The 82,327-nt window shown below is 55.4% G+C and carries 56 protein-coding genes and 4 pseudogenes (1 of these 60 cut by a window edge); 32 read left to right on the forward strand and 28 right to left on the reverse strand.

Annotation, left to right across the window (positions count from 1 at the left end; all coding sequences use genetic code 11):
- On the forward strand, positions 1-430 hold the 3' portion of the coding sequence (locus tag KO539_RS16900; RefSeq protein WP_219310637.1) for a hypothetical protein. The gene continues 260 nt to the left of window position 1, outside the view; the window shows 430 of its 690 coding nt (coding positions 261-690); the start codon falls outside the window, past its left edge; it ends in the stop codon at positions 428-430.
- Positions 431-1,038: 608 nt separating this feature from the next.
- On the opposite strand, the gene KO539_RS16905 is transcribed toward KO539_RS16900, so the two are convergent.
- From KO539_RS16905 to KO539_RS16920, 4 genes and pseudogenes are all read right to left on the reverse strand, one after another.
- The gene (locus KO539_RS16905) at positions 1,039-1,341 is read right to left on the reverse strand and encodes a hypothetical protein (RefSeq protein ID WP_219310638.1); all 303 of its coding nucleotides are present in this window, start codon (positions 1,339-1,341) and stop codon (positions 1,039-1,041) included.
- A gap of 263 nt (positions 1,342-1,604) precedes the next feature.
- Positions 1,605-1,817: pseudogene (locus KO539_RS30240) on the reverse strand (transposase domain-containing protein); the annotation flags it as partial.
- 571 nt (positions 1,818-2,388) lie between these two features.
- Positions 2,389-3,123: a PaeR7I family type II restriction endonuclease gene (locus tag KO539_RS16915; RefSeq protein ID WP_219310639.1), complete on the reverse strand. Its 735-nt coding sequence runs from the start codon at positions 3,121-3,123 to the stop codon at positions 2,389-2,391.
- 3 nt (positions 3,124-3,126) lie between these two features.
- The gene (locus KO539_RS16920; RefSeq protein ID WP_257626322.1) at positions 3,127-4,791 is read right to left on the reverse strand and encodes an Eco57I restriction-modification methylase domain-containing protein; all 1,665 of its coding nucleotides are present in this window, start codon (positions 4,789-4,791) and stop codon (positions 3,127-3,129) included.
- 622 nt (positions 4,792-5,413) lie between these two features.
- Between KO539_RS16920 and KO539_RS16925 the strand changes: the two genes are divergently transcribed.
- Positions 5,414-7,690, forward strand: a complete 2,277-nt coding sequence (locus KO539_RS16925) for an McrB family protein (protein WP_219310640.1) — start codon at positions 5,414-5,416, stop codon at positions 7,688-7,690.
- 3 nt (positions 7,691-7,693) lie between these two features.
- Complete coding sequence (locus KO539_RS30720) at positions 7,694-9,259, forward strand: DUF2357 domain-containing protein (protein ID WP_219310641.1); 1,566 nt, start codon at positions 7,694-7,696, stop codon at positions 9,257-9,259.
- On the opposite strand, the pseudogene KO539_RS16935 reads toward KO539_RS30720, so the two are convergent.
- Positions 9,207-9,754 (reverse strand): annotated as a pseudogene (locus KO539_RS16935) (IS6 family transposase). The gene KO539_RS30720 and the pseudogene KO539_RS16935 sit on opposite strands and share 53 nt — an antisense overlap.
- A 377-nt stretch (positions 9,755-10,131) precedes the next feature.
- Between KO539_RS16935 and KO539_RS16940 the strand changes: the two are divergent.
- The 5 genes and pseudogenes from KO539_RS16940 (at position 10,132) to KO539_RS16955 (ending at position 13,158) form a co-directional block, all read left to right on the forward strand.
- A complete protein-coding gene (locus KO539_RS16940; RefSeq protein WP_219310642.1) occupies positions 10,132-10,935 on the forward strand; it encodes a hypothetical protein in 804 nt (267 codons plus the stop codon).
- A gap of 33 nt (positions 10,936-10,968) precedes the next feature.
- The gene (locus KO539_RS16945) at positions 10,969-11,292 is read left to right on the forward strand and encodes a hypothetical protein (RefSeq protein WP_219310643.1); all 324 of its coding nucleotides are present in this window, start codon (positions 10,969-10,971) and stop codon (positions 11,290-11,292) included.
- Positions 11,276-12,151, forward strand: coding sequence for a hypothetical protein (locus KO539_RS16950; protein ID WP_219310644.1), 876 nt, complete (start codon positions 11,276-11,278; stop codon positions 12,149-12,151). The genes KO539_RS16945 and KO539_RS16950 overlap by 17 nt, the downstream gene beginning before the upstream one ends.
- A 107-nt stretch (positions 12,152-12,258) precedes the next feature.
- Positions 12,259-12,387: pseudogene (locus KO539_RS30250) on the forward strand (IS6 family transposase); the annotation flags it as partial.
- A 24-nt stretch (positions 12,388-12,411) separates the two neighbouring features.
- A complete protein-coding gene (locus KO539_RS16955; RefSeq protein ID WP_219310645.1) occupies positions 12,412-13,158 on the forward strand; it encodes a hypothetical protein in 747 nt (248 codons plus the stop codon).
- 65 nt (positions 13,159-13,223) lie between these two features.
- Here the strand turns inward: KO539_RS16955 and KO539_RS30585 are convergent, their stop codons facing one another.
- Together KO539_RS30585 and KO539_RS30590 are read right to left on the reverse strand one after the other, a co-directional pair.
- Complete coding sequence (locus KO539_RS30585) at positions 13,224-13,445, reverse strand: hypothetical protein (RefSeq protein WP_307789156.1); 222 nt, start codon at positions 13,443-13,445, stop codon at positions 13,224-13,226.
- Positions 13,442-13,816, reverse strand: a complete 375-nt coding sequence (locus KO539_RS30590; protein WP_307789157.1) for a hypothetical protein — start codon at positions 13,814-13,816, stop codon at positions 13,442-13,444. Before KO539_RS30590 ends, KO539_RS30585 begins: the two co-directional genes overlap by 4 nt.
- Before the next feature lie 417 nt (positions 13,817-14,233).
- Here KO539_RS30590 and KO539_RS16965 point away from each other — a divergent pair, with 417 nt between their 5' ends.
- A complete protein-coding gene (locus tag KO539_RS16965) occupies positions 14,234-15,043 on the forward strand; it encodes a hypothetical protein (RefSeq protein WP_219310646.1) in 810 nt (269 codons plus the stop codon).
- A gap of 36 nt (positions 15,044-15,079) precedes the next feature.
- On the opposite strand, the pseudogene KO539_RS16970 reads toward KO539_RS16965, so the two are convergent.
- Both KO539_RS16970 and KO539_RS16975 read right to left on the reverse strand, forming a co-directional pair.
- Positions 15,080-15,238, reverse strand: a pseudogene (locus KO539_RS16970) (transposase); the annotation flags it as partial.
- Between the two features lie 37 nt (positions 15,239-15,275).
- Positions 15,276-16,934 (reverse strand): alpha-glucosidase, encoded by a 1,659-nt coding sequence (locus KO539_RS16975; RefSeq protein WP_307789158.1) that lies wholly within the window; start codon positions 16,932-16,934, stop codon positions 15,276-15,278.
- Between the two features lie 479 nt (positions 16,935-17,413).
- Here KO539_RS16975 and KO539_RS16980 point away from each other — a divergent pair, with 479 nt between their 5' ends.
- Complete coding sequence (locus tag KO539_RS16980; RefSeq protein WP_141169613.1) at positions 17,414-18,589, forward strand: ATP-binding protein; 1,176 nt, start codon at positions 17,414-17,416, stop codon at positions 18,587-18,589.
- A gap of 217 nt (positions 18,590-18,806) precedes the next feature.
- On the opposite strand, the gene KO539_RS16985 is transcribed toward KO539_RS16980, so the two are convergent.
- The 12 genes from KO539_RS16985 to KO539_RS17035 form a co-directional block, all read right to left on the reverse strand.
- On the reverse strand, positions 18,807-21,956 hold the full coding sequence (locus KO539_RS16985; protein WP_219310648.1) for an error-prone DNA polymerase: 3,150 nt from the start codon (positions 21,954-21,956) through the stop codon (positions 18,807-18,809).
- Positions 21,957-21,958: 2 nt separating this feature from the next.
- A complete protein-coding gene (locus KO539_RS16990) occupies positions 21,959-23,344 on the reverse strand; it encodes a DNA polymerase Y family protein (RefSeq protein WP_374106431.1) in 1,386 nt (461 codons plus the stop codon).
- 16 nt (positions 23,345-23,360) lie between these two features.
- The gene (imuA, locus tag KO539_RS16995; RefSeq protein WP_257626323.1) at positions 23,361-24,050 is read right to left on the reverse strand and encodes a translesion DNA synthesis-associated protein ImuA; all 690 of its coding nucleotides are present in this window, start codon (positions 24,048-24,050) and stop codon (positions 23,361-23,363) included.
- A 786-nt stretch (positions 24,051-24,836) separates the two neighbouring features.
- Positions 24,837-26,162, reverse strand: coding sequence for a serine hydrolase domain-containing protein (locus KO539_RS17000; RefSeq protein WP_219310651.1), 1,326 nt, complete (start codon positions 26,160-26,162; stop codon positions 24,837-24,839).
- Positions 26,163-26,666: 504 nt separating this feature from the next.
- Entirely contained in the window at positions 26,667-27,152 is a 486-nt protein-coding gene (locus KO539_RS17005; protein WP_219310652.1) for a hypothetical protein, read from the reverse strand.
- 628 nt (positions 27,153-27,780) lie between these two features.
- On the reverse strand, positions 27,781-28,254 hold the full coding sequence (locus KO539_RS17010; protein WP_219310653.1) for a hypothetical protein: 474 nt from the start codon (positions 28,252-28,254) through the stop codon (positions 27,781-27,783).
- 201 nt (positions 28,255-28,455) lie between these two features.
- A complete protein-coding gene (locus KO539_RS30260) occupies positions 28,456-28,587 on the reverse strand; it encodes a hypothetical protein (protein WP_257626325.1) in 132 nt (43 codons plus the stop codon).
- Positions 28,588-28,608: 21 nt separating this feature from the next.
- Positions 28,609-29,049 (reverse strand): hypothetical protein, encoded by a 441-nt coding sequence (locus KO539_RS17015; protein WP_219310654.1) that lies wholly within the window; start codon positions 29,047-29,049, stop codon positions 28,609-28,611.
- A gap of 221 nt (positions 29,050-29,270) precedes the next feature.
- Positions 29,271-29,828 carry a hypothetical protein gene (locus tag KO539_RS17020; protein WP_219310655.1) on the reverse strand — a complete coding sequence of 186 codons (558 nt, stop codon included), beginning with the start codon at positions 29,826-29,828 and terminating at the stop codon, positions 29,271-29,273.
- A complete protein-coding gene (locus tag KO539_RS17025; protein ID WP_219310656.1) occupies positions 29,825-30,277 on the reverse strand; it encodes a hypothetical protein in 453 nt (150 codons plus the stop codon). Before KO539_RS17025 ends, KO539_RS17020 begins: the two co-directional genes overlap by 4 nt.
- A gap of 9 nt (positions 30,278-30,286) precedes the next feature.
- Positions 30,287-30,568: a hypothetical protein gene (locus KO539_RS17030; protein WP_092715352.1), complete on the reverse strand. Its 282-nt coding sequence runs from the start codon at positions 30,566-30,568 to the stop codon at positions 30,287-30,289.
- 3 nt (positions 30,569-30,571) lie between these two features.
- Positions 30,572-31,624, reverse strand: a complete 1,053-nt coding sequence (locus KO539_RS17035) for a PRTRC system protein D (protein WP_219310657.1) — start codon at positions 31,622-31,624, stop codon at positions 30,572-30,574.
- 1,206 nt (positions 31,625-32,830) lie between these two features.
- Here KO539_RS17035 and KO539_RS17040 point away from each other — a divergent pair.
- From KO539_RS17040 to KO539_RS17060, 5 genes are all read left to right on the forward strand, one after another.
- Entirely contained in the window at positions 32,831-33,910 is a 1,080-nt protein-coding gene (locus KO539_RS17040; RefSeq protein WP_219310658.1) for an integrase domain-containing protein, read from the forward strand.
- Entirely contained in the window at positions 33,907-34,614 is a 708-nt protein-coding gene (locus tag KO539_RS17045; RefSeq protein ID WP_219310659.1) for a restriction endonuclease, read from the forward strand. The genes KO539_RS17040 and KO539_RS17045 overlap by 4 nt, the downstream gene beginning before the upstream one ends.
- Positions 34,605-34,964: a hypothetical protein gene (locus tag KO539_RS17050; RefSeq protein WP_219310660.1), complete on the forward strand. Its 360-nt coding sequence runs from the start codon at positions 34,605-34,607 to the stop codon at positions 34,962-34,964. Before KO539_RS17045 ends, KO539_RS17050 begins: the two co-directional genes overlap by 10 nt.
- 97 nt (positions 34,965-35,061) lie before the next feature.
- Complete coding sequence (locus KO539_RS17055; RefSeq protein ID WP_219310661.1) at positions 35,062-35,364, forward strand: hypothetical protein; 303 nt, start codon at positions 35,062-35,064, stop codon at positions 35,362-35,364.
- Positions 35,365-36,478: 1,114 nt separating this feature from the next.
- Positions 36,479-37,018 (forward strand): hypothetical protein, encoded by a 540-nt coding sequence (locus KO539_RS17060; protein WP_219310662.1) that lies wholly within the window; start codon positions 36,479-36,481, stop codon positions 37,016-37,018.
- 123 nt (positions 37,019-37,141) lie between these two features.
- On the opposite strand, the gene KO539_RS17065 is transcribed toward KO539_RS17060, so the two are convergent.
- Positions 37,142-37,375: a hypothetical protein gene (locus KO539_RS17065; RefSeq protein WP_219310663.1), complete on the reverse strand. Its 234-nt coding sequence runs from the start codon at positions 37,373-37,375 to the stop codon at positions 37,142-37,144.
- A 472-nt stretch (positions 37,376-37,847) separates the two neighbouring features.
- Between KO539_RS17065 and KO539_RS17070 the strand changes: the two genes are divergently transcribed.
- Both KO539_RS17070 and KO539_RS17075 read left to right on the forward strand, forming a co-directional pair.
- A complete protein-coding gene (locus KO539_RS17070; RefSeq protein WP_219310664.1) occupies positions 37,848-38,180 on the forward strand; it encodes a hypothetical protein in 333 nt (110 codons plus the stop codon).
- Positions 38,164-38,559, forward strand: coding sequence for a hypothetical protein (locus KO539_RS17075; protein ID WP_219310665.1), 396 nt, complete (start codon positions 38,164-38,166; stop codon positions 38,557-38,559). Before KO539_RS17070 ends, KO539_RS17075 begins: the two co-directional genes overlap by 17 nt.
- A 228-nt stretch (positions 38,560-38,787) precedes the next feature.
- Here KO539_RS17075 and KO539_RS17080 read toward each other — a convergent pair whose 3' ends face one another.
- The 4 genes from KO539_RS17080 to KO539_RS17095 all read right to left on the reverse strand — a co-directional run bounded on the left by KO539_RS17080 (position 38,788) and on the right by KO539_RS17095 (position 45,000).
- On the reverse strand, positions 38,788-41,205 hold the full coding sequence (locus KO539_RS17080; protein WP_219310666.1) for a DNA repair protein: 2,418 nt from the start codon (positions 41,203-41,205) through the stop codon (positions 38,788-38,790).
- Positions 41,206-41,265: 60 nt separating this feature from the next.
- Positions 41,266-42,549, reverse strand: coding sequence for a metallophosphatase family protein (locus tag KO539_RS17085; protein ID WP_219310667.1), 1,284 nt, complete (start codon positions 42,547-42,549; stop codon positions 41,266-41,268).
- 2 nt (positions 42,550-42,551) lie between these two features.
- A complete protein-coding gene (locus KO539_RS17090; protein WP_219310668.1) occupies positions 42,552-43,955 on the reverse strand; it encodes a hypothetical protein in 1,404 nt (467 codons plus the stop codon).
- 142 nt (positions 43,956-44,097) lie between these two features.
- On the reverse strand, positions 44,098-45,000 hold the full coding sequence (locus KO539_RS17095; RefSeq protein ID WP_219310669.1) for a site-specific integrase: 903 nt from the start codon (positions 44,998-45,000) through the stop codon (positions 44,098-44,100).
- A 221-nt stretch (positions 45,001-45,221) separates the two neighbouring features.
- Between KO539_RS17095 and KO539_RS17100 the strand changes: the two genes are divergently transcribed.
- Positions 45,222-45,542, forward strand: coding sequence for an H-NS family nucleoid-associated regulatory protein (locus KO539_RS17100; protein WP_128143008.1), 321 nt, complete (start codon positions 45,222-45,224; stop codon positions 45,540-45,542).
- Between the two features lie 89 nt (positions 45,543-45,631).
- On the forward strand, positions 45,632-46,192 hold the full coding sequence (locus KO539_RS17105; protein ID WP_219310670.1) for an STM3941 family protein: 561 nt from the start codon (positions 45,632-45,634) through the stop codon (positions 46,190-46,192).
- A gap of 169 nt (positions 46,193-46,361) precedes the next feature.
- Here KO539_RS17105 and KO539_RS17110 read toward each other — a convergent pair whose 3' ends face one another.
- Positions 46,362-46,688, reverse strand: a complete 327-nt coding sequence (locus KO539_RS17110; protein ID WP_219310671.1) for a hypothetical protein — start codon at positions 46,686-46,688, stop codon at positions 46,362-46,364.
- Between the two features lie 665 nt (positions 46,689-47,353).
- On the opposite strand from KO539_RS17110, the gene KO539_RS17115 reads away from it, so the two are divergent.
- The 13 genes from KO539_RS17115 (at position 47,354) to KO539_RS17175 (ending at position 81,172) form a co-directional block, all read left to right on the forward strand.
- The gene (locus tag KO539_RS17115) at positions 47,354-50,464 is read left to right on the forward strand and encodes a type VI secretion system Vgr family protein (protein ID WP_219310672.1); all 3,111 of its coding nucleotides are present in this window, start codon (positions 47,354-47,356) and stop codon (positions 50,462-50,464) included.
- Entirely contained in the window at positions 50,461-52,053 is a 1,593-nt protein-coding gene (locus KO539_RS17120) for a hypothetical protein (protein WP_219310673.1), read from the forward strand. Before KO539_RS17115 ends, KO539_RS17120 begins: the two co-directional genes overlap by 4 nt.
- Positions 52,054-52,090: 37 nt before the next feature.
- Entirely contained in the window at positions 52,091-53,080 is a 990-nt protein-coding gene (locus KO539_RS17125) for a PoNe immunity protein domain-containing protein (RefSeq protein ID WP_219310674.1), read from the forward strand.
- 286 nt (positions 53,081-53,366) lie between these two features.
- Positions 53,367-53,603: a hypothetical protein gene (locus KO539_RS17130; protein ID WP_219310675.1), complete on the forward strand. Its 237-nt coding sequence runs from the start codon at positions 53,367-53,369 to the stop codon at positions 53,601-53,603.
- A gap of 6 nt (positions 53,604-53,609) precedes the next feature.
- Positions 53,610-54,350, forward strand: a complete 741-nt coding sequence (locus tag KO539_RS17135; protein ID WP_219310676.1) for a hypothetical protein — start codon at positions 53,610-53,612, stop codon at positions 54,348-54,350.
- A 41-nt stretch (positions 54,351-54,391) separates the two neighbouring features.
- Entirely contained in the window at positions 54,392-55,369 is a 978-nt protein-coding gene (locus KO539_RS17140; protein ID WP_219310677.1) for a PoNe immunity protein domain-containing protein, read from the forward strand.
- A 333-nt stretch (positions 55,370-55,702) separates the two neighbouring features.
- Entirely contained in the window at positions 55,703-56,692 is a 990-nt protein-coding gene (locus KO539_RS17145) for a PoNe immunity protein domain-containing protein (RefSeq protein ID WP_219310678.1), read from the forward strand.
- A 275-nt stretch (positions 56,693-56,967) separates the two neighbouring features.
- Positions 56,968-57,981 (forward strand): hypothetical protein, encoded by a 1,014-nt coding sequence (locus KO539_RS17150; RefSeq protein WP_219310679.1) that lies wholly within the window; start codon positions 56,968-56,970, stop codon positions 57,979-57,981.
- Positions 57,982-58,023: 42 nt separating this feature from the next.
- Complete coding sequence (locus KO539_RS17155) at positions 58,024-59,040, forward strand: PoNe immunity protein domain-containing protein (RefSeq protein ID WP_219310680.1); 1,017 nt, start codon at positions 58,024-58,026, stop codon at positions 59,038-59,040.
- 153 nt (positions 59,041-59,193) lie between these two features.
- Positions 59,194-60,162: a PoNe immunity protein domain-containing protein gene (locus tag KO539_RS17160; RefSeq protein ID WP_219310681.1), complete on the forward strand. Its 969-nt coding sequence runs from the start codon at positions 59,194-59,196 to the stop codon at positions 60,160-60,162.
- 832 nt (positions 60,163-60,994) lie between these two features.
- The gene (locus KO539_RS17165) at positions 60,995-62,767 is read left to right on the forward strand and encodes a ShlB/FhaC/HecB family hemolysin secretion/activation protein (RefSeq protein ID WP_219310682.1); all 1,773 of its coding nucleotides are present in this window, start codon (positions 60,995-60,997) and stop codon (positions 62,765-62,767) included.
- A gap of 49 nt (positions 62,768-62,816) precedes the next feature.
- On the forward strand, positions 62,817-80,699 hold the full coding sequence (locus tag KO539_RS17170) for a hemagglutinin repeat-containing protein (protein WP_219310683.1): 17,883 nt from the start codon (positions 62,817-62,819) through the stop codon (positions 80,697-80,699).
- The gene (locus tag KO539_RS17175; protein ID WP_219310684.1) at positions 80,699-81,172 is read left to right on the forward strand and encodes a hypothetical protein; all 474 of its coding nucleotides are present in this window, start codon (positions 80,699-80,701) and stop codon (positions 81,170-81,172) included. The genes KO539_RS17170 and KO539_RS17175 overlap by 1 nt, the downstream gene beginning before the upstream one ends.
- 69 nt (positions 81,173-81,241) lie before the next feature.
- Here KO539_RS17175 and KO539_RS17180 read toward each other — a convergent pair whose 3' ends face one another.
- Complete coding sequence (locus tag KO539_RS17180; RefSeq protein WP_257626327.1) at positions 81,242-82,126, reverse strand: transposase; 885 nt, start codon at positions 82,124-82,126, stop codon at positions 81,242-81,244.
- Between the last annotated feature and the right edge of the window lie 201 nt (positions 82,127-82,327).

The following is an 82,327-nucleotide window of genomic DNA, read 5'->3' on the forward strand; positions in this document are numbered from 1 at the left end:
TCTCAAAGCAGCATGGCTGCTTTTCGCGGCCACGCCCGACCAGGTGGATAAGTTGGCACAGCCTTTGGAAAGTGAGGCTGAGCAAGCAGCCAAGCGGCTACCAGGATATCTTGATATGCTGGAAGCAGTACAAAAGACTGGGCCTGCTGGACTCACACAGCCACTGACTGAGTTCAGCCAATACTCACGACATGCGCTGAATTCGTTCGTGCACACTGGCATTCATCCTCTGAGCCGCACAAAGGAAGGTTTCCCTCTGCCATTGGCGGAAAAGATACTCAAGTTTACCAATGCTCTTAGTCATCTGGCCTATCGTGTCCTGGCGGTGCTGTCAGGCGAGCAGCAGCGTATGAATCAAGTTACAAAGCTGTATATCGCCTTCGCAGATTGCCTGCCAATGACTACAGCAAATGAAAGGAATCCGACGTAGCTAGGAAAAACTTACCGGCTCAGTCTTGGACAAGGAATTGAATCGCCACGAGTTCGCTAGACGCTCTTCAGACGCTCAAAATATTGCTTTTCGCAATTGAGCGGGCTAGGAGTTTGGTGATGACCAGTCCACCGCCAGCGTGCGAAATCATCGGCCTCATCGAGCGTTTCAAGCGGATTGTGGGCCAGGCTGTCGTCGCCAACTGTGCCGCTATAGCGCTCAGACGCAGGCGCTCCAATGCTGACTCGACGGGATCTGACATCCTTACCCTCATCCTTCGCAGCCCGTCATGGCGAGGGCAGACGAGCTTTTGCTTCAGCGCGGCATGAGTCTCTGCAGGGTAGGGGAGATAGACAGGCCAGACCCGATATCGTCGTTGGATCAGGCGCCTACAAGATCGCACGCTAGGAGCCTGGCAGAACACCCAGGCCCCAGCACGATCCATCGGTTTCTCATCTTTCAAGAAACATGGATCAGGAGTATCTAAGATACTGGCGCAGATTCACTATGCGGCTAGAGCAAACGTCTATTTTGGCGTCATGCCACCAAGTGCTATAGACGATATTAAAGAAAAGATGCCTGCAGCAAAAGTGCAGGCATCTTTTGAATTAGAAAGGATAAGCTGGAGAAAGCTCTTTGTAGTTACTTCCGATCCAGCTCATGACTTTGGCGCGGCCTTGAATGGTGGCGGGCAACTTTTCGTGCACCATCCATTCGCAAATTTGGCGAGTCCGAAGAGCCAAGTCTGCCTTGTTTTCGCCCACGAGCGAGTTCAAAAGGTATATTACTTCGTAGCCTTCATGGCGACTAAAGCGATCAGCATCCGCGGCCGTCTTCGTAGGGTCATCCCCAGGAACGGCGGTCCAGCTGTAATCGTCATAGTTGAGATCGGTTTTTTTGATTTTAGGCATGTCGGTCTTCCTCATGAGTAGTAAGGAAACATACATTGCGTCAATGCATTGTTATTTCAAGTATCTTTTTTCACCATGCACACACAAAGCGAGCAAAGATTTGTTTGCCTGTCGTGTAAATTTACGCGCCATTCGGACGGCAGCCAGTGGTTCTCAGCCACCCTAAGCAGCATAGGTAGCGCACCTTACCGGCTCGAAAGGTCAGCCGCCTTTTTGTAAGTATAATGCCAGCGCCGACCAGATCTCTGCGTCGAGTTGCTAAGTCATGGCACCACATCGCTGGGAAGCAGCACATTCTTGCCCTTAGAATATCCACAGCGTAGGTCCAGAGTCGGCTGTCGTCGCTCCAGGAGCTCGGCCATGCGCGCAAGTACATAGCGCAGCCAAGCCTCGGGATCGATGCCATTGAGCTTGGCCCTCCCAATTAACAAGTAGGTCGCAGCGTCGCGCTCGCCTCGGTTGTCAGCGCCGCCGAAGCTCAAGCAGGTTTTGCTAGTGCGCGGCAGGAGTCTCCGCAGGGCAGGGGGAGGAGACGAGTCAGACCCGATCGCGTCGTTGGATCAGACATCTACGAGATCGCAGCCCAGGTGCCTGGCAAGACCCCAGACCCGAACACGATCGTCGGCTCTTCAGCTTTCAAGAACCATGGATCAGGAGAGTCTAAGCTACTGGTGGCGACTCACTAAGCGGCCCGGGCAAGCCGCTACTTTTGGGTGCTGCGTAGCAGCATGATGGCCCTTCGTGAAGGCAAGTCCACCTCCAGCGCGCAAATTCCTCGATATGAACGAACGCTTCAAGCAGATGATGGGCCAAGCTGTCGTAGCCAACTGTGCCGTTATAGCGCTCAGAAGCAGGCGCTCTGCTGGCTCGGTCGGCTATGTCATCCTCTGCAGCCCGTTATGGCGAGCGAAGGCCAGCTTTTGCTTGAGCGCGGCAGTAGTCTCTGGACGCACGGCAGGAAGAGTAGGCAAACCGGGCGCGATCTCGTCGCTGCGCGAGTTAGCAGTATCGGCAATCCCATCAAGGTTACAAATGCGACGAAACCTCTTAGCGTGCCGCCTCCATGGCTATATGGCCTGCAAGCGCTGTCACAAATGCCTTTAGACCCGTTAACTCAGAAAGCTCGACGTACGCTCCTGTGTTACCAGCATCGTCAGGAGTGGCAATGATGGCTGCTGACGTGTATAGCTGCTCCTGCACCAACCTCTGGCAAAGCATATCGTAACGTTTTAAGTAAGATGCGCCTTGGAAGCCGGGAAGAACTGGAAAATGCTTAGATGGGTTACGAACGGGTGATCGTGACTTAGCAGCATCTTCGACAACCATCAACCAGCCGACAAACGGTCGTGGTTGCTTTCCAAATGCACTCTCGCGAAAAGCGATGTTGAAGTCGTGTGCCGTCCCAATCGCTTCCTCTGTTCGATTATTAAAGTTATTGCCAAACGAGGGCCCGACCTGGCTCTTAAGCTCGATCGCAGCCACAAGCCTATTTTTGTGAACAACCAATAGATCCCATTTTTTTGTAGGCCTGAAATAACCTGGAAGCGTAACCAGCGCCGAGGTCAAGTGGATGTCAGTGTGGCTGAGTCCATTAGCTTTTACGATATCCAAAATAAGAGAGATGAAACCATCGAGATTCTTGCCTCCGGTTACACTACCGCGCTGACCTTGATCGATAACTCCAGACTCTTCTTGTTTCTGCTTGGCCTTCTCTCGATTACCCCAAAATGCCTTGATAGCGTCCGCCGCTTTTTGTTCATAGTTTGCAAGATCTAACGCCATTTTTTACAATTTCTCTTGAAGAGCATCTTGCTCTTGTTGGGTGAGTGAATACAGCTCGGCAGTTGCTGTGTTGCAGGCCGCGATATCGTAGTTAATTGCTGCTGCGGCCAGCTGATCGCGAATTTCTGGAGCCACATCTTTCCACTCGGGCAGACGAATGCGTCTAAGATATTGAGCTTGGAAACGCAGGTAACCCCCTCGCATCTTTGTAGAGTAGGTGGAGATAAAAAGACGTGTCACATCCGAGAGCAGCACCGCTTGCAACGCTCTCAGATCCCAGGTCTCTGAAACCACGAAATACAAGTTGTGGTGGGGATACAAGCGCCCCTCTTCAAACACAACTTGGGCTTCACCTCGAATATCTGGAATCAATAGTTTAGCGCGGCGAGCAAGCGCTGGCGTGATTCTATCAATGGTCCTAAACCATTTCTCGGGCGACTTCTTTGCAACGTGTCGCCCTTCAATTTGCGCTCGGTGCTTATCTAAGTAGCGTGCCAACTTTGGGTATTTTTCCAAATCGACAAGCGGACCTTCGTCTGTGAAGGGGTTAATGACGCCGTAGCCCTTCCAGTCCATACGACCTGTGGCCAAATCTCTCCCCATCGCTAAGGGCAGCTTGCGATCCGGCTCAACATCGAGCTCATCAAATTTAGCGATGAACGCTTTGTCCGCACCTGTCGCGACCCCAATTCCAACTTTACAGCCAGCGTCCTCTAGCGTTGGAAAAGAATTTTCCAAACGTCGGACGAGGTCTGTTTGAATAGATGTTGTCAAAATCCAGGGTTCAGCACCAACTGCTACATTGTCGAGCGATTTTATGAATGGCGCCAGTTCGCCGTCAGCCCTGAGCGCAGCTGATAGCTGCCTAAGTGTTTGCTCGTCGAGCAGTGGACGCTCAGCGACTCGCGTCGGTCCTGGGCGGTCGGCAGATATGACTGTAATGGCTGGGTAGGCACTGACCTCCGAGTGAAAGGCATCCGCGTCGACCATGTCGACATAGGCACGAAGATGAAAGCGGCTTGCTATGAGATTTCTAAGTGGGCCACCATATTTGTTTTTCATCCAGCGGTCTGAGCAAATAAAGCTCAACTGGCCTCCCCCTTTCAACAAGTTGAGCGAGTGCTCCATAAAAGGCACATAGAGGTCTGCGCGGTCATAGAGCGTAGCGAAACGCTTTCGATACTCCTCCAATAACGGCGCAGGAATAAGCTCCTGTCGAACATATGGAGGATTGCCAACGATGTAATCAAAATTCACCCTGAGCTCAGCAAGCAAATAATCCCCATGCACAAGCCATGCATCTGCAATTTCCGTTGCGACCTCAGGTGGAAAGTCGCCTCGTCGCAGCATCTCTATGACGGCAGTCCGAGTGCTCTCAAAAGTTTCCTCATGAAGCTCCACGCCTTGAATGCAGTGCTTGATTGATCCAACTGTCTTGCCTGTGGCAAGCGCTCTTGAACGAGCAGCTAATAAACGCTCAACTGCGGCAAGAAGGAACTCGCCCTGCCCGAAGGATGGTTCCAACAGCGAACGGTTATAAAGGTCTTCTTCAGAAGAATATCCCACCAAATCAAGGATGAAATTCACAACATTTCTACGAGTAAAAACAGCACCTCGGCTCTCGGAGCCCGTGGCCTTCGAGAGCTCTAGGACCGCGTCGGTGATCAAGCAGTGTCCAGGAGCAGAGCGATTTCGCAATGAGATTGGCTCATGGATTGGGAATAGCATCATAGGGGAGTGACTTTGTGTGCGGTAATAACAAAATTCTTGGCTCGCGACAGGGAGCGCTGGCGACGAATTTTACCAGTCTTCCTGAGCTGGACAGCTCTCTATTGGGCGTCTATTGGATATTGGCGGGATGTGGCCGTTCACTAGAGGGGGGACAACTCAATGTTTCAATCTCCCAAAATTGAGAGAAACCGGCCCCAAGAGAACATGATAAAGAAGTAATTTTCTATTGTGGCAGCGAGCCAGATTGACGATCTCGCCCCTCAGCAGCTTCTCGCCATGGGCGATCCGCAATTTGAAGGTTATCGGCAGGTCAGTTCTAATACACAGAATCTGTTTGGCCTATGTAGCCTCGCGCAGCTTGCGCCTGAAGGTCTGAATCAGTCCACAAGGGATCATTCCGCCAATATTTTTCATTTCGGCAATAGTGTGTCATAGTAATGTTTGCCGAACGCAACCAAGGCGAGAGTAAGTCGTTGCACTGTCTTTTTCAGACGTGGCCGCTAACATCTTACCGTCGCCTACCACTTCAGTTTGCTTCCAAACGATTTCAGGAACCCATTTGAATCCTACACTGTCATCCGATCAAGATCTCCTCCAAAGTTGTGAAAAAGCGGAAGAGCAGCGCCAACGTAGCACAAAACAAACAAAATGGATGGATGACGTAAGACGCCATGTAGACATGGTCGCAACTGCGTCTAGCGAAGAGTTCAAGACCGCGTCGTTCCAGCGCAAATTGTGGAGTAGCCAGGCGATATCGAGTTTTGGTCGGGGTGGCGCCATCCCCGTCGATCCTCTACACACCGACGAAAAACTTATTGAGCTACTCTGGAAACTGCGCATTGGCTCACTTCCCCCGCCAGGCCAGGAACGAACTAATTATCTGATTAGTTTGTTCAAGGAGTGCGAAGCGCACATCAGGACCAAGTTACCCAAATTTCCACGCTTGAAGCTGTATAACGTCTTCGCCTCGCTGGCGCCAAGCGAATTCGGTACGTTGTCGTTCACTAAATCCTTGCGCGAACTGGCAACGGAAATGGGAATCAATGCGCCCGTCAGCGTGCATGCTGTGGCCGTGCATCGGGCTGTACTGGACCGTCTGGAGGCCGTGATAGGCAAAGTAGACGCGCCGCCGCAGCATGACGGTGTCGCGCGCATGACCCTGCCTTGGTTGCTGTTTAGTCGTCTCCCAAAGCAGACCGATGCGACCACAGAGAGTAGTCCAGACGAGCTTCCAGGCGAAGACCGATTGGTACCGCTGCCAGCTGATCGACGCCGTCGCAGAATGCTTGCCATTGCTGGCTCGTTTACTACAGTGCGCAGCATGCTAGAGTTTGCAAAAAACGGTTGCACGAGAGAGGACTTCAAAGAGCACATCCTCTCGATCAATCCTCGTCTATCCCCGCAGTCCATCAACGGCAACCTGAATGCCCTGATCGGTGAATGGGGTGTGCTGGAAGCCAATGGTGACCAGCTTTCACCGACCCCCCTCGGACAGGCTGTACTGGAAAATGAAAGCGCGGATCCGGAGGACGTTTCCGATTGGCTGATTACCCACATCCTCGGATTCGACCACACCCTATACGCGCTACGCCAGGCAGATGCGACTCGCGATCAATTACACGCCATATTAAGCAAGGTCAATCCGGGTTGGACCACTGACTTCGTACCTAAAACGCTCATTGACTGGCAACGTGCGCTCGGCCTGCTGGAACGCAATTCGCAGGGTCTGTACACGCTCACCGAAGACGGTCGGAATTGGGCTAGCCGCATCCACTGGATGCCAGAATCTCTGCCGTCCGAGCAAGGCCATTCAAGCGAGGAGGCCGACGACGCAGTAACACAGATCGGTGCGATCCATCGGCCGCCACTTGCCGACATTTGTGCTGCGTTCCCTACAACAGTGGTTTTTCCTACCGCGGTTGTCGCTCGCCTGGATGCAAGCTTGTGGAGCAACGTACGGCGCCACTTCGCCATCTTGGCAGGTCTCAGCGGCGCTGGCAAAACTCTGCTCGCGAGAAATTATGCACTGGCACTTTGGCACGATCAACCAGAGGCAAGCCGGGGACTTTACACCGTCCCGGTGCAGCCTGGCTGGCATGATCCGGCCAGCTTGTTCGGCTATATCAATCCTTTGGTTCGCGATTCCTACACGCGTACTGGGTTCCTTGATTTTCTGCTACGCGCCAGCGGGGATCCGAGTCGTCCGTACACAGTCGTGCTTGATGAGATGAATCTTTCGCATCCAGAACAATACCTAGCTCCGTTGTTGTCGGCCATGGAAACCGGTGACGAGATCGAACTACATACATTCGATGAGGATGTCGGTGGCGTGCCGCCACGCATTCGCTACCCGAGCAATCTCTTGATCATCGGCACTGTCAACATGGACGAAACCACCCACGGTCTTAGCGACAAGATACTTGACCGTGCCGCAGTGCTTGAATTCTGGGAGGTAGACATCGCCTCCTACCCGGGCTGGACAGGTCTGGCTTTGGTCGACGCTGACGTAAAGTTAGTTCAAAAGGTACTGCACGAGCTCGCGAGCGCTTTGCGCCCTGTGAAACTGCATTTTGGTTGGCGCACCATCGGCGACATCCTCGGCTACATCACGGCAGCCTGCGAAGGCAGTGCAATTGATGTCCGCACTGCGCTTGACCATGCGGTCTTTTCAAAAATACTTCCCAAACTTCGAGGTGAAGACAGCAAACGCCTCCGGACTGCGTTTGACAGTACTTACGCCGTGCTCAATACCACGCAGCTAAAGGAGTCGACTGCCAAGCTCTCGGAACTGCGTGAAGACTTGCGCGACACTGGCAGCGCACGCTTCTGGCGTTAATACATGTACCACTTGCGCTGCAGCGATGCCAACGGCCCTCCATTTGAGGTCGGATCAAACACTGTACCAACTTCCGGATTCCGGGAGCAGACTCACTATTTATTGGAACTGCACCACGACACGCCATGCGTGCTAGTTATTGATGACGTGGTTATTAATTGCGTTCGCGATGCTGACTATCACCAGTGGGGATGGCAACCGCAATTCTTCGCCGGCACGGTATTAGCGGAACTATTTGATCACAACGGAGTGCTCCTGGCCGACTACCGCTTGGACGTCACGCCGGCACCTAACAAACTGGGCCAAACAGTCCTTGAAAGTATCGTCAACGAATTGCTTTTAGCCGACCCGCGGCTCTTGTTTGGCGAAGAATCGGCGCGGTCGGCGATCGGTGCAGTTGGCGACTACGGCAATCTCCACCTGGAATATAGTCGGATCAAGACATTCGGACCACTGCTACTGCAATCAATACGACAGCTCTGCCATCGCCCCCTGACACGACTACAGAGAGATCGCCAGTTGGTGCCGCCACACCGTGTCCGCCGTTTCGATCAAGGCAGTCTCAGGGCATTGGCGCGCGCACCGCGCGTGCTGGCTGCTTTGTGTGATATAGACAACAACGTCGCTACGCCCGACCAGCTGCTATTCGATGTACCGGTATCACGCGAAGAGCTCGACACCCCAGCTCATCGTACTTTGTTGTCAATACTTCTAACCGTGGTGCGTCGCATCCGCAAAGTACGCATCGAACTAGAACGCCGAAGCATTGGTGAGCGTGTTAGTAAGTTCCGTACGCCAACGACACCGCGACTAGATTATCGTCGAAAGATACTCGACGACTTAGAACAGGCATTGCGGAGGCAGTGCCATGCCGCCCCTTTTGCCGCAGTACGACGCGCAGAAGTCTCAGCAGCCGGCCTGAATGTAATCTCAGGCCACCCTCTGTATGCCGCCGCCTACCGGCGCGGCTGGCAGATCCTGCGCCCTGGCATAGACGGCCACCGCGACGGGGAGATGCTGCCAGTCAGCCCAACTTGGGAAATCTATGAGCGCTGGTGCTTCCTACGCTTGACTGAAGTGTTACGTAGGCTGTTCCCGACGTTGTCGTGGAAGCGACGTACCGTCGCCGGCACGATCGACCGAATACTCGACACGGGTACGGCCGATGGCATCACAGTAACGGTCTATTTGCAAAAGAGATTTCCTGCAATGGACAAGAAAAAAGACAATGCACGGTTTTATAGCATTTCAGGGGAGCGCCGTCCCGACATTGTCGTAACATACATGTCTGTCAAACGTCAGCACTGCGTGGTGTTCGATCCGAAATACAGCGTATCCAGAACTAGCGTATTGGCGGCGATGGAAACTGCACATCTCTACCGCGACTGTCTTCGCTGGAACAACCGCGCTCCCGATCTAGTGTTGTTATTGATACCAGCATCAGGCGAAGCCAATTGGTTAGAGGAGCAGACCTATCATTCGACGCACCGAGTCGGAGTCCTCCCTCTATCGCCGGCTAGCGGTACGGAACAGTTGCAATTGATGCTGCGACAACTGCTATTGGATTGATAACTCGGTGGTCCTGTTCCACGATATTGTTGAGGTATTTGATCTGGCTCTCCAGGATCGGCATGTCGCGACTGGCATTGATCGTATCGATGGCCGCTTTATTCGCGCCACTCTTGTCCTTCGCAACCTTGCCCGGATCGTCGTTCAATTCTATCGCCTTATTGAATAAGCACTTCGCGGCAGTCATGTCACGCTTCGCCGTCAGCAGGAAGTCGACGGTCTTTCCCAGCTTGTCGACAGCGCGATATAGATATGTCCAGATACCCTTGACCATGATATACGTCTCATCCATCCGCCAACCGCCGCCGACCGGAAGATTATGCTTGTGAGCCATCTTCTCGATGAGTGGACGGAAACGGATCACCCATCGATTGATCGACGAATGGTCGACCGACACGCCACGCTCCTCCGTCATTTCCTCGATGTTCTGGTAGCTGAGCGGATGCAGGCCAAGATGACATCGATCGGGAAATGCATTCCTTTAAAATTGAGCATACCGCGCCGTCAAATTTTCGACAGCGCAGCCTACCCGAGGCCGCAGCTGCGTCGCCAATGCGACAGAACCGTTCAACTTACCATTCCTTTCGTTGCCGAAATGAATGTCGGCTGTGAGAACAAAAACTGCCGACGTTACCTCCCAATGAACGCTACAAATACATAACAAACCAAAATGATGAAAGATATGCAAATCGCATTATCTATAATGCCTCGGTGCATGAAATAGCAACTCATATCAAAAGAAAGACTTCCAACTTACCAAGTGCTTGGCAAACCACCGTCGGCTCGACAAAAAATGTTACCAGAGAGCAACAATCGAACGGCCTATTTTAGGTAGAATGCCATTTGTATTTCTTTTTACAAAGAGGGAAAACATGAAAATTATTGTTGATGGACTATCAATTACAATGCTTGAAAATACTCTAGCTCAATCTATAAATACCAATCTGGGAAAATTTATAGAAGAAGAAATGCAGCTCGCCTATCATGGATTCTTCTCTAGGGATGGAGACCAAAATTTTGCCGACCTCGACAAATACTGCGGCGACTTAGTCGGAACGATCGGTGGTGTAAGAGCAATCGTGCTTGAGGTCAAACTCAAAGAAGGTAATCAACTACCAGCGTACGACGAGGATCAACATCGTGCGCTTTCCGCGTTGGAAGAAAATAATGTACCGGTTCATTATTGCTATAATGGCTACAACCTGAGAGTAGGCAGACCGAGCAATACTGATGTGAACTCCTATCTCGCCTGTGAACCATCAAATTTGGGTGGGAAAACTCCTAAATCGGCAGAACATGAAACCCTCGGCAAGGTTGCAGAGTCCCTTGTAAATTCAGGTAAGGGAGGATTTGATGAAGCAGTCTATTCCCTCGCAGTCTTAAATATTTGCAGTGATCTTACGTTCGAACTCTCCCAGATGACAGCAAAGTGCCTGCTTTTGCTATACAGCCAAGACCTTCGAAAGATCTGTTTGTTAGACCATATGATGGCTGAGCGCTTGGTGCGCACAATGCAAGCAAAAAAATTCACCGCACAGAATAAGGGAAGTGATGAATTTTTTCGGAAGCTCGAAGAATTCTCGAGTACGCTTCGTCAGGCATTACACACACTAGAACATCCGGATCCTAAGCCTTCTCAAGAAGATGATTCATTATATTCCGCACCTGGTTTTTAGTACAATACTGTTCCCATTCAACGGAGATGATTTTTGAAGAATAAAACGATAGTTTTTAGTGGGATCTTTCTTGCAATATTTATTTTTACGGTGCTGATATTCGACAAAGCCAGTGTGGAAATAGCATACAGAGGCGTCAAGGCGACCATCACCGGCGAAGGTAAAACCAGTCTAGGATCACCAAATCCACCCCAATCGGCCTCGTCGAACACAATCGCATTAGGCGGCGATAACCAGTCTGCAGAACTCACTCGTCCAAATGCATCTTTGAAAATTTCTACCGGCGACGAATCTATCGTTGTAGTGGGCAACAGCGGCCCGATTTCGATCCGAAGTAACCATGCACCAAAACATTAAGCGGTACCTAGGTGTGGCCCTCACCACGCTCGCGCTCTTTCCCGTGTCTATCTGGGCTCAACCGACGGTTAAGGTCACCAGCGGCACCCGTTCCGTAGTCTTTCAAGGAAATCATGGTTCGGCATCTGTGCACTACGGGGACACGACCAACGTCTACTCTGCGGAACGATTGGGAAAAAAGATCGTGATCAGGAAGATGTACATAGTGCCCTTCGATCAATTCACTACCCATGGATGTAGTCCCGGTATAGAGTTCAAGCGTTGTGGTGATTTCTACGAAGCAGTACAACTCTATCTGGAAGTGCAGAGCATCTGGCCAGAGCCTGTTTTGATTACAGCAGGCCACCTGGAAATTATTTCCCCGAAACACAATTTTGGTCTTGGTCCACCACCAAGCAGCGGTGTACATTCATTAGACGAGATGATTACTGCCAATAACAACCCAGAGGAATTTCTTATTCAACCGGGAAAAATCAAAATCTTTAACTTCAGTCGCGGATTCCGACTCAATGGAGTACTTGAATTTTTTGACAAAAACTTGTCTGATGCAGAGATCCAGACCCATATAGTTCCGTATGTATTTTACGATCTGAGAATTGTCGATGATTTCAATCGTTTTTTGAAGAAAAAGTACGGCACGAAAGCCGCGCTGAAAATATCCTTGTTCGAAAAGGACTATCAACCACTGTTGATTACCGTAGCTAAATTGGGTGATGGAACTGATTTTTTTAGTCGGGGAGATCCTACAAAAAGGAACGGTTATAACTTTCAGCACGACCGCTTCGTGGCCGAGGTTTTATATCAGCTTCGTGGTGGAATGGAGCCGCTCCACTTGCGTATGCTACAGAAAATTAAATAGACAGATTGCATAAGGTTCTGTCGAATCGGCGGCGCAGCCGCAGTCGCAGCCTTGGGTAAGCTGCACCATCGAAACTTTGGCGGCTCGGCGTACTCAATTTTAAAGGAATGCGTTTCCTGATCGAAGTCATCTTGGCCTGCATCCGCTGGTATGCGGCTTACCCGCTGAGCTACCGGCACATCGAAGAATTGATGGAGGAGCGAGGCGTATCGGTCGTCCATTCATCGATCAACCGGTAAATATTTGTAATGAGGAGAGTTGTGGAAGATTTTTTTAAAACGGTAAAGGCACAGCTTTATGAGAGAGTTTCAAGTCCCCTTATGTTTTCCTTCTGCGTTTCTTGGATTGCTTGGAACGCTCGCTTGATATTGGTCGCAATATCATCAATGGATCCTGAGAAAAAATTTGATCTGATCGATGCCACTTTGTACGAAAATGGATGGATTTGGCTCGGTCGCTGTGTGATTGGGCCACTTGTTACAGCATTAATTTATATATATCTTTATCCTTTCCCTGCACGGGCTGTCTATCGATATAATCGAGAGCAACAGCGGGCGCTTAAAAAGATACAACAAGAGATTGATGATGAAACCCCGCTTACAAAAGAAGAAGCAAAGGAAATTAGAGATAATGTGCGTAAGGTAACTGCTCAATTTGAGTCCCAGTTAGAACAGCGAGATGCCACTATTGCACGCTTGAAAAGTGAAGTGGCGGATTTGAATGAACTTATAGAAAAGAGTCAGCCTGTTACCCCAGACCCGTCTGAGACCGATGCCCTGAACGATAGGCAGCAAAGATTGCTTAAGGAAATTGCAAGTTCAACGAAGCCTGTCTCAGAGGACATGATTCTCACTCTTGCTGGTGAACATAGATTGAAGGCTCAGCATAATCTGGATGTGCTCTTGAAAAGAAAGATGATTGCACGTGAATTTTCATCCGACCTCGGAGGATATAGCTATATTGGGACAGAGCGTGGTCGAGCATATCTTGTTGAAAGATCCCAATAGTCAGTTGAATCGGCACGATTGATGTAGGCACTTTGTTGCCATCATTAATTGCGAAAGGACACGCGTTAGTGAAAATTCCGGCTCTTCGTGTCAAGCTGGCCGAGCAGATGCGAGCAATCCACCAGCCGCTTTGCGATCAAGTTGCGCACGCCACTCCTTGATTGCCAGATGTCGTACACCCCCAAGAGGGAGGCATTCATCAGTTCGGCGCGTTGCTTTTCTACCAGCGTGGGCCAGACGATGATGTTGATGGTGCCAAATTCATCTTCCAGAGTGAGGAAGATCACCCCTTGGCCGTCTCCGGCCGTTGCCTTACCGTGACTATGCCGCAGCCCCTGGCCAGCTGGCCATCGCTGAAGGTGTTCAGAATATCCGACGGCACAAAGCGCATTTTGTTGAGGCGCTCGCGCAAGAGAGCGAGCGGATGACGGCCCAGTGTCAGGCCGACATGCCGGTAGTCCGCCACGATGTCATCGGCTTCCGTGGGCGGCGCCAGCTCCAGCACGGGTTCGGCAAGGGTCGTCGCGCGCATCAAATCCCGCTCCGGCACGCTCGCCGCGGCATCCCACATGGCCATGCGCCGGTTGCCCGTCAGCGTTACCAGGGCATTGGCCGACGCCAGCGCCTTCATATCCCCCGCATCGAGTTGCGCGCGCATGGCAACATCGCGTGTATTGGTAATCCCCCCATTTTTAGAGCGCGCTAAAAGTAGAGGTTAAGCGGCCGTGGCAAGCTTCTGTTTTTGGCGTGATGTCGGCAAGTGCCATGCTAGGCCGGCCGTGATTGGAAGTCCACCGCCAGCGCGCAAAATCCACGATCTCATCGAACTCACAAGGAAGACGCTAAACTACCAAACATCGGCTCAACGATTTGAGCAGTGTGTGACGTTGACCGATTGAATCCACAACATCAAGCAAAGACCTTCCTAAAATGCTGGATATATTGCGCAGTAAGCAATCTGGCCCATGCCACTCGACACGTTGGAGCAGGTTCAGGCAAAGTAGTAAATAGTGCGTTGACTTGCGCACATTGTGCGCGCACAATGTGCGCAAGCCATCACTGTTTAGGAGCACACATGCCGTGGAAATACGTTTATCCAAGTACGGTTGCAACCGAAACCGACACCAATACAACATTTAACGTAAAAATCGGAGGATTGCAGAGCACAATTGATGATTTAGAGCTGATGCCATCGGCTAGCTCGAAGCAGAAATTTGATGCGGTAACTATGCACAAATTGCGTGCCGAATTCTGGGATGCGTTTCAGAAGGAGCAGCGCCGTAACGCAATGCGATATCTGGTCGACAACAAGTTCGGCAGCGATACCCTGCAGGCGTCGATTGCGATCCAGGACATTACGAAGAAGTCGGTATCACATCGGACTATCCAGGCATGGCTGATGGAGCCTAGTGCGCGCAGCAGCCGCTCGTGTCCTGAATGGGCTCTACTTGCGCTCCAAGCATTCGTGGACGCCCCTGCGAATGCCAACTACCTCAAGAGCTGCGAGAGGATTGCTTTGGGTACGTCCTCTTATATGCCTTACTCGACCGCAGTCGATGTTAAATACGGTGTCAAGTATGCCACTAACGCGATTGACAGTGACGAAAAGCGGCAACGCGAGTGGAGCGGTGCGAGCCTCACTTCATTACCACTTATGATCCGCCAGTTCGAGAACAAAACTGAGCGTCATTTTGAACATGTGGATCTGCATGTGCACGCGATGTGGCACGCGCTGCGGGAGGCCACGGATTTTGACGATTTTAGGAGGCGCGTGTTGGATGAAATAAAAGACAAGGAGATCGGGAACATGATGCTCCGAAAAACACGCCAGGCTATCGAGCATGGCACCGATGAATTCTCGAACGATGAAGAATTGCCAAAGTAGTCAATCAGCGCCCCTTAGAGCGGCCACTTAGAACGCCTAACAAAATCGCTGAATGTATCTCCAGCAGATGAGTATGCACACAAGCGGGAGAAACGTCTGGTGGATATCGGCCCGGCGTTCGTAGCGCATGCCTAATCGGCGGAAGCGGTGCAGCCAACCCAGTGTGCGTTCGATCACCCAGCGCCATTTAGCCAGGCGATCGCGCGACTCGATGTGATTGCACAACAACGCTTTACCCGAGCCCTGCCTCACACACATAAGCGATAGCAAACGATTCGTATGGCTGCAGGCTGAGGTGGTCGGTCCAGCTGTCACGCTGGGCATAGTTGCTGATCAAGCCTTGCCCGGCAATGCCGTGCAGCATTGCCGGCAGGTCCAGTTCGACGTGTTCGCCGGAGAAGTTGTTGACGACAACCAGCTGTTGGTTCCCCAAGCTGCGCCGGTAGGCGAATACCTGCGGGTGCTGCTCCAGCAACGGCAGGTATTGTCCGTAAACCATGACGTCCCAGTGCTTGCGCAGTTCGATCAGCTTCTGGTAGTGGAAGAAGACCGAATCGGGTTGTTCCAGCGTGGCCGCGACGTTGATCTCGGGGTAGTTTGGATTCAGCTTTAGCCATGGCGTGCCAGTACTGAAGCCGGCGTTGTGTGTACTGTTCCACTGCATTGGGGTGCGTGCATTGTCCCGTCCGTTGGCGTGGATGCCGGCCATCATCGTCTCCGGTGACACACCGGCGGCCGTGCGTTCGTGGTAGAGGTTGAGCGATTCGATGTCGCGATAGTCGTCGATGGAATCGAAACGTACATTGGTCATGCCTATTTCCTCGCCTTGATAGACGTAGGGGGTGCCCTTGAGAAAATGTAGCGCGGTGGCCAGCATCTTGGCCGACTCGACCCGATAGCGGCCGGGGTCGCCGTATTTGGATACGGCGCGCGGCAGGTCGTGGTTATTCCAGAACAGCGAGTTCCAGCCGGCATCGGCCAGCGCGTTCTGCCACTTACTGATGACCTGCTTGAACTCGATCAGATCGAACGGCCGCGGCTTCCATTTCCCCTCCTTGGTATCGTGGGTCATGGTGATGTGCTCAAACTGGAAGACCATCGACAGCTCCTGACGCGCCGGGTCGGAATACAGCTTGGCGGTCTCCGGGGTGGCGCTCCACGTCTCGCCCACCGACACTACATCGCGTGCCGCCAAGGTCGCTTGGTGCATTTGCTGCAGCCGCGGGTGCAGTTGTGCGCCGTTGGCGATAATCTGCTGGTCAACCTGTTTGCCGATGAGATCGATCACATCCATGCGGAAGCCGCCGATGCCCTTGTCCAACCACCAGTTCATCATGCGATGCACCTCTTCCTGCACCTGGGGATTTTCCCAGTTCAGGTCCGGCTGTCGTTTCGAGAACAGATGGAAGTAATATTCACCGCTGGCGGCATCGTATTCCCATGCACTGCCGCCAAAAAACGAACGTTGCTGGTCGGGCGGGGAGCCATCGGCGCCTGCATTGCGCCAGATGTAGTAGTCACGGTAGGGGCTATCCTTGGATTTCTTCGCCTCGACGAACCAAGCATGCTCGTCAGAGGTGTGGTTGACCACAAGATCCATCAAAATACGGATGTGGCGCTTGGCCGCCTCTGCGATCAACTGCTCCATCTCGGCCAATGTGCCGAATTCAGCGGCGATATCCTGATAGTCGGAGATGTCATAGCCGTTATCGTCCATCGGCGACCGGTACACCGGAGACAGCCAGATCAGGTTGATTCCCAGATATTGCAGGTAGTCCAGTCTGCCGATGATTCCGGCCAGATCACCGACCCCATCGTGATTGCTGTCTTGAAAACTACGTGGGTAGATCTGATACACGACGGCGTTATGCCACCATTTCTTATCCAACATGATGATCTTTCTCGCTTATGGATTGGCGGCACTGTCTTGCAACGTGCCAAGGGATCGCCAGGGGTAGGGAAGATCCGATCTCGTCGTTGGATCCGGCAGCTATGATATCGCACACCAGGATCCTGGCAGGACACCCAGGCCCAACACGACCCATCGGCTTTTCATCTTTCAAGAACTATGGATCAGGACTGGCTAAACTAGCAGTGGCGATTCACCATGTAGACGATGACGACGTCATCGTTATCAACCTCCAAGACGTGAACCTGCAACACAAGCTCGCTGCAGCTGCGGCTGCATCAGTCGGATATGACATCTTCGCCATCGCTTATGGCCGAATAATGCTAATCCGTACCGGTGGAAAAAAGAAGCCCGCTGGAACTTTCTACAAGGATAGAAGTCTAACAAAATCTACTAAAGTATAAGCATGTATAACGTGAAGACCTTATACTTTACTAGAATTTCCTATCAATGGAGGTTGCATGGACCCCGTAAAAAACCCTTTCGCACCCGGCGCAGGTAGCCGCCCACCGGAACTCGCAGGGCGACAGGCGATTATCAATGATGCGCGCGTGGCTATTGATCGAGCCTTGCTTGGAAGACCTAGCCGATCTCAAGTGTTTCTGGGCCTTCGTGGTGTAGGTAAAACCGTACTTCTGAATGCTGTTGAGACCATGGCCAACGAGCGCGGCCATCTAACTTCCAGCATCGAAGCGCCGGAAAGTAAGCCGCTAGGAGAATTGCTTTTGCCGCGCGTACATCAGGTGCTACGCAAGCTCTCTCTTATCGACAATGCTAAAGGCAAAGCATACGAGGCACTGCGTGCGCTACGATCCTTTGCCGCTGTGTTCAATTTTGAATACGGAGACATGTCAATCTCCGTCGATCCCGAAGTAGGAGTAGCAGACAGTGGCGACCTGGAGAACGATCTTCCTGAGTTGTTCGTACGTATTGGCGAAGCTGCAAAAGCCGCAGGAAAGGCTTGGACGCTCCTCATTGACGAGCTCCAGTACCTTAGCCAGAAGGATCTGGCAGCTCTCATCGTTTCGCTCCACAAGATCAACCAGAGTGAGCTCCCCGTCTTGTTTTTCGGTGCCGGATTACCCCAAGTAGCAGCATTATCTGGCGAAGCCAAATCCTATGCAGAGAGATTATTCCACTTCCCAGAGGTCGGTGCCCTGTCTGAAGTCGATGCCAAGGCAGCCATCCGGCAACCTGTAAATGAAGAAGGTGCCGTTATCGATGAGGGGGCTCTAACCGAAATATTCCTTAAAACCAAAGGCTACCCTTACTTTTTACAGGAATGGGGCCACCAATCCTGGAACCTTGCCGTCGGGGATACGATCACCCTTCATGACGCAAGACAGGCAGAAGCAACCACCCTGAAGCGTCTGGATGAAGGCTTTTTTAAGGTGCGTTTCGATCGATTAACGCCGAAAGAGCGCGAGTATGTCATCGCGATGGCAAGGTTAGGGAACGGGCCATACCGCTCTTCAGATGTGGCCGACGCGCTCGGTGAATCCTCGCAAAGCCTAGGGCCGCGCCGTGCCCAGATAATTAGCAAAGGAATGATCTACAGCCCATCTCACGGAGACATCGCATTCACTGTTCCGATGTTTAATGACTATCTCACTCGCAATTTGGCCAATCTTGGCTGACCGGAGCCTTGTCCTCATGCCTGCCCAGATCCCTGCACGCATGCTTCACAGTCCAAGACGTGACCGCCAGGGATACCGGTTGGCAAACTGCACGTGTCCGTGGCCGGGAAATATGCTTTGAATTGGCTGCTCACTGTCGCAGGCAGAGGATTCGGATTGAATCGCTACGATTGCTGTAGGCACTTTGTTGCCATCATTAATTGCGAAAGGACACTCGTTAGTGAAAGTTCCTGCTCTTCGTGTCAAGCTGTCCAAGCAGATGCGAGCAATCGACGAGCCGCTTGGCAATCAGGTTGCGCACACCGCTCTTCGATTGCCAGATTCCGTACACCCCCAGGAGTGAGGCATTCATCAGTTCCGCGCGTTGCTTTTCCACCAGCGTGGGCCAGACAATAATGTTGATGGTGCCAAATTCGTCTTCCAGGGTGAGGAAGATCACCCCCTTGGCCGTTTCCGGTCGCTGTCTTACCGTGACGATGCCGCAGCCCCTGGCCAGCTGGCCATCGCTGAAGGTGTTCAGGATATCCGACGGCACAAAGCGCATTTTATTGAGGCGCTCGCGCAGGAGAGCGAGTGGATGTCGGCCCAGTGTCAGGCCGACATGCCGGTAGTCCGCCACGATGTCATCGGCTTCCGTGGGCGGCGCCAGCTCCAGCACGGGTTCGGCAATGGTCGTCCCTCGCATCAAATCCCGCTCCGGCACGCTCGCCGCGGCATCCCACATGGCCATGCGCCGGTTGCCTGTCAGCGTTACCAGGGCATTGGCCGACGCCAGCGCCTTCATATCCCTCGCATCGAGTTGCGCGCGCATGGCAACATCGCGCGTGTTTTTGAAGGGGGCTGCAGCGCGGGCTTCCTCAATACGCCAGGCCGCCTCTCTCATCATTCCATTGATATTATTTAAACCAAGGCGTACCGCCAGTCTACCGTCCGCCATCGGCTCCAGGGAGGCTTCCCATCCGCTCGCGCAGACATCGACGGGTCTTACCTCGACATCATGCCGGCGCGCGTCCTGCACCAGAGAGGAACGACTATAAAACCCCATGGGCTGGCTGTTGAGCAGGGCGGCCAGGAACTCGGCGGGATGATGGCACTTGAGCCAGCTGCTGGCATAGGCCAGCAGAGCAAAGCTGTGCGCATGGGATTCCGGAAAACCATATTCGGCAAAGCCGCGTATCTGGCCAACGATCGACGTGGCAAATTCGATGCTGTAGCCGCGATCGGCCATGCCAGTCATGAGCTGGTCCTCGAACTGTTCCAGGCCACCTTTTCTTTTCCAGGCGGCCATGGCGCGGCGCAGGCGGTCGGCTTCAGCGGCCGTAAAACCCGCCGCTGTCATGGCGATCGACATGACTTGCTCCTGGAAGATCGGCACCCCCAGTGTGCGCCGCAGCACCGCCTCGATCTCCGGGCTCGGATAGGTGACTGCTTCCAGGCCCTGGCGCCGGCGCAAATACGGATTAATCATGCCGCCCTGGATCGGCCCTGGCCGGATGATGGCCACCTCAATGACCAGATCATAGAATTCGCGTGGCTGCATGCGCGGCAGCATCGACATCTGCGCCCGCGATTCGATCTGAAACACGCCCACGGTGTCCGCTTTGGAAATCATCTGGTAAGTAGCGGCATCCTCATGGGGAATATCGCCTAATTCAAAACGCTCACCACGCTGTTCCGAGATCAACGCCAGGGTGCGGGCGATACACGACAGCATGCCCAGCGCCAGGATGTCGATTTTTAGGAGACCCAGCTCATCGATGTCATCCTTATCCCATTGAATCACGGTGCGCTCGGGCATGGCGGCGTTTTCAATCGGCACCAGGCGGGAGAGGGGGCCGCGTGAAATGACGAAGCCGCCCGGATGCTGGGAGAGATGACGTGGAAAACGCATCAGGCGCTCGGCAATGGCCGCCCATTTTTCGGCGATCGGGGAGTGCGGATCGAGTCCGCAAGTGGTAAGGCGCTGCTGCAGGTCGGCACGTCCACCCCAGCTATGCGATGCCTTGGCCACCTTGTCGACCACCGACAGGTCCACCCCCAGCGCGCGCCCCACATCGCGCAGCACGCTGCGCGGGCGGTAGGAAATGACAACGGCCGTCAAAGCGGCCCGCATGCGGCCATACTTGCGATAGATGTATTGAATCACCTCCTCGCGCCGCTGGTGTTCGAAGTCGACATCGATGTCGGGCGGTTCATCGCGCTCGCGTGAGATAAACCGCTCAAAGAGGAGGGTGCCGCGCGAGGGGTCGACTTCGGTGATGCCGAGGCAGTAGCAGACAGCCGAATTCGCAGCCGATCCGCGCCCCTGGCAGAGGATTTTTTGCGAGCGGGCGAAGCGCACGATGTCGAATACCGTCAAAAAATAGGGTTCATATTGCATGTCGCCGATCAGTTCCAGCTCATATTCCAGCTGCGCTTGGACGTTGTCGGGAATCGCGTGCGGGTAGCGCCAGTGCGCTCCGATATACGCCTGCTCGCGCAGGTAGCTGGCCGGGGTCTGCCCCTCCGGCACGATCTCGCCTGGATATTCATAGCGTAGTTCATCGAGCGAAAAAGTGCAGCGCTGGGCCACGCGCAGGGTTTCATCCAGCGTGTCGCGCGGATACAGATTACCCAGCCGCAAACGTGAACGCAGATGCGCTTCGGCATTCGAGGCCAGCTGATAGCCGCACTGCGCCACCGGCGTATTCAGACGAATCGCGGTCATGGTGTCCTGGATAATTTTCATCGAGCGCAGATGCATGACGACATCGCCCGTGGCGACGACAGGTAAACTGAATTCGGCGCCGATGGCTTCGACCATGGCGCGGTGCCGGTCATCCTGGGCACGGTGGTGCAACGTCAAGGCGACGCGCGCGCGGCCCGGTGCGCTGCGCACCAGCCATTCGGCTTGCCGCTCGATCTCTTCATAAGGGGCGTTATATTTGGGGCACAGAATGAGCTGGCAGCCAGGCAGCCCTTTTAAGTGGACGAGATGGCCGCTGGGGTTGGCGATGTCGCGTGGCCACACCAGGTAACTTCCCTTGTCGGCGCGCGTGCGCGCAGCGGTAATGAGTTCGCTTAGGTTGCCGTAGCCGTCGCGGTCCATGGCCAGGATCAGCACCGTGAAGGGCGGGGTGCCGTCTTCCGGTGTCACTTTCATTTGGCTGGCAATGATGAGATGGATGTTCCACTCCCTCGCGGCCACATGCGCCTTGACCACGCCGGCCAGGGAACATTCGTCGGCCATGGCGATGGCCTGGTAGCCCAGCTGGGCCGCGCGCGCCACCAATTGATCGGGCGGCGATGCGCCGTGCAGGAAGGAGTAATGGCTCATGCACTGCAGCTCGGCATAGTCTGGCAGCGTGGAAACTGGTGGCTGGTCCATGATCAGCCGAACATGCCGTGCAGGTACCAGCGGCCGTCCACGACACGCTCCAGGTAGATCCAGTAGCAGGCCGCGTCGCTGCCTTGCGCGATGTAATAGTCGCGGGCCGCGATTTGATCGTTCCACCAGCCGGCCTCAATGCGTTCCGGCCCCTTGAGCATTTTTAGTGGGGAACCATAGAAGGGACGTTCGCCGCGCAGCAGCAGCGGGATGGGTTTGGGTAGCAGCCAGAACGGGCGCTCAAAAGCCTCATCCTCGGCGTTGACCGCCTTGCGCTTTTCGGTGGCGGCAGCCCAGGCATTGCTTTCCTCCGGCCGATGGTCGTGATGCTCGACAGGCGAGAGGACGTTGTCGCTGCCAAGACGGGCACTGAGTAATTCCAGTAGGCGCTTGTAGTCGGCGGGGCTGCCGCTTGGCTCTGGAAACAGGTCTTGTGTCGGTGGCGCCATCGCCGTGAGCAGTCGCGCTTCCAGGCGCAGGGCGATGACTGGGGCAGCCAGTTCCGTGCGCGCCAGGCGCTCCTTCAGCAGCCGTATCAGGTGTTCATCGCGCCAGGTCGGCTCCGCCAATCCGATCTCGATCGGCGTGGGCGGGATCGCGGTCTTGCCGCGCTCGTGCTCCAGCAGCAGAACAAAAACGCTCACAGCCTGCTGGCGCACGACCAGCCAGCCGACAAATTGCTGCAGCAGGCCCGTGGCGCCGTCCAGCAGGGCATCGGCGTGTTCGATCCGGTCAAAAGTCTCGATGCGCGCTGAAAAAGTCTCGGGAATGGCGATCCATTCAAACAGTTCAGGAGCGAGTCCATAGGCGCGGTCGAGTTCATCGAGCACGTGCTTGTTCATCCTGCGCTGGATGCCAGGGCGGGGGAGGCGCCGTAGCGCCGCCAGATGATCGGCACCAATGTCCGTTAGCCATTCGAGGTGATTCGCCGTGCTGGGCAGATAGGCGCAGGGCATGCGGTCGAGCTGGCGCTCGAGTGAGCGCATGTGCACCGTGCGCCGCACAATGATCTGGCGTTTGGCCGGCTGCCAGCGCGACAGCAGCCAGGCCCCCATGGCCGTCGGCGCCGTGCCGAGCTGCGCGGTCACCCCAAGCGCTTGCAGGGCAGCGCGAATGCGCCGGCTGATGGCGGCTCGCCCGTTAAACAGGCGTAAGCTGGCGGTCACGTCCAGCAGCAGGCTGAAGTCGCCGGCATGTGCCACTTCCGGGGTGAACTGGAGGAGGGCGAGCGCGATGGCATTGCTGGTGATCAATTCACGCTCAATATTGCGCTCCAGGATGACGCTATCCGGCGAGACGGCCGCCACGCCGCCAGGGCGCATGCCGATACGTACCCCTTCGGCATAGGCATGCTGCGAGACCGCAATGATGCGGCCTTTCTCGACCACCGCATACGGCCCCGGCTCACACCAGCGCGGCCTGAGGCATTCGAGAGGCAACAGTGGGAGGTGTACGCTGAACCAGAACCGCATTTTGATCGTCCAAAAATCGTTGACGTGCCGGCATGTCAGCCAGCGGGATAAAGAGTGGCGCCTCTTGATGTGGGCCACGCCGTTTAATAATGTGAGCGGAAATGCCGCCGGCGGCCGGGCGCAATGCCAGGCGCAATGGTGCAGGTGAGGCATCAGCCGCTGCGCTCATCGGCCGGAGCAGCCAGAAGAACGTTTCGGTTGTCTGCGCCGCCAGATTGAGGCGCCGCAGTGCCTCGTCGCGAATATTGGCTTGCCACAACAGCACCGCGCCGCAGCTGCCATTGCGCAGGATCTGCTCGGTGGACCAGAGCGCATCGGCGGTGCTGGGGGCACGTATCCAGAGCAGGTTCGGGCAACTCAGATCCATGAATTTGCAGGCAGCGGAGTTGGGCAAGTACGGCGGCTGCACCAGGGCGATCCGACGATGTTGCGACAGTTGCGCCAGCACTGGCCGCAACAAGTGCATTTCCCCGATACCCGTTTGCTGAACTAGCAACTCCGTGAAGGTCGATTGCGGCCAACCGTTGCCCGGAAGCTCACGATCCAAGACGCTGTGACCGGTAGTAACGGTGCTGATTGTTGCTCGACTCAGTTCACTTGCCCGCCAGACGTCACGCAGCATGGGGCTGTTAGCCAATGCGGTAGAGCTGGTTCGTTGAAGGGAGGGTAAAAGCATGGCGTCTGGCTAGAGGTCGTTGATCATTCTCAAAACTACTGTATATAAAAACAGTATATGCTGAGGACGTCAAAAACTGCAAGGTCCATGAATTTCTTGAGTTGTCAAAATTAACAGAGACAGCGGTACGAAAGTGCAAAGAGAGACGCGTCATTGAGGAACATCTAGGTATGTCAGTTCTATTGGACGAACGCCATTCGCTCTCGCGACCTCGCTAGCTTTCTGCGACCGTCTAATACAGCTCGACAAAAATAGGGCGATAGTAGAGCTAATTGAGACTCACGCACCTTGAACCGGCCTGGCAAATTTGAGCATGTCGTCCCTCCATGGTTTTGGCACTGTAGCTTACCTAAAGCAGCTGCTATGCTATCACTTTGACAATGCGATAGAACCGCTGATGCTACTTGCACGAACGGCGGCCGGTGTCGCCCTCAGGCCTAGCCAGTAAGGCAATGAATTCCTGCACTGGCACATCATCTCCGTGCAGATTCCAACGGATTGAAACACGCCGTTTCGCGGTGGGGTGTCCCATCATCTGGCAACTCCACGCTCAACTCAACACGGCGGATGTCATGCCGCGGGCCGGCGGTCTCGCTGTTGTACTAACGCTTGGCCACGATGCAAGCCATCGACCATGGCGACCACTGCGCGCAGGTCTGGATGCACGTCGTGATCGCAGCTTGCCAGCACCGCCTCGCACGCTCTTGCCGAGTTGGCGCTACCGTTGCCGATTCAGCTATCCGGGTTGCGGTGGGCCTTGCGCCCCCCGATTAAGAGCAGGTCTTGGGCGCCATCCTGAGTTAGTTCGATGATGTCGCCGGTCTCGGGAGATACCAGGCTGGATTTGCCGGTCGGCACCAGCCGGGTGGCGCCGATGTCAGGCATCACCATCGTCCAGTCCTTGCCGTCGAAGCGCAGTTCGTAGCGGTTGGTGAAACGGCCCTCGAAGTTGTCGAGCTGGTAGATGCCGACGTGGCGCGTGGCCGTTGCTAAGTCCAGGGGCGCCGCTTGGGCCAGGCGAGGTTTGAAGTCGGGCCAGTCGTAGGCGGATGCCACCGCCTTGACGATCTCGCCGCCAAGATAGGTACCGTTGTCGCCGTCGGTCATGACTACAACGCCGTTGCCGCTGTCGAGATACATCGCATAGGTGCTCTTGAAGCCGGTGTTGCCGCCGGAATGCATGAAGCGTTTGTGCTCGCCATCGCCGACCACGAAGAAGCCCTGCGCATAATTGTTCAGCGCCGGCGTCAGCAGATCGCGCGCCTCGGTGGTGCTCAGAAAGGCCGTGCCGATTTTCCACGACCGCTGGACACCGATGGCGAAGCGCGCCAGGTCGCTAGCCGTGGTCCACAGGCCGGCGGCCGCCAGTTCGGGATAGATGAAGGCCCCGCCTTCGACTTCGCTGCCGTCGGCGTAGTGGCCGCGCGCACGATTGTGTTCTGCCGCCGGCAATGGCTGCGCGAATGTGCTGCGCTGCATCCGCAGCGGCTGCAGTACTTGCTGGCGCATCAACTCCGCAAAAGGCGTGCGCAGACATTGCTGCATGGCGACTTGGGCGATGGTGTAGCCGCCGCCGGAATACGCATAGGCGGCGCCCGGGATGGTCTGGATGGCGACCGCCGGCGTGAGCGACGGCGGCTCGCCCTTGATTACCTGAAGGTCCGTAGGGATCGCCTGCGACGGTGGATAGCCGGGGAATCCGGATACGGTCGCCCCTGCGGTGTGGCTGAGCAAATTGCGCAAGGTCACCGGATGCTCGGGGCTTTGCTGTCCGGCGGGTAGGGGCCACGGCCGCAGACAGGTGTCCACCGGACTATCGAGCTGGAGCTTGTTGCTGCCCGCCAGCCGTTGCGCCAGCACGCCGGTCACGCCCTTGCTGATGGACGCGGCCTGATACAGCGTGTCGGTGTCGGCCGCAGGTGCGGACGGTTGCCGGTAGACGCCAGCCCAAGCGATCTTGCCGTCGCGGATGACCGCCACGCTGACGCTGGAGACCTTATAGCGGCGCAGGCGCTGCTGGATATCGAAGGATTGCGTGGGCTCGCCTGCGATGTCCACCCGCTGCCGCAGACCGCCGGCGATACGCGCGGCTATGTCGGACTCGCCCGCATGGGCGGGGCCGCTACATGCCGCTACTCCCAGTAAGGCTCCCAGGTGTAGCGCGTGGCCTGAAGCATGGACTGGCAATAGCCATAGACGACTGCGCATAAGTTTCCCTTTGATTAATTGGATGGGCTAATCTTATCGAGCGTTGTCTTAGGTTCCCTAACTTTGCGACGGACGGTGGAAAGCTTGGTCTAGGCCGTTTTTTTTCACCAAAATCTCTACGCGCTGCTAGCATTGCCAACAAAAACAGCGGGGTCGGTGCAGACAAAAGCAGAGAGGAGTCGCCGGGGCAGAGCAGCAGACTGCCCTGTTGCTCGCCCTGGATCGAATGGTAGGGTGGGGCGGCGCAACCAATATCGCCGATCAGCCGGTCAATCGGATCGACGACTTTCTATCCTGAAAGGAGGTGGCATGTACCACCGGCTCAGTGCCTCAATTTTTCATGGAAGTATCGTACTAGGGCAACTGTTGCTTTTGTTGTTCAAAGGGGGAGTGGGGGTCCTGCCATTGCTTTACGCCCCAGGACTGGGCCAGTGAATTGCGGCATGATCGAGCAAGTGTGAGTGATAATTGCTCGAGTTCTGGTCCTTCTTTACCTGCGATCAGCGCGTTCCTAAATTCGACCATAGCGGATTCGACGTTACGGTCCTCCACCATGACTAGTTCGCCCCAGAACAGTAGAAAAAATTTGCTCCTTGCAGCCGCGATTTCGTCCCGCGATGCCGATGTCGCCATCGTGGCGGTAGCCTGAGTGGCATCCGTGTAGAGCTTCAATTGTCTGTCGAGAAATGGCCTGGTAGCTTCGATCCGCCGCGTTTCAGCTTGGCCCCGCTGTGTGAGGATAAACTGATATGCTCCCCAGCAGAACGCAACGATTGTGCCAATCATCGTGAGAATTTTTAGCGTCGCCTCAAGGGATATCTTGGAGGATTCGAGGGACATCTGGAGGTCCTCCATTCGCCAATGGTGTTGAAAGCCCTTAGGTAGCACAACTGGATTGAGATCCTCCAGCTATAACGGCCATGAAACATAGATAAATCAAGGTATGGTCGGTTTGTCCGATAGCTTCGTGCACTTTGCGCCAGTGCTGGCCCACCCCACGACCCTCTGCGCCTGGTCCACCAACATAATGACCCGGCAGCCGGCAGCCTTACTCCCATAGTTGAGCTGCAATAGGTCATCCTCATGTCGATAGCTGCTGGGCGTGCCGTAGCGTTCGGCGACAGTAAAGCTGTTCTGACCAACCAAATTATCCAATGCTGGATCCCCGCTGGCTGCGCATCCCGATGTCAGGATGATAAACATCAGCGAGCACAGCCTTCTCATTTTTCACTTTCAGGACATGATTGGCCTCATCATAACTCTCTACTGCACGAGTAACTTTGCGCGAGAACATGAATATCGGCTATGTAAGGGCACTGACTATATCTACGATATAGCTTTTATTTACTTCCGGCCGCAAACAAAACCCAAAGAGCAAATGCGGATACGCGTGTCCACTACCAGAACCGTGCGATGCGCATAGACCTGGAATGGGCGTGTGTGCGAGCGCCACACTGCTGGCACCTTGTCAGGTGCCGAAAATCTCTTGAATTTGAGTGCTTATTTGTTGGCGTATGTTGTTGCTGGACATTATTGGATCAACTGGATCGAAGCAAAATTCGGCAGTAACATCACTGCCAGAACCATTTTTAGAAAATGTCAGATCGAGCCACATTGCCCCTGATTTTCCAGGTGTACCTGACGAGACAGTTTGAGCTAAATGGTAAAAAGCGCCGCTTTGCTTTTCATGCTTGTATCCCTGATCAACCAAGTAAGTTCGATCAACCGTTTTTCGGTAAAACGTGATCTGTTCAGGCGACTTAAATCCGAAACGGGTCATTGCTCGTCCATAAAGCGTATCAACATCGACGCTACTTTTATGAATCGGCAGTACCGTGCATCCTGATTCTTTGGAGTAAGTGGTGGCTGAAATTCTATTGGGATATAAATTGCCTTGGCGTATGTGGGAAGGCGCAGCTATATTGGTGTCGATCTTTAACAAGCCATTGAGTGATGGAACAAATTCGGCGCAAGCCACGATATTTAGTGCGATGATTTAAATCCATGCGATATTAATGAATTTCACAATATCTCCGTATTCAGAGCGGTAATATTTCCCACTTTCAAAGTCACCGATATTTTCGGCTCGATGGTCTAGGTGTATGTCGCCCGATCTGCTGCAGGCCATACCCTCGCCGATTTACTATTTCAAAAACTTTTCGTCGAACGCCTTTTGCCTTTGTTTTTCCACGTGCTTGTCGTAGCGGTCCATTGCCAACAATCCTGCAATGCCCGCTAGTAAGATGACGATGACGATCATCAGAACTTTACGCATGTTGCACCTCGACACAATCCACTATGTTTGCGAGCTGACCAGTCCGGCATCCCGAAGTTTTTGCAAAAAAATGTACCCGTCCTCTTCTTCTGTAAAGATCTCTTCACCGTCGAGCATGTACGCCTTAAGCAATTCCGCGATACCAGCTTCTTCATTTTTCAAGGCTAATTCCGTCTGCGCGAGGCGATAATGCACAAACGGGTTCTCTTGGCCGTCAGGACCATTTAGCGCATCGAATAATGCCTCGCGCGCCGCAGAAAAATCAGCAAGATGGTGGAGCGCATCGCCAATGGAGGCTTTCAGCCAGGTATACGCTTCCCAGTCAGCCTGTGGTGCAGGGAGCAGGTCAAGGGCCTGCGTCCATCTCTCCGCTGCTTGGGTGAATTCGCCTTGATCGGCCAGGTCATTGCCCATTTCTGATAGCAAGTCGATCTGCTTGCTTACATTGGAAGGTAAGTCCATTCAGTTTCCCTTTTGTTGCTGTTCAAACGCCCGGTTCCGGTCATCGAGTTCATAATACGAGACCTCTTAGAGAAAGCCAGGCTGCCGCATCTTCTTTATGCGCCATATCAGTAAATCGCAGTTCATAGCATTTATTATCGCTCGCAAGAAACTCTGACTGTCCAGTGAAAGCATCCTCACGTGGGACATTCACAGAGGGTATTTTCTGAGCACCATATGGCCTATACCGTACTTTCAGGATACTTTTTGCATTCCTTCAAGAATTCACATCGGCGACACTGCGATATTGATTCCGCGTAATCGGCTGAAATCGTTTGGCTCAATAAAGCTATTCTGCGGTGATAAAATGCCGTGATTTGTTTGTTATTAAGCAAGAAAACCTTGATGGCTCTACGCCCAGGTATCTCAGGGTGCTCAACAACGACAAATCCATACTCGTTCACCTTGGCGCCGCTTGCCAATTCCAGAACCATCTTTTGGACCGAAAGTTCGATCACGTCCGACATGAACACGCGCTCCACACTTCGGATTTTGTATTCCATCAACGTAAGTCTTCCTTTGTTGCGATAGACTCGATCAACACGCGCCAGGAGTTTGATGGGGTGGTCGATTGAGAAAGTTTGCTCTGCGTAAGCCAGGCTGGCGTAACGCAATTCGTTCGGGAACCAGCTGGGGCGCGTTCGACACGTGGCATGCCTTCGCACGCCACGTACAACACAGAGCAACAGAAGCACCCAACTCACATGCAAGAGTATCGATAGATAAGTCGAAGTGTTCATTTTTTTTCATGAATGCGTGTGACAAGGCGAAGGCGCGCTTGGCGCCTTTGTGGCACTTGTCGATGTCGCGAACAGCACCGTTGTTGGCGTAGTCTCAAAAAAACCGTTCGAACGGATCGCCCCATTTGAACGCGCATGTTGCGCACCGCCGATAGGCTTCTTGGCAATACCTTGTTCAACCAACTGTAGAGTTTGGTCGGGCGTCTAGGTAAACTGTTGGCCTCGATAGCTGAGCGCTCTCTCAGGCCAATTGGCGCAAACGGCGCGGCATTCAAATCCAATGTTTCGATGAAGAACCTCACGTGTTGAAGCTCTCCATAGGCCCGTGCCTGTTCGCGTTCGGGCGAGCAGCGTGGGCCAAACCTGTCGGCCAAAACGATCTTGCGTTCGCAGAACCCCATTTCGGCTAGTTGGCTAGCACTGATACGCAGTAGCTCTTCGTTTTCCATGGATTACTCCTATTCGCTTCTTGATGGGCCAAAAAGCTCCATCGATGCCAAGGCGGCGACGGTGTCTTGATTCGGCGTGTTTGGTTCAGAATTTGGTTTGCTGAGGCACGGTGCTTCCATGGTCGACGTGGTCTGCCCGGATTGCTGTACTACCAGTCCGGCATAGGCCAGTGTGCGCAGACGATTCACGCGGCGCGGTCCCTTAGGAAACCTGATGAGATCGTCATACAGGGGAGGGTTGTCCGCGCGCTCCAGCTCTACACTCAAACGGATAGTGATGGGTGTGCCCATGATTTAAGTCGCCGTGTCTAGCGGCTCTGTGCCATCTGTCCGTGCCGATGCAGCGTCTACCTGCTTGGCCAGTTCTGTTCCAGCAAACTGAAAACCTTTGACGTTGGCAAAGATCGGATCCTTGAGTTCCTGCAGCTCGTGATGCGGGAATGCGGTTTTCAGTGCTTTTCGATAGAAGAAGGCGCCACCGCCGACCAGAATAATATTTTTAATGTCAGCAGCGTCGCCCACGTAGTGCAGCATCTCGGCGACAGCCTGCTCCGGGATTTTCTGAGCGAGCGGCAGGTGTTGGGCGATGTCGTACTCTTTTTGAAAGATGACCGGTTTCTTTCCCGTCCGCAGCGCCAAATCGATCGCGTCGTATTCCCGGTAATGAGAGCCGGTGGCTCGGCTGATTCCTTCGATGATCGAGTGGAGCACGTCAAACATGCCACGCGGTACCGAGTGGCTGCGCTTGTCAATTTGCTGCATACCTTGCGTCACGAGCCAATCAAACGTCCGCCGACCTGGATCGATAATCAGATTGCGCTCCTTGCGCATCTGGGCAAGGCGCCCATGGGTCAATCCGCAGTACATCAAGGCTCCGGATGGCTGCGCAATTGCTTTGACGCGCGCGATCGTGATCTTTCTGCCTTCCGCCAGGGTGTGTTCCCCGGTCACGCGGCGTTCCAACGCCGCCACCTGCTTCTTGAGCTTATAGGTGGCCACGGGTAGGCCAAGTACCAGGAGATCTATCCGGTCCAGGCGCATGTAATGCAGCGCACCCAGTAGCAAAGCCAGATATTCGGGCGTTGCACTGTAGCTGTCGTGCTGCAGCACATTGGCATTGAAGATGTCGGAAGCCAGGTGAGCGTCTGGCCCGACCTCATAGTTCAAATCGTCGACCGGGACGCAGACGGTACGGCGTTTTGTTCCCCAGGTTTCCTGCTCATAGATCGTTTCACATGGGTGGGCCTGCGAGGGAAACATCGCGCAGCGCACCTCACCGGCGCTGACCGTTGCAATGAATTTGGTATTTCCTCGGCCAATGTCCACGGCCCGCACGATGGGTTCCACTTCGTCCTCCTGACTGCTGCAAGTGATCAACAGTAATAGTGGGGCGGTACGTACTCCATGGGAAAAGGCCTGCTTTTTTGCCAGAATTTGTAATAAGTGCCAATCCAGACGTGCTGGGGAACGACTGGAGTCGCGCTGCGGCGCGGCTATACTGGTGCATGTCGGCGTGAGATTGCATCGCATCTGCGCTGGAATTGCGCCACATCGCGGACGTATTTTCGTCGCTCATCTGTGTATCTGGCTCAGTCCGTTCCGATGTTCAAAACCATTTACAATCAGAGGAATGGCCACGCGGCGTTCTTCATAGGGAGAAATCCTCGCCAGATGCGATTACCAAATAAATTCGGCCTCAATCACAAATTTTCAGCGCCGAAAATCGGCTTGACATTCGAAAAAACTGATCATATTCTGTGACGACTGTCTGGACCCACTTCCAGGAACATCGCGTTCCGAATGTGGCGCTGGCAAGCGTGGTATGCCGTTGCAGTCGTTACCTGTCTATCGAAGCGAAGTTGATCGGCCGCGCCCTGCGGTCGAGTTGAGTGGTATGTCAGTGAAGAAGTAGGTCGGGCTGCCCCTGCCGGGGGTAACTGCTCGCGCGTGATTTCTCGTCAAGAGACGCTTGTCAAATCGGAGAGGGCCTTGCGGCGCTCCGTCGCTAATTTACGATCCTGGTAGTGTCGATGTATCGCCTGCGGCCGCGAACCGCAGGAGAGTGATTTATCACCTATTCAATCTTCCTGCTGTACGAAGAGCCTATCGCGGTGCCTTGTTGTGACGTTGCCGAAGAAGCTTCGATCAACCTGGTTAGTGCGCAATCACGAAGCGGCCTGGTGGTAGGGCTGATGGGATGACCGTGAGGGAAGAGGGGGCAAGGTCCTGGTTCAATTGAGAATGGCCGGAGCACCTAAATGTCTTTGTGGCGTCAGCGCCGCACTGCTCGCGCACGACGCGGGGACTAACACAGAAGGAGAAATTCGCTGGTTATTCGCATGAGCATTTTTAAGACACCGCGCCTTCGGGCAAATAGAAAATCCGCCATCGACGCTGAGATAGGGACAGCGCGTTGGAATATCTAGAGTACATCTCCCTCGTCGGCGCAGCAGGCCAGGCCCCGATGCTATTTGATGGCCACACTTGGGGCATGCGCGCCAGACAGTGCAGTATGCCAAGTCGACAATCCTTGAGTATCAGGAGGGAGAAGTCATGACCCACAACACACAATGGAGGGGGCAGCTCGATGCGTTGCTGGACGCGTTCAATGAGCGGCATGCCAATGTAGGGAAGGGGATTTCGCATAGCACCAGGGAGGCGCGCAGCCAGGGTTTGTACCGTATTTTCGCTTTGCTGCGCAAATTGGGTTTTAAACCCATACCGGAGAACCTGGCGGAACGGCACGTGCGCGCGTTGATGGCGTACTGGACGGCGCAGCCGTTACCGGCAGATGTGTTGCTCGACATGCCGATGACCATACCGCGCCGGGCATATCCCTGCAGCGCGGCCTACATTCAGCAGCAAATGAGCTTTATCCGGGTTTTCGCCAGCTGGATTGGCAAGCCGGGCCTGGTGCGCAGTGCCGAGAGCTATGTGAACGATCCGGCCTTAGTACGCCGCTCCTACGGGGCGCTGATCGACAAGGGGTGGGAGAGTCATGGTCTTGCCGTCGATGAGGTCATTGCCGCCGTCGATGCGGTTGACAGCCACGTGGGAGGGCAGCTGGCGATGATGATCGCGTTTGGCCTGCGCCGCAAGGAAGCTGTCATGTTCTGTCCGCGCGCCGCCGAAGTACCGGCGTATGCATTGCCGGCCCAGCATCCTCGATCCGATCACTATATTAGCTTTTTGCGCATCAAGCGCGGGACGAAGGGCGGCCGGCTGCGCTACGCGGCAGTGCGTACAGCCCAGCAACGGCAAGCGCTGGCGCGTGCACGCTGTCTCGCCCGGCAGGATTGGGGGCATATCGGCCATCCTGGACTGTCCTTGAAACAGTCGCTGGACCTGTTTTCGAATGTGGTGCGTTCAGTTGGGCTGACCAAGAATGACCTGGGCGTCACGCCACACGGCTTACGGCATCAGTTTGCCGGTGATCTGTACTTTGATATCACGCAGGTGCAGCCGCCTGTGCGGGGCGGCGAGCTGTTAATCGATCGTGAGGTGATGGCGGATGCTTATCGGCAGGTGGCCGAACAGCTGGGCCACCATCGGCCGCAGATTAGCAATGCATATCTGGGTTCGCCGGTGGTCCGGCGCAGTGATGACGTCGATTTAATAGGAGCAGCATCATGAAACGGGGGCATTGGCAGCGTTGGTCGTCAGGAAATGTGCATGCGCGGTGGGTCAAGCGCGCCGTGGCCAGTGCTGATGGAAGAGAGCGAATCGAGGAGGGAAAAGCTGGGGGCTCGCGCGTACTGCGTCCGCCGCGCGAACGCTATGAAGCGGTTCTGGCCAGTTCGCGCGGCCTGAGCGGCATCCTGATTCGCTGTGCGTCGCAGTTGCTCAATGCTGTGCGGCTGCGCCGGCTCACTGAACATCGCCGGCGTATCGCGCAGTCGCGCGCGGTGTTGCGGGCCGTGCGGCAGTTCACAGGGGAGGGGTACGCGGCACGGTGCCTGGCTTATCTGCGCAGTGTGGATCCTCTGGTGTTCGAAGAAGTAGTGCTCTCAGCCTTGGAAGACGCCGGGCTATTTGTCCTGCGCAACCAGCGTTATTCCGGGGATGGCGGGATTGACGGCAAGGTGTGGCTACCTGGGCAGGGCTGGTATGCGGTACAGTCAAAGCGCTACGGCGGCCATGTGAATCACCACCATGTCGCGGCCTTTGGCGAGGCCATTTGCCATCACGGTTTTGGGGCGGGACTATTTCTGCATACCGGACGCAGCGGCGCAGCCGTGTATCCCCATTTGACCAAAAGCAAAGTGGTGCTGGTCAGCGGCGCTAGTCTCGTGAAACTGGTGCTGGGAAGGCACGCGGAGGACGTCGTATGGAACTGAATGTGGAGGACCAGCAGTTGTTGCGAGCATGCCGGACAGCCGGCTCCACCTACACGGTGATTGAGAAAAGCGGATGCAAGGGGGCCGAAGTGACCGATGCCCGCCTCGCGGCGCAAGCTTATTATGATGCGCCGGTGGAGGGGCGGCCATTTGTTATATGCAATTTTAGTCACACATCGTGCGTGATCGCTGATACGCGTCGCGTCTCGCGACTCGGACGCCTGGAAAAGCATGTGATTGCGACTTGTGACGATGGTGGGGAATTTATGCGCTGTTTCAATCAATTGGTGCATGAACGCTCCAGATTACTTGGAAGAACATATGATGATACCTATCCGCAATCTCATTGAATTTGCTTGAGTTATGTTGTGCAATCTACTAAAACTTTCACCTTCGATGTTGTCTAAAAAAATAGGATTCTTCCTATTTAACAAAAGGAGAGAAGTTATGTTTGATTTAGATGAGTTCCTTCAATGTATTCGTGAAAAACTGTATAGCTATGTTGAGAGCCGAAAAAATGATGTGGATCGAGGGGCCGAGACTGCTGAACTGGCAGCATTGCTGGTGCAAAAATACGGTTATGGTTTGGCTGATAGTGCGAGCCTCGCGGCCAATCTGTTGGAGTGTCCACAACCAGACCTGATCAGGGATGTGGACCAACTGGTCGCCAGCATTGATCCCGATTGGCGAGCCAATCAACAACGTCGCTTTAGTGCAAGGCCCGCGTCACTCTTTTTATCCAGTACCTGAGTACGTGTGCTAGACAGCTAGAATTCGGTGAACTTGTCGCTTTCGTTCGCTTGAAAATTTCGCTGTGTTGTACAAAATGTGAATGCTTTCTGTGAGAATCGCTCTCACATTGCTCCTGCCCCATCCATCGCGGATTTCTGGCAGGATCTTGCCACTCACGTGGTGAGCGTTGCGGTCGTCACCCGTCATTCATCTGTCGAGTAAGACTTCGACACGTTGCTTCGGCAACCGATCTTCGCCTGCTCACCTGGCAGGCTGATGTGCGCAAGCAAAGGATCGTTTGCGCCATGGAAGTACAGTTCACTCGTTACTTCTCAGATTAGGCCCCTGTTCTTAGGAATGGCGGGCCTTTTTTCGCTTGACTATCGGTATTTGACGATAGCCATGCATATCTTCTCGTGTGTGGGGCATCGCGGTCTCCATACGGGGCCATGGTGCCTTCTTTTTTTTGGAGAGCTATCATGTCCCAACGACAATTTCTACAGGATCAGCCATACCCGCTTTGCATTTTGCTTGGCGGCACCGGGTTACGTGAGGGGAACGGGGACGTGCATGTTGTGTGTGCACTGCTGCGGGCAGGCTCAGGCTACCCTCGTATATCGCATGCTTTAGCGCACGCGCAGATGCCATATCAGAGTCATCCTGACAGTGTGTTTCCGTACCTAGGGTCGCGCATAGGATTGTTGTTTGCCTGTGTTGTACATCTCGCGACGAAGCTCTGGTTACGGCGAACCCAGCTGATAGGGCGCCTTGCCCGGAGTGACTTACACTCCAGACAAGGCACCTGCTGAGGAGACCAACATGGGAACCAGGGTATTTGGAAGGGGTGTCGAGCCTGGCGGAATGGAACTCGACAATGAGCGCTTTGAGGCGGAGTGCCCGGCATGTTCGCATGAGCGGGCTAAGTATCACAGCTGGGAAAGCGCCGAGTCTGGCACGATCAATCAGCACTGGAGCATTTATTGCCCGGCATGCGGTTATTCGTTGCCAGATGAGGGAGAGTGCTAAATAGATTGTCTCGTTTGTTTGTTAAAGGGGCGGGGCGTATGTAGATGAGGGAGCACCTGCATCCGATAGGATGCCGGTGTTCCCTTTTGTTTTTGCGGAGGACATCATGCATAACGAAGCAGAGGCGAGGGCAGGGAAGCGGCGGCGCTCCTTGGTCGACATTGAAGAAGAGCGGGTTTGGGCGAGTCTCTATCGGCGCGTGGCAGATCCAGTGATTGCTGCCGAGTTGGTGGCGCATCTGGAAAAAAACGGTGAAATGAGATTGCAGCATAGTGGCCTGTATTTGCGTTGTAAACATGTGTTGCGAAGGGAAAAAGCGCGTCAGGCACGCCTGCGCAAGATCGGTGCTGCGATCCGTTGGGCATTCCATACGGTGTTCGGTGTCCCCCTCAGTTTGACAACAAGGTCGCTCAGGTCTATGGGAACAGTTCTGTTGGCCTGTCTGCCGGAACGCGATGACAGGGTTGTCGCTCAGTTGCGAAAGGTGACAACTGGGGATGCCAGTCGGGTGGATGTTGGTCAGGAAGTCTCGCCGTCAGAGATTGCTCATCCATTGAGCGAAAACGTTGTAACGGAGGCTGGACAAGGTGCCAACATCGGCGCATCTCCACGTTCGGCCAAGCACGCTGCCGGACGAAGGCGTTGATTCACGATCGAGTCTGGCGGGGCGTCGACGAGATCCCGTTTGAAAGATAGGTGCTGCTGGTGATGATCTCGGGATCTTACCCTGTGAGCCGCCTGATGCCGGGACAGACTACGAGCAAGCTTGCTATCGATGCAGTATGACGCCGGCCGACGTACGGCACGATGCCACTGTCTCGTCGATGAGCTTATGCAATAACCGCGTCTCGTCTGCACGTCCACGTAAATGCTGTTTGCATTGTTCGATGTAGGCGTCGAGGTCGGTGAGCCTTTTGATACCCACCGGTTCAAAACCAGTGACGTAGCGCAGGCGCTCGACGTCTCTCGACGTCAGTCGGATATGTACGCCAAGTTGCAGCATGTTTTTGCCAATTGCGGCCCTCATCAGATCCGTCATCCAGCACAGATGGTTTTCGTATATGCATCTGTTGCTCAGGATAGGCATCCATCGAGCAGATTTCAAGTTGCCAGCATGTGCAAGGCTGGCCTCGTCCAGGCTCGTGCCATGTGCCGGCATCGATTGCCCAGGACGTTTCAATTCCCTTAAGCATGGAGGTCATCATGAAACATCAATATTCACCTTGGAAGAGTAGTGGGACGCCATGCGCCAGCGCAGCTGGACAAGTCGATCCGCTCATTGAGCAGCTAGAGGCGCTGCCTCCCGGTACGCGCGTTGTGACCCGGGACGGCGCGCAGTTTATTCGAACAAACAGGACGTGCATTTGCTTTTGCGACCTGACGACAGGGCACCTGTGTTCAGCAAAGGATCTTTGCTATGGACACGGTGGATCCTTGGCTGACGGCGCAGGGCATTTCCACTGAGGAGTATTGTCATGAACGAAGTCATCAACATAACAATTGGTTTGATTTATCACGAGTATTGTCGCGCGCTTGACATCCATTACGATGAACGGCGGCGACACGACCTGATGAGCGTGATGTTATATCGCGCCGAGGAGATGGGGTATGACGATTACAAGCGGGGCAACGAGCAGGTACCGCGCTTGTTTAACCAGGAGATCGGATTGCGGGATGCCTGGCTGATGGGGTTTGCGCAGGCGGCTATCAGCGACAGTGTTGAGCAGTTGAGAGCGTTGCAACGGAAGCGCCAGCAGAATCCTGCCGAGGAGGTAGAGCGCCACGGAGGTGATGATGGACGGTACTGATGAGGTGCACGGTCTAGCCGTGGTTCAGCAATATATCGAAGCAACTCAAAAGTGGCGGCCCGGTAGCGGTGAGCTTGTGCACCTGGAAGCATTTCGGGCAGCTCTGCACTTAGGCTACGAAGACTACTTCGACGGAAGGGAGGAAATGCCGCTGGTGTTTCTATTCAATGAGTCGCTGCAGGAATTGTGGCTGGAAGGTATTCGTCTCGCCAAGACGGCAGCCGAAATGCGCTTATGCCGTGCGCATGGCGGATGGAAGTGTGATTGTGCCAAGGCAGTAGATGGCAGGTGTTGGAGAAACCAGCTCCGTCAAAGGCGGATATGCGAGCGGCAAAACAGGGTGGTTCAGCTTGTCCCACGATTTGCAGAGGCGTCTTGAATAATCATGCTGACAAGCAGTTATCACGACAACGGGGGCATTTACACTTCGCACCTACAGCGGTGGAAGTGCATAGATGAATGAGGGATGATGAGCGGTAGCTCGCTCATCATCCCTGTTTCTCCAGGCATTCTTCAAGCGATGGCACGGCCAGAGTGTAGAAGTGCATACCAGAAGGCGGCTTGGCGGGTGGTGTGATGTGATGGTGACTGGTGTGTATATTGAAGACTAGATGAGATCGATGGTGGCATCAGCCATTGCGGCCAACTCGGGCGTGTGTGAAATAAAAAACTCTTGTTGATAGTTGCCCATTTGCATGACTTGGCGCTTCATCGCAAGGAACATGCGTTTATGCTCGGCATCAAAGGCGCCATCGGCTTCGTCCGAGAAGAGCGTTTCGCTGCGCCGGCTATCCGACTCGACCAGATACAAGGCCATGGCGCGCGTGAGGCATTCATTGATCCAGACACGTTCGCCTCCGCTCATTTTGGATACGCTCTTCGCAAAGCCGGTATTTGCGTCGTGCACGATGATGTCAAATCCTTCCTTGGATTGGCCTTTACCCGACTCCAGCAGCGTGCGGATGGATACCGTAAAACGCGACCCATAGCATGCCATCAATAAATCGTTGGTGAGCATCGACAGGGCGGGGCCCGCGTCGTCAATGGCCAATGCGATGATGCCATCGTTCCCCAGGCATGTGGCGAACAGAGACCATATTGCTGTCTGCTCTTCAATATGAGCGATGCGGGCATCCAGGGTGGCTAGCGTTTGACGTTGACCCAGTAGCTGGCGTTGGAGCTCAGTCAGGCGGTGCTGGCGTCCGATCGCTTCGTTTAGTTGTGTTTCACATTCTGCGAGCTTGTCCGTGAAGTGAGCGATTTCCTGCTCGGCCTGCGCAAGACGAACCGGATCGAATGGCAAAGGCAGAGCGGAGAGTTGCTGTTCAATACGCTCACGTTCTATGCGAATACCCTGCGCGATCTGAGCGCGCTCACCTGCAATGACTGCCAGTTCCTTGTCAATGCGTGCTTTTTCCTGTTTTTCGGTATCCGTTTCGTGGTCGACGGCGTGCGCGAGCAGGTGAATCCGGCGGATCACGTCGTCAATGCTGTCCCGTGCCTGCTCGATCTCGCTGGCGCGCGCAGCGACTTGCTGATTGGCTGAGTGTCTTTCCCGAGTACGATCCAGGCGGCGCAGTGCCCGCGCCAAGCGCTCTGCCGTATCCGGCATCGCGGCGATTTGCGCGTCCAGCTGTGACAGCACCTCGGTTTGCTGGCGCTGGGCGTGTTCCAGGCGGCGCAGCGATTGTTCGTGTTGGGGAATGATGGGACGGGCTGAGCGGGCGTGCTCGAGTAGCTGGCATTGTCCCTGGAGCGCGGTCCCCGCGCAGGGAACGAGGGAGGTGAGCGAGAGGCGCTGGTGCAGTGCTCGGATCTGACATACCGTCTCACCGATCTCCCGGTTGAACCCATCGATCTTTTGCAGAGCTACAGCACGCTGAGACGTTGCCTCCGTATGCCGATCATGCAACTGACGGCAGATTGCGGCATGATTGCTGCGGTATTCCTGCAGGCGTGTCAGGATCGGTAGTCGCTGAACGGCGCGGGTCACGCGTCGGTGATCGGCATTGAGCAACCGCAGGTTCGCATGCCGGCTGACTGCAGCCAGATATTCCTGCGCATGCTCGTGCCGCCGCTGCACGATCTGGTGGATCATGGCCTGGCCTACCGCGACGCGGTCATGTTCTCGCTCGTCGATTTGCTGATTGCGTGTCAGCAGGCGATCGCGCAGGTGCTGCAGTGTTTGGTTGAGCTGCTGGCGCTGGTTCACATAGGTTGCGGAGATGGTTTGTTCGGCCCGGAGGGTGGCCAAGGTGTTTTTTTTCGCATCCAGCGCTGCCAGTGCTGCCCGCCTGCCGCGTTGTAAGGTCTCCAGCGCGCCGTCGGGCATGCTCAATTGTCGCGATATCTCGTGATTGTCATCGATCTGTCGCTGTAGCAGCCGCCGTTCCTGCTGCCATCCGGATAGCCCGCAGCGCAGCAGTTTGGCCGTCTCCGCAGCCTGTAGCCCCTTGGTGCGTACGCGCTCGAGTCCGAGCAGGTCACTCAATAGCACTTTGATTTCCGCATTGCGGTAGTGAGCCAGCTGGCGCCTGTTCTGCGCCGAGAATGCCGTGGTAAAAAAAGTGGCGGCTGGGCCGACGATGTCCTCGACGCAGCGTTGGTAGGATTCCATCCGGCCATCGGAGAGGGTGCCGTCTGGGAGTTGCACGGGTTGCCATGTGCCAGCGCGGAGCTGATGCAGGTAGGCCTCGCTCCTGCGCTTACCGTTGAGCCGAATCATGATCTGGGTGCGGTATTGCCGTCCCGCCATTTCCCACAGGAGTTCCTTGCGGTTGACCGGCAAGTACACCTCATCGTAGTAGGAAAAGCTGCCAAGGCCGTCAGCCCATGCCTTGGAAGGCATGGTCGCAAAGGGCGTCATATTGTCTAACACGGTGGTTTTGCCGCGTCCATTCGGGCCGACGATGGCCACCAGCTGGGCGCCGGCTGTGAGGCGCTCGAAATCGAGCGTCAATGTTTCTCTGTTCATCCCATCGCGAATGCCGATGAAACCTGTCAAAGTGAGGGAAAGAGGGCGCATGGTGATCTCTCCTGGTCAAAGTGTCTTCCGGTCTTTAGTATGAAGCGGCGCACGCGCGCCTCAAGGCGGCACAGCCCCGTTTCCCGAAGCATGGCGCTCGCTTGTGCAAGCGTCGCCAGCAACGGTTTCTCTTGACAGCGCAGCCATAGCAATGTCGGCGGGTGAGCGGATAGCTAGCTGGGCCAGGCACGCCAATAAGGGCGCTGCTGGCGTATCGACCTGCTGTGCCCACGCATGCACTTGCTCTTCAAGTTGATGGCAGCGTGCCATTCCCGCCGCTCTGGCACGGGTGATCGGGATCACGCGGCCTTCGAGCTTGATGCCTGCCGCGCCACGAAACAGTGCCGTGATCGCTTCCCGGTCGATGGTGGCGCGTTCCTCTTCAAGGCACTGCCAGCGGATACGCACCCAGGCACCTTCGATGTTGTGGCTAGCGACGTACTGGTGCAGTGCATGCATATCCGGCGCTCCGGCAAACGCCAGCTCCAGCGTGCGGCGAGCCGGCGTCGCGACGAGTTCGCAGTTGGCGCTGTCCGCGGTGACGTCCCACATCAGGAAACCCTTGTTGCCTTGTTCGCCGTAATGCAAGCGTCCAATCGAGCCGGGGTAGGCGATCACCTGTCCGTTGTGGTCCCATGCCTGATGCAGGTGAATATGCCCCAGCATGAACGCATTGGCCTGTGCCTGAAACAGCGCGCCTGCGGTAAATTCATGGTCCATTCCCGCCATCGGCACCCCATGTTCTGTCATGCAGCCGGTCACGGTGCCGTGGGAGAGCGCGATGGTGGGAATACCCCGCTGGCGCGCCAGCAGATTGCCTGGCGCGTAGCCGGCCAGGAGGTCCGCAAGATAGTGGCCCATGGCCTGTCCCGTTTGTTCCGCGCCGACACTGGCGGCCACATTCGCCTTATTCATGGTCGGAACACATGAGCAGAGCAGGGTGCAATCTTCGTCGCGCCATTCGTTTGCATCGAAGCGCGAGTGTGTGGAGGCAGTCCATTCACTCCGGCTGTTGAGGACGACCTGCTGCAGGCGGTTAGCCACATGTATGGGATAACGACCCCCTAGCAGGGAAAACAGATCCAGCGTACCGGGAGGTTCGTGGGAAAACGTCCCTTGCAGCATCAGGACCGGGCAATGATCGGCCAGACGCCGGATCTGGCGCGCAAGCGCCATCAACGCCGGCGAATGGGCATCCAGGGCATGATCGGTGGTGTCGCCCGTAATGACGGCGACTTCTGCCTGTCTTGCGATCGCCTGGTCTACGGCATAGGTGAAGCACGTATCGACCTCGGGCAAGGTCGATACTGCATAGTGCAAATCGGAAAAGTGAGCGATGCGCATAACTAATCTCCCTTGGCTGGCGCTGCTGGTGTGCGCGGCGCGGATGAAGGGGTGTCCGACGCGCGCAGGCGGGCATTGACTTTTTCACAAAAGCCTTCCGGATCGTTCTGATAGCGTTCCAGTTCCGCCAGCACGCGTTGACGGCCGTTCGGGTTGCGCCGCCAGCCCGCTCCCCACTGGCGGTCTGCAAAAAGGCCAAACCGATCCTGCTCTACACCATAGGCCGCTGCCAGGTCAAACAGGGTGCGGATTGCTTCCTCTTCGTCGCAGTGGTTGGCCTGCTGAGGTGGCGCCAATGCCGTGGCGTCAGTGGCCGCTTTCTGCTGCATGGATGCTTCACTCTGTGCCGGTTGCTCCAGTGGCACCTCAAGTGCCTCATCGGGGCGGAGCTGCAATGAGGCAATGTCTTGTTGTTCCTTTTGCCCCTGCAGGATATGGGCGGCCTGATCGGCCAGGTGTAAAGCGCTTTCATCGTCATGCTGGATCAGGAGGGAAGAGACATCGATTGGTGCTTCCAACTCGATAATCCAGTGTGCACTGCGCACGGATTGCCCGGTTTTGGGATCGATATGGGAGACGTCGCGCAGCTTCTTACTGAAAAAGAAGGGCGTGCGGTGCTGATCGAGGAAGCCGGCCAGGCGGCCACCGCGCATGAACGAGATGGTTTCAAAGCGCTCGATGGCGCGGCTCATGGCATAAAAACTGTTCGTGTGCAGGACAAAGGCATCAATCGAGGCAATGCCTGGAATATAGAAAATGAATTTTCCGGTCAGATTACATTGCCGGTTCTGAAATTCCGGGCAGTTTTCGGGATCGCATACGCCATTGTTTTCTGGGCGTAGTTGTACTGGGCGACCGCCAAAGGTGCGAACCACGCGTTGGCTGCGCTCATCAAAACGGACGGGCGCATACATTTTGCAGTAGCGCGTATGGCCATCTGACGCATACTCGCTCCAGTAGCGTTTGTCATTGCGTGCCCAGGCGGCCAGCTCATGTGGCATGACCAATTGCCAGGTGTCGGCCGGGAAAATGACTGGAAAACGGTACAGCCGGATGACACCGTCGCCGCGATCTTCGCCAAACGTCGCCAAGATCTGCGCTGCCAGGGCCGGGTTGGGAAAGTCATTGGGCCGTACGGTGAACCAAGCCACATTTTTGGGAACAAGCGGTGTTTTGATATCCGGGAATGCCTCGGCAATTTTTTGTCCGATTTCTTCAAACGAACAGTTTGAGGCCAGCCCTTGCTCGTACATCGCTTTGGCTTGCGGATTGCTCGCTGCCGCCTTGGTAAGCACCTTGATGCCGGCGCGGATCGTGCCGCCCGTGGGAATGCGGGCCGGCCGTTCTCCAAGGACCGTTGGCGGAGCGCCTTGCGGCAGTGAGCGGTTGACGATTTCTTTGTCCATGATGGTCTCCGTGACGTGAAAATGAGCGATAAACCATCCTCTCATTGACCATTAGCGAGTCAACCCCGAGATCCTTGTCCAGACACCTTGCTACGGGGCGAGCGAACCTAGGTCGTTCGAGCGATGGCAAGATGGGTCGTGTTCAAGTGCCGGAGGTGCCTGGATGGGGTGGCTTGCCGGGACTTGTCGCCAGCAGGCGCCGCACTGTACCAGTGCGTGTCCCAAGATAAAACGCGATCTCGTCGAGTGTGCAGCCGTCGGCCTGCAACCGATGTGCAACAGATCGGCGCGCGCCCAGCACACCCAGACCAGGCTGATTGGCGTAGCGGAAGATGCGCTGCAAGACATCATGTAAACCCTTTTCGGCAGTGGCTTTCGCTGATGGCGAGGTAAACGATTCGCCACTCCGGCCGAGAAATAGGCTACTGTCGCCCTGAAGGCCTCGGTATTCTCTGCGATCGCTCACACCCCAACCAGCGGCTACGCGCCAGGCAAGATACGCGTCAAGCCAGTACAAGACTGTTGCGTCGTAAAGCAGAAGCGGACGTGCTATGCCATTCGAAGCGGCATTTGCCGGAAGCCACGATGGCGAGCGGAGCCTGCCCGCCGCATCGATGTAATCGGCAACGGTCAATCTGGCGATCTCATTCGGACGTGCACCGGTATGGATAAGCATGAGGAGAAGGGCGATATCGCGCTGTTTGCAGCGGCTATGCCGTGCCATATGCAGCACCAGCTGGTCAATGTGCGCCTGGGTAATGATCGGAAGTGAGGTTGTGGCCGCAGGTTTCGCCAGCGGCACGAAGTGTTCCAGCGCCTCCAGATAATCTTTTCCATGCGCGCGGATCTCATGGGCAGTGGGCGCACTGTCCTCGTCGATGCCGACCACACCAACGATGGACTGCAGCTCTCGCGCTAGATCGGTAACTGATTTGGACACCGTCGACTTCGTAACCCGAAACCGAGCTGCGATCTGGTCGTAGGTCTGCCCTTGAAGCATGGCGACAAGCCAGGTCGATGCCAAAGATGGGGGGCGTGGTTCCATATTTCTTCATTTGTGGCAACGGGGACCTTTGCTATTGTTCTCGGGCTCATCGCAGGACTCCAGCCGAAATTACCCGCTTTAGCTAGGTATTTCGATGGCACAAGGAGCAAGAAGACTGAAAGGGAACGTGGTAATTGTTTTAGAATGGCGTTGATTTGGCATGCGTGCTCAAGTCACATACAGGTGTCATTCATAATGTGTATTACCTTCAAGGAGTTCGTATGGATATCTCATCATTGTCACTGGTCGAGTTAAAAAAGCTGGAAGCGCAAGCATCACGGGAAATCGAGACACGCCAAAAAGGCGAACTAGAAAAAGCGCGTGCTGAAATGCTGGCGATTGCTCAGCGTGTCGGTATTCCGCTGACACAGTTGATCGCAGGCGTACCAAAAAACGGGGTGAAGGCGGGGAAGAAAGCAGTGGCTGCTCAGTATCGCAACCCTGATAATCAAGAGCAGCAGTGGAGCGGGCGAGGCCGCCAGCCGCTTTGGGTGAAATCATGGTTGGAGATGCATCAAACCCTTGATGGGATTCGTATCTAATGCTGATCTCCAACGGGGCCGGTACCGCTTCAGGATGTAGCTCAACCAGTCTCGCATTTCAAACCAACTAAATTCGACTGGAACCAACGATGGACTTGCTGATCTACCCTAAGAAGTCAACTATTGTGTACTTGACCGCCGGGTCCGCCCTATTCACCGCTGGCTCTTTGGGATTAGCTTTTTTCGGTGACGTCGGTTTTTTCAAGCAAGCGGTGTGCGTGGCGGGCTTTCTGTTTTTCGGTCTCTGCACCTATTTATGGGGTAAAAAGGCGCTCGATACTGGACCTTCCATGGTAATCGGCGACACCGGCATTGTTGATCACGCGTCCTCGCTTGCAGTTGGACCTATACCTTGGAGCGACATCGTCGCACTGCAGGTGCTGCTGGTCGAGGGACAGCGGTTCCTTGGCATTGATGTGCGCGATCCGCAACGTTATGCGCAGCGAGCCGTTGGCGCATTGGCCCGCTTGGCCGTGCAATCCAACTTGAAGAAGACGGGTTACGTGGTGCTGGTGCCGCAGATTTCCTTGGCGATGCCTTTAGAGGAAGTCATCTGCCACATCGAAACCCGGCTCGGCCGTACGGCCACGCGCAACGCCTTTACTTGCCAAAAAGGCGTCGCTCAGTCCATCCTGGAGCTCGTCCTATGAGCAAACGGGGCCGTAGCCACTGCCAGCCGTGCGCTGACCTCAACGGCACGCTGTAGATCGAGTCAGATCAAGCAAGCGTGCTCCTGTGTCGTTTGCTATCGCGGCGCCGACATTCGTGGGCCGGGGTAACGTCCGGGGGCGGGGTCAGGTCCGCCTTTCGTACACGTTCTCAGCCTTGGCCTTCTCGATCTACAGTAAGATGCGCATTATTAAATGCCGATACGGCCCGACTGACCGTCCTGCTCGACATGTGAAAAGCGGCGGCGATGTTGGGCATGGTAAAAGCGGTAGACAGATAAGCGCGTGCCATGGCCTCGTCTCTGTCGCTATAGCGGGCTTGATATTGCGCGGGTGACAATGTGACAGCGCGGCGCTGCTGCCTTGGCGTATCTTTGAATGCATCGGAACGCTGCGATTGCTGATGTGCCGAAACGAAGTCGTCATCGCCCAGAAGCATCTGGTGGCAGGTACGGGCGAGCGGACTAGTTTCGCTCATCCCGGCCGCGACCAAACGGCAACCATAGATAAATTCGGCGAGGGTATTTATGAGGGTATCGGTAACTGAATGGTTTGGAAAACACTGAAAAATCAAGCACTTAGCCAGCTCGTTGACAATTAGTGGGATCTTCCACCCGGCAGCGTAAGGTAACGCCGGGTCATTGAAACAGCTAAGCCCCTGATTTTTCAGGGGCTTTTTTTATTTTGTTTGGTAACCCCAAGCATCTCATGGCAGAACCAAGCACGCTTTTTTGTGGGTATTCTTAAGGGGACTCAACTTGGCGGAATCGACGCGCGACGCGCGACATGCGGCGTGTGGTGTACGAACGCGATCTGAAACGCCCATTTGGTAGTCTCACGCTACATGAGATTACGCATAACGAGTTGCGTTCCGTATGCGACGCCAGCCGGTCAACACGTGCCTGTCGTTCGACGGTCTCCACGCCCTAGTGAAACATGTCATGCACCAAGATCCGTTGTCTGGGCACCTGTTCGCGTTCTCTAGTTGCATGTGGGCCAATACGCAATGTTCTTGACGCCAAGCAAACTGGATCGTCTAATTGTAATTAGAAAGATAACATTTCTGTGATCTAATGCAAACTTGGATTTTTCGACCCCAATATCAAGATGCGATCGATTCGCATCCCAGGAGCATCTCCCCCTATGTCAGCGCTGCTCAACAGCTTCACTCAAGATACACGCGTGCTTGCGTTCAGCACGCCTATTGGCCGCGACAAGCTTCTTGCCGAATGCTTTCGCGGCGAGGAAGGACTTAGCCAGTGCTATGAATTCAAGGTCACTGCGCTCTCGACCGACGCGGGAATGTCTCTCAAATCGTTGCACGGGCAGCCGGTTCTGCTTGAACTGCTCACGGCCACGAGTCGCGATGACAAACGCCCATTCCATGGCCATATCACGTCGGCCGAACGGGCCGGTGCTGACGGCGGTTTCGCGCGCTACGTGTTCACAATTGGCCCCTGGTACGCATTCCTGGCTCATGGCCGCGATAGCCGAATATTCCAAGACAAAACTGTATTCGACATCCTCGATGCGATCTTCGGTGGTTGGCAGAACGTGGGATCCTTGGTGCCGGCGTGGCGCTACGACATCCTCGACAGAGACGTGTATCCGATCAGATCGCTGACTTGCCAGTATCAGGAAAGTAATATGGCGTTCGCCGAACGCCTGATGCGGGAAGAGGGCTTGTTTTACTATTTCGAGCACATCGGCAATGCTGAAAGCGCCATCCTTGGCTCCCACACCATGGTCATCGCCGACCATAATGGCTGTTTCAAACCAAATGCTCAGGCCACGATCAATTTCACGCAGCCTGGCGCCGTGATGAAAGAGGACAGCATGGACCGCTGGCGCACCAGCGTGCGCCTGCAAACGAACGCCATCGAGTTGTCGAGTTGGGATTACCGCACGACCGGATCGCGCCCGGTGAGCTCGGTCAGCGCCAATGGTCATGGCGGAAACCCGCTGGTCAGCCGCGACACTCCCGGCGCATACGCCTACGAGTCGATGAAGCAGGGCCAGCGTATCGCGGACAACCAGATGCAGGCGCTGGACGCGATGCGTGAGACGCACATCGGCGCAGGTACCGTGCGCACGCTCTCTGCAGGCACGACCATCACTCTCCATGGGCAATCGCAACTCGATGCTGCCAGTGTCAGCGGCGGCGACGACGCACGCACCTTCGTCATCGTGCGCGTGGTGCACCTCGCCCACAACAACCTGAGTACCGAGGCGAAGACAGAAATCACCGAACGACTGGGCCAGAGCGTACTCGACGTCCTTATTCAGAAAGAGCGCAAGAATAGTCTGCATGCAGTGGGCGCGGAGAAGGGCGAACGTCCCGTCTACCGCAACCGCATCGACGCCATCCGCAGCAAGACACCCTATCGCAGCAGCGGGCAGGATGGACATGGCCAACTCCTGAATCCGCGGCCCACCGTCCATGGACAGCAGACCGCAATCGTGGTCGGACCAGCCGGCGCGGCAACCTACACGGATCGTGATCATCGCATCAAGGTGCAGTTCCATTGGCAACGTGGAACGGGTGAGAGCGATCTGAGCCACAGCCGCCTGAACCATCCTTCGCCCGAGGGGCAGGCAGGTGCGCCCGCAAACGAAAAGGCCGGCACATGGGTGCGCATATCCACGCCGATGGCGCCGGTCGCGGGCGCCAACTGGGGCTCGGTCGCCGTGCCACGCATCGGCAGTGAAGTGGTGATCGATTTCCTTGACGGCGACATTGACCGTCCAGTGGTCATTGGCAGCCTGTACAACGGCAAAGGCCAGGACAACGCTCAGCACAATCAGGTGGCACAGGGTGCCGGCGTTTCGACTGGCAACGCGCCAGCATGGTTCCCGGGCGACTCTGGCGCGCACGCGCATCCAGCTGTGCTGTCGGGATTCAAGACACAGGCAATGAACACCAGTCAAAATGGCGCAGGTGCCTACAGCCAACTGGTATTTGACGATACGGCGGGTCAGTCGCGCGTGGCGCTGCAACGCCACGCCAACCCGCACCAAGGCACTGCCGAACTGAACATGGGGCATTTGCGTCACCAGAGCGACAACCAGCGTCTCAGCCCTGTCGGATTCGGTGCCGAGCTCAAAACGGAACATGGCGCCGCCATTCGAGCCGGTTCCGGCCTGCTGCTGTCTACCGACGCACGGCTCAATGCCAACGGTAGCCAACTCGATTCGCGCGAGGCCAAGGTACAGATCGACCAAAGCCTGCAATTGCAGACGGCGCTTGCGACAACGGCGCAAAAGCACAATGCCACGCTCAAGGACGACAAGGGCCAGGCCGAGCCAGCGCCCGAGAAGTTGCCATCGATTGCGCAGATGGCGCACAGCGTCAGCGTCATCGAAACGATGGAGGGCAACACGTCAAGCGGCGACGGTGCCGGCGGCTCCGGCAAGGTGACGGCCTACGCCGAACCGCATCTGCAGTTGTCGAGCCCCGCCGGCATCGCGGCGACCACCCCGGCCGACGCGATCATCATCGCAGGCAACACCAGTAGCATTACGGCCGGTCAGGACATCAACTTTGCGGCCCAGGGCAACAGCCTGTATGCGGTCAAGGCCGGCATCAGTCTGTTCACGTACGGCAAGGCGGACAGCAAGGACAAGCCGAACCAGGAAACGGGCATCATGCTGCACGCGGCCAGCGGCAAGGTGTCCAGCCAGAGCCAGTCGGACGAGACGCGCATCACGGCCGACAAGGCCATCACGGTGGCGAGCATGACCAAGAGCGTCACCGTGGCGGCCAAGGAGCATGTGCTGTTGACCTCACAAGACGCCTATATCAAGCTCGAAGGCGGCAACATCATGATCCACGGACCAGGGGCGATGACGTTCAAGGCCAGCATGAAGGAGCTGGCTGGGCCTTCTGCCTCTACTTCCATCCTGCCACCGCTACCGAAGATTGATCAGATCAAGAACTTCATCGAATTCAACCATCACTGGCCGGACTTGACGCCTGTCGCAGGTGGCGCGTACCGGGCCGAATTCGCTGATGGCACCGCATGTGTCGGCAAGCTCGACGCCAAAGGCCACGCCCGCCTGGAAAACATTCCGCAGGGCGCGGTCAAGGTCTATTTTGGCGAAGACCCTAAACCGTTCACGGCAGACAGCCCCAAAGACGCCGGAAAGACCACCTTGGAAAACGTGCAAAACGACTTGAAAAAACACGGCCAACCCACCGATCCAGACGATGTCGAGTCACTGCTGTACAGCATGGTTGGAAGGGATATCCAATGAGCGACGCACCTGCGACCACCACCCCTCAAGCGGGCGAGACACAAACCGACAGCGCGGCCATCACCAGCGCCATCGAAGAGATCGGCGTCGCCGTCGCCACCGGACTCGTCCCCTTCCTGGGCCAGGCGATCAATATCTACGACACCATCGACTGCATGCTGACGCTCCACAATAGCACCACGGCGGAAGATCAGATGGAAGCCAAATTCGACCTGGTCCTGGCGCTGGTGGGCTGGATACCGGGCGCGGGCGGCGGCGTCAAGAAGACCATCCGCATCGTCAACAAGCATCCGGAGCGCTTCGCGCCGATTCTGTTCGACGTGCTGCGCATGGTCTGCGACAAGGTCGGCATCCACACCAGCCCGGAATTCTTGCTCGACAAATTATTCGATGCGGCCGGCCTGAAAAAGCAGCTGGGCACAGTCCAGAGCGCGATCGAAGGTTCGTGGCTTTACGACGACCTGCCCGCCGAAGGACGGCTCGCCTTGAGCACCTGCATGAGCACGGTGCGCGCCCAGTTGCCGGCCATGGTGATGCTTGTCACGCTCAAGTTGACCCACTGGAAGACCAAGCAACGCAACAATGCGGCGCAAGCGACCGGGCCGCAAGGCAAGGTCAATCCGGTGGAAAAGAAGCCGGAAAAGAAGGATCCCAAAGTCGCCGAAGCCGGCCACAATGCGCCCACACATACCACATCGAACAATACGGTCAATGCCTCGATTGGTACGAACGTCATCGAGGGCTTGAGCAAAAGCCAGACCGGCATTGTCGGTGAGCATATTACCGATTATTTTCTGTATGAAAAATACGGCTGGGGCAGGGGATGGAGCCGACACGACATGGGCATGCAGGGCGAATGGAAAGAAATGCCCAGCAAGACCTTTCCTGGCAAACTCAACGAAGCGTCCCGGCTCAATCCATTGTTCGCCCTGAACGCGCATGGCACAGGGATTGATGCTGTGTGGAAAGTGCAAATGGGAGACCCGCACAATGGCGGCAAGCCGTACGCGATCGTGGAATCGAAAGCGTCAAGGGTGGGAAAGGCACCAAAGAACGCCTCCCGTAAGCCGGGCGTGAAAGGCAAGCTGTTGGACAATGCCAAGCGGATCAGGGACGCGGCGCTGCCGAAAACTGAAGAATTGCTCGAACCGGATACCAGCGAAGGTGAGCCAAATGGATCGCCAGTTCCGACTGGTGGTGGACGCCCTGGCAGACCTGGACGTGCTGGAGTAAAACCAAAGGAAAACGCGCCAGCAACAAAAGCGCCGGCAGCATCGAACACAGGAACATCGAGCGAAATTATTGTACAGATGAGTCGCGCTTGGATTGTGAAGAACATCAAGAGCGCCGTTGGACATGAATTAGCGGAGGATATAAAGAGAAATGGTTATTCGCGCCATCTTTTCTATACGCCGTTCTACCTGCCTTCGGCCGCAGAACATGAGAAGGCGTTGCTGAAGGACGAACGTGACAAGCACGAGAAACACACCGATCACGACATCCCATCCACACATCGACACGATGAACAAGAAGTGAAAGCGGCAGTTAATCACAAGTATGCCAAACTTGGCTTAAAGTCTGAATCATGAGCGCGCTTGATTAATCTTTACTTATTGGCTAAGAACTATGCAATTTCATGAAAAACGTAGGCAGCAATTCTTAAGCGAACATTATTTTTCGTTTTTTTGTAACTCGATAAAAAAGGCAATTGAATATTGGAAGCATAATTTGCCTCCAGACATAGAAACGGAAGCACTCGCAAGATCGCTCGCTGCGGCAGATGTTGCCGGGCAAACTTGCGACCTTTTCTTGCTTCGATACACAGGCGGGGAATCGCTAGATCTATTGCGCGACGAGCTCGTCGGCGTAGTCGAGGCCTATGAAATATCCGCCAGATATAAGCGAGATTTCCAAGAAAAAGAAGATTTTCCTGTGTTTGCCTTCCAAGAAATCGATGACTTTGAAAGAATTGTTCAGCTACTTGGCTTGGCCATATTGTTGCATCGACGCGAGCTGATACCCCGCATTCATTCCTTAGTTGCCAATTCGGCCTATGACGGGCAAGATGCGATGTATGAGGAACTTGTCAGCCATGATATAGCTGATCGTCCTTATTTAGAGGCTTGGTATCACCAATTCCCCTATCTACACCTCCTCAGCGCAACTGACTTGGAAAGCTCCCAAGAAAAAATAGACCAAATGCAGCAGTATCTTAAAATTTGGTACAAGTCGATGGAAAAGACGCCATGGCATGATAGTCATTTTTCAATGACAGAGGAAGGTGGCGCCTATTTCGGGTACTGGGCAATTGAGGCCGCCGCAATTGTTTATCTCTACGACATCAACGACAGCAGTTTTCGTGACCACATTGTCTATCCAAAAGACTTGGTGGATTTTGCCAGGGAGTTCGATAAACAAGCCATATCTACATTTTTGGTACCCGAAAAACTGCGTGTTGAAGGCGGCAACCCATGCCCCCAAACCGGCTACTGGTTCACCCCTGCCATCCCCGACAGTCGCCGTCATTTCGAACAAGGCGCGGTCATGCCTGTATCTGCGGATTCGCAGTATGGCGCGACCATCTGGCAATGGAGTAGTAAGCAATTACCGTTATAAGCGAACAGAGGGGTGAGGTACCCAGACTTTTTCGGCCACTCCTGTTTGGTAAACTTTTCCCACGGGGGAATTGATGAAGCGAGCAATAACATACACCCCGGAGCGGTGAGCAGCGGTGGGCCGATGTAAGCTCCGAACAGCCTTCTATGATCGCGGAGCCCAATTGCCGCCTGCATCGTCGCTTGGTGGCGCGCCGATAGGTGGTGCGGTCGGCTAGACCTCGAAGCGTGGTGAGCAACGCAACAATGCGGCGCAAGCGACCGGGCCGCAAGGCAAGGTCAATCCGGTGGAAAAGAAGCCGGAAAAGAAGGATCCCAAAGTCGCCGAAGCCGGCCACAATGCGCCCACACATACCACATCGAACAATACGGTCAATGCCTCGATTGGTACGAACGTCATCGAGGGCTTGAGCAAAAGCCAGACCGGCATTGTCGGTGAGCATATTACCGATTATTTTCTGTATGAAAAATACGGCTGGGGCAGGGGATGGAGCCGACACGACATGGGCATGCAGGGCGAATAGAAAGAAATGCCCAGCAAGACCTTTCCTGGCAAACTCAACGAAGCGTCCCGGCTCAATCCATTGTTCGCCCTGAACGCGCATGGCACAGGGATTGATGCTGTGTGGAAAGTGCAAATGGGAGACCCGCACAATGGCGGCAAGCCGTATGCGATCGTGGAATCGAAAGCGTCAAGGGTGGGAACGGCACCGAAGAATGCCTCCCGTAAGCCGGGCGTGAAAGGCAAGCTGTTGGACAATGCCAAGCGGATCAAGGACGCGGCGCTGCCAAAGTCTGAGGAATTGCTGGAGCCGGATACGAGCGAGGGCAGCGATTCCGCCGGGGCGGGGAAACCAGGCGGCAAACCGGGCGGGAAAGGAGGGGGCGGAAAGCCTTCAGGCGGCAAGCAAGCGCAGCCGAAGCGGGATGCGCCAAGTGCCGGTATATCGCCGGCATCGAAGAGTAGCGGAGCAGAGCAGCCACTCGTGCAGATGAGTCATCGGTGGATAGGTAAAAATCTATTCTCGGCAGTCGGCCGCGTTCTCGAAGTTGATATCAAACAATTCGGGTATTCGCGTCACCTTTTCTATACTCCGTTCTATCTGCCTTCGGCCGCAGAACATGAGAAGGCGTTGCTTGAGGATGAGCGAGGCAAGCCCGAGAAACATGCCAATCACGATATTCCATCCACGCACCGGCACGATGAACAAGAAGTGAAGGCAGCCGTTAATCACAAGCTTGCAAAGTTGAGCTTAAAATTTGAGTCATAAGAGTATAAACTATTTTAATGAAATCTAATTAGGTACACAACATGCAATTCCATGAAAAACGAAGGCAACAATTTTTAAGCGAAAGCTATTATAATTTCTTTGCGGACTTCATAGAAAAAACAATTTTGCATTGGCGCGATCATATTCCTGCCAATGCTGGCTCGGAAGTATTTGGTCGAACATTGGCATCAATCGATGCTGCGAATCAAACATTTGATCTATTTATTCTTAAGTACACGGGCGGTGAGCCGATAGATACTTTTCGCGATGATTTGACTAAAGTTATTGAGGCTTTCGAGCTGAACACAAAATACGAACGAGAATATTCAAACGATCCTAATTTTCCGCCGCTTCGCTTTTCCGAAATAGACGATTACGAGCGCGCAATGCAACTCATTGGGTTGTGCTACCTACTGCATCGCCGCGACTTGTTGCCACGATTGGCAGCAATGCTCGATGGCGCTTTTGCGGGCAAAGATACGCTCTATGAAGACTTGTTTGCATATGAACTCAAAGATCGTTATGAAGTCGACGAGTGGTACCACGATAAGCCGTATCGTGACCTGATTAACAGCTTTTATCGGGAAGCGCCGGAAGAAAGTATTATGGATATTGACAGATATCTGAAGGCTTGGTACCAGTCAATGAAGAAAGCTCCATGGCACGACAGTCATTTAGATACTAGCGAGGCCGGTGGCGCATATAGCGGTTACTGGGCCATTGAAGCAGCAGCTGCGGTGTATCTTTTGGATTTGGATGACCGCAGTTTTCGAGATCACATCGTATACCCCAAAGACTTGGTGGACTACGCCAAGGATCTCGATAAACAGGCAACGCCTACGTTCTTGGCGGTAGAAAAACTGCGTGTTGAAGGCGGTAAACTATGTCCCCAAAAAGGCTTCTGGTTCACGCCTGCCATTGCAGATAGTCTTCGTCATTTCGAACAAGGCGAGATCATGCCGGTATCCGCCGATTCACAGTATGGCGTGACTATTTGGCAATGGTATACTGAGCAATGAATGGACGATCCCATTGTTGGAAGGAGAAAAACCATCAATAAGCTAATAAGCCAATAAGTTGATAACCAAACAGCTATTTTGTATGCAGACATCCGCAGATTCGAAGTATGGCGCCACCATCTGGCAATTGAGTACAGAATACAATTCCCGCTTATGCAATTCTATGAAACTTGAGCCGTAAAATACTTCGAGATTCTTGGAAATACGAAAATATTTCAATGCATTGACTCCAATTCAATGTTCCCGGAACTAGGATGAGGCAGGCGCGAAACGGCACTTGCAAAAAATTTCTTTGCGTACCTGTCCAATATGAAAATTCTTTAGGTGAGCCTTATGCAATTTCATGAAAAGCGCAGACAACAATTTTTGAGTGAGCAGTATTTTGAGGCGGATATTCAACATGCGCTTGACATAAGCATTCCAGGTCTATTGCAAGTTCTTAATGCCGCTGATAGCGATGCAGAGGATCGAAGTCGCGTTTCAGGAGTAATCGCATATATTACATGCAAGAACTTTTTTTTAAATTACACGGCAGGCGAATCAATAGCAGTTTTGCGTGATAGTTTTATTTCGGTTGTTGAGGCATACGAACGTGCCTCACGATATTATCGTGAGTATACAAAAAGCTCTGATTCACCAAATTTCGGGTTTCAAGAAATAGATGATTTTGAACGAATCATCCAACTCGTTGGTTTAGCTATTTTATTGCATCAACGCGAACTTATTCCACGCATCCATTCCTTAATCTCTAACTCCGTCTATGACCGGAAAGATGCGATGTATGAAGAATTGATTGGACATGATTTGCCAGATCGCCCGTTTCTTGATGCCTGGTATCACCAATTGCCATACCTGCATCTTCTCAATGCGACGGACGAGGAAGATTCAGAAGCAAAGATTGCCAAAATGGAGCAGTACCTAAAAGTTTGGTACGCTTCTATGAAGAACGCTGGTTGGCACGATAGTCACTTGGACGTGAGAGAAGATGGTGGCGCCTATTTTGGTTATTGGGCAATCGAGGCCGCCGCAATTGTTTATCTCTATAATATCAAAGACAGCAGCTTCCGTAATCACATTGTCTATCCAAAAGACCTGGTGGATTTTGCCAGGCAGTTCGATAAACAAGCCATATCTACATTTTTGGTACCCGAAAAACTGCGTGTTGAAGGCGGCAACCCATGCCCCCAAACCGGCTACTGGTTCACCCCTGCTATACCCGGCAGTCTTCGTCATTTTGAACAAGGCGAGATCATGCCTGTATCCATGGATTCGCAGTATGGCGCGACCATCTGGCAATGGAGTAGTGAGCAATTACCGCCATAAGCGAACAGAGGGGTGAGGTACCCAGACTTTTTCGGCCACTCCTGTTTGGTAAACTTCTCCCACGGGGGAGTTGATGAAGCGAGCAATAACATATACGCCGGAGCGGTGGGCCGATGTTAGCTCCGAGCAGCCTTCTATGATCGCGGAGCCCAATTGCCGCCCGCTTCGTCGCTTGGTGGCGCGCCGATAGGTGTGCGGTCGGCTAGACCTCGAAGCGTGGTGAGCAACGCAACAATGCGACGCAAGCGACCGGCCCGCAAGGCAAGGTCAATCCGGTGGAAAAGAAGCCGGAAAAGAAGGATCCCAAAGTCGCCGAAGCCGGCCACAATGCGCCCACGCATACCACATCGAACAATACGGTCAATGCCTCGATTGGTACGAACGTCATCGAGGGCTTGAGCAAAAGCCAGACCGGCATTGTCGGTGAGCATATTACCGATTATTTTCTGTATGAAAAATACGGCTGGGGCAGGGGATGGAGCCGACACGACATGGGCATGCAGGGCGAATGGAAAGAAATGCCCAGCAAGACCTTTCCTGGCAAACTCAACGAAGCGTCCCGGCTCAATCCATTGTTCGCCCTGAACGCGCATGGCACAGGGATTGATGCTGTGTGGAAAGTGCAAATGGGAGACCCGCACAATGGCGGCAAGCCGTATGCGATCGTGGAATCGAAAGCGTCGATCGTGGGAAAGGCACCAAAGAACGCCTCCCGTAAGCCGGACGTGAAAGGCAAACTGCTGGACAATGCCAAGCGGATCAAGGACGCGGCGCTGCCAAAGTCTGAGGAATTGCTGGAGCCGGATACGAGCGAGGGCAGCGATTCCGCCGGGGCGGGGAAACCAGGCGGCAAACCGGGCGGAAAGCCAGGTGGAAAAGGAGGTAAGGGGAATGGGAAGCCTTCGGGTGGCGGCAAGCAAGCGCAGTCGAAGCAGGATGCGCCGGTTGGTGTCGCGTCAACTACATCGAAGAGTAATACGGAGCAACCTCTTGTGCAGATGAGTCAGGAGTGGATTTCAAAAAATATCCGCATTGCAGTTGAGGATAAGGCAATTGCTTTAGAAATAATTAGTAAGCGAACGAAAGTCTACTCTCGCCATTTATTCTATACGCCATTTTATCTACCTTCAGCCGCAGCGCATGAGAAGGCATTGCTGGAGGATGAACGAGAGAAACACGAGAAACATGCCGATCACGATATACCATCAACGCATCGTCACGACGAACAAGAAGTGAAAGCGGCTGTTAATCATAAACATACTAAAATTGGTTTGGCACTTGAGCCATAGAAAAATTCCGCATCTAGTACCGATATTAATTAGGTGAATATTATGCAATTTCATGAAAAACGTAGGCAGCAATTCTTAAATGAAACGGCTTTTGAAAAAACGACGACTTTTTTTATCACTACTGCACAAGCGGAATTTTCACGCGAATTAGGCGATCCAAGTAATGATGCACTAGGCCGCAGTCTTGTGTCAGCAGCAATCGCCGACTATGCAATTACAAATTATTTATTGAGCTACACCGCAGGCGAATCATTGGATGTGTTGCGTGAGAACCTTACCGAAGTTATAAAGGTTCATGAGCAATCAACTAAATATGTTAGGGAGTATGAACACGACTCAGCGTTTCCGCCTCTGCGCTTCGCCGAAATAGACGATTACGAGCGCGCAATGCAACTCATTGGCCTTTGCTATCTTCTACATCGCCGTGACCTATTACCACGATTGGCAGCGATGCTTGACGGCGCATTTGCCGGTAAAGATACGCTCTATGAGGATTTGTTTGCCTATGAACTCAAGGATCGTTACGAAGTCGACGAGTGGTACCACGACGCGCCCTATCGCAATATCATCAATAGCTTTTATCGTGATACGGCAGAGGAAAGCATTCGGGACATCGAAGCCTATCTGAAGGCTTGGTACAAGTCTATGAAAAAAGCGCCGTGGCACGACAGTCATTTGAGCATGAACGCAGAAGGTTGCGGCGCGTATTTTGGCTATTGGGCAATTGAAGCCGCTGCGGCAGTATATCTTTTGGAACTGGACGACCGCAGTTTCCGCGATCACATCGTGTATCCAAAAGACTTGCTGGATTACGCAAGAAAGCTCGATAAACAAGCACCACTGGCGCCCTCAGCGCCAGAAAAACTGCTTGTTGAAGGCGGCAATCCATGCCCCCAAACCGGCTACTGGTTCACCCCTGCCATCCCCGACAGTCGCCGTCATTTCGAACAAGGCGCGGTTATGCCTGTATCCGCGGATTCGCAGTATGGCGCCACCATCTGGCAATGGGGTACAGAATACAATTCCCGCTTATGCAATTCCATGAAACTTAAGCCGTAAAATACTTCGACATTCTTGGAAATACGAAAAATATTTCAATACATTGGCTTCAATTCAATGTTCCCGGAACTAGGATGAGGCAGGCGCGAAACGGCACTTACAAAAAATTTCTTTGCGTACCTGTTAAGTATAAAAATTCTTTAGGTGAGCCTTATGCAATTTCATGAAAAGCGCAGACAACAATTTTTGAGCGAGCAGTATTTTGAGGCGGATATTCAACATGCTACTGATATAAGCATTCCAAATCTATTGCAGGTTCTTAATGCACCTGATAGCGATGCTGAGGACCGAAGTCGTGTTTCAGAAGCAATCGCATATAGCACATGCAAGAACTTTTTTTTGAACTATACGGCCGGTGAATCTTTAGATGTTTTGCGTGATGATCTTTCGAAAGTCATAGCGGCTTACGAGCAATACACGAAATTCGATCGTGAGTATGAAAAAAAACCGAAATTTCCGCCATTTCGTTTTGCCGAAATAGATGATTACGAACGCGCAATTCAACTCATTAGCCTTTGCTATTTGCTACATCGCCGTGACTTATTGCCAAGATTAGCGGCAATGCTCGACGGCGCTTTTGCCGGAAAAGATACGCTCTATGAAGACTTGTTTTCCTATGAGCTCAAAGACCGTTTCGAAGTCGATGAGTGGTACCACGATAAGCCATATCGCGACATCATCAACAGTTTTTATCGTGACACGCCAGAAGAAAGTATTTCGGATGTGCAGAAATACCTGAAAGTATGGTACACATCGATGAAAAAAGCATTCTGGCATGATAGTCATTTGAACATAAGAGAAGACGGTGGCGCGTATTTTGGCTATTGGGCGATTGAAGCCGCTGCGGCAGTATATCTTTTGGAACTGGACGACCGCAGTTTTCGCGATCATATCGTCTACCCCAAGGATCTGCTGGACTATGCTAGAAAGCTCGATAAACAAGCGCCACCCACGCCATTAGTACCAGGACAACTGCGTGTTGAAGGCGGCAATCCGTGCCGCCCAGGCGGGCTACTGGTTTACCCCTGCCATCGCCGACAGTCTTCGTCATTTCGAACAAGGCGAGATCATGCCTGTATCCATGGATTGGCAGTATGGCGCGACCATCTGGCAATGGAGTAAGGAGCAATTACCTCCTCTTAAACCAACTGTGAAGTGAGCCGTTCTTTGCTTTATTAAATAGTCCGGTCTGGGAATGGGAGCCAAGTTCAGCTCCGCCATTCGTGCACGATCTCAGCCTTGGCCGTCTTGATCTGCAGCAGGTGCGCTTTATTAAATGCCGATACGGCCCGACCGACTGACTGTCTTGCTCGAGAGGTGAAAAGCGGCGGCGATGTGGGACATGGTGAAAGCGGTTGAAAGATAAGCGCGTGTCATTGTTTCGTCTCTGTCGCTATAGTGGGCATGATATTGTGCGAGTGACAGTGTGACAGCGCGGCGCTGCTGCCTTGGCGTACCTTTGAATGCTGCGGAACGCTGCGATTGCTGATGTGCCGAAACGAAGGCTTCACCGCAAGAAGAATCGGCTGGCTGGTGCGAGCGAGCGGACTAGTGTCTCCCATCCCAGTCGCGACAAACCGTCAATAACGGATTTTTCTGGTGCAGGTATTTTTGAGGGTATCGTTTAGCGAATAGTTTGGAAAGCACTGAAAAATTAAGAGCGTAGGTACGTCATTGACCATCGAGTGGGAGTGAGTTTTCCTTAGGAAACTTTGCATGCCTGAATGACTGTGTTAGCCAAAGCCCTGTTTTTACAGGGCTTTTTTTATGCCGTCGATGCCAGCTCCCATAGCCTGTTGTGCTGCCACAAGGCGGCGCGGCTTTTTACTAGTGGTAATTCGATAGATGAAAGACAGTTACCAAACAGGTAAAGTTCTCAAGAAATAAATAAAATTGCCATGCAGAAATAATTATTTTATAATCTACTTAAGAAAATAATTACGTAAGGCAACATATGCACCTGCGCTTGACGCCATGGTGCGGTGTATTTTTGTTCAGCGGCACCTTGTGTGCCGCCGTGTCCGCGCAGACCCGTCCCGAAATTGCACCGCCCCTTCCCAACACGCCTGGCGCCAGCCAGCGCGACGATGCCAGCCAAGAATTGATACGCCAGCAAGAACGTGAGCGCCTCCTGCGCCAGCAGCAGGAGCGCAATCCCGACGTGCGCCTGCTCGAGACGCCGGCGACCGTGTCCGCCAACCGCTTGCCCGCAGGCGAGTCGCCGTGTTTTACGATTGACCAGCTCGTGTTGCGCGGCGAGGGCAGCGCGCAGTTTCAATGGGCGCTGGACGCCGCCGGGCGCGACGACCTGGGCGCGGCTGACTCTGCGCTGGGCCGCTGCCTGGGCACGCAAGCCATCAATGTACTGATGGGGCGGCTGCAAAACGCCATCATCGCGCGCGGCTATGTCACCACGCGCGTGCTGGCCGAACCGCAGGACCTGAGCCGTGGCACCCTGGCCTTGAGCCTGATACCAGGGCGCATCCGCCAGATCGGCTTTGCACCCGGCACCAATCCCCGCGCCACCTGGTGGAACGCCGTGCCGGCGCGGCCCGGCGACTTGCTCAATGTGCGAGATACGGAGCAGGCGCTGGAAAACTTCAAGCGCGTGCCGACGGCCGAAGCCGACATCCAGATCATGCCGGCCGAGGGCGGCAATGCGAAGCCGGGCGAGAGCGACCTGCAGATTCAATGGAAGCAGGGCTTGCCATTCCGCCTGGCGCTGGGCCTCGACGATGGCGGTTCGCGCTCGACCGGCAAGTTGCAGGGCAGCGTGACCCTGTCGTATGACCATTGGCTGACCCTGAACGACCTGTTTTACCTGAGCCTGAACCAGAACGTCGACGGCGACCGCAACGGCCCACGCGGCACGGCCGGCATGGTGGCCCACTATTCGATTCCCTACGCCTACTGGCTGCTGGCCTTCACTGTCAGCGACAGCCACTACCACCAGTCCGTGGCCGGCATCAGCCAGGACTACAACTACAGCGGCGCCAGCCAGAACAAGGAAGTCAAGTTGTCGCGCCTGGTGTACCGCGACGCGTCGCGCAAGACGACGGTTTCCTTGCGCGGCTGGCAGCGCGCCGCGCAAAACTTCATCGATGACACGGAAGTGGAAGTGCAGCGCCGCCGCATGGCCGGCTGGGAGCTGGGTATCGGTCATCGCGAATTCCTGGGCCAGGCTACCCTGGATCTGAATCTGCAATATCGGCGCGGCACGGGCGCGATGGATGCGCTGGCAGCGCCCGAGGAAGCGTTTGGCGAAGGCACCTCGCGCCTCAAGCTGCTCCTGGCCGACGCGGCCCTGTCGGCGCCGTTCAAGCTGGCTGGCCAGCCGCTGCGCTACACAGGCAGCTGGCGCACTCAGCACAACCGTACGCCGCTGGTGCCGCAGGACCGCTTTGCCATCGGCGGACGTTACACGGTGCGCGGCTATGACGGCGAAAGCAGCCTGTCGGCCGAACGTGGCTGGCTGTTGCGCAACGAGCTCGGCATGCCGCTGGGCAGTAGCGGCCAAGAGGCGTATGCCGGGCTCGACCACGGCGAAGTCTCGGGACCATCCGCCGAGTGGCTGATTGCGCGGCGCCTGACGGGCGGCTTCGTCGGTTTGCGCGGCCAGTGGCTGGGCGTGCAGTACGACGCGTTTGTCGGCTGGCCAGTGCGCAAACCTGAGCTGTTCCGCACGGCCAGCCATACGGCCGGCTTCAGCCTGAACGCCAGTTACTAAGACGCCGCCACCCGCCAGCCGTTCTTTCTCCCTTTATCGCATCATTTAATTGTCATTAGGACATTTCATGAACAAGAACCTGTACCGCATCATCTTCAACAAACGCCGTGGCCAATTGATGGTCGTCGCCGAAAACGCTTCCTCGCAAGGCAAGGCGGCTAAGGGGGAAGGTGGCCTGGACAGTGGCGTATTTGGCGGTGATGGCGGCGGGGTCAATGCCAGGTTGCGGCCGCTGGCCTTGGCGATATTCGGCGCGCTGGGCATGGTGAGCTTTGTGGCCGGTCCGGCCATGGGCCAGATCGTGGCCGACCCGAATGCGCCGGGCCGTCAGCGTCCGACCGTGGTGCAAAGCGCGAATGGCGTAACGCAGGTGAATATCCAGACGCCGAGCGCGGCGGGTGTCTCGCGCAATACCTACAGCCAGTTCGACGTGACGGCGAATGGCGCCATCCTCAACAATAGCCGCGGCAATGTGCAGACGCAGACGGGCGGCTGGGTACAAGGTAACCCCTGGCTGGCAGGCGGCAGCGCGCGCGTGATATTGAACGAAGTCAATTCAGCCAATCCCAGCCAGCTGCGCGGCTATGTGGAAGTGGCGGGGCAGCGCGCCGAAGTCGTCATCGCCAACCCGGCCGGCGTGGCCGTCGACGGCGGTGGTTTCATCAATGCCAGCCGGGTCACGCTGACGACAGGCACGCCGATCCTTAACGGCGGCAACCTGGACGGCTACATGGTGCAGCGCGGCGTGGTCAGCATCAATGGAAGGGGACTGGACACGTCGCTGAGCGACTACACGGCGATTTTGGCGCGCGCCGCGCAGATCAATGGCGGTATCTGGGCGCAGGAACTGAAAGTGGTGACGGGCGCGAATCAGATCGATGCGGCGCATGGCGTGGCGGGCGCAGTCAATGGCGCGGGTCCGGCCCCCGCCTACGCGCTGGACGTGGCGCAACTGGGCGGCATGTATGCGGGCAAGATCACCCTGATCGGCACGGAAGCGGGCCTGGGCGTACGCAATGCGGGCGTGATGGCGGCCACGACGGGCAACCTGGTGCTGCAATCGAACGGTTGGCTGAGCAACAACGGCAACATCCAGTCCGCCGGCGCGGGCAGCCAGACGAGCATCGCCGTCGCGGGCGACGTGGCCAACAGCGGCACCGTGTATGCGGGCGGCGACAGCCAGGTGCAGGCGCAGGGCAATATTGCCAACAGTGGCGTGATTGCGGCGCAGGGCAATACCAGTGTGCAGGCAACGGGCGCCGCCTCGCGTATCGATACGGGGGCGGGTTCCGTGCTGGCGGCCGGCCTCAACCTGGATAACACCCTGTCGGGCAGCGGCAAGCTGAACGTGCTGGCGGGCGATCTGGTGGCCGTGCATGGCATGGCCGTGGCAGCAGGCGACAGCACGCTGTCCGCGCGTCGGCTGGAGCTGGCCGACGCACAAGTGTCGGGCGCGAACGTCAGCCTGGGCGCCAGCGCCGGCGACCTCGACGCCAGCCGCGCGCAGGTCAGTGCACGCGAACGCCTGCAACTGGACGCGGCGCAGACCGTGCGCAGCGATGGCGGACAACTGACGGGCCAACAGCTGGGCGTGAACGCGCACGACTTGTCGAACGTAGGCGGCCAGCTCATGCAACTGGGCGCCGGCGACCTGGCGATTCAATTGCCTGGAAGCCTGGACAATACGCGCGGCGTCATCGCCACGAACAGCCAGGCGCTGCGCCTGCAGGCTGCCAGCCTGAGCAACCAGGACGGGCAAATCCAGCATGCGGGCACGGGCGCGCTGGAGATCGGCGCGGCGCAGATCAATTTGCAGCGCGGCAGCATCATCAGCAACGGCGCCATGGCGCTGAGCGGCGAGCAGATCGACCACCGCGATGCCCGCACGGTGGCGGGGCAGCTCAGCATCAACGCCGGCACCTTGGACAACCGGGGCGGCAGCCTGGCGCAAAGCGGCCAAGGCGACACTCGCGTGCAGGTGCGCAACGGGCTGGACAACCGCAGCGGTGCGTTGGAAAGCAATGGCGCTTTGAGCGTGCAGGCGGGCAATGTACAAAACCAGAAGGGCCGCATCGTCTCGGGCACGGACCTGGCACTGTCCACTGGCGCGCTGGACAACACCGAGGCTACCCTGGCGGCCGGCCGTACAGTGCGCCTCGACAGCGGCGACGTCAACAATACGCGCGGCCAGATCCAGGCAGTGAGTGGCGACGCCAGCCTGTCGGTCGCAAAGCTGAACAATACGGCCGGCAGCGTGTTTGCCGGTGGCAATCTTGCCACCCAGGCTAGCGAAGTACTGAACAGCGGCAATGTGTATGCGGCCGGCAGCCAGGCGCTGCAGGTCAGCGGCGCCGTCAGCAACAGCGGCGTCATTGCCGCGCAGGGCGACAACAGTATCGACGCCAGCCGCATCGACAGCACTGCCGGCAGCTTGCTGGGCGCCGGCATCCGCGCCGACGGCAGCCTGGCCGGCAACGGCCAGTTGCAACTGACGGCTGGGCAAGCGATCAGTGCGCACGGTCAGAACCTGGCCGCTGGCAAGACCAGCCTGCACGCCACCGCCATCGACCTGAGCGGCAGCCAGACGGGCGGCGCTGCTATTGCGCTCAATGCCAGTGCCGGCAATGTCGTCACCGATAACGCACTGGTGACAACGACCGGCCTGCTGTCCGTGACGGCGGCACGCAGCAGCCAGGCCCTGTCGAACGTGCGCGGCACCTTGAGCGCGGGGCAGCTGGACCTGAAAACGGGATCGCTGGACAACCGTGGCGGCACCCTGATTCAGACGGGCACCGGCGACACCACCTTGCAGGGCAGCACCCTGGACAACACGGGCGGCCGCATCGCCGTCAACAGCGCCAATCTGTCATTGACCGCCGAACAGATGACTAACCGCGACGGCAGTATCGAGCACGCGGGCACGGGCAGCCTGAATATTGATGCCGTGCGCTTCGATGACGAACGGGGCAAGGTGACGGGCAATGGTTTAGTTGATATCCAGGCGGAAACAATCGATCACCGCCATGCCATCACTTCCGGGCAGCAGGTAGCGGTGCAGGCCGGCCAGCTGGACAATAGCGACGGCACCCTGCAGCAGACGGGACCGGGACGGATGCGCGTGGATGTGGCACAGGCGCTGGACAATACGCGCGGCAGCATCGCCGGAAATGGCAGCGTGCAACTGCAAGCTGGCGTGGTGGACAATAGCAAGGGGCGTATCACGTCCGCTGCTTCGGCGGATATCGCCAGCAAGGGTGTACTGAACAATACGGATGGCGTGATCGCCGCCACGCAGGTGTTGCAGTTGGCAGGCGTAGGACTCGACAACACGCGCGGTGTATTGCAGGCGGATAATTTGGGTCTGGATGCGACTACCTTGCTGAATCAGCAGGGGACAGTAAGCGCCGGCAAGGACCTGACGGTGCGCCTCAGCGCAGACTTGAACAACGCGGGCTTGCTGTACGCGGGCCGTAACCAACAATTGACGGTGGGCGGCTTGCTGAGCAATAGCGGCTCCATCGCTTCCGTCAACAACACCCATATTACCGCTGGCAAAGTGACCAGCAGCGGCTTGCTGGGCGCCGGCGTGAAAGCGGACGGCAGCCTGGGTACGGCGGGCGATCTGACCATCAATGCCGATGGCGTCTTGCAGGCGAGCGGGCAGAATCTAGCGGCGGGAAATGCCGTGCTGACGGGCGCGAATGTGGACCTGTCGGGCAGCCAGACGGGGGCAAGCAACATCAATATCACCGCACACAGCGGCGACGTACAGACGAACAAAGCAGTGATTTCCGCCAGCAATCTGCTGGCCATTACCGCCAACGCCAACAACGCCCAGTCACTGGTGAATACCCAGGGCCAGCTGGTGGCTGGCCAGTTGCAGCTGAACGTGGCCAATCTGAACAACGCCAGCGGCGACATCGTGCAGACGGGCACAGGCAATACCGTCATCACCACGGCCAAGCTGGATAACACGGCCGGCCGCATCGCCGTCAACAGCGCGAACCTGGCTCTGAATGCGACGGTGTTGACGAACATCAACGGCAAGCTGGAGCACGCAGGCGCTGGCGTTCTTGCCATCAACGCGAACCAGTTCAACAACCAGCATGGCAAGATCACGGGCAATGGCAAGCTCGATATCACGGCGATCACCCTGGATCACCGCAATGCGACGACGGTGGCAAACCAGCTGACCATCAATGCCGGTACGCTGGACAACCGCAGCGGCAGCCTGGCGCAGACGGGCACCGGCTTGATGACGGTCGCGGCCACGGGCCAGCTCGACAACACGGGCGGCAAGATCGAGGGCAATGGCGACGCGCTGGTAAAGGCCACAACCTTGCTGAACAGTACGGGCCGCATCGTGGCGGCGCAGGATGCCGCATTGAACTTCGGTAGCCTGGACAACACGGAAGGCACCGTGGCCGCCGGTCGCAATCTGGGATTGATCGGCGATGACATCGACAATACCAAGGGACAACTGCAAGCCGTGGCGAACAACGCCACCTTAAACGTGGCGAACTTGAATAATGCGACAGGCAGCGTGTTTGCTGGCGCCAACCTGAACGCCACCTTGGCTAGCCTGAACAACACCGGCAGCCTGTATGCGGCTGGCAACCAGACCCTGAACGCCAGCGGCGCCATCGTCAACACGGGCGTGATCGCGGCGCAGGGGAACAACAGTCTTACGGCGAATAGCCTCGACAGCAGTGCAAGCAGCCTGATCGGCGCCGGCATGCTGGCTGATGGCAAGCTGGGCACGTCGGGTGGTCTGACGGTCAACACCGCGCAAACGCTGGCGGCGCATGGCCAGAATCTGGCGGCGGGCAGCGCCAATCTCGCCGGCGCTAATGTGGATCTGTCTGGCAGCCAGACCAGCGCCGCGAACATTGGCCTGACGGCAACCCAGGGCGATGTCAGCACGAATAAAGCGGTGGTGACGACGCCGGGTACATTGAATGTGACGACCACCAAGACCCTGCATAACACGGACGGCACGGTGCAGGCAGGACAACTGGATCTGCATGTCGGTAATCTGGACAACGCCAAGGGCACAATCTTACAGACAGGCACGGGCGACACGACCATCGTCACCGACAATCTGGACAACACGGCCGGGCGCATCGCCGTCAACAGCAGTAATCTGAACATCGATGCCGTCAGCGTCACCAACAAAGAAGGCAAGATCGAGCATGCGGGAACGGGGATCCTGAATCTGCAAGCAGGCGTGCTGGACAACAGCAAGGGTCGCATCACGTCCGCCGCCTCGGCGGAGATCGTCAGCAAGGCGGCGCTGAACAATATGGATGGCGTGCTGGCAGCGACTGCCGACTTGCATCTCGGTGGCGTGCATGTCGACAACACGCGTGGCGTATTGCAGGCAGACAATTTACGTCTTGAGGCTGCGACCTTGCTGAATCAGCAGGGGACAGTGAGCGCCGGCAAGGACCTGACGGCGCGCATCAGCGCAGACTTGAACAACGCGGGCTTGCTGTACGCGGGCCGTAACCAACAATTGACGGTGGGCGGCTTGCTCAACAACACAGGATCGATTGCCTCCGTCAACAACACCCATATTACCGCTGGCAAAGTCACCAGCAGCGGCTTGCTGGGCGCCGGCGTGAAAGCGGACGGCAGCCTGGGTACGGCGGGCGATCTCACGGTTAATGCCGATGGCGTGCTGCAAGCGAGCGGTCAGAACCTGGCGGCAGGCAATGCCGTATTGACGGGCGCAAATGTGGACCTGTCGGGCAGCCAGACGGGCGCAGGGAATATCGCCATCACGGCACGCAGCGGCGATGTACTGACGAACAAAGCTGTTATCTCGGCCAGCAATCTGCTGGCCATCATGGCCAATGTGAATAATGGACAATCCCTGGTGAACAGCCAGGGCCAGCTGGTTGCCGGCCAGCTGCAGCTGAACGTCGCCAACCTGAACAACGCCAGCGGCGACATCGTGCAGAAGGGCACGGGCGACACCGCCATCAGCACGGCCAAGCTGGACAACACGGCTGGCCGCATTGCCGTCAACAGCGCGAACCTGGCCCTGAATGCGACGGTGTTGACGAACATCAACGGCAAGCTGGAGCACGCAGGCGCTGGCGTTCTTGCCATCAACGCGAACCAGTTCAACAACCAGCATGGCAAGATCACGGGCAATGGCAAGCTCGATATCACGGCGATCACCCTGGATCATCGCAATGCGACGACGGTGGCAAATCAGCTGACCATCAATGCCGGTACGTTGGACAACCGCAGCGGCAGCCTGGCGCAGACGGGCACCGGCTTGATGACGGTCGCGGCCACGGGCCAGCTCGACAACACGGGCGGCAAGATCGAGGGCAATGGCGACGCGCTGGTAAAGGCCACAACCTTGCTGAACAGTACGGGCCGCATCGTGGCGGCGCAGGATGCCGCATTGAACTTCGGTAGCCTGGACAACACGGAAGGCACCGTGGCCGCCGGTCGCAATCTGGGATTGATCGGCGATGACATCGACAATACCAAGGGACAACTGCAAGCCGTGGCTGGCGATGCGACCTTGAACGTTGGCAAGTTGAACAACAACGCGGGCAACGTGTTTGCCGGCGCCAACCTGAACGCCACCCTGGCTAGCCTGAACAATACCGGCAGCCTGTACGCGGCCGGCAATCAGACCCTGAACGCCAGCGGCGCCATCGTCAACACGGGCGTGATCGCGGCGCAGAGCAATACCAGCCTCACGGCGAAGTCCATCGATAGCAGTGCAAGCAGTTTGATCGGTGCCGGCATGCAGGCCGATGGCAAGCTGGGCACGTCGGGCGACCTAATGATCAGCACTACACAAACGCTGGCCGCGCATGGTCAGAACTTGGCAGCGGGCAAGGCGAACCTAACGGGTGTCAGCGTCGATATCAGCGGCAGCCAGACCAGCGGCGTCGACATCGGCTTGACGGCAACAACGGGCGATGTCAGCACGAATAAAGCGGTGGTCACGACGCCAGGCACATTGAACGTCACGAGTAACGCGACCTTGCGCAACACGGAAGGCACTTTGCAGGCAGGCCAACTGGATCTGCACGTGGGCAATCTGGACAACGCCAAGGGTACGGTGTTGCAGACGGGCACGGGCGACATAAGCATCGTTACGGGCAATCTGGATAACACGGCGGGCCGCATCGCCGTCAACAGCACGAACGTGACCCTCGATGCCATCATCGTCACCAACAAGGACGGCAAGATTGAACATGCGGGCACGGGAAGCTTGACGATCAAGGCGCCAACACTCGCTGGTAGTGGTGGCACGATTATCGGTAATGGTCTTGTTGATATCGCGGCTGGGGAGTTCAATCACAGTAAGGCAATTACCTCGGCAAACCAGGTGCTAGTTCACGCCGAGGCGATGAATAACCAGGGCGGAAAGTTGCAGACGACCGGCAAGGCCGAAGTGCACGTGAAACAAGGCCTGGAAAACGGTGGTGGCATCATTGCGGCAAATGGTCTGTTGCAAGTCTCTGCGGCCACACTCGATAATGCCAAGGGCAGCATCAATGCTGCCACCGATGCCAGTATCTTGGTGCTCGGTGCGCTCAACAATACGGGGGGCGTGATTGCTGGCGGGGAAACCTCGCAGGTGACAGCGCAAGCCATCGACAATACGCATGGCGTGCTGCAGGCGGGGAAAGGGAAATTGGGGGTCGATGCCAGCAGCCTCCTTAATGCTGGCGGTGAAATCAGCGCCGGGACTGATCTGACGACGACGATACACGGCGACATGAATAATGCCGGCCTGTTATATGCCGGTGGCGAACAGTCGCTGAAGGTGGCGGGTGCGCTCGTCAATACGGGCTCCATTGCGGCGCTGGGCAATACTACTGTGGCAGTGGGCAGCATGACGGGCAACGGTTTGCTTGCCGCGGGACTGAAAACGGACGGATCGTTGGCGCAAACGGGGGACTTGGGTGTCCGCGCTGGCGGTGTCCTGCAACTTGGCGGGAAAAATCTCGCTGCCGGCAACATCGTATTGGGCGGTGCGGCGCTTGACCTTTCGGGCAGCCAGACCAGCGGTGTCAATATCGCGTTGGCCGCCGGTAGCGGTGACATCAACACCGCGCGCGCGACGGTCAGTACGCCGGGACTGCTCAGCATCATGGCCAGTGCGCAGAACGGTCAAACCTTGCTCAATCAGCAGGGTAGCTTGAGCGCCGGACAGCTCGACTTCGGCTTGGCTAATCTGAGCAATGCCGGCGGCAGCATTATTCAGACAGGGAGTGGCAACAGCGCCATTGTACTGACAGGGACTGACGGTAGCCTGGACAATACAGGCGGACGCATTGCCACCAACAGCCAGAACTTGCAATTAAAAGCAGCGAAGTTGACAAATACGGATGGCAAGATCGAGCACGCCGGTAGCGGCACACTGTCGATCACTGCGGCAAATTTGTATGCGCAACGGAGCCAGATTACGGGTAATGGCGCACTGGACGTGCGGGCTGATTACTTGGATCACCGCAACGGCAGTGCCATTGCACAGCAAGTAAATTTTGCGACCGCGACGTTGGACAACCGCCACGGCGAACTGGTGCAATTGGGAGCCGGCAAGGCATCGATCATGGCCAGTATCAGCCTGGACAATGGAAATGGCAAGATTGAAAGCAACGGCAGCACTGCGCTGGACACGGCGCGGTTGTTGAACCAGTCTGGGCGCATCGTGTCCGGCGGCTCGCTGGAAGTGGGGGCAAGCGGGGGATTGGATAACAGTGATGGTACCGTTGCTGGCAGCAAGGGGCTGTTGTTGATGGCAGGCGATGTGAATAATACGCGCGGCAGCTTGCAGGCGATTACTGGCGATGCCAGCTTGCATGTGAAGGACTTCAGCAATAGCGGAGGCAATGTTTTTGCTGCCGCGAATCTGTTGACCCAAGCGGTAAATGTCACCAGCACAGGCAGCCTGTATGCGGGCGGTACTCAAGTACTGACCGCCACCGGCAAGCTCAGCAATGGCGGCGTGATCGCTGCGTTGGGCGATACCAGCATTTCCGCAGCCAGCCTTGACAGCAGCAAGGGCGGCTTGATTGCGGCAGGCATGCAAGCGGATGGGAAATTGGCCACGACGGGAAATCTTGCCATCACGACAATGCAGGATTTGCGCGCTGTAGGTCAGAATCTAGCTGCAGGAAACATCGTTTTCAAGGGTAATGCGGTCGATCTGGGCGGTAGCCTCAGCAGCGGCACCAATATCGCCCTGACAGCTACCGGCGGCGATATCAGCACCAGTGGCGCAGTCGTCAATACCGCCGGCACCTTGAGTGTTGACGCACAGTCGAATAGTGGGCAAAGCTGGAATAACAACAAGGGCGAGATTGTTGCCGGGCAGTTGCAGGTACAAACCGCCAATTTGAGCAACAACAAGGGCAGTATCGTGCAGAGCGGTAGCGGCGACACGGCCATTGTGATGCGCGTACCGGATGGTATTCTTGATAATGCAGATGGACGCATTGCCGTCAACAGTGCCAACTTGACGCTTGGGGCGGGCACTCTGACCAATGTAAGCGGAAAAATTGAGCATGCGGGCAATGGTTTGTTGGCCATCGATGTTGCCGCATTGAATGGTCAACGGGGCCAGATCACCGCCAACGGGAAACTGGATATTACCGCAACGAGCATCGATCATCGCAATGCCAGCACGCAAGCTGGACAACTGACGATCAGGACAGGCAACCTGGATAACAATCAAGGCGAGCTGATTCAGCTGGGGCAGGGTGCGAGTAGCATCGCTGTCTCGCAGACACTGAATAATCAAGGTGGCAAGATCGCCAGCAACGGCAATGCCACGGTGAGCGCACAAACGCTGAATAACCAGGGCGGCATCGTACAAGCAGCAGGAGAGGCAACGCTGCAACTGACGGCCAGCACGCGCCTGGACAACTCTGGCGGCGGCACCATTGCCGCAGGCGGCGGCGCCACGCTGCAAGTCGGACGTTTGCTGAACCATGGTGGCTCGCTGACGAGCGGCGCTACCATGTTGCTGACTGCGACTCAGGACATCGACAATGCTGCCGGCCTGTTGGCGGCCAACGGCAATGTGGATATCAGTGCGGTCAGCCTGGACAATACTGGCGGCAAACTGGCCAGCGTCACGGGTAATCTGATTGCCAATACTGGTTCCTTAATGAACGCCAGTGGCCAGATACAGGCGGGAAACGATATCACCCTGCGTACCGCAGGTCTCAACAATGCTCTGGCGTCTGGCCATACTGCTGCAGGCAGCATCAGCGGCCGCAATATCAGCATCGATACCGGTGGCCAAGCTTTGGATAATTATCTTGGCACCATCGCCGCATCGCAAATATTGAATGTGCAGGTTGGCGCGCTGAACAATGAGGGCGGCCTGCTACAAGGCGGCGGCGCGCTGGTACTCAATACGCATGGCCAGGCCTTGAACAACAGCAATGCAGCTGCCTATGCAGTACGCCATCCCGGTATGGTCGGCGGTATCAGCAGCGGCGGCAGTACCAGCTTGGTGACAGGTAGCTGGAACAACACTGGTGGCTACTTTGGTTCTGCCGGACAAGTAGGGGGCAGTACCGGCGCTGTAGACAATCGGGATGGAAAAATTGTATCGAGCGGCGGACTCGATCTCGTCATTGGCGGATTCCGGAATCAGGGAGGCCAGGTACAAGTTGTGGGCAACCTGAACTTGCAAGCGAGTGCAGGCACGATCGACAACACATCGGGTTTGATACGCAGCGGCGCAACAGTAACATTGGGTGCTGGCACGATTGACAATCAAATGACACAGGGCGCGGGACAGGGCATAGAGGGCAAAGATGTCAATCTCTCGGCGACGAACCTGAACAATAGCCAAGGCGGCTTGCGTGCGGATAACAACCTCAGTATCCGTAGCAGCGGTAGTGTGAACAATGCGTCTGGCCTTCTCAGCGCAAACAATATGGTCAGTGTGCGCGATGATGGCAGCAACCGTAGCCTGACAATTACAAATGGCGGCGGTACCATAATTGGCGGACAGATGGCCGCAATCAGGGCAGCTGGCTTGAGCGGTGCGGGCAACCTGATGTCGAAAGGCGACCTGAATCTTGATTTGTCGGGCAGTTTTACGGTCGATGCCGGTGGCCAAGTCATTGCCAATCGAAATGCCACGTTGACAGTTGCCGGCAATCTTCTCAATGCAGGGAAAGTGCAGGCAGGGAGCACGCTGGCGATCAATGCCAGCAGTCTCGACAACACTGCGAGCGGCGATATCAACGCCAGTGTCAGTACCAAAGTGAATGTGGCAGGTACCCTGAACAACCGTGGCGTAATCGATGGCAGTGACACGCAGGTCGATGCCGGAACGCTTATTAATATTGGTAGCGGTCGTATTTATGGTGATACGCTTAGCATCGCGGCAAGCACGCTGAAAAATGATGTCGAGGGCGGTGTTGCGGCAACGATAGCTGCGCGCGGCAACCTGGATATCGGCGCGGGTACCATCAATAACCGCGAACATGCGCTGATCTTCAGCGCGGGTGACATGGCAATCGGCGGTACCCTGGATGGCATCCGGCGTGCGACCGGGAGCGCCGCGAGCCTCACCAATGCAAGCGCGACCATTCAGGCACTGGGAAATCTCGTCTTGTCTTCTAGAACAGTCAATTTGTTAAACAATAATTTCCAACTTGAGTTTAATACTAATTACGCCACAGAAGAATTCATTGTTGATGTTGATATTTATGATGGAAAACGTTATAACAACAATGATCCGGGTGTGGTTTCTAGGGTAATAGGGGTTGATGGGCCTATTCGTATGCTCACAAATCATTATGTCATACATGGAAAAGATTACACTAAATATATCGTTCGCAGCTACAGGCGGTACACCACGAAAGGAACCATTGTACGTTCAGATCCCGCTGCAATTTTTTCGGGAGGAGATCTGACTGTCAATGCGGATAGTGTATTGAATGAGAATAGCCGATTTATTGCCGGACGAAATTTAAATATTCACGGGGTTGTCGATAATAAATTTACAGGAAATCAAACGCAGGTCTTTGATTCCGGAATGGCAGAGTATCATAATGGTGAGTTACACCACCCGACTAAGCCATCAAATATACTGAGGGAGCAGATTTATGAAGCAAAGTATTACATAGGGAATGCTGATCAGGAAAGTATATCTATTTCTTCTCCTAATAGTAATGTTGCGTCAAAAGCTTCTGTTACTTCTAGTAATGCAACCGCTAGCATCAATGTAACAAGTGCCAATGTCACGCTGACTTTGGTGGGACCGGCGGTGAATGCCGTAGCTGGTATGAGTAGCATTCAGGGATCGCACTTGAGTGAGGTGGGCGGCGGTAGCACTGTCGGGGGAAGTGATGCGATAGGCGACGCTGGAAAAAACACGAACTATGCCGGCGCAAAGGGAAGAGTGACCAATGAAGTTGGCACTACTGGCGAAAGGCTGAATGCCCCTGCGATCACACCAAGCGAAGTGGCTGTCAGCGGCAATGTTACCGGTACTGATCAGATCACGGGGGGCGGCACGCCTCATGCTGTTGATCGAACGTTGACAGGGCAACATGGCCAGATAAATGGTGTGTCGGCGAAGGCCGTAGACGCTGTTGCAGGTTTCGCACCAGTGTCCGATGTCGCGGAAGCAAACAAGCTGATATCGGCAGTTCAGAGTGGACCGTCAACAGTCTCTGGCGAAGGTACTCCGGGCGGCGGCAATCAGGCAGGCATTGCCGTCAAAGGCAACAGTATTGCTGCTGTGGTTGCCAAGACGCTGTTGAAGATTGATGGTGCTGGCGGAGCAGCCCAGGCTGATATCAAGGGTGGCGAGACCGCCAGCATTGGTGCGGCAGTGGGCGCAGCAGCGAAGGCGGCCCCCGGAGCCAAGATTGGCCTGGCACGATCCGCGCTGATACAGCAGGTGGCGCTGGCGAATCCACGTGGCAAGGCCGAGGTGGTCAGGACGGGCGCCAAGCCCGTGCAGTTGCCGAACGCCAGCCTCTTCAAGATTAGCCCGTCGGCATCGGCACATTATCTGGTCGAGACCGATCCCCGTTTCGCCAGCTTCCGTACCTGGACGGGATCGGATTACATGACCGGGAAGGTCCAACTTGATCCGGCAGTCACGCAAAAGCGATTGGGTGATGGTTTCTACGAGCAACAGCTTGTCAGGGAGCAGCTCGCGGACCTGACCGGTCACCGTTTTACCGGTGACTATTCGAACGATGAGGAGCAGTATCGCGGCCTGATGGATGCTGGCGTCAGCTATGCTCAGCAATGGGGCTTACGTCCTGGCGTAGCATTGACCGCGGAACAAATGGCGGCACTCACGAATGATGTTGTCTGGCTTGTCGAGCGCGACGTCACCTTGGCGGATGGAAGCACACAAAAAGCCCTAGTTCCGCAAGTGTATGTGCGTTTGCGGGCCGATGACATTGACGGTTCAGGTGCGCTCTTGGCCGGCAAGGAAGTCAATATCGAGACCAGAGGCGACCTGACCAATAGTGGCACGATTGCAGGACGCGATGTGGTCCTGCTGAATGCTGAGAACGTAAGTAATTTGGGTGGCCGGATTGATGGCGATGCCGTCGCGATTGCAGCGCGCAGCGATTTGAACAATATTAGTGGAACGATCTCCGCAAACAGCACCTTACAGGCTAGCGCCGGACGCGATATCAACATTACGACAAGTGCCTCCGAAGTTGGTCGAGGCTTCGATCGCGTGGCAGGGTTGTATGTGAGCGGAAACCCTTCAGGTGACGGCAATTTGCTGTTGTCTGCAGGCCGGGACGTCAATATTGCGGGGGCTATTGTCAGCAATACTGCTTCCGATGGCTATACCATGGTCTCCGCTGGCAAGGACCTGAATGTGACCACGGTGGCTGCCACACCTGGTGCCGGTATTGGAGCTGAGCATATCAAGGATAAGACCAGCGAAGTGCAGAGTGGCAAACTCATGCTGCTTGCCGGAAATGACATTAATAATCGTGGCAGCAGCATGATTGCTGAAACACAGTTGGTTGCCAAAGCCGGGAGAGATATTAATTTCTTATCCACAACTGTGGACAGCGCAAATACCAAATTGGTTGGCAACAAGCTTGTAAGCGAGACCAAGACGGAAATTGACAATGTCGCGGGGATGTATGTCACCGGTACGGGTGAGGGCAATATATTGATTGCCCAGGCTGGCCGTGATTTGACCTTGACCGGCAGTATGGCGGCCAACGCCGGTGTGAAAGGACAGACAAATTTAATTGCTGGCAATAACTTAGCCTTGAATACCATTGCGGTTGCTTCCACTCATGATGAGTTTGTGGGTTCGGGTAATTATCGCAACCAAAGCAACAGCAGCGAAGTCGGCAGCCAGATCACGGGCACAGGCAACGTCAATCTACAGGCGGGCCATGACCTGCTGGCGCGCGCAGCGGATGTGCAAGCGGGCGGGGCGCTGGGATTGTTGGCGGGCAATGACATCAGCCTGGTCAATGGTTTCCAAAACGAAGTGACCGATACCGCCAGCAAATCCACGAAGAAGGGCTTCTGGAACAAGACCACGAGGACCAAGCATGACGTGGTTGATACCACCACGGCGATCGGCACCTCGCTTGGCGGCAGCAGCGTGACGGTGCAGGCGGGACACGATCTGCAGGTGACTGGTTCGAGCATCTTGAGCGACGATGCGACGCGATTACTCGCGGGTAACAACATCACGATCGACGCGGCCACCAATACCGTGTACGAGCTGCACCATTCCAGCACCAAGAAAAGCGGCTTCATGAGCAGCGGCGGCATCGGCTTCAGCTACGGTACCAAGACTACGACGGTGGACCAGGAGCGCGACGCCACCTTGCAAAGCGGCGAGGCGCGCAGTTCGATCGGTGCCACGGGCGGTGCGCTGACGATGGTTGCCGGCAATAACGTGACGATAGGCGGCAGCGATATTCTTGCCGCCACCGATCTCGATATCATCGGCAAGAGCGTTACCATCAAGCCGGGCCAGGACAACGAGAAGGGCAAGTTTGAAGTCAAGACGACGCAGGATGGCTTGACCCTGGCCCTGGGCGGCAGCGTGATCAGCGCCATCCAGACCCTGCAAACCATGAGCACGGCAGCCAGCACGGCCAAGGATGGCCGTGTCACTGCCATGGCGGCCGCGACCACTGCCATGGCGGCGAACGCTGCCGCCAAGGACATGATGAAGGAAGGCGGTCCAAGCATCAGCATCAGCCTGACGGCGGGTCATTCGGAAAGTATACAGACGCAGACGACGGCCAGCACGACGCACAGCGGCAGTGTGCTGACAGGCAATAATATCAATATCACGGCCATGGGAGGGGGCAAGGATAGCAACATCAATATCCTGGGCAGCGACCTGAACGCGAAGAACGATATTCGCCTGCATGCCGATAACAATGTCAATCTGTTGGCGGCGCAGGATACGGAAAGCCAGCACAGCAAGAGTTCGAGCCTGAGCGCGTCGGCTGGCGTGGCGGCCAGCGTCAGCAGCAAGGGCATGTCTTTCGGCTTCACTGCCAGCGTCAGCGGCAGCAAGGGGCATGAGGACGGCGATGGCACGACGCAGCTCAATACGCATGTGAATGCGGGCGACAAGCTGGTTATCACAAGCGGTGGCGACACCAACATCAAGGGCGCCGTCGCCAGCGCCAACCAGGTCATTGCCGACATCAAGGGCAACCTGAACCTGGAAAGCCTGCAGGACACGGCCAAGTTTGACAGCAAGAGCCAGAGCCTTTCCGTCAGCGGTACCGTGGGCTTTGGCGCCAGCGTCAGCGGCAGCTATAGCCAGAGCAATATGCACAACGACTACGCCAGCGTGCAGGAGCAGAGCGGCATCAAGGCGGGCGACGGCGGCTTCCAGATCAAGGTGGGCGACAATACGGACTTGAAGGGAGCCGTCATCAGCGCCACGGAGGCGGGCAAGCTGAACAGCAGTTTGACCACCGCGACCCTGACGCATAGCGACATTGTCAACCATGCGATTTCGAAGGGCAGCAGTGTGGGGGTGTCGGGTGGAATGTCGTTCGCAGGTACGGGGCCTAAAAACGATAACCTCACCAACGTCGGCGGTGAGAAGGATGCCAAAACCGCAGGTTTGCCAATTATCGTGGGGACTAGCGAAAATTCCAGCAGCACCACGCGTAGCGGCATCAGCGGCGGCACACTCGTCATCACCGATGACGCGGCCCAGCGCTCGGCGACGGGCAAGGGGGTGGAAGAAGCCATCGCGGGTGTGAACCGCGATGTGACGACCGGAGTGGATAGCAGCGGCAAGATCGGCAATAATTTCGACAAGGCCAAGCTGCAGGCAACGATGGATGTGACTGCGGCATTTGCTGCTGCTGCGGCAAATGAGGTGGAGGATTACGCCAAGGGCAAGCTGGCGGAAGCATTTAGTTTGAAGGATGCAGCGTTTCGTGAGCCTGACGAGACGAAAAGAAAAGAAATGTTGCTCCAGGCAGCAAAGATTGAGAGCGATTGGGCTGAGGGGGGCACTTCCCGGCTGCTGGCCTCCACGGCGATTGGTGCGCTGAGCGGTGGTTTGACTGGCGCAGCAGTAAATGCGGCTGGCACCGGTGCTTCTGGCTTACTCAATCGTCCAAAATTACCGGATTCTTTCAAGTCGTTGTCATTAGAGCAGCAGGCTCAAATCGGGTATATAGGAGCTGAGCTAGGCCTCAATGCGTTTAGTTCACCTGATGAATATAAAGTATTGAAGGAAGTGACTGATCTGCAGCACGACCCCTCATCGCAGGATATTTCGCCCGCTGAAAGACTGCGTCGAGTAGACAATTATTTGAGCTTACGGGGGGCAACAGCTGAACAAATTGCGGATATCCATGAATCGTATGTGCGGGCAGGCTTCATTAAAAATCCTAATGTAGAGGTACACACTGTTCCTGCTTCGGACGTTTCGAATGAAAATTTATCAGATGCGAGCAGTGCGAAGCCAGACGCATTCTTGCTATCTCGATATCTCGACAAAGGTTCCCAGCATGTCGGGTCTGTGGTCGAAGAATTTGGTAAATTTATTGAGAGTAAGCCAGCCGCGAAACTTGCCTTGGAAGGGGCGGACTTCATGGCCGGACCTGTGATCTTTGGTGTCAAGCGGGTTCCCGTAGTAGAAAAAATGATCGACAAGGTGACAGGGGAAATGACTGATCTCCTTGCTGGAGGATTTGAGAGAGCAGGTTACGTAGGCAGCGATGTTCAACATGGCGCCAATGGCACTACTGTTATACTGTCGGTTGGCATTGGTGGCATTGTTGGTGCGGTAAAAAAACTTGGGAAATCCATTGATTTTTCGCGCAATACTGCTCAGGTAGCAGAGCGAACTATCGACACTAGCCCAATTCCTATACGAAATGCGGAATTGATTAGCGTGGATGGAAAAGTCATAGCGCACCAGAATCCGTTGACCAATGTATGGGAACAGACTGTACCTGCCTTGTCGAAGGATGGGGCAACTAGTGCAGTGATTGATTCTGTCGCAGATGTAACTAGGGTCAACAGTAGTAGGCCAGCATGGCTTACGCGACTTGACCAGGGAAATGCCTTTAACGCAGAGCGTTCGTTGGCTTATCCATTTAATGAAGTCTATATTGATAGCCCCAAGGGGACGGGATATACACGCCTCGATTCTTATAATCCAATCTCTGGCGAAATAGTTTCGCGGAAATTCACGCAGTTATCCGACGTGCAGAAAAAAACGGCATTGAATTACATTAATGAGCTTCCAACTAAATATCCTGTCAACGGAACAATCGCAAATGTGCCATCCAGTGGGGAGTTAGCCGGAACACGTTTGCGTGGGCAGTACATTTTTGAAGTGCCAGTCCAGACTAATCCAATTCCACAATCTGTTCTCGATGCTGCTGACCGTGCAGGCATAGTGATTCGGGACATCAACGGTAGGATTCACTAATGAAAAGACCTATTTATTTTTGCAAGTCTTGGTTTCGAGCGAAGAAGAAGCCGACAGAAGTTTGGACAGAGGAGCAAGCCAAGTTAGCACATATGAAAAAACAGAGTTATACGGTTCTTGTAGACTCTATCGAAAAGCCGTATTGCTTTATGGAAATTGCAGATAAAGTGGTTGGCGTTGGATTCCTTGATGAACGTCTTCGTGAATCTCTGTCATATGACTTCCAAGAAATCGAACCTGGAAAACTATTTTTAACGATGGCGACTCATCGTGAATTTGATGGTGAAACGGACATAGTTGTTAGTGGTATTTCTTATATTTTCAAACAAGATGGCACGGTTCATATGAGGCGAGAATTTTTTAATCCACATCGACTTGAAACCGCTGCTACATCGTCTGATGTCAGCATGAATTATGCTGCAACCCCTGACTTTGGCGAATATGATGATTTCATCCGAGTAGAGAGAAGTTAAAACAGGAAGTTGATTAAAATTAGCCAGTTTTGTGTTGCAGAGACCAAGCAAAGGCCGGGATCAGGTCCGTCATTCGTACACGATCTCAACCTTGGTCATTTTGACCAGCAGTAAGTTGCGCTTTATTAAACGCTGATACGGCCCGACTGACTGTCTTGCTCGAGATGTGAAAAGCGGGGGCGATGTGGGACATGGTAAAGCGGATGAAAGATAAGCGCGTGCCATTGCCTCGTCTCTGTCGCGATAGCGAGCGTGATATTGCGCGAGTGACAGTGTGACAGCGCGGCGCTGCTGCCTTAGCGTATCTTTGTATGCATCGGAACGCTGCGATTGCTGATGTGCCGAAACGAAGGCGTCATCGCCCAGAAGCATCTGGTGACAGGTATGCGCGAGCGGACTAGTTTCGCCCATCCCAGCCGCGACAAACCGAGAATAGTTGGCGACCGCCTCTTCGCGCGTGGTGCCAAACTGGCTCAAGAGCCAGTCACGCGTCAACCAGCATGGATGCATTGCATCGTCCAAAACGTAGTGATGGCTGCTCCAGTACCAGTTGTCGGGTGATGCCACCATGTGCGCCCGGACTGGTTTCAAGACGATGTAGCGGGCTAATTCCAGCAGATAATTTTCTTTCTGTACCAAGATGGCTTTGTAGCGGCCTTGCAATACGTGCCCGACAAGCTTGTGGCGTCGATTGAAATGCTGGGTATAAACGCCATTGAGTTGGCGCATGCCTTGCGACAGATTCGCCTCGACCGTTTCAACGAGAAGATGATAATAATTGCTCATCTGGCAGAAACTGTGCACGATAAAATGGTGCCGTTCACACACATGTTCTAATACTTCTTGCCAAGCAAGGCGATCAGTATCGTCCCGATAAATTGCGCCACGCCGGTCGCCGCGCGAAGTAACGTGGTAGAGAGCACCGGCAAACTCAAGTCGTAGTGGTCGCGTCATACGGTACAGGATATCTGAGCCTTACGCATTGGAACTGAGATTGCGCAGTGGTTTTAGGTTGGATATGGCTGGGGCCGTGTCGGAATGGCGGACCTCGTATATTGAATATGCCGCATCTCCGTCAGATAATGAGGACGTGGTAGCGGCCAGGCAGAGTGATGCTGATCAGACCGAGTGTCCTTGAACACGTGGGTCAGATAG

Origin of the sequence: Janthinobacterium sp. NKUCC06_STL (assembly GCF_019345455.1) — a bacterium.
Taxonomy (GTDB): domain Bacteria; phylum Pseudomonadota; class Gammaproteobacteria; order Burkholderiales; family Burkholderiaceae_D; genus Janthinobacterium; species Janthinobacterium rivuli.

Coding starts and splice junctions, on each gene's coding strand:
- KO539_RS16905 (WP_219310638.1), bottom strand. CDS start 1,341: ATGCCTAAAATCAAAAAAACCGATCTCAACTATGACGATTACAGCTGG.
- KO539_RS16915 (WP_219310639.1), bottom strand. CDS start 3,123: ATGGCGTTAGATCTTGCAAACTATGAACAAAAAGCGGCGGACGCTATC.
- KO539_RS30720 (WP_219310641.1), top strand. CDS start 7,694: ATGTACCACTTGCGCTGCAGCGATGCCAACGGCCCTCCATTTGAGGTC.
- KO539_RS16940 (WP_219310642.1), top strand. CDS start 10,132: ATGAAAATTATTGTTGATGGACTATCAATTACAATGCTTGAAAATACT.
- KO539_RS16950 (WP_219310644.1), top strand. CDS start 11,276: ATGCACCAAAACATTAAGCGGTACCTAGGTGTGGCCCTCACCACGCTC.
- KO539_RS30590 (WP_307789157.1), bottom strand. CDS start 13,816: ATGCGCGCGCAACTCGATGCGGGGGATATGAAGGCGCTGGCGTCGGCC.
- KO539_RS16965 (WP_219310646.1), top strand. CDS start 14,234: ATGCCGTGGAAATACGTTTATCCAAGTACGGTTGCAACCGAAACCGAC.
- KO539_RS16975 (WP_307789158.1), bottom strand. CDS start 16,934: ATGTTGGATAAGAAATGGTGGCATAACGCCGTCGTGTATCAGATCTAC.
- KO539_RS16980 (WP_141169613.1), top strand. CDS start 17,414: ATGGACCCCGTAAAAAACCCTTTCGCACCCGGCGCAGGTAGCCGCCCA.
- KO539_RS16985 (WP_219310648.1), bottom strand. CDS start 21,956: ATGGACCAGCCACCAGTTTCCACGCTGCCAGACTATGCCGAGCTGCAG.
- imuA (WP_257626323.1), bottom strand. CDS start 24,050: ATGCTGCGTGACGTCTGGCGGGCAAGTGAACTGAGTCGAGCAACAATC.
- KO539_RS17005 (WP_219310652.1), bottom strand. CDS start 27,152: ATGTCCCTCGAATCCTCCAAGATATCCCTTGAGGCGACGCTAAAAATT.
- KO539_RS30260 (WP_257626325.1), bottom strand. CDS start 28,587: ATGCGTAAAGTTCTGATGATCGTCATCGTCATCTTACTAGCGGGCATT.
- KO539_RS17015 (WP_219310654.1), bottom strand. CDS start 29,049: ATGGACTTACCTTCCAATGTAAGCAAGCAGATCGACTTGCTATCAGAA.
- KO539_RS17020 (WP_219310655.1), bottom strand. CDS start 29,828: ATGAACACTTCGACTTATCTATCGATACTCTTGCATGTGAGTTGGGTG.
- KO539_RS17025 (WP_219310656.1), bottom strand. CDS start 30,277: ATGGAAAACGAAGAGCTACTGCGTATCAGTGCTAGCCAACTAGCCGAA.
- KO539_RS17030 (WP_092715352.1), bottom strand. CDS start 30,568: ATGGGCACACCCATCACTATCCGTTTGAGTGTAGAGCTGGAGCGCGCG.
- KO539_RS17040 (WP_219310658.1), top strand. CDS start 32,831: ATGACCCACAACACACAATGGAGGGGGCAGCTCGATGCGTTGCTGGAC.
- KO539_RS17045 (WP_219310659.1), top strand. CDS start 33,907: ATGAAACGGGGGCATTGGCAGCGTTGGTCGTCAGGAAATGTGCATGCG.
- KO539_RS17050 (WP_219310660.1), top strand. CDS start 34,605: ATGGAACTGAATGTGGAGGACCAGCAGTTGTTGCGAGCATGCCGGACA.
- KO539_RS17055 (WP_219310661.1), top strand. CDS start 35,062: ATGTTTGATTTAGATGAGTTCCTTCAATGTATTCGTGAAAAACTGTAT.
- KO539_RS17060 (WP_219310662.1), top strand. CDS start 36,479: ATGCATAACGAAGCAGAGGCGAGGGCAGGGAAGCGGCGGCGCTCCTTG.
- KO539_RS17065 (WP_219310663.1), bottom strand. CDS start 37,375: ATGCTGCAACTTGGCGTACATATCCGACTGACGTCGAGAGACGTCGAG.
- KO539_RS17070 (WP_219310664.1), top strand. CDS start 37,848: ATGAACGAAGTCATCAACATAACAATTGGTTTGATTTATCACGAGTAT.
- KO539_RS17075 (WP_219310665.1), top strand. CDS start 38,164: ATGATGGACGGTACTGATGAGGTGCACGGTCTAGCCGTGGTTCAGCAA.
- KO539_RS17080 (WP_219310666.1), bottom strand. CDS start 41,205: ATGCGCCCTCTTTCCCTCACTTTGACAGGTTTCATCGGCATTCGCGAT.
- KO539_RS17085 (WP_219310667.1), bottom strand. CDS start 42,549: ATGCGCATCGCTCACTTTTCCGATTTGCACTATGCAGTATCGACCTTG.
- KO539_RS17090 (WP_219310668.1), bottom strand. CDS start 43,955: ATGGACAAAGAAATCGTCAACCGCTCACTGCCGCAAGGCGCTCCGCCA.
- KO539_RS17095 (WP_219310669.1), bottom strand. CDS start 45,000: ATGGAACCACGCCCCCCATCTTTGGCATCGACCTGGCTTGTCGCCATG.
- KO539_RS17100 (WP_128143008.1), top strand. CDS start 45,222: ATGGATATCTCATCATTGTCACTGGTCGAGTTAAAAAAGCTGGAAGCG.
- KO539_RS17105 (WP_219310670.1), top strand. CDS start 45,632: ATGGACTTGCTGATCTACCCTAAGAAGTCAACTATTGTGTACTTGACC.
- KO539_RS17110 (WP_219310671.1), bottom strand. CDS start 46,688: ATGAGCGAAACTAGTCCGCTCGCCCGTACCTGCCACCAGATGCTTCTG.
- KO539_RS17115 (WP_219310672.1), top strand. CDS start 47,354: ATGTCAGCGCTGCTCAACAGCTTCACTCAAGATACACGCGTGCTTGCG.
- KO539_RS17120 (WP_219310673.1), top strand. CDS start 50,461: ATGAGCGACGCACCTGCGACCACCACCCCTCAAGCGGGCGAGACACAA.
- KO539_RS17125 (WP_219310674.1), top strand. CDS start 52,091: ATGCAATTTCATGAAAAACGTAGGCAGCAATTCTTAAGCGAACATTAT.
- KO539_RS17135 (WP_219310676.1), top strand. CDS start 53,610: ATGCCCAGCAAGACCTTTCCTGGCAAACTCAACGAAGCGTCCCGGCTC.
- KO539_RS17140 (WP_219310677.1), top strand. CDS start 54,392: ATGCAATTCCATGAAAAACGAAGGCAACAATTTTTAAGCGAAAGCTAT.
- KO539_RS17145 (WP_219310678.1), top strand. CDS start 55,703: ATGCAATTTCATGAAAAGCGCAGACAACAATTTTTGAGTGAGCAGTAT.
- KO539_RS17155 (WP_219310680.1), top strand. CDS start 58,024: ATGCAATTTCATGAAAAACGTAGGCAGCAATTCTTAAATGAAACGGCT.
- KO539_RS17160 (WP_219310681.1), top strand. CDS start 59,194: ATGCAATTTCATGAAAAGCGCAGACAACAATTTTTGAGCGAGCAGTAT.
- KO539_RS17165 (WP_219310682.1), top strand. CDS start 60,995: ATGCACCTGCGCTTGACGCCATGGTGCGGTGTATTTTTGTTCAGCGGC.
- KO539_RS17175 (WP_219310684.1), top strand. CDS start 80,699: ATGAAAAGACCTATTTATTTTTGCAAGTCTTGGTTTCGAGCGAAGAAG.
- KO539_RS17180 (WP_257626327.1), bottom strand. CDS start 82,126: ATGACGCGACCACTACGACTTGAGTTTGCCGGTGCTCTCTACCACGTT.